Origin of the sequence: Falsiroseomonas sp. (genome assembly GCF_051859025.1) — a bacterium.
GTDB lineage: Bacteria > Pseudomonadota > Alphaproteobacteria > Acetobacterales > Acetobacteraceae > Falsiroseomonas.
The window spans coordinates 57,672-159,754 of record NZ_JBHYGL010000004.1 but is presented as its reverse complement, the minus strand read 5'-3'; the positions used below and the strand labels follow the sequence as shown (position 1 = coordinate 159,754).

Here is a 102,083-nt window from a genome sequence, read left to right as displayed (position 1 = left end):
AGGAGGCCAACTCTCTCATCACAGGCGGATCCCAGGCAGGGGGGAAGGTCATTCGGCCGGCGTTGCCAGGTCCCGCGCTAGGCTCGCCAGCCCCTCCAGCTTCAGCCGCACGTCGGCGCCGCCCGCCCCGATATCGACCCGGTCGACCAGGAGGCGGATGATCCGCGCCTGCTCGGCGGGGAAGAGCTCCTCCCAAAGCGGGTCCAGCCGCTCCAGCGCTAGCCGCGCCTCGTCCTCGGTCGTATCCGGCGCCGAGGCCCGCGCCGCGCGCCAGGCGCCCAGCACCACCTCCGGCTGGCGCAGCAGCCCCCGGACCTGGGCGATGACCGCGCCCTCGATCTCCGCGGCCGAAATGCGCGCGATGGCCGGCCCATCCGCGGCGCTGCCCTTCAGCACCGACTGGCTGACATAGTAGCGGTACTGCTGCCCGCGGCGCCCCCGCGCGTGGGTGGGCGACATGGCACGCCCGTCGCTCCCGAAGATCAGCCCGCGCAGCAGCGAAGGCGTCTGGCAGCGGGTGCGGTTGGCGCGTGTCTTCGGGCTGATCGCCAGCAGGGCGTGCGCCGCGTCCCACATCGCCCGCGGCACGATGGCGGCATGCTCGCCGGGGTGCGACTTCCCCTTGTGCATCGCCTCGCCGAGATAGGTGCGGTTGCTCAGCACGCGATAGACGTCGCTCTTGGTGAAGGCGCGCCCGCGTTTTGTGACGGCGCCCTCGGCGCGCAGTGCCTGGACCAGCTTCGTACCGGATTCCGTCTCGACGAAGCCTTCGAAGATCCGGCGCACCAGTGCCGCCTCCGCCTCGTTCACCAGCAGCTTGCGGTCCTTGGCGTCGTAGCCGAGTGGCACGAAGCCCCCCATCCAGATTCCGCGCGCCCGTGACGCCGCCACCTTGTCGCGGATGCGCTCGCCAATGACCTCGCGCTCGAACTGCGCGAAGCTGAGCAGGATGTTTAGCGTGAGCCGCCCCATGCTGGTCGTCGTGTTGAAGGACTGCGTGACGGAGACGAAGGTCACGCTGTTCGCGTCGAATACGTCGACCAGCTTGGCGAAGTCCATCAGCGCGCGCGACAGGCGGTCGATCTTGTAGACCACCACCACGTCGATCAGGCCGCGCTCGACATCGGCCAGCAGGCGCCGCAGTGAAGGCCGTTCCAGCGTGCCGCCGGACACGCCGCCATCGTCGTAGCGGTCGCGGACCAGCACCCAGCCCTCCGACCGCTGGCTGGTGATGTAGGCCTCACACGCCTCGCGCTGGGCGTCGAGCGAGTTGAACTCCATATCGAGGCCTTCCTCGCTCGACTTCCGCGTGTACACAGCGGCGCGGATCTTACGCACCGTGGCCGGCATCGCGGCCTCGGCGGCCGGCTTGCGCTTCATGCCGTGCCCCTCCGGTTCTTCAGGCCGAAGAACAGCCAGCCATTCCAGCGCGTGCCGGTGATGGCGCGGGCGATGGAGGAGAGCGACTGGTAAGGGCGCCCCTGATACTCGTAGCCGTCGTGCAGCACGGTCACGCTGTGCTCGACGCCCTGGTACTCGCGGATAAGGCGCGTGCCGGTGATCGGCTTGTCGTCGCCGCGGATGCGCCGCAGGACGGGATTGCCTCCGTCGAGCTGTTCACCCAGGGCTTCGAGGCGCTGGATCGTCTCGGGCTTCAGGCCGCCATAGGCCAGTTCCTGGATCCGGTAGGCCAGCCGGCTCTCCAGGAAGCGCCGGTTGTAGGGCGGCGGCTCGGCAGCGAAGAGCTCCCGCCACTGCTGCTTCAGGTCCGGCGTGGCGGTGGTCTTCAGGGCTGCCAGGCGCCCGAGCACGTCGGCCGGTGGAATGGCGGGGATGGTCGGCGCCGGCGGGGTGCCGGCTTTGGATTTGGTGGCGCGTGTCATGCGGGTCTCCGGTTGGTCCGGTTCGCATCCAGGCGCTGAGGGGACGGGAAGTGTAGGTCGCGCTCTCCCTGGTCAGCAGCCTCGCGCGCAGCTTCCTCGGCAGCGCGGCTCCGCAGCCGCACGAGGCCGGCGGCCAGGATGCTGCAGACCTCGCGGAGGTGCGGCGGGAGGTGGGGATTGGAGGGGTTCGGAAGCATGGCTGGGAGGCAAGATCGTGTCGCCCAACCGAGAAGAACAGCGAAAACAATCTCTTATCGAAGGCCCGCGGGAACAAAAGCAGCGCAGCGAAGTTCTGCGGTTCGGGGCCGGGTTCGCAGCCGGTAGTCGTCAGGCGCCGACACGGGAACTACGAGCTACGCTAAACTACTTCTGATTGCGTTTCTGCAACCCCTTGGCCATCTTTGCTCAACGCAGTTGCGGCTGCGATTCGCATTGCAGAGGGAGCCATGATGTTGGGGAAAAGACGGTTCGGCGGGAACAAGGGACTTGCACATCCCTGGGCGGCCACCGGCCCCTCCGCCTGATCGATGGGACACCAGAGGCTCGGTACGCTCCCCGCCACACGGAGATGGAAGGCCGTCGTTGAGCTCATTGCCGGCGGCGCAGATGCGGGCGAGGTCGCCACCGCTGCAGCGGCCGCCGCCGAGGCGAGTCTGCGGTCGGGCGCGGACAATCCCGCGCTTCGCCACGCGTTCTGGCTTCTCACCCAGATACCTCTCGCTGCCCGCGCCGAAGACTTTGGCGCAGCGCTCCGCCAACTTGGCCTACAGGTCAACAACGGTGCCGATTTGGCCGAGATTTGCGCGGCCATGATTGAAGCCGTCGACGACGCGGCACGCCAGGCTGGCGGCATCGATGATTTCGGGGAGATGGCGACGCTTGCTGCATCGGAGAGCTTGAGCGCCGTCGCGGGGCGCGCTGGCGAGAGCCTCTTCGGGGTCACTTACAAAGCAGACGAAGCTCATGCGGCTCTGCGCGGCCTCGCCACAGACAAGCAGTTTGGAGTGTTGGCTCGAGATTTTTTCGGCCGGCTCACGCGAAGATCCCTGGACTATTTCCTGAGCCGCGAGCTTCCCAATCACGTCGGCTTCAACAAGCGCTTCCCTAGCATTGCCGACCATCATCGGTTCGAACAGGCGCTCGACACGCACTGCCGTGAAGCCTCTCTGATCATGGAGGAGTTCGCCGCAGGATGGTTTTCCAAGACCAGGTACGAGACAGGCATTAACGCGGCGAATGCGGGGAGATTTGCCCATGTGGCGTTCGACAAATTACGTCGTGAGCTTCTAATCCGGCGCGACGCGCATGGATGAGGTTCGGGTCTTCTGCGGGGATGTCGATCGCCCAACCCTGATCGACGAGAGCACCATCTTCCTCGATGTCGCGGCTGCCAAAGGTGATCCAGCGCGGGTGCGGCTCAGCGCCGCAGAGGTAACCCGCAAGATGCTCGGGAAGATCCCCGATCGCCTCGCCGATCTGCTAGACATCGCCTGTTACGTCTACTGCGCCGATCAGATCACGCGCCGTGACACAAAGCTGATGGCTCGTCTCGGCGGCGATTGGCAGCGAGATTTTTCCTTCACCGTTGCCGTCCGTGACTTCGCCTTCTGGAGCAATCCCGAAGTCCTCAGCAAGCTCGAATCAACGCTGACCTTTCTGTCAGATGACAGATTCGCCTTCGCCTTTAAGGCGACGCGCCGCGTATCGCCGCCGCAAGAATATCTGGACCTAAGCGGCGCAGGACCGCCGCCCTCCTTCTCCCCAGACCGTGTCGTTCTGTTTTCGGGCGGGCTCGATTCTTTCGCGGGCGCGACGGAAGCACTCATTGGTCAGAATGAGCGTGTGGTCCTCGTATCCCACAGGTCCTCCCCCTTCGTCGCCGGCCGTCAAGCCACACTGCTGGATGGGCTGCGCAAGCGTGTCGATCCCGCCAGGCTGTTCCGCCTCAGCGTGGAGGTCACCAAGGGTGGAAACCAGGCAGTCGAGTTTACGCAGCGAACTCGCTCATTTCTGTTTGCCACTATCGGTTTCATCGTCGCCCGCATGTTCGGTAAGCGTGAGGTCACGTTTTACGAGAACGGCGTGGTGAGCATGAATCTACCGTTGGCGCCGCACGTCCTGGGCACACGTGCGACAAGGACCACGCATCCCCGGGTCCTCCACGATTTTGGCTCGCTGTTTTCTCGCATCGCGGAGCATGACATCAAGATCGTGAATCCATACTTCTGGCTTTCAAAGGCCGACGTGGTTCGAAAGATCGCGGACTTCGGCTGCCAGCATCTGATTGAGCAGACCTTCAGCTGTGCAGAGGTCCGAAAGGCTAATCGTAACAACAAGCATTGCGGCGTTTGCTCCCAGTGCGTCGATCGCCGCTTCGGAATCCTGGCAGCAGATTGCGGTGCCCATGAGCGTTCGACGAACTACATCGTCGACCTCATCCGCGGCGCCCGGGAACAAGGAACTGAAGCGTCATTGATGGAGGCCTATCTTCTGGCGGCACATCGGTACGCAGGAATCAGTGAGGCAGGGTTTCGATCAGCCTACGGGCAGATATTCCGTGCGATCCGCTATCTCGATGTTCCAGCGAATGAGGCCGCTGGGCGCCTGCACCATCTTCATGTCAGGCACGGAGTGGCGGTGGTGAACGTGCTGAAGCGAGAACTTGGATCCCTCGATCTGGCTGTTGCCCGAAAGAACCTACCCAACACATCTCTGCTTTCGATGCTGCTCGAAAGACCTATCGAGCCAATCGCATTCACCGACGCGACAGAGGTAGCGCCACCGGCGCCAGTCCAGGCGGCGGCAGCTGGGTATCTGCCATTGCCACGACCCATCCGGTTTGCCGTATCGCCCGATGGCAGCCGGGTTGTTTTTGAAGGGGGGCCCACGCTGAAGGGGCGATCGGCTGCATTGATCTCCGCACTTTTCGGATCGTACCGTGACGGTCTCAGCGCGGCGAGCGGCGGGAGCATGCATCGGTTCACCGATCGGCGCACACTCGCTCAGCGATTGGGGATTGAAGAACCGTCATTGGGCAAGCGCGTCGAGCGTCTTCGCGGGCAACTGGCTGCGGAGTTCCGCTCGCACCTCAATGCATCCATCGGGGATGACGACGTCCTCGAGAATCAGCCTTGGTCAGGTTACCGCTTGAACCCGCACCTGTTCCTCGAGCCGTCCCTTCTCGGCCAACCGGATGCACGCCTCACCTCGGTCGGTGTCACAGCTGTTTCGTCCGACGTCACAACTCGACCAGCCAGTGGCCGAATTCCAAGGGCTGCCCCGCGGAAAATGTCACAACTTTCGAAGCGCTGAACATATCTCCAGCAGTGTGATGGAACAAAAATAGCCTCGAAATCAGGGGCTTAGTAGCGACGGCGTGGTGCCGGCGTTGCCCCAGAGCGGGGCCAATGCTGTCCATTCCTCCAGCTGTCACCCAGGGCGAGGGTTGCGGTGCGCCCGGCCAGGACAGCGTCCGGCACCTGACACAGAAGGCTCTGGCGCGCCGCTGGTGCCTCAGCCACCGCACGCTGGAGCGGTGGCGCTGGCTGGGCCGGGGCCCCGCCTTCCTGAAGCTGGGCGGCCGCGTCGCCTATCGCCTCGAGGATATTGAGGCCTTCGAGGCGGCACAGACCCGCGACGCGACCAGCACCTCGCAGCCGTCCCCCGCCGGCATTCCGGTCGCGGTGACCGCCTGATGAGCGCGCTCGTCCGCTACGAGCAGGCCCGCACCGCGCTGGCCGAATGTGCCCGCATCGATGAGGCCTCGGAGATCCGCGACAAGGCAGCTGCGCTCGCCGCCTATGCCCGTCAGCGCGACGACCGCGACCTCGAAATCTGGGTGCGCGAGATCCATCTGCGCGCCTGCGTCCGCATCGGCGAGCTGAGCCGAGATCTCGATCAGGCCCAGACGGTTCGCAAGGCCGATGGCGCCACGGTTCGACTTCCCGCCGGGGGGAAGTCGAAGGCCGCAGCGCTGGCCGATGCCGGCATCTCCACCAGCACGGCCCAGCGCTACGAGGAACTAGCCGGCGGTCGCGAGGAACAGGCCCAGGCCGCGGGGCGCGCCGCGATGGAGGCGTACTTCACGCGGTCCCGCGACGAAGGTGCGCCGCCGACCATGGCCGGGCTGCGCGGCGCCGTGCGCGATGCCGTGCAGGCCACCATCGGGCCACCGCCGCCCCGCCCCAAGCGTCCGTCCCCGCCGCCGGAGCAGCCGAAGGTCGCGCCCATCGGCGCCGACTGGGTCGATTGGACCGGCGCCGTGCAGGACCTTGCCCGGCTCGACTGCGACCTCCCCGAACTCGCCGCCCGTTCCGCCGCCCTCATGCCGACGCTGCTGCGCGAGGCGCGGCAGGCCGCGGAACGGCTGCGCATCTGGATCAACCTCCTGGAGCCGACCAATGACCAAGCCCACTGAGCGCGTTCGCGCCATCATCCGTGACGCCCGCCGTACCATCGGTTCGCCGGACAATGCACCGGCCGTCGCGAACGCCATCCTTTCGCAGATGTGGACCGCGGTCACGACGGACCAGGACGTGCTGCGCCACCTGCTGGCCCGCGGCCTGAATGCGGAGATCAGGGCCTTCCTTTCCCGGCACTACGACGAGAAGGACGGCTCCGACGCCAAGCAGCTCCGTGCCGCGCAGCTGTCCATGTGGCCGGAGGCGGCGCGGACCTATGTCGAACAGGTGGGGCGTGAGCGGGTGTGGGTCCCCTCCCGCGACGAATTCGTGGAGCTGGTGCCCGATGCCCTCCAGCCCGGCGAGCTGCGCGAGGCCGGGGAGCATCTGCTGCAGCACGGCACGGACTGCATCCGCCGCGGACGCCTCCTGCTGCGCCTCGCTGATCTCTCCCAGCCTGAGGCGTGAGGCCGGCCATGGGCAAATCCTCCCGCGATAAGGGCCTGCGCCGCGAGCGCGCCATCGTCGACATCCACACGAAGTGCGGCCTCCGCGCCGAACGCGTGCCGCTCTCCGGCGCCGTCCGGTACCGCGGCAATGGCGCCGACGTCGATTTGTACGTCCGCGGCGCCGAGCCGGTGAAGGCCGAGGTCAAGGCACGCGGCGAAGGCGACGGCTTCAAGACGCTGGAGCGCTGGCTCGGCGGTAATGACGCGTTGTTCCTCTGGCGTGACCGCGCGACGCCGATGGTGGTGCTGCCGCTGCACGTCTGGATCGAGATCGCGCGCCGCAGCGTGCGCTGCACGGAGCCCGATGCCGATCGCGAGCGCGCCCACCGCGCGCGCCAGGCCGAGGAAGGTCCGCTGCCGCCGGCCGATGCCATCGCCGGGGCGACGCCGTGAGCCCGCGCACCGCCCGCCGCGTGCACGCCATCGGCGAAGCGCTCCGAAACCTTGCCGGCGGCGCGCTGCTGGCCGGCGGCTTCATCGCGCTCCTTTGGCTCGCCGAGTTGGCGACCATCCCATGACCTCCATCCCCATGCCGATGCCCGCGCCCGCCCGGCCGCCTGCATCGCCCATCCAGCCGGGCACCTCCTCGTTGAACGGGACCACTATGACCAACCGAACCACTCTGGCGCAGCTGCGCGAGATGGACGCCGCGCAGGCCGCACGCCTGCCCGTCGATCATCTAGCGCTGCTGCTGGAAGAGGTCGGGGCGCTGAAGGCCGACGCCAAGCACCTCGCCGACCTGCTGCACGACGCGCTGCATGCCCGCTACGGCGGCCCCGCCGCCGCGGCCCGTAGCGCGGAGGGCAAGGACACCGGCCGTGTCCGCATCGCGGATGACGCCTTCGAGGTTGTCGCCGACCTCCCGAAAAAGGCCGCGTGGGACCAGCCGAAGCTGGCTGCGGCGGTCGCCACCATCGTGGCGTGGGGCGAGGACCCGGCCGACTACGTCACCACCGAGATCCGCGTGCCGGAAAGCCGCTTTACGGCCTGGCCGCCGCGCATCCGTGCGGTCTTCGAGCCGGCGCGCACCGTCGCCACCGGCCGTCCCTCCTACACCCTCGAACTGAAGGACGCCGCGTGATGGCGCACGAACTCCGCATCCAGGTGGTCATCCCGCTGCAGGGCGATGCCGTCGCCCGCGCGAAAGACGTCGCCGCATTGGAACCGACGCTCGACAGCTTCACCGAGGTCGTCGCGCGCGCCGGCGGCGACATCAAGGTCGACGTCATCAAGGCCAAGCCGCGCGCCGCGAAGCAGGAGGCGAACTGATGGCGATCTCCCTCGCATCCCTGCGGCGCGGTGGCGACGCTCGCCCGCCGCGGCTGCTCACCTATGGCGTGGCCGGCGTCGGCAAGACGCTCTTCGCGACCTCGGCCCCCCGGCCCGTTGTCGTGCAGACCGAGGACGGCCTCGGCACCATTAGCGCGGCCACCTTCGGCGTGCTGCGCAGCTTCGACGCTGTGATGGAGGCGCTCGGCAGCCTCTACACCGAGGCGCACGACTTCGAGACCCTGGTGGTCGACAGCCTCGATTGGCTAGAACCGCTGGTCTGGCAGCACACGGCGCAGACCCACAACCAGCCGGACATCGAGTCCTTCGGCTACGGCAAGGGCTATCTCGCCGCTCTCGATACCTGGCGCAGCTTCCTCGACGGCGTGAACGCGCTGCGCGACGAGCGCGGCATGGGCGTGATCCTCATCGCCCACGCCGAGATCAAGCGCTTCGACAGTCCCGAGACCGAACCCTACGACCGGTACCAGCCAAAGCTGCATCGCAGCGCCTCGGCCCTGGTGCAGGAGCATGTCGATGCGGTGCTCTTCGCGAACTATCGCGTCAGCACGCTGAAGTCGGACGTCGGCTTCAACAAGAAGGTGGTCCGCGGCGTCAGCGGTGGCGATCGCCTGCTGCACACCGCCGAGCGGCCGGCCTTCCTCGCAAAGAACCGTTTCGGGCTGCCCGAGACGCTCCCGCTGTCCTGGCCCGAGCTCGCGGCCGGCATCCCCTTCTATGCGACGCCGCTCAGCGCCGTCCCCTCCACCACCGAAGCCCGGAGCTGAACCCATGGCATCCCTCAATGGAACCTTTGACGCGACCGAGGTCGCCCCCGCCGTCCCGCTCGAGGTGCTGCCGCCCGGCAAGTACCTCGCGCATCTGATGGAGAGCGAGATGCTGCCGACCAAGGCCGGCGACGGGCAGCTCCTCAAGCTGGTGTTCGAGATCCTGGAAGGGCCTTCCGCGCGGCGAAAAATCTTCGACCAGCTAAACCTAGTGAACCGCAACGAGCAAACGGTCGAGATCGCGCAGCGCACACTGTCCGCCATCTGCCACGCGGTGGGCCAGGTGCATGTCAGCGACAGCGAGCAGCTGCACTTCAAGCCGCTGATTGTGACGCTGAAGGTCGAGCCGGCCGGCAACGACAAGTACGGCGTTTATCGCGAGGCGCGGAACAAGGTGGCCGGTTATTCCGCGGCCAATGCCGGCAGCGCCGCCTCCACCGCCCCGCGTCCTGCCACCCCGGGGCCCCGTCCGGCCGCCGCGGCACCTCCGCCGGCCGCCCGAACCGGTGCGGCCGCGACCCCGCCCTGGCGCCGCAATGCCTGATCACCAGCCGGCAGGCCGCCCGCCTGCCGGCCTCCTTCCCTCGAACCAGGATCAGGTCATGGCTGCCCTTCCTCCGCCCGCATGCCCCACCGTCACTGCCATCTACGCGGCCTATGAGGCGGCTGCGGACAGAGGCTATCGCGCGCATATCGGTGCCTCGCTAATCGGCACCGAGTGCGAGCGCGCCATCTGGTATTCCTTTCGGTGGGCCACCCGCGCCCGGCACACCGGCCGGCTGCTGCGGCTGTTCGACACCGGCAATCTGGCCGAGGCGCGCTTCGTCGCGGATCTGCGCCGCATCGGCGTGACGGTCCTGGATCTGGATCCCGCGACCGGACGGCAGTGGAACCTGCGCGATGCCTTCGGCCACTTCGGCGGCAGCATGGACGCGGTGGCGATCGGCCTACCCGAGGCGCCGGCGACCTGGCACGTTTGCGAGTTCAAGACCCACAGCGCCAAGTCCTTCGCCAAGCTCAAGGTAGATGGCGTGGCGGTCTCCAAGCCGCTGCACTGGGCGCAGATGCAGACCTACATGCAGCTCGCCGGCCTCGATCGCGCCTTCTACCTGGCGGTCTGCAAGGACACGGACGAGCTCTACCAGGAGCGCATCCGTCACGACGCGGAGGCGGCCCTGCGTATCCTGGCCAAGGCCGAGCGCATCATCGGCGCGGCCCGCCCCCCCGCCCGCATCAGCCAGGATCCCGCCTGGTGGCAGTGCCGCTTCTGCGACCATCATGCCGTCTGTCACGCTGGCGCGGCGCCGGAGCGGCATTGTCGGTCCTGCCTGCACGCCTCGCCCGCCCCGGGTGGTGACTGGCATTGTGGCCACCACGCCGCCCCATTGGACCGGCGCGATCAGGAGGCCGGCTGCGCGGCGCATCTCTATCTGCCGGATTTTGTGGCCGCCGAGCAGATCGACGCGGGCGAGGACTGGGTCAGCTATCGGCTGCCGGACGGCACCGAATGGCGTGACGGCGTGCCCGCCGCGGCGCCGCCCGATATCGTTGCGCACCTTCCGTGCCGGATCTGCCACAGCACGACCTATCGGGTCGGGCCCGGCAAGGGGCCGCACATCGCCGAGCTGATCTGCACCGGCTGCGAGACGGGCGGGCGCTGGCTCAGCAAGGTGGATGCTGCGGCGATGGGAGTGGCGGCATGACCCTCTCCCTCCGCCCGTACCAGCGCGCCGCCATCGAGGCGCTCTACGACTACTTCTCGGCCAGCAGCGGCAATCCGCTGGTCGTGATGCCGACCGGCACAGGCAAGAGCCTGTGCATCGCCGGCTTCACGCGCGAGGCGATCGCCGCCTATGGCGACACGCGGGTGCTGATCCTCACCCACGTGAAGGAACTGATCCAGCAGAGCTTCATGGCGCTGCTGCGCGCCTGGCCCGAAGCACCGGCCGGCATCTACTCGGCCGGCCTGTCCCGCCGCGACATTCATGCGCAGATCCTGTTCGCCGGCATCCAGTCCATCCACCGCCAAGCGCGGCAGGTGCAGCGCTGCGACCTGGTACTGATCGACGAAGCGCACCTGCTCGGCCGCGGCGACAGTGGCATGTACCGCTCCTTCCTGGCCCAGCTGAACGAGATCAACGCTGGGCTGCTGAAAGTCGTCGGCTTCACGGCGACGCCCTACCGGCTCGATAGCGGCATGCTGCATGAGGGGAAGGACCGGCTTTTCACCGACGTCGCCTTCGAGGTGCCGGTGCTGGAGATGATCCAGCAGGGGTACCTTTGCCCGGTCGTCCCGAAGCAGACCTCGACGCAGCTCGACGTGGGCGGCGTAGGCACCCGCGGTGGCGAATTCATCGCCAAGGATCTCGAGGCGGCAGTGGACCGCGACGAGGTCACGCGCGCCGCGGTGGCTGAAATCGTCCAGCACGGCGAGGGCCGCGGCTCCTGGCTGGTGTTCTGCTCGGGCGTGGCGCACGCGCGCCATGTCCGCGACGCCATCCGCGAGCATGGCATCTCCGCCGAGACGGTCACCGGCGACACGCCGGGGCCGGAGCGGGACGGCATCCTGGCGGCGTTCAAGGCGGGGCGGCTGCGCTGCGTCACCAACGCCAATGTGCTCACCACCGGCTTCGACGCGCCCGGCACCGATCTCATCGCGCTGCTGCGCCCCACGAAGAGCGTGGGCCTCTACGTCCAGATGGTCGGCCGCGGCACGCGCCTCGCCGAGGGCAAGGATGACTGCCTAGTGCTGGACTTCGCCGGCAACACGGCGCGGCACGGTCCGATCGACACGGTGGATGGCCGGAAGAAGGAACCTGCCGGCGATGGCGAAGCGCCGATCAAGGTGTGCCCCGAGTGCCAGACCATCAACCACGCCAGCGCGCGGCACTGCATCGAGTGCGATCATGAGTTCCCGCCGCCGGTCGTGAAGGTGGCGCCGCAGGCGGCGTCAAATGCGCTGCTCTCGACGCAGATCCAGGCGGCGTGGTGCGACGTGAACGGCATCACCTACGCGCGCCACGACAAGCCCGGGAAGCCCGCTTCGCTGCGCGTCACCTATGAATGCGGCCTCGCGCGGCACAGCGAATGGGTCTGCTTCGAGCACACCGGCTTTCCGCGCGACAAGGCGGTGGGCTGGTGGCGGCGGCGTGCCGGCAATCTGCCGCCCCCGATGACGGTCGACGAGGCGTTGGCACAGCTCGACCAGCTGCGCCGTCCCATCGCAATCCAGGTGCGGCCGGCCGGCCAGTACACCGAGATCGCCGCCGCGAGGTTCGTGTGAGATGCGCCGCATGTCGCCTCCGCACCGCCCGCGGCTTCGGCTGGTTCGATCCGCGAGTCCGGACGTCCGAGCCGCTGCCCGCCTGTTCCATGCGCTGCATGAGCGCTCTCTGCCGGAGGTGGGGCGTGGTTGATCCCGACGAGCACGAGATTGCCGCGATCGCGGCGGCCAGCCCCATGGCGGGTGAGTACCTGGAGAGCATCGGCAAGACCGACCTCGCTGTGCTGACCGAGGCGGAATGGCTGACGCTGCTGGAGGTGATCATCACCGCCTACCAGGACGAGCTTGCGCGCCGGCTGGATCAGGGCCGGCACTCCGCGCCGCCGCTCGCCGCGGGTGGTTGCCAATGAGCAGCGTTACCTCTGCCCGAGAGGTGGCGCGCCGGCTCGGCGTCTCGCACACCGCGAACCAGAAGGCTGAACGCGCCGGACGGATCGCGCGTGAGCCGAGTGGCGCCTGGGACATCGAAAAGGTCCGGGCCGGCCTCGCGACCAAGGTCACCCCTGCGCCGCGCAAACCGTATGGTCCACGCGCGAAGCAACCGCCCTGGGCCAGGGCTGCGCACCACCTTGGCGACCTCGCATCAGACATTCGTGGCCCCGCGCGCGGGATCCACGCCGAACTGGAGCGGGCGCGCCAGGCGCTCCAGCGCGCTGCCGAGCAGATTGCGGCGCTCTATCCCGAGATCCTGCGGCTGGAGCGCGCCTGCGACGCGGCCATTGCCGCGCAGGAAGGAGGTGGCGAATGACGGATGCTCCCTCCTTCATGGCGGACTACGGCGAGCGCCTGGTCGACAATGGCTATTCCATCATCCCCATCATGCCGGGCACCAAGGTGCCGGGACGCTTCACGGGCGGGGAATGGTCGCCCTATCCCGATTGGGCGCGTCACTGCGACCGGCCGACGAAATCCTTCGAGGTGGACATCTGGCGCCGCTGGCCGGGCTGCGGCGTGGGCATCGCCACGGGCGCCGTGGTCGGCATCGACATCGACATCCTGGATGGCGCGCTGGCCATCCAGATCGCCGAGCTCGCCACCTCCATGCTGGGCGACACCCCCTGCCTGCGCATCGGCCGCGCCCCGAAGCGGCTGCTGGTCTATCGCGCCGCGGCGCCCTTCGCCGGCCGGAAGCGCCACCCCCTCGAGCTGCTGGCGCGCGGCCAGCAATTCGTCGCCTATGCCGTCCACCCCGATACCGGCCGCCCGTATGAATGGCCGGAGGACAGCTTGGTGGAACTGCCACTGTCCCGGCTGCCGGTCGTGGACGAGGCCGCTTGCACGGCATTCCTGGACGCTGCCTGGCAGCTCGTCCCCGACGAGGTTCGGGTCAATTCGATCCTGGCGGACGTACCGACCAGCACCTGGCGCGGCCCGAGCGACCCGAAGGGCACGCGGGACGCCATCGCCGCGGCGCTGGCTTGGCTGCCGAACGACGACCTGCCGGGCAACGAGTGGATCACCGTCGGCGCCGCCATCAAGGCCGCGATCGGCGAGGAGGGGCGCGACCTCTGGCTCGACTGGTCTCGGCGGTCCGGGAAGTCGGGCAAGTCGGGTCGATCCGACACCCCCGAGCGGCGCTGGGCCTCGCTGCGGCCCCACAGCGTCGGCGCGGGGAAAATCTACTGGCTGGCCGAACAGCGCGGCTGGGTGCCGGATCCCGCCCTGACGCTGAACGGCACGGCGGCGGAGCAGGCGTCACAGCCGCATCCTGCGGCGCGGCTGCTGGCAAAGGTCGCGGTCACGCCGCTGCCGATCGCACCGCCGCCGAAGCCCTATCGCGTCCCGCCCGATCTGCTGCAGGTGGATGGCGCGCTGCGCATGTTCCTGGACTACGCCACCGCCAGCGCCGTCAGCCCACAGCCGTTACTCTCGCTTGGCGCCGCCATTTGCCTGGTCGGCGCCATCGCCGGCCGCCGGTATCGCACGCCGACCGACCTGCGCAGCAACGTCTACGCCATCGGCATCGCCGACAGTGGCGGCGGGAAGGACCATGCTCGGCGATGCGCGAAGCGGGCAATCTATGCGGCCGGCCTCGATCGGTACCTCGGCGGCGAGGATCTCGCCTCCTCGGCGGGGCTGCTCACGTCGCTGCAGCGCCATCCCGCCCGCCTGTTCCAGGTGGACGAATTCGGCCAGTTCCTGAAGCTGGTCCTGAACCAGCGCGCGCCGGCGCATAAGGCGGCCATCTGGTCGGAGCTGACGAAGCTCTACACCTCAGCCGCCGAGCCATACATCGGCGCCGAATACGCCGACCAGAAGGCGCGGCCGCGCGTCACCATCGAGCAGCCCTGCGCCTGCATCTGGGGTGTCACCGTCCCGGGCCCGCTGTGGACGGCGCTGGAAGGTGGCGCGTTGGCGGACGGCTCCATCGCGCGCTTCCTGGTGTTCCTGACGGACGACGACTACCCGGAGCGCAATGAGACGCCGGCGCCGATGGATCCGCCGGCCGATCTGGTCGCGGCCCTGCAGGATATCGCCCGCGGCGTGCCCGGCCACAGCCATGGCGGGAACATCGCCGATGCCATGGAATCCTCTGCGCCGATCCATGCCTACACCGTGCCGCTGACCGCGGATGCCGAGGCGGCCATGGCTCGCGTGCGGCGTGAGGCCACCGATCTCCTGCGGTCGCACCGTGGCACCTACGCCACCGCGCTCTTCGGCCGATATGCCGAGAACGCGGCGAAGCTGGCGATGATCGCTGCCGTCAGTCGTGAACCCGCCCGGCCCATCACCGAGGCCCGCGACGTCACCTGGGCCTCGGCGCTGGTCGATCACTGCATCGGCACGCTGCTGCGCGAAGCCGAGCGTCTCGTCGCCGACACGCCAGCGCATTCCCGCATCAAGAAGGTCCTCGAGGTGATCCGCAAGGCTGGCCGGATCAGCCGCAGCGCCTTCGTCCGGAAGACGCAGTTCCTCTCGAAGGCCGAGCGGGAGGACGCCATCGCCACGCTGCTCGACAGCAAGCAGATCGCGATCGAGGTCACGCAGAACGCGTCGGGCCCCGGCACCAGCTGGATCATCGCCACCGAACCGCAGGAGGGCTTGAAGAGTGATGCTGCATGACGCGCGCAAACCCGCAGAAAACGGGACTCTTCAACAATTCAACTCTTCACGCGGGCGTATGCAGACGTCCGGGCGGGCGTGCGGGGGAGAGAGACCCTTTGAAGAGTTTGAAGAATTGAATACGTATATTAATCAGATGGTTAGACCCATCTCACCCCCTCGACTCTTCACCACTCTTCAAGGGCGCGGTCGGGGGTGGCAGGCATGACCATGCCTGGCGCGCCCGTGCCGCCCCGCTCGTCCCTCGATCGCGGAAGCCGCAGCGCAACCACCGTGCCCGAGATGGAGATGCTGCGCCGCCGGGTATGGCTGCAGCAGGGCGTCGTGTCGCTGCACCTCGAGGACATCACCGATCCCTGGCTGCGCCAGGCAATCCAGAACGAAGCCGTGCGCCGCTGGGGCCCACGGCAGCAGGAGAAGACTCATGGCCGGTAAGCGGAAGGCGAAGACCACGAAGCAGAAGGAATCGATGGGCCCCTCGAAGTGGCGGCTCCAGCATGGCGGCTTCTCGGACCCGATCCGCGACGCCGATCCGGAGACGGGCAGCCCAGTGCAGCATCGTCGCGCCGTGGACACGCTAGGCATGATGCTGGCGAACGGGACGATCACCCAGCAGATGCACGACGCTGGCGGCTACTTCCGCGCCCTGTTCCGCAGCGCCGCCCTGGATGGCATGTCGAAGTCGGTGCTGGTCCGCCTGCCAGGCCAGACCGCCGACACCCTGTCCGACCATCACATGGACGCACGCCGCAAGATCGGGGCGGCCCTAGATGCCCTCGGCGGCCATGACAGCGCAGCCGGCTCCTGCGCGTGGCACGTCGTCGGCCTGGAGATGTCCGTGCGGGAGTGGGCGATGCGCCAGGGATGGGGCGGACGCCCCGTCGCGCCGCCGCAGGCGCAGGGCATGCTGGTGGCGACGCTCAGCGTGCTGGCGGGGCACTTCGGGCTCGTGCCGCGGACAAGGGCGGCGTGAGGCCACCCATGGCATAAATGTTGTGGGCGTTGCGAATGGGCCGCTTAGGTTGTTAGCCGACAGGCTCCACCGCGGGTAGGCGTCAGAGTTCAGCGATTTGCGAAGCGTCCGCAATAATCGCTCCGCTTCCAAACCCAGATGAGTACACACCCACGACGCCACCGCTATTGGTTGCGACAATCGGCGAACCGGAAAGTCCATGCTGTTCTGGTAAATTTGTCATGGCCGTGACTAGACGATGCCGTCCTATGGTTCGGGTAGATGGAGCACCTTTTAAAGTGCCCGAGAATTTCAAAGGAGCCGGCAGTACAATATTGTACCTAGTTTGCCCTGGAAAGCCTTGGACCTCCAGTGAATCACCTGCAGGCAGCTTTTGGAGATCGAGGACCGTCATGGGATTGAGCGCCCTGCCATACCCATTTGGGGCCAGAAGCATGCATAAGTCGGCTACTGGATGAGCCACTACCTGGATGTCAACAGGAGGCAGCGTCCAATCCTCACCCTCCGTCCGTATAGCTATAGGTAGGAGCGGTCCCAATTTTGCCTTCATGAACGTATGCCGCGTAGTCACGAGAACCGGATTATTCTGATAGACCACACTAAATGCCGTACTCCAGTCTTCTTCGTGATTGCCGTTTCCGGCCTTTACCTTGAAGAGAACTTGAAACAGCGAGTTCAGGGGAAGGGGCATTTAAGGTGGCTCATGTCGCTGATGATGCCCCTTAAGTTAGTCAATGCCCTTCTGCAACCTCCTGGTGTTTCGGGGGACGGTGAACGGCGCTCGGCCGGCTGAACGTGGGATCGTTGCGTTCGGACCGGATACGCGCGTGTGGAGCAATCAGCAAAGACTGCCAAGGCTGACGCAGAAAGCGAAATTGAGTAGCGCAGCGAAAGATTGTCGCGTTGCGCACTGAAATCCACACGGCGTATCATCTGGACACCTGGAAAGGGTGCGACCGCAGCGCGGCTCAAGAGCCGCAGCGTCGCTCAGACGAGACAGTGGCTCTCGAGCCGATGGTTCCTTCCCGGCCCCGCTGTATGCGGGGGGCGGAAGCGCGCAACATCGCTAGCGTCAGGCCATAAAACAGGGTTGCAGTTTGCAGCCCTTTCCCCGTGCGATCAGCCAGATAGCCCGCAAACCATGCCGCGCACGGTTTGCACTCGCGGCGGCATAGTTTGCACCCACTCCGAAATCTGGATGGCCCGATGACGCTCCCCTGGATGGCGGCGAAGATCCTGCTGCGTCCGGTGGCGGAGCTGCGCCCGCATGCCGGCAATGCTCGCGTCCACAGCGCCGAGCAGCTGGAGCAGATCAAGGCCAGCATGCTGGCCTTCGGCTTCACCAACCCGCTGCTGGTGGACGAGGACGGCGTGCTGATCGCCGGCCACGGTCGGCTTGAGGCGGCGTCCGCGCTCGGCATGGCCAAAGTGCCGACGATCGTGCTGCGGCATCTGTCCGCGGCGCAGAAGGAGGCGCTGCGGCTCGCCGACAATCGTATCGCGGAGAACGCGACTTGGGACCAGGCGCTGCTGCGCGATGCGCTCGCCGCGGTGCAGGCGACGCAGGAGATCGACCTCGGCGCGCTAGGCTTCTCGGCGGATGAGCTCGCGGACATCCTCGCGGCGGCTGGAGATGCCGTGTCCGACGGCGACGCGCCCGAGGCTCTGTCCGCGGATCCCGCCGAGGGGGGCGGCGCGACTGGCGCGGCGGGCAACGGGGAGGAGCCGGCGGACGATCCCGCCGATGCCGATCCGGAGCCGCCGCGCCAGGCCGTCACCCGACCGGGCGATCTCTGGCTGCTCGGCGAGCACCGCTTGCTCTGCGGCGACAGCACCGACGCCGCCAGCGTGGCGCGCGTCATGGGCGATGACCGTGCGGCGCTGTTGTTCACCTCCCCGCCCTATGGGAACCAGCGGGACTACACCACCGGCGGCGTCACGGATTGGGATGCGCTGATGCAGGGTGTGTTCCAGCATCTCGACGCGGTCATGCGACCCGATGGCCAGGTGCTGGTGAACCTTGGGCTGATCCATCGCGACAATGAGTGGCAGCCCTATTGGTCCGGCTGGCTCGACTGGATGCGCGCCCGCGGTTGGCGCCGCTTCGGGCTCTACACCTGGGACCAGGGGCCGGGCCTGCCGGGCGACTGGAACGGGCGGCTGTCGCCCGCCTTCGAGCTCCTGTTCCACTTCAATCGTGAGGCCCGCCGCCCGAACAAGATCATCCCCTGCCGCTGGGCGGGGCACGTCAACTCGGAGAAGGGTGGGTTGCGCGCGAAGGACGGCACCGTCGGCGAATGGCAGCACGCCGGCCAAGGCGTCCAGGAAACCCGGATCCCGGACAACGTGCTGCGCATCACGCGGCACAAGGCCCGCGGCATCGAGACAGAGCATCCCGCGGTGTTTCCGGTCGCGCTGCCTGACTTCGTGATGCGTGCCTATGCCGATGAGGGCGACGTGGTGTTCGAGCCTTTCGCTGGCGCTGGCACCACCATCATCGCCGGCCAGCGCACCGGTCGCCGCGTGCGGGCGATCGAGCTGGCGCCGGCCTATGTCGACCTGGCCGTGGCGCGGTGGAGGATGCTGCACCCGGACATGCCGGTGACGCTGGCCGATGACGGGCGCGATTACGACGCGGTCGCCGCAGCGAGGCAGGAGGTCACCGCGAATGCTGCCTGATCTCGCTGTCTCCACGCTGCCGGTCGCAGCGCTGGTCCCCTATGCCGAGAACGCGCGGACGCACTCGCCATCCCAGGTGGCGCAGATCGCTGCCTCCATCGCCGAGTTCGGCTTCGTGAATCCAGTGCTGGTCGACGCCGAAGGCGTGCTCATTGCCGGCCACGGCCGCGTCATGGCGGCGAAGCAGCTCAGGCTCGCCTCCGTACCGGTGCTGCGACTGGGCCATCTCTCTCCCGCCCAGGCGCGTGCCCTCCGCCTAACGGACAACCAGATCGCGCTGAACTCCGGCTGGGACGAGGCGCTGCTGGCCGCCGAGATTGCGCGCATCAGGGACGAGGCGGTGGTCGACCTGGACGTGCTCGGTTTCTCCGGCATGGAGCTCGACCGGCTGTTGGCCGCGGCCGATGCCGGTCTCGACGATGATGCCGATGACGCCCCGCCACCGCCCGTGTTGCCCGTCAGCCGGACCGGTGATCTGTGGCGCTGCGGCGAGCACCGGCTGCTCTGTGGCGATGCCACCAAGATCGAGGACGTGCAGCGCGCCCTCGGTGCCGGTCACCTGGCCGACATGGGCTTCGTGGATCCGCCCTACAATGTCGCCTACGAGGGCGGCACGGCGGCGAAGATGACCATCGCCAATGACGCGCTCGGCGGCGGCTTTCCGGAGTTCCTGCGCCCCGCGCTGGCCAACCTGCTCTCCGTGACCAAGGGCGCCTGCTACGTCTGCATGTCCTCCTCCGAATGGCCGACGCTGCATCGCGTCTGGCAGGAGGCGGGCGGCAAGTGGTCCAGCACCATCATCTGGGCGAAGAACACCTTCGCCCTCGGCCGCGCCGACTACCACCAGCAGTTCGAGGCGATGCTCTACGGATGGAAGGCCGGCGCGCAGCACTACTGGTGCGGCGCTCGCGACCAAGGGAACGTCTGGCACTTCGACAAGCCGGCGCGGAACGACCTGCATCCCACCATGAAGCCGGTGGCGCTGGTGGAGCGGGCCATCCGCAACAGCAGCAAGCCGCGCGACACCGTGCTGGACTGCTTCGGTGGCTCCGGCACGACCCTGATCGCAGCGGAGCGCACCGGCAGGCGCGCCGTGCTGCTGGAGATCGACCCCGCCTATGCCGATGTCATCGTGCGGCGCTGGCAGGAGACGACCAGCGAGGCGGCTGTGCTGGAGGGTGACGAGCGGGTCTTCGCGGACATCGCGTCGTGCCGGGCTGCCGCCTCGACGTAGCTTGTCACCGCCAGAGGCGGCGGACGCGCAGGAAGAGGCGATATCCTAGCTCGAGGACGGGAAGCACGACCGGCGATGCTGCGAGCCGCCCGGCCCATGCGAGCTTCGGGAGCTGCTGCCAGATTTCGGCAAAGGCGGCGGCACCGGACGCCAGACTGCCGTCGGCGCGCCGGACATGCATGCGCGCCAGTGCCGCGTCGCGCGACAGGCCAGGGCCGAGACCATTCGCATCGCACGCTGTGACGTCGACGAAGTCGAGCCGTTCCGCACCTTGGACCTTGCGGTACTGGGCGATCTCGCGTGAGCAGATCGGGCACGCGCCATCGTAGTAGACGGTCGTGGTGGGCGCTGCGCTGGACGTGTGCATGCCGCAGACATGGCCCCTCAGTTGCTCTGCGCCAGGGCGCCGGTCTTCGGAGCAGCCAGGATCATCTGACGATCCAAGAAGCTCAATCATAGCAATAAGATAACGCTGCATCTTGCTTGGCTCGTGCGCGCCACAGCGCGAATGGTCCGTCACACGCAGGGGATGCCCTGCAGCAACAGACGGAGACCACCATGACCGACCGCGAAGCCCGCGCCGCCCGCAACCAGGAGAACAGCCTGGCCGCCTTCCTGGCGAAGAAGGCCGAATTCGACGCTCTCCTAGCGGAACTCACCCAGGCCAGCGCGGACCACTTCGGCGCGGATCCGGAGACGGTGCTCTGGGGCGAGGCCGCCTGGCTTTCGGACGCCACCGCGAAGCTGAAGGACATCGCGGACGGGCATTTCCGCCGCGGCGAATACGAAGCCTGACGCGGGCCACTTCCGCACCGCCCCGACCGGCAGCGCCGGCGGGGCTCCCGGCAGTAGGGGCCGATGGTCGGCACCCGGAACCGGAGACCACCAGGATGACCAAGCTTTCCGACAGCCAGCGCGTGATCCTCAGCGCCGCCGCGCAGCACGAGATGGGCCTGGCCCGCGCGCCGAAGACCCTGCCGGCCGCGGCCCGCAACGCGGTGTTCCGCAGCCTGATCAAGAACAACCTTCTGACCGAGATCAACGCGCCGCGGGAGCATGTCGGTCTCGGCTGGCGCCAGGACGACGACGGCACCTGGATCGTGGCGCGCATCACCGACGAGGGGCTGCGCGCCATCGGCATCGACCCGAACGAGGGCGACGCGGGGGCCGGCGAGCCCGACTGCTCGGGCATCGAGGGCAGCGTGCCCCACACGGCGCCCACGGTGGCGCCCGCCGCGGAGCCCGCGACACAGGACGCCAAGGTCGCTGAAGCCGCCCAGCCCGCGCCCCTGACGGAGGAGATCGCCATGCTCGACCAGGCCCTGGCGGTGCGCAGCGCCACGCCGCGCACCAGCCTGCGCGGCGCTGCCGCGGCGGTGCTCGCCGCTTGGGATGACGAGGCCAACCGCGCCACGGACATGATCGCCGCGCTCGATGCCCCGATGGAGGCGCTGCGCACCCTGCTCGCTGGCAAGCCGGCCCGCGCCCCGCGCGAGGCCGGAGCGCCGCGCAAGCCGCGGGAGGGCACGAAGCAGGAGCAGGTGCTGGCCATGCTGCGCCGGGCCGAGGGCGCGACCGTCGCGCAGATCGCCGAGGCAACCGGCTGGGCACAGCACACGGTCCGCGGCTTCTTCGCCGGGCTGAAGAAGAAGGGCCACGCGGTCGAGGTGATGTCGCGCGAGCGGATGGTCGGCCCCAACAAGACGGGGGCGAAGGGCTCCTTCACCATTTACCACCTGCCGGCCTGACCACGGAGCCGGACACGTCGAGGGCCCGCCACCGGACGGTAGCGGGCCCTTGCTCGTGCTGACCATCACGTGCGGCGGGAGGTCGCCGCCATGCCGGAACTGACCGCCTCCACACGCGAGGCCGCGCGACGCCTCGGCGTCAGTGACACCGCCATCCACAAAGCCGAACGCGCGGGCCGCATCGCCCGTGAACCGGACGGCCAGTGGGACATCGACAAGACCCGCCGCCGCCTGACCGAAACCGCCGATCCCGCCCGCTCGCCCCTGGCCAGCGGTGTTGGCGCAGACGGCACGCCGTTCGCCCGGCTGAAGGTCGCGCAGCTCGCCCTGAAGGTGGAGGCGCAGCGCCTCTCGCTGGACGAGACCAAGCGCCGCCTGGTCGATGTCACCGAGGCCAATGCCGCGCTCGACGAGATCGGCAGCACCATGCGCGACGCGCTGCTGAACTGGCCGGCCCGGGTCTCCGGCCTGATCGCCGCTGAGATCAGCGTCGACCCGCATCTGCTGCAGACCATCCTGCAGAGCCACATCAACGACCTGCTGACGGAGGCGGCCGATCGCTTCGATCCAGCAGGCCTCGGAGGGAATCGGTCTCCGCAGCCGTGAGCATGCGCGCCGGCGTGTCGGCGCCATGCTCCGGCCGCCGCCGCAGCTCACCGTATCGGAATGGGCCGAGCGCCATCGCATGCTCGGCAGCCGCGCCTCGGCCGAGCCGGGCCCGTGGCGCACCAGCCGCACGCCTTACCTCAAGGACGTGATGGACGCGCTGTCCGCGGTGCATCCCGCCCGGCGCGTCGTGTTCATGAAGGGTGCGCAGGTCGGCGCCACGGAAAGCGGCAATAACTGGCTCGGCTACATCATGCACCATGTGCCAGCACCCGCGCTGGCGGTGCAGCCGACCGTGGAACTGGCCAAGCGGTTTTCCAGGCAGCGCATCGACCCGCTGCTAGAGGAAACGCCGGCGCTGCGCGAGCGTGTGGCACCAGCCCGTGCGCGCGACAGCGGCGACACGATGCTGTCGAAGGAATTCCCCGGCGGCATCCTCGTGCTGACGGGCGCGAACAGCGCGGTCGGGCTGCGCTCCATGACGGCGCGGTTCCTGTTCCTCGATGAGGTGGATGCCTATCCCGGCGATGTCGCCGGCGAGGGCGACCCGATCGCGCTCGCCGAGGCTCGGGCGCGGACCTTCGGCTGGCGCCGCAAGGCGTTCCTGGTCAGCACGCCCACCATCGCGGGCCGCAGCCGGATCGAGCGGGAGTACCAGGCCTCCGACCAGCGGCGTTTCTTCGTGCCGTGCACGGCCTGCGGGGAGATGCAGTGGCTGCGCTTTGAGCGGCTGCTCTGGGAGAAAGGGGCGCCGGAGACCGCGCGGTATCATTGCACTGCCTGCGACCACCCGATGCAGGAGCATGAAAAGACCGCGATGCTCAGCGGCGGTGAATGGCGCGCGACGGCCGAGGGCCAGGACCCGCACACCATCGGTTTCCACATCTCGGCGCTCTATTCGCCTGTGGGCTGGCTGTCCTGGGAGCAGATCGCCCGCGATTGGGAGGCAGCCCAGGGCAAGCCCGAGGATATCAAGACCTTCAAGAACACCGTCCTGGGCGAAACCTGGCAGGAGCAGGGTGAGGCGCCGGATTGGGAGCGCCTGGTCGAGCGGCGCGAGGACTTTTCGATGGGCGTGGTGCCGCCCGGCGCGCTCGTGCTGACCGCGGGCGTGGACGTGCAGGACGATCGCCTCGAATGCGACGTCTGGGGCTGGGCGGAGGGCTTCTCGTCCTGGCTCGTCGACCATGTGGTCATCCCTGGCAGCCCGCGGGATCGCGAGCCCTGGGACGAACTCGCCCGGGTGCTGGCGCGCGACTGGCCGCGGCACGGCGGCGGCGCCATGCGCATCGCCCGGCTTTGCGTCGACACCGGTGGCCGCGATACAGCTGCCGTCTACGGCCATCTTCGGCGGCTGCGCGATCCGCGCATCGCGCCGACCAAGGGCGTAGACGGTTGGAACCGGGCGCAGCCGGTCCAAGGGCCGACGCCGGTGGATGCGCTGGTCAACGGCCAGAAGCTGCGGCGCGGTCTGAAGCTCTGGACCGTGTCGGTCTCGACCTGGAAGGCCGATCTCTATCGCCGGCTCTGGCTCGGCCGCGGGGATGCTGAGGAGCTCCCGCCTGGCTGGGTGCATCTGCCGCGCGCGACCGAGGCGGAGTGGGTCAAGCAGCTGGTCGCGGAGCAGCTGCGCACCACGAAGGATCGGCGGGGCTTCGCGCGGCAGGAATGGGCCAAGCTGCGGCAACGCAATGAGGCGCTGGACTGCGCGGTGCTGGCGCGTGCGGCGCTCTGGCTGCTCGGCGCCGACCGTTATGGCGATCGGTTTTGGCAGCAGCTGCGGGACCAGATCGCCGATGCCCCGCTGCGACCGAGCGAGGCTCCCGCCGCCGGGAATGTCCCGGACCCATCGCCTGCGTCGCAGGCCGCGCCGGCACCGGGACCCGACACCCAGCGCCCGCGGGGCTGGCTGGCGCCGCGCAACGGCTGGCTTCGCTGAAAGGAGGACGTGATGGACCCGACCGTCCTCGCCTGGGCGCTGGCGCAGCCTGCCGGCACCCGTGCCGCCGTCCTGGCGGCTGCCTTCACCGGCGGAACCACGCGCGTGACCCTCGACGGCCGCACGGTGGAGTACCGCTCGTTGGACGAACTCGACCGCGCCCTGTCCGTCCTCCACGCCGCGGAGAACGCCGCCGCCCGTCGCCCGAACGTGACCTTCGCCAGCTTCTCGCGCGAGGGCAGCAGGTGATGGGGCGTCTCCGCGATGCATGGCACGCGCTGCGTGGCTATGCCGCCGCGCAGGACACTCGGGCCTCGAGCTGGGCGGCCTCGGGCAGCAGCGCCACGGCCGAGGTCGGTGCCGCCGCGCCCACCGTGGCGCGCCGCGCCCGTGACGCCGTGCGCAACGACCCGTATGCCGCCCGCATTGTCGATCTCTGGACTGGAAATGCCGTCGGCGCCGGCATCACAACCCGCTGGCCGGACAAACCCCATGCCGAGGCGTGGCGGCGCTGGTCCGACAGCACCGCCTGCGACGCGGAGGGGCGCCTCGACCTCTATGGCCTGCAGGCGCTGGTCATGCGCGCCGTCGTCGAGAGCGGCGAATGCTTCGTCCGCCTGCTGCCCGCCGACATCACGCCGGCGAACCCGATCGGCCTGCGGCTGCAGGTGCTGGAGAGCGACCACCTCGATACGGCGCGCCAGGGCGTCATCGAGGGCATCCCCACGCTGCAAGGGATCGGCCTGGGCGAGGCGGGGGAGCCGGTCGGCTATTGGCTGCACCGCGTGCACCCAGGCGCGTCCTGGGCTCTGCCGGGTGGTGCGACCTGGATGAGCAGCCAGCGCGTCCCCGCTCGCGACGTGCTGCACATCTACCGCAAGCGCCGGCCCGGCCAGCTGCGCGACGTCTCCTGGCTGGCGCCGGTGCTCACTCGCCTGCGCGATCTCGGCGATTACGAGGCTGCGCTGCTGATGAAGGCCAAGATCGAGGCGTGCCTGGCCGCGGTGGTGTCGGAGGATGGCGACGACGCCATGACCGGCCCGGCGTCGGGGCTGCTTCGCGACGCGCAGGGGCGGACGGTCGAGAGCTTCGAGCCGGGCATGATCCTCTACCGCCGGGGCATGGGATCCGTGGAGGTGGTCAATCCGAGTGGGGGTGGATCGCATGCGGCCTTTGCCCGCCACGCGCTGGAAGCCTCCGCCGTCGGCACGGGCCTGACCTACGACCAGGTGGCCGGCGATCTCACCCAGGCGAATTACTCGTCACTCCGCGCCGGCAAGATCGAGTTCCGCCGCCTCTGCGAGCAGGTGCAGTACGGCATGCTGATCCCGATGCTGGTGCGGCCGATTGCAGAGCGCTTCCACGCCCAGGGTGCGCTGCTCGGGCTGTGGGGCGCGGACGTGCCGGAAGGCCTGTCCCACGTCCCGCCCGCGCACGAGATGATCGACCCGCTCAAAGACACCACCGCCCTCATCGCGCAGGTCCGGGCCGGCTTCGTGCCGCAGCCCGAGGCGGTGGGCGCCTTCGGCTACGACTTCCGCCAGGTCGTCGAGATGATCCGCGAGGCCAACGCCCTGCTCGACGAGGCGGGTCTCTCGCTCGACAGCGATCCGCGCCGCGTCGCGAAATCCGGTGCTGCCCAGGACGCCGCCCAGCTCGCCGCCATCGAGATCGCCGCCACCGGTGCAGCCAGTCCGCGCGCCGAGCCGCCGGCCACTTCCACAGGAGCTCCCCCATGATCCCAGGCGGCTATGACTGGGCCGACGATATGCTGCGGGTGAAGAGCATGCGCCGGCGCTTCCGCGACAATTTTGGCGGCGACACCATCAACCCGACCCGCTGGGAGGTGCTGTCCACCGGCAGCGGCATGGCCCTCGTCGTGGCCAACGGCACCGCGCAGATCTCCACTGGCACCACGCTCGACGACGAGTTGGTCCTGCTCAGCCGCCAGAGCTTCATGCTGCCGCTGCGCGCGATGGTCGCGCTGAACCTCAGCCAGCGCATCGCAGGTCAGACGGCCTGGCTGGAACTCGTGAGCGTCACGCCCGAGACCAGCCAGCCCGACGAGCGCAACATCGTTGCCTGGCGCCTGGACGGCATCAGCGCCACGCTCGCCAATTATGAGGTGGGCAGCGATGGCGCGCCGCGGCTTGGCACCGCCTCGGGCGTCACCATCCCCACCACGGCCCCGGCCGGCTGGTCGGTGCTGGAGCTCGAGCCCAACAGCGACGAATGCTACTTCCATGGTCGCGCGCTGGACGGCACCGGGCTGCGCGCCAGCTCCTACGCGCGCCAGCAGCAGCTGCCCGACCCCGCGGCGCTGTATCGCTTTCGCATCCGCGTGCGGAACCGGCAGGTCTTCCACGGCATCTCGGCGGTGGCCAACAACGGCAGCAGCGCGGTGCGCATCACCCGCGCTGCCCATGGCTATGCGACCTCGGATTCTGTGACGGTGGCCAATGTCGCCGGCGTGCCGGGGGCAAACGGCACCTTCACCATCACGGTGATCGACGCGAACAACTTCGACCTGGTCGGCTCCACCTTCACCGGCGCCTATGTGAACACCGGCTGGGCAACGATCAGCCGCAATCTGGCGCCGGCCTCCAACACCGATCTCCGGCTGCAATTCGTCTCGATCTCCGACTATGCCGAGCTCACCACCGCGATCACCGCAGGCCGCGCCAATGCCGTCGCCGGCCAGGGGATCGGCGTGAACGTGCTGACCGCCGCGGCCCCCGCGCTGAGCGTGGTCGGCGGCCAGGCGCGCAACACGGCCGGCGCGGTGCCGGTGCTCGCTGCCACGGGCTACTCCGCCAACCCGGTGGCGGTGACCACCGCGCGCGGTGTCGACCTGCTGGCGACGCTGATCGGCGCGATCGTCACCAAGCCCTATGCCATCCCGGAGGCGGACTGGACCTATGCGGGGCCGATGGCCGGCATCGCCACCGGCAGCGACACCGCGGTGCAGGCCGCGGCCGGCGCCGGCATCCGCCGCTACGTGACCGGCATGCAGGTCCAGAACGCCAGCGCCACGGCCTCGGAGTTCCAGATCCGCGACGGCGTCACGCCGGTCTGGCGCGCGCTGCTGCCGGCCAATCTCGGCCCCACCAACATCGACTTCCCGACACCCCTACGCACCACGGCCAATGCCGCGCTGAACATCCAGGCGGTGACGGCGGGGGCGGTGGTGATCGCCAACCTCCAGGGCTTCACGGCGCCCTAAGCCCAGGATTCTTCGACATGACCGAACCGATCGAGCCGGGCGGAGGCATCTCCGCGCCGGAGGCCACGCCATTGCCCGATCGACTTCCCGCCGCTGGGCAGTCGATCGTGGCCTGCCGCGCGCTGGCCGCGCCCGTCACAGTCAATCGCGCGGCCCGCACCGTCGAGGTGGTGTGGAGCACCGGTGCGCGGGCCCGCAACTTCGTCCCACCCCTCGGTCCCATCATCGAGGAACTCGACATGCGGCCCGAGGCGGTGCGCATGGACGCGCTGCGCTCGGGCCGCGCGCCGGTGCTCGACACCCACCGCCGTGCCGGCACACGTGATGTTCTGGGCCGTGTCACCGCCGCCCGCCTCGAGGCCGGCCGCGGCTACGCCACGCTGCAATTCAGCGGCGCCGATGACGTGGAGCCGGTCTGGCAGCGCGTTGCCGACGGCACGCTGCAATCCGTCAGTGTCGGCTACCGGGTACACCGTTACGAGCCGCGGCCGGACGCCGCCACCGGCCAGACCATCCATCGCGCGGTGGATTGGGAGCCCTACGAGATCTCGATCGTGCCCGTCCCGGTGGACGGCCTGGCCGTGATCCGTGGCGAGGGGGATCAGGGCACCCCCGCCACGGCCATCGAACCTGCCCTGACCATCCCCGAGGAACCACCCATGCCCGAGACGACGCCGGCTTTGCCGGATCCTGCGCCGGCGCCGCCCGCTGCGTCGCCCACCACCATGCCCCAGGAGAGCCCCGTGACCACGACGCCCGCCACCCCGCCCACCGCTCCGCCCGAGCCGACCCGTGCCGCGCCGCCGGCCCCCGACCTCGACGCCATCCGCGCCGAGGCGGAGCGCGCCGCCGTCGAGCGCATCGCCGCCTATGAGCCGGTCCTCACCGCCGCCCGCGGCCTGGTGACCCCCGACATGCTCGACGCCATGCGCGAGGCCGCCATCCGCGACCGCATCTCGCCCGAGGTGCTGCGCGGTCGCCTCTGGGACGCCTTCGCCCAGAGCGCGCCGCGCCCCTCCCTGCCGGCGCGGCCGGAGACCGGCCCCGGCCAGGACGATCCGGCCAGCCTGCTCGACGCCATGGCCGAGGCGCTCGCCGCCCGTTCCATGCCCGGCTACCAGGCGCCCAACACCGGCCCTGGCGCCGGACGCCACGTCGAGTTCATGGGCTGGCGCCCCTCCGACATGATGGGCGAACTGCTCCGCGCCCGCGGCGAGCGCAACATCCCCCGCAACCCCACCATCCTCGCCGAGCGCGCCTTCCACACCACCAGCGACTTCCCGGCGCTGCTCTCGGCCGCGGCCAACAAGATGCTGCTCGCGGCCTATGCCCCGGCACAGCCGACCTACCGCACGCTGTTCCTCCGCCGCGACTTCCGCGACTTCAAGCCGCACCGCCACCTGCGCGTGGGCGACTTCCCCAACCTCGTGGCGCTCTCCGAGAACGGCGAGATCCAGGCCGGCACCATGTCCGAGAGCCAGGAGCTGGTGTTCCTGCAGACCTTCGCGCGGCGCATCCGCGTCACGCGGCAGATGCTGGTGAACGACGATCTCGGCGCCTTCACCGACTTCGCCAGCATGATCGGCCGGCGCGTCGCCGACTTCGAGAATGCGACGGCCTATGCCCTGGTGAACAGCGCCACCGGCGACGGCCCGACGCTGGTCACCGGCGCGGCCCCAGTCTTTGCCACCGGCGCCGCGCGGCTGAACAAGGCCACCGCCGGCACGCTGCTCGACCTGGGCAATCTCGCGCTGGGGCGTGCCGCGGTGATGCGCCAGCGCACGCTGGACGGCCTGCCCATTGCGGTCGGCTCGCAGATGCGCCTGCTGGTCGGGCCGAACCAGGAACTCGCGGCGCGCCAGCTCACGGTCTCGGTCCAGGCGACGCAGACCAGCAACGCCAATGTCTACGCCGGCTTCGTGCAGCCGCTGGTGGAGCCGCTCATCCCGGCCAACCGCTGGTACCTGTTCTCCGACCCCTTCGCGGCGCCGGTCTACGTCTACGGCTACCTCAACGGGGCCGAGGGGCCGCAGGTCACCACCGGCAATGTCCAGGGTGTGGACGGTGTCGAGGTCAGCGTGATCTTCGACTTCGGCGTGGGCGCCATCGACTGGCGCGGCGCCTGGTTCAACCCGGGCACCTGATCCCGGCTCCTCTCTCCCATCGTGAACCCATGCAGAGGGCGTCCTTCGGGACGCCCTCTGCGTTTCTGGAGACGCCAATCCCATGCGCAACTACGTCCAGCCGGGCAACAGCCTGGCCATCGCCGTTCCCTATGCGGGCGGCATCCTCTCCGGCCAGGGCGTCCTCGTCGGCGCGCTCTTCGGCGTGGCCGCCGTCGACGGCGCGCAGAACGCCGTCATCGAGGCCGCCACCCAGGGTGTGTTCGACATCACGAAGGAACCGGCGCTCGCCATCACCGCCGGCGCCCGGGTCTTCTGGGACAACACCAACCGCCGCATCACCACCACGGCGACCGGCAACTTCCAGGTCGGCATCGCCACCCTGGCCGCGCTCGCCGCGGACACCACCGTCCGGGCGTGGCTCAACCGCGTGCCGGCAATCGGGACGTGAGTATCGATCCCAAGGCCACGCGGGGCTATCGCAACCGCAACCCGGGCAACATCGAGCACGTCCCCGCCAACAAATGGCAGGGGCTGGCCGATCCGCCTTCGGATGGGCGGTTCTGCCGCTTCACCAGCCACGAGCTCGGCATCCGCGCGCTGGCGGCCCTGCTGGTCACCTACCAGGACCGGCACAAGCTGCGGACGCCACGCGCGATCATCGAACGTTGGGCGCCCAAGGTGGAGAACGACACCGCCACGTACATCGCCGTGGTGGCGCAGCGCATTGGCGTCGGGCCGGACGATGCGGTCGACCTGCATCGGCACGATCACCTGCGCCCGCTGGTCGAGGCCATCATCCACCATGAATGCGCCGGGCTGGCCTATCCGGCCGGCGTCATCGATCGGTCGCTGAGGCTCGCAGGGGTTCCGCCAGCCGCGCCGGCAACGCGCCGCGAGGTCGCGGCGGCCACGGGAACCGGCCGCGGTGCAGTGCTGGTGGGTGCGGCGGGCATCGCCACCGCCGTGGCGCAGGCTGCACCCGCCATCCAGGCGCTGGGCACGCTGGCGCCGGTCGTCGCCATTGCGGTCATCGTGGCGGCTATGATCGGCGTGCTCGCCTGGCGGCTGCGGCGGCCAGCGTGAGCGCCTTCGCCGCGGCCATGGACGCGCTGGCCGCAGACCCGAACATCGGTACGAATGCCAGCTATCGCGCAGGGGGGATCGGGGCGCCGGTCCTGCTCCGCGTGGTCCGCTCGGCACCCGATCGGCTTGGAGACGCCTTCGGCACCAGCGTCATCCAGGCCAGCGACGTACTGACCGTCGCCATGGCCGTGCTGCCCGCGGTCGATGCCGACGACACCTTCACCCTCGGCGCCGACACCCTGATCGTCCAGCACGCCGAGCGGGACGCCGCGGGCATCGCCTGGCGCGTCTTCTGCCGCCGATAGGAGCACCACCATGATCGACCCGGAGCGCATCGGCGGCATTGTCGGCGAGGCGCTGCTCGCCGGCGCCCTCGGTGCGCTCGGGGCGATGGCGCGCTTCTCCTCCACCGACCGGCCGCTGCTGACCCGCGCCTACCTGCTGCACGCGCTGGCGGGCGGCAGCCTCGGCACCGGCGCCTGGCTGATCGCGCATGCCTTCGAGCTCGACGGCTGGTGGCTGTTCGCCGTGGCCTGGCTCGCCGGGACGCTGGGCTATGCCGCACTGCACGACCTGCTGCTGCGGACCCTCAGCCGCAAGTTCGGTGGGCGCTGATCCATGCGCCTCGGCGCCAGCATCGCCGGCGACCTTCGCAAGGTGCTGGCCGACGAGGTGCGGGCTGGCGAGCGCGCGGCCATGACTGCCATCCGCGCCGAGACCGATCAGGTGAAGACCGAGCTCCGCCGGCAGGTCACCACCGCCTTTTCCGGCAACGCGCGCGGCATCGCCAATGCCTGGCGATCGATGATCTTTCCCCGGTCCGGGCAGTCACTGCGGCCGGCGGGGTTAGTTTTCACGAAGGTGCCGAAAGTCATCGACGCCTTCGAGCGTGGCGCGCTGATCCGGGCCAAGGGTGGTCGGAAGTTCCTGGCGATCCCCACTGGCTTCAACGCGGCGCGCGGCAGGCGCGGTCGCGGTGAGAAGGGCATGCGCGTCACGCCGGTGCAGATGGTCGCATCCGGCCAGGCGTTCCTCCGGCCGTTCAAGTCTGGGCGCGGCTTTGTCTGGTGCCTGCCACTGCGGCAGGGCGAGCAGACCGGGCGGCGGCGGCGCACGCGGCTGGTGGCGGGCGGCGTGACAGAAGTTGGCACCGCCAACCGCAAGGGGCGCGAGGCCTGGGCCCGCGGCCTGCTGGAGCAGGGGATGGTGCCGATGTTCCTGCTGCTGCCCCAGGTGAAGCTCGCCAAGCGGCTCGACGTGCGGGGTGCGGCTGAGCGCGGGCTGCGCCGGCTGCCGGGGCGCTTCGTGGCGGCCTGGGAACGTGAGAGCGGGAGGGCCGCGTGAGCGCCCGCGAGACTGCCATCGCGGCGCTGCACAGCCGGCTGGTAACGTCCCTGGCCGTTCGGAACCCGGCGCCGACCGTGCTGCGGGGCGAGACCATCCCGCAGCGCATCCCCGCCGGTGGGCTGGTCGTGATGCGCGATGGCGAGACGGTCGAGGAGACGCCCATCCTCTCGCCGCTGGCCTGGCAGATCGAGTACCGCGCAGAGGTCGAGATCACCGTCGCTGGCGCCACGCCCGCCGCGCGCAACGCCCTGCTCGATGCGCTGCTGGTGGATGTCGCCGCTGCCATCAACGCCAACCGCACCCTCGGCGGCGCCGTCGAGTGGGCGCAGCCGGGCAGCGCGTCCTTCGAGGATGTCGAGTTCGAAGGCGCGGCCGCGGCCCGCGCCGCTGCCGTCCCCGTCACCCTCTGGTTCACCGTTGCCGGCTCGCCGCTGGCCTGATCCCTTTCCAGGAGAAAGCCCATGCCTCGTGCCATCGGCGCGAATTGCCGCCTGCTCATGCTGCCCGAGACGACCTACGGCACCGCACCCGGCAGCAACTGGCGGCGCATGCCCTTCCTGTCCTGCGATCTCGGCGCCGAGCAGCCTCTGCTGGATGCCGACGTCATCGGCGTGGGCAGCAACCGGGACCCCGCTGCGCCCTTCCTCGACACGGTGACGGTCGCCGGCCAGGCGGTGGTGCCAGTCGATCTGGTCAACATCGGCCACTGGCTGCGGCTACTGCTCGGTGCGCCGACCACCACCGGCACGACCAACTTCATCCACACTTTCGCCTCGGGCGCGGCCGCACTGCCGAGCAACGCGATGGAGATCGGTTATCCGGACGTGCCGTCCTTCGACGTGTGCACCGGCGTGCGCGCGGACACGCTGGAGCTGGACTTCACGCCGACCGGCGCTGCGACGGCGACCTTCGGGCTGCTGGGCCAAGGCTCGGCGCGCACCGGCGCGACCTCGGGTGGAACGCCGACCAGCGCCGCCTACACCGCCTTCAACAAGGCGCAGGGGAGCATCACCCGCAGCAGCGTAGCCCTGGCGCAGGTCACCGGCGCGCGGCTCACCTATGCCAACGGCATGGAGGCGGTGCGCACCATCCGCGCCGACCGTCGCGTCGAGGGCGTGGATCCCGGCATCGCCCGCTGTACCGGCCAGATCACGGTGCGCTTCGAGAACACGACGCTGCTCGCCCAGGCGCAGGCCGGAACCTCTGCGGAATTCGCCCTGGCCTTCACCATCGACGCGAACCGCAGCCTGACCATCACGCTGCACGAAGTCTATCTCGCGCTGGCCAAGACCCCGATCGAGGGGCCCGCCGGCGTGGAGGCCAGCTTCGATTTCCGGGCCGCATTCAACGCGACGGCGACGCGGATGATGACGGCGGTGCTGCGGAACCAGCAGGCGGGGACGGAGTATGCGTGAGCTCTAAACGCACCCCTTTCCGCCGCTTTGGGCGCAAGGCTGGCGTGGAACAGACCCTGTCTCAAGGACGGATCTTCAGCCAGCGGTTCAGTGTTACGCAGATCCTCTGCAGGGGCGAGCTGAGGCCCGATCGGTGGCAAAGTTCCGATATCACGTAAGCCGCCGCATCGTGGGATCTCCGAAGATCGTCATCGCGAGTCCCCGCGCTGGGTCGTAGGCAAAGTTTCGATCCACGACTTGGTTTGCCGCAAAGTTTGCTTCGATAAGCGTCTCACCGCTCAACCACCGCTCCAGAAAGGTTGGCAGCCAGTGTGAGGGTACTCTTGAATCGAGGGGCCACGGTGACGCAATGACGGACTGAGAGCCTCGGTCCAATATCTGCTTCGCGAGCCCAAGCGTGGTGTGCGCGCCCGGGTGCTTGTCGGCGCGCCCGCCGCTGCATACGAACAAGATTACGACCCCGACGTTCCGAAGTGCCCCGGCGAGATCGCCGGCTGCTACCCGCAAGCCGCCTTCATCCGAGACGACTTGGAAGTAGCGTCCTTCGGGATGCACGCCGCCGTGCGCTGTAATCACAGCCATCGTCGCGCCGGCGAAGGTAGCAGGGAGCGTCGCGCCGTTGTCGACGGTGAATGCGTGCTCTGCGAATGTCGGCTCCAGGCGCTGGGCGATCATGGGTAGTGTCTCGCTGCCGGAGCCACCTACGGCGGTCGAGATCCAGGCACAAAGCCGGCCATCGCCGATTGGGCCGCGGTCACGCGCAGCTTTGAGCCAAGCGAGCGACGGGACCGCTGCCATAGGGCGTGTCCGCCCAGCGAAGTTGTCACCGACGTACAAGAGGTTCGGCGGAAAAGGTTGCAGCGTGGCGTCAGCAGCCACGACTATCGGCCCCTTGGGTAAGGATGACAGCTTCAGATCGGCGGTCGTCGTGTAGAAGAGATTCGGCGTGCTTTCGTCGATCCCGTACTGATAGGGATAGTCCACGGCCCAGGCTCGGAAGCGTGCCTCGTGAAACACGTCGTCGAGTTCGCGGATAGGCGGTTCCAGATTTCCGCCGACGGCGCTGACGCGCACAAGTCGTCCGCTCGCATCAAACCCCGCCTGGACCACGCTCACCCCCGCGTCACGCGACACCGCGCAGGCGATCTCGGCAGGCTCTTCCAATTGCCGGGGTGCAGCAGGTGGCTCAGCCGCCTCATCCCACCCCGGCATAGCAACCCCGCGGTCGGCGAGCAGTTCTAATGCAAAGGAGGTCTGGACTGCATGCTGGATGTATTTCTCGTCAGAGAGAGCTCGACCAGCAACCATCGCCAGATTTCGCATGTCGTAGCCTACATCTTCGGAATAGCGTGCTGGCTCGCTCATGCCGACCAGATCGAAGAGGTCTCGGGCTGATACGGATGGTTCCGACATCGTATTGATTAGAGAGGCAAGGCGACCTCCTGCGCGCTCGCAAAGATCAGAAAAAACTGCTTTTGCGTTCTCAGGGATCGAGGCTTGGCGCTCTTTTCCAAGCCGCAGCAACTGCCCCAAGAGAGCAGCAGCGGGTTCCGTCATGTCATGATGCTGGAGAACGGCCGCACCGTTTACTACCGCATCCTTAAGCAAGGCCTCGAGATCGGCGTTGCCCGCCTCATTCACCTGCAGGGCTACTTGCCGAATCTGTAGTTCGAGCGTGTCGAGCCGGTGCCGATATGTGGCTGATAGCCCCATGTTGTTGAGGAGTTGGCGCGCCTTGTGGATGGCAGATTGAGCGTGCTCTAGCAGGCCGCAATCGCGGAGGAAGCGGGCAACCGCCGTAACCTCCTGCCAGACCTGCTCCTCGTCGGCTGTATCGTCGGCGGCAAGAGTACAAGCGAGGGCCAGCAGCCCCTCTAGGTAGTTGTGACACCGGTGGTAGACGTCGGCCATCACGAACCACCCAAGACGGCGCCGCCGAGGGGTCGCTGCACTGTTCATGAGCGCCTGCTCTGTCAGGTCCCGAGCCAGCTGCGGATGACCAGAGCTCGCCAGCTTTCCAGCGACGAGGCGCATGAGCCGCAGGTCGAAATCTGGATCCGTACTGTGCGGCGTGACAGAGGTCGCGAAAGTGAGCCAAAGCTGGAGGGCAGTAACATCCTCGCTGGAAGCTACCGGAAAGTGACTTAGGTAGTGCGTTACGGCCGAGACCACCTCATCGGCCGGTTCGGTGAGCAAGGCTTTCGGCAGCGTAACCCGCGAGATGACAACGGGCTGCTGTTCCTGCAACCACCCGAACGCGCCGCTCAGGAATGATTTGCGCTCGAGAAGCCAATCCATACGCGCTTTGCCCGGCGTCTCGCGCTTGTCGAGAGTGACGGGTCGCGAAGCAAGCCTAAGGACTACCGACGCCATCAACGCCAGCCCCGCTGTCCCAGCGACGGACGGCTGCACAAGGCTTGCCAAGCCTACCCTCAGTGTTTGATTGGTGGTGTCACCCGCGAGCCGGTCAATTAGCTCGAGCACGGCCGATTGAACCCGCTCGCCAGGAACCGGCAGAGCGCCACCTTTGCCACCGAACAGAAGGATAGCTTCCAGCACTTCGATTAGCAGTCGTTCCCCACGCCGAGCATGTGCGGGGGTCTTCGGCAGCGGTAGGGCGAGTTCGAACGCGTGGAAAACCAACTGGCGTTGGAGCGCATCCCGCACGCACGCCATGCGAAAGGCGTCAGCGAGAATGGTGTCGTCGTCCGCAGATGCGATCAGCGCTGAGTAGTCAGGGGTCTCAGCTCCTGACAGGGACTGGGCTAGCTTGGTGAAGAATTTCGCCTCGGGCTGTCCGTTCGCCTCGCAGGCAAGCATTGCCGCGACGCCGGCATAGTTTCGAGCCGCAACGAGGGCGCGCCGTTGACGCTGTCGGACGCCTGGACTCCCCGGGAAAAGCTTAGCTAGCCGCGCAGCAAACTTCTCCTCAAGCTCGGCACTTCCCGTGTCATGCGCCGTAGCCAGGGCGCTTTCGAGATCCTCCTGGTAGTTCAATTCGCTTACCGTAGGTCCCAACACTTCCGAAGCCAACAGCGATGCGTTCGCGTCCTGAGCGATCCGCGCGAGCTTCACTCTCGACGAGGCATCCAGCTTGCGCTCCGGCGACATCTCGTGGCGGATGGCTCGCAAGGCTTCTGGCAAAAGCCCAGCTCTGTGGAGCATCTGAATGCGGAGGAAGGCTTTTTGCCCGTCGAACGATGGCGGAAGATCATCGATCTCGCGCAGTGCCTGACCGACGCGCCCTTCGCGGATCCATGTGTCCCATTGGCCAGCGCGCGCCGTGAGGACCGTACCGAGATCCGCCTCGTTGCTCGACCCCAGCACCCCGCATCCGTCGATCGAGAGCAGCCTGTCGGAAAGCACCTCTCTTGTCGGCGTGAGCTGGTCCGTGTCGAGCGCGACGTAGACATTGCGCTCACGGGCGACGTCTACGGCCGCCACGGCGAGGGCGTGCACTTGTGGGACCCAGACATCTTGCGGCAGGAGCGGTGTGGCGGAGCCGGGCGCGACATAAGGCTCAATTCGATCGTCTCGGTAGACAGCAGCGTCCGTCACGATAGCTGCGGCGCGCTCTGGCTGAGCCTTTAGAATTTCGACTACCGACGCGCTCCTCCAATCAGGTGCGGCAATAACCTGAAAGCGCTTCTTGAACCACTCCTGAGGCGTGGGGGCCATCTCGCGGCCAGCCAGGAGATGGTATGCCGAAAGCAACTCGCCCCAGGCTTTTTCCCGGGCGGTCTCGACGTCCGTTTCAGGTGGAGCAACGATGACGAAAGCGCGCACAGCTGGCCGGCGATCATCGCCTGAAATCCCTGTGAGCACAGCAGCCAGCATCCCGGCCCGCTCGAGCGGGCGGAGATAATCGATATTCAGGATGTCGGCGCCGCCGAAAATGCCCGGATTCCGAGCGATGAAGTCCTTGAACTCAGCGACGACATCTGCCCGCCCGCGCACCTGCCGGGCACGTACATCGCCTTCAGCGCCTCCATCGTTTTCGTCGACACCCGGCTTTTGGGTCTCCTGATCTTTAGCCATGCAGTTCTCATCAGATCCTGTTGCACCTCCGATCACTCTAAGGAGGCGGCGGACGTGGTGCTGGCCGGACGCGGCAAAATTGCCAGCCCAGCGTCGCGCCTATCCGAGACAATAGCTGTAGAACAGGCACGCTGCGATGGTCCGACAAGTGTCAGATACTGACAATCCCTCGGGCTCGGGGGTGCTGCCTGGGTTCTAACGCTTCGTCTCGCTCACCGAGTCCCAGAATCGCCCAGATCGCGCAACCACCACGGAGAATTCCATGCTCACCCTCGACCTCCCGGCCGAGCCGTACTGGCTCGACCTCCCGCGCGGCGTCCGCGTGGAAATCCGCCCCGTCACCACCGCCGTCATGGCCGCGGCCCAGGCCAGTTCCGCCCGTCGTCTCGGCGCACTCCGCGCCGCCGAGACCGACCTCGACCCCGACATGGCCCGCGGCCTGGCCTTCGCCTTCCTGGTCAAGGCGCTCGCCCGACACGCCGTCACCGCCTGGGAGGGCGTCGGCGACCCCGCCGGCAAGCCGCTGCCGCTCTCGCCCGAGGCCGTCGAGCGGCTGATGGACATGGATGAGATGGCCGCCGCCTTCTGGGACCGCGCCACCGGCCCGGTCGCCGCCGTGGCGCTGGAGGGAAACGGCTAAGGGCTCGGGCCGAATGGCATTTCGGCCAGGGCCCTGACTACTGCCGCGGCTGCGCCGCCCTCAATCGCGACTGCGGCCTCGCCTGCCCCTACGCCGCCCACGCCCCGGCCAGCGTCGAAGGTGCTGCCTGCTGGGCCGCAGGTACCACCTGCGCCACGGCGACCATGGCCGGCCTCGACCTCGACATGCCGGCCGCGCTCGCCACCGTTCGCGAGATGGGCGCCTCCGGCTGGGCCGCGGCCGAACTGCTGCTCGCCATGCGCATGGGTCTCGCCGCCGGCAGCGCCGCGCGGCGCCCTGATTCCCCCGGGCCCTGACCACCCCACCGACGCAGGAGGCGTGACGCATGGCGGATAGCACACGCCGCGTCTCGGTCCGGCTGTCGCTGGACGACGCTGCCCGCGTCAAGCAGGAGCTCCGCGAGGTCGGCGAGACCGGCCAGCGGTCCCTGGAACGCATCCAGGGCGGCGCCGACCGTGCCTCCCGCGCGCTCGACCTGCTCGACGTTGCCGTGCGCGGCGTGCAGATCGCCGGCCTCGCTGCCGGGCTGCGCGCCGTGGTGGTCGCCGGTGATGCGCTCACCCAGTCCATGGGCCGGCTCAACACCGCGCTCGGATCGGTCGAGCGGGCCGGCGAGATCTACGACCGCCTCTATCGCGACAGCCTGCAGACCGGCGTCGCCGTCCGAGAGAGCGTCGATGCCTTCGCCCGCTTCTCGATCGCCGCCCGCGAGATCGGCGCCACCTCCGACCAGGTCGCCACGCTGGTCGGCGGCCTGCAGCGCATCGCCATCGCGTCGGGCGCGTCGCAGCAGGAGATCGCCTCCAGCACCCAGCAGCTCGCCCAGGCGTTGGCCTCGGGCACGCTGCAGGGCGACGAGCTCCGCTCCATCCTGGAGGGCCTGCCCACCCTGGCGCAGGCGCTGGCGCGCGAGCTCGGCGTCTCCATCGGCGAGCTGCGCAAGCTCGGCTCCGAGGGCAAACTCACCGCTGACACGGTCTTCCCGGCGCTGCTGCGCGCCGTCGAGCGGCTGAACGGCGAATTCGAGCGCGCCCCGCTCTCCGTCGGCCGCGCCTTTGGGCAGCTGACGGCTGCCGCCGACCAATTCCTGGCGCGGCTCGACCAAGCGATCGGCCTGTCCAACGCCCTGGCGCGCGCGCTGTCCGGCGCCGCCCGCGTGCTGGACGGCGTGCGCCGCGGCTCTGGCCTGCTGCTGCCCTCCGAGCAGGAGGCCGACCGTCGCGCCCAGGCCGAGGCGCTCCGTGCTCAGATCGCCCGGTTGGAGGCGGAGAACGGCGGCCGCGACAGTCTGCGCTCTCAGCCCCGTCGTGGGTCAATCCGCGGCGGGCTTGTGGGTGCCGCCCAGCAGCAGGCCGGCGTGGACCGCGCCGCGCGCCTCGAGGAACTGCGCCGGCAGTACCAGGAACTCCAGGAGGAGATCACCCGCGGCGAGCAGGCCGCCGGCGAGCGCCAGCGCACCGAGCAGGAGGCCGCGGCTGGCCAGGCCGCCGAGGCCCGCCGCCGCCGCACCGCCGCCGATGCCGAGGAACTGCGCAAGGCACTCGACGACCGCTTCCGGATCAACAGCGAATATGAGGACCGCGTCCGCCGCCTGCGCGAGGCCGAGGCTGCGGGCGGCATCACCGCCGCCGATCGCACCCGCCTCGAAACCCTGGCGCTGCGTGAACGCGACGAGGCGCTGCGCCGCATCGAGGGCACCACCCGCCGCGTGGCCAGCATCCCGCGCCCCGACCGCGAGGCCGAGCGCGAGATCAACGACATCATCCGCGAGCGCGAGCGGCTGATCCAGAACAATGAGAATGCCCAGGAGCGCTACACCCGGCGCCTCGAAACCCTCGGTCGGCTGGTGGAGCGATCGGAGCGCATCGGCCAGCCCATCCCGGACGAGACCGTCTCACGCGAGGCCAATGCCGCGCTGGAGGAGCTTGAGCGCAGCCAGCAGCGCGTCCAGCAGGCGACCGAGCGCACCAGCAACACGGCGCGGGAGCTGGGGCTGACATTCTCGTCCGCCTTTGAGGACGCGATCATCAAGGGCGAGAGTTTCTCGAAGGTGTTGCAGGGCATCCTGCAGGACATCGCGCGCATCGTGGTCCGCCGCACCATCACCGAGCCGCTCGGCACGGCGGTGACCTCCAGCCTAAGTGGCTTTGACTTCGGCTCGATCTTCTCCGGGATCGGCTCGGCGCTCGGCGGGCTGTTCCGCGCCGAGGGCGGGCCGGTGGCGGGTGGGCAGCCCTACATCGTCGGCGAGCGCGGGCCCGAATGGTTCGTGCCGAACCGCAGCGGCACCGTGCTGCCCAACGGCATGGCGCCAGGCGGGCCGGTGATCAACCAGAGCATCACCATCGATGCGCGCGGCGCCGATGCCGGCGTCGAGGCGCGGCTGCGCGTGCTCTCGGCGCAGATCGTGCGGCAGGCGAGTGCGGCCACGCTGGACGCCATCCGCCGCGGCGGCAGCGCCACCTCCATCGTGCGGGGATAGGGCCAATGACCGAATACGCCTGGCCCGCCACGCTGCGGCCGTCGCGGCTGAGCTTTTATCTCCAGCACAACACGCTGCGCTTCGTCTCCCCCATTACCCGCGCCACGCAGGTGCTGCGGCGCGAGGGGGCGCGCTGGGTGGCGGAGGCGAGCTTCGAGCCGCTGGGGCGCGTCCAGGCCGGGGTGATGGACGGGCTGCTGGCGGCACTGGCGGGATCAGCCAACACCGTCCGCATCTGGGACTGGCGGCGGGAATACCGCACCGGCGATCCGCGCAGCCAGGGCGATGTGCCGACCGGGCCATACAGCTTCTCGGACGCGACCATCTTCACGGACGGGACCGGGCTGGTGGTGGGATCCGGCAATCCCTCGCTGGCGGCCGGGGCACCCCGCGGCGCGCTGTCCATCGTCACGCAGGGCTGGTGGCCCAGCACGGTCGCCGTCGGCGCGGGCGACTACATCGGGCTGGGTGGGCGGCTCTACATCGCCACCGCCGCGGTCCCTGCCTACGGCGCCGGGACCGCCACCATCGCCATCGCCCCGCCGCTGCGCGCCGCGGTGGTGGTGGGCGAGCCGCTGATCCTTTCCCTGCCGAGCGTGCCGATGCGGCTGGTCTCGGATGACGAGGCCGCCAACCCGACGCGGCCTGGGCCCTTCGCGGCCGTCACTATTCGCATGGAGGAGGCGCTTTAGCCATGTCCGGCACCCCGCGTCTCAGCAACCAGGCCGCCTCCGCCGCCACCGCGCCGATTGCCACCCCGGTCGTGCTGGTCGAGCTCGACTTCGCCACCGGCCCCTTTCGCGTCTGGACCGGGCTCGGGCCGCTCGATTGGGCGGGGAAGGTGTTCGAGGGCGCCGGCAGCATCGGCGCCATCTCGGATGTCGAGGAGACGGTGGAACTGCGGGCCGTCCGCTTGACCCTCGCGCTGTCGCCGGTGCCGCAGGAGGTGGTGGATATCGCGCTGGCCGAGCGGAGCTATCGCTTGCGGCCGGTCACGCTGTGGGGCGCGCTGCTGGATGCGCAGGGGGCCTTCGTGGCGGACCCGTTTCCGCTCTGGGCGGGACTCATGGACACCATGGAGGTCACGGACGGCGCGGAGCCTTCCGTCGCGCTGGCCTGCGAGAGCCGGCTGGTGGACCTCGAGCGCGCCGAGGTGCGGCGCTACACCGATGCAGACCAGCAGGCGGAATATCCCGGCGATCGGTTCTTCGAGTTCGTGCCGGCGCTCCAGGAGGCGGAGATCCGGCTGCCGATCCAGTGAACCGGCTGCCCGACTGGCCGGAGCGCCTCGCAGCACTGATCACGGCGGCTGAGCATCGGCCCTTCGATGCGGCGCGCTGGAACTGCGGGCGCTTCGCCCTGGCAGCGGTGGTGGCCTGCACAGGGCGGCGACCCTCCTGGCAGCACCGCGCCACGCTGGCGGAGATGGCGGACACGGCCGGCTATCCGCGCGTGCCGGTGCCCTTCGCAGGCGCGGGCGACGTGGTCCTGGCCGCCGATCCCGATCGCCTAGGCGTCGTGCTCGATGCCGGCCGCGTCGCCTTCGTCGGTTCTGCCGGGCTCCTGCGCCTCCCCATCACAGCCTGCACCATCGCCTGGAGGGTTGGCTGATGCCCGTCGCCATCCCCTTCATTGCCGCAGCCGCGGGGGCCGCCGCCTCGGCCGTCATCGGCGGCGGCGTCCTGGGCGCCGTGGCGGCCGCCGGCGCCGCCCTGGTGGTCTCGGCCGTGGGCGCCGCGGTCTTCCGCCCCAAGTCACCCTCCGCCGCCCGCAGCGCCAACGTCACGCCAGGGACGGACACCGGGCCAGGCTCCGGCTTCGATCCCCGCACGCCCGGCGCCGGCCGCACCCAGTCCTTCCGCCAACCCATCACCGAGCACCAGATCGTCTTCGGCCGCTGCCGCGCCTCCGGCCCCGTGGTGTTCCTGCACTCCGCCACCGACGATGAGGGCCGCGCCGACGGCTTTCTCCACGTCGTCGTGGTGATGGCCGCGCACCGCGTCCGCGCCATCAGCGAGGTCTTTCTGAACGGCACCGCCTCCACCGACGCGAAGTTCGCCGGCCTGCTGCGGATCGATCGCGCGCTCGGCGATCCCGGCCAGGCCGCCAATGCCAACCTCGTCGCCGACACCGGCGGCCAGTGGACCGCCGCGCATCGCGGCCAGGGACGGGCCTATCTCGCTGTGCGCCTCAAGCTGCGGCCCGAGGCCTTCCCCTCCGGCCCGCCCAGCCTCTCCGCCATCGTCGAGGGGGCCGACACCATCCTGGATCCGCGCACTGGCACCACCGGCTGGTCCGACAATCCCGCGCTGTGCCTGGCCTGGTACCTGACCTCGCCCTTTGGGTGGCGCGCCGCCTGGGCGGATATCGACCTGCCGGCCCTGATGGCCGCGGCCAATATCTGCGACGAGATCATGGGCCGGCGCGATGGCACCGCCGAGCGGCGCTACACCGTCAACGGCGCCGTCACCCTGGGCGAGGGCAAGATCGCCATCACCCGCAAGCTGGTCGCTGCCATGGCCGGCGCGCTCGTCGTCTCGGGCGGGCGGTTCTACATCCATGCGGGTGCGCCTGCGCTGCCGGCTGCGACACTCACCTCCGACGACCTGCGTGGCGACGTCACCATCGTGGGCTCGCGTCCGCGGCGGGATCTCTTCAACGGGGTGCGCGCCGTCTATGTCGAGCCGGCCGCCGCCTGGCAGCCGACCGATGCGCCGCCGCTGCTCGCTAGCAACTACGTCACCGAGGATGGCGGCGAGGCGATCTACCGGGACATGGAGTTCCCGCTCACCACCTCCGCGGCCACCGTGCAGCGCCTGATGAAAATCGAGCTCGAGCGCAATCGCCGCCAGCGCGAGGTGGCCATGCAGGCGAACCTCTCGGCGCTGCGGCTGCGGCCCTGGGATGGGGTGACGGTGGCGCTGGAACGCCTGACGCCGTTCCCCGCCCGGGTGACGGGATGGGCGCTGGCGCCGGATGGCGGCGTGAACCTGCAACTGGCCGAGGAGGATCCCGCCGTCTGGGCGTGGAACCCGGCGACGGATGAGCGCGCGACGGGGCAGAACCCGTCCGTGGTGCTGCCGAACCCGGGCGTGATCGCGGCACCGGCAACCATCCTGGTGGAGACGCCGCTCGGCACGACCTTCACGGCGATTGCGGTGTCCTGGTCGGCGGTGGGCTCGGCCTATCTCGCCGGCTACGAGATCGAGTTCCGGCCGGCCTCGGTCGCGGTCTGGCAGGGCTATGCCGGCGGCTTTGGCGCCACCGCCGTGGCCATCCCCACCGCGGAGCCGACCGCCTTCCGCGTGCGGGCGCAGGCGCGCAGCGGGGCGGTGTCGGGCTGGCGGGAGGCGCTGGTCCCGGCCGCCGCGTCGGGCCTGACCGCGACCGGCATCGCCGGCGGCGTGCGCCTGTCGGGTGGCTTTCCCGCGGACGGGGTGCGGCTGCAGGTGTTCGAGGCCAGCAGCGCCAGCCTGGGTGCCGCCACCAAGCTGGCCGCCGAGCCGACCGCGCTGCCCTGGGATCGCACCGCCCTCACCACCGGCCAGACCCGCTGGTACTGGCTCCGCAGCGTCTCGGCCGAGGGCAACGTTTCCGCCTTCGCCGGCCCGGTCACCGCCACCGCCCTCTGATCGGAGAACGCCATGCCGGCACGGATCGACGACCTGCTGGTCCTCAACGCCAACCTCAACAAGACGGATTTCGCGAAATACCTGCGCGACCGCGAGGCTGTGCTGCCGAACGATTTCGGCGGGCTGGGCGATGGCGTGGCCGATGATCGCACCGCCATCCAGGCGGCGTTCGATCGCGCCGGCGCGGACCAGAAGTTCGCGATGATCCCGCCCGGCACCTGGAACGTCTCCGGCACCGTGACGCTGCCGGGCGGTGCGCGCGGCCTGATCATGCAGGGGACCATCCGCTACACCGGCAGCGCGCCGACCTCCGTGCTGGTGCTGGGCGATGGCGGCACCATCCGCAACGCCGAGAAGCTCTACAGCGGGCTGAACGTCATCCGGCAGACGCTGTCGGACTGGTCCTCCGAGGCCGATATCGGCATCACCGTGCGCAACGTCGATGCGAGCCAGATTGAGCTGCGTCGCGTCGAGGGCTTCACCATCGGCATGCGCACGCTCGGCGATGGCCGCGGCGTGGAGGACAGCACCTTCACGCTGGGGCGCATCGTCAACAACCGCATCGGCCTCGACATCTGGTGCGCCACCGCCACCGCCTGGAACACCTCCATCCGCTACTATGGCGGCCACTTCGCCCAGGCGACGGGGGTGAATGCGAGCCAGGACCGGTTTGGCGTGCGCTTCGGGAATGAGGCGGGCGCCTATACCAACCACAACCGCCACGTCTTCGACGCGCCAAACTTCGAGCTCCGCCAGGCGGGCAGCAACATCGCCATCCCCTTCCTGAACCAGACCTCGGGCTCCGCCATCATCGCGCGCAACATGCGCATGGAAGCCTGCTCGCCACTTGCGGCGCGGCACACCGCCGGGGCGCAGGATTGCGAATACGACATCGCCTGGACCAACACCTACCTGGTGGGCATCGACTACACCGCGACGGCCAACCGCTGCGGCAATGCGGTGATCAACCGGCACCGCGCGCCGGCGTCGCGCTTCCAGCGCTTCCTGGCCGGGGTCCCGAACACGCGTGCGGCGGCGTTCCGGCAGTCGGCGACGGAGGTGGGTGTCGAGGGGCTGATCACCATCGCCACCTCGACCACCACAGCGACCTTCATGGCGGATTTCTGCTTCAACGGGCTGACCGACCTGACGCCGACCGATCGGGCGGTGACCCTCGCTGCGAACCGTGGGCTGGGGTGGATGCTCGACACCTCCCAGGCGAAAGAGTTCGCGCTCGCGCATTGGCTGACGAGCGGCGCCTCGGGCGGGAGGTTGTTCGTGCGCGTGTTCGACGGCGCTGGGAACGTCCGCGAGGACATTGCCGGCGACGTGCTGGCATCGATCACCACCATGCAGTGGAACGGGCCGGCCAAGGGGTGGAACGCCGGCGCGCCGATGGACGATGCCAACTTCAATCGGCGGCAGACCATCCGCGTCGGCGCCGCCGTGGCCTATGCCCAGGTGGGCGTGATCGGCTTCGATGGGCCGATCGACCTGCAGTCGCTGCGGCTCTACGGGCTGCCGGAGGCGGCGCCCGCGGTGTTCAATGGCACGCCGCTGCTGACGGGGGCGCTGTTTGGCTCTGGGCGGAGAGAGTTTGCCGCGGAGATGTCGTGGGATCTTCCGGGCCTGGCGCCCGGGGCGACCGCGCTGATCGACGTCACAGTGAATGGGGCGCGGGCGGGGGATCTCGCGCAGGCGTCGCTGGTGTCGTCGACGCGGTTCATCGAGCTCGACGCTGCTGTGTGGTCGAACAACACGGTGCGCGTGATGGCGCGCAACATCTCCGCGGCGACGTTCGACCTCGCGGCGGCCACGCTGTCAATTGAGGTGGTTAAGCGAAGGGTGCCATAGCCAAATTTGCCACACCTCCAAGACACGTATGGGCCTGCTCGATCTTCGCCGAGCAGAGAATATGCTAATAAACGAGGCCCATCAGGGCACATGGTCACGCCGGTCCTGGCTGCTTTTGCCTCGGTCACGAGCCTGCGGTGTCAGGCTTGGGCCCACGCTAACGCGTCACTCCGTGCGTCACCAAACGACGGCCTTGAGACGACGCTTCAAGGCGTCGCAGTAGGCTGGGTCAATTTGGCCGGCGTAAGCGACGAGACCCTCGATGTGACGTCGCATACCAATAACAGATGCGAAGCCCCGGGCAGCCTGATGTGCCTGGACTCCGATCTTGGGGTGCGTCAACGCGTAGACGTGCGTCTCGATGTTGTTTCGGAAGCTTCGACTCAGGCGCGGGCGGGAGGAGTCTACCAGCAGGCCCAAAACGATCTTGCGAGCGCCGGGCGGCGTCACTGTCGTTTTCTGCCGATGCGCTTTCAGGCCAGCTCGGGAGAGCGCACGCTCAACCTCGTGCGATAGGGACACAGCCGCGTGTCGGTCTCCACTTGTCGATCTCGAGAAATGCATGTCGTCAGCGTACCGCGTGTACCGCCAACCGCCGGCCGAAGCGAGAGCCGAAAGGGCTACGTCCAAGTTCCTCACGGAGTGATTTGCGAGCATGGGGCTAGTCGGCGCGCCCTGTGGGAGCGTGCCTTGAAGGCGGCTCGGGTAGGGAAGGCCGGACGAGGATCGCGATCCCGCGTCTTTAGGAGGCGCTCCGGTTAAGTCGGTCAAGCGCGAAGCCAAGCGCGTGCAGAGCCGCGCGAGTTCGAACGAGAGCAGCGCTGGGTAGGCGAGACTTCGGAAGACCCGGTAAGCTTGACGCTCGGTGATCGACTCGAAGAAGTGGCGCACGTCGACCTTCACCAGCCAGGCCGCGTTGGAGTGCCGGGCCGCGGCGTCGCGCATCTTCCCGCCCGGCGCGAAGGCGAAGCTCGACGGATGTGGCGGGATAACGTTGAGGATGTTCTGCGCGATCCAGCGTTGCAAGCGCATCAGGCCAGGTTCAGGAACGCATATCGTTCGGTAGCGACGAGGCGCCGCATTGCCGGCCGACGGCGTTCCCCGCTTTTTGACCCGGAAAACTTTGTACGGGTCCACCTCACGGCGGACGATACGCTCGAGCCGGGCTGGTGACACGTCAGCGAGGTGTGCGAGGTGCCCGAGCGTGAACACGACGGGCAACTCCGGATGAACGCTCTTGATCGCGGCGGCAGTCGCAAGGGCGGCTTCCACCGACTTGGCGGACACGCCAGCGCTGGTCGCACCAGCCTTGAACTGCTGAGGGTCCCACTCGTGCGCCATCTACTTTCGATCGGTCCAGGTGGACGCGGGCTCGTTCAGCAAGCCGAGCCTCCCGAAGGCGGTTCCCGAAGGGAATGCGAACGAGTCCGTGTGTACCTGCATTCCGAAGCTCTGACAGCGGCGAGGGGAACCCCTCGCCCACGACGGACGGCTGGTGCCGCCTATCGAGGCCGTCCCGAAGGACGGCGGGTGCTAGACCGGCGTCGGTGGGACCCTCAAGGACTTAGGATAATACGGTTCGGCATTGCTGTGAACTGTCGGACGTTTCCGGTCGCTTACTAATCCTGCCAGCAACATCAGCTGCCCAGCCTGCGTCAGGCGACCGTCGCCATCCAGGAGCCCCTCCCGCTTTGCCTCGCCCAAAACGGCCTCCACCTCGGGTAAAGGCAACTGCGTCTCTCGAGCGATCGCTTCTTCCTGGCCCAGCTTGAGTCGGCCTCCTACGAGGGACAGGACCAACACTGAGCGCAGTTCCTTGGCCGTAAGCCCGACCGCGGTGATCACGCCCAAGCTCTCCGCGGCGACGACAAGCATTTCCACTTCGTCCCGCATGCCGAAGGTCTTGTGCAGGTCCTCTGGGATGCCGCCTTCATAGAGCGCTCGCCAGGGCACCGAGGGATCCGTACCGTGGATCAAAGCCGGAGTATTGTTAGGTAGACGGTAGCTGAACGCCACCAGGCATGGTTCCTCGCCGTACCCTTCGCGATCGGCGCCGCGGCCTTGAGATGGACCGGCGGTTTCGATGAGACGGCGCCAGTCGGCAGCTTTCGGGCTTCGTGACTCGGCCGAGATGACGGGCGCGGCGTAGGTAGTCAGGACCCTCGGCTTGAGACGGTGCCGGCGCACCGCCGCCCTTCCCTCGTCGGTCGAGACCGCAGACACTACCGCAAAGTCCACCAGTCCGAGCGACACCCACGACTTCACGGACCGCACTGCCCAGAACGCATCGAGCCAGCCCAAAACGCGGCGACCCGAACCAATAAGGTCGGTGACGATCACGATGGTTTGGGTCGGGCGAGATTTTCCCCTGATCCGGTCTGGACCGGGATGGTCAACGAAAACGGATGCGCCCGACGACTTGACCACTTGCGCAATCAAATTCGCGATCAGCCCCTCGCTGCCGACCCTTGTACCGCCTCGTATCGGTTGTATCGGCGCCACGTTGCGACCGTATCCGGTCAGGCGAACACGGCCCGCCCGGTCCGGCTTACGCGACTCCGTGAAGATCGGCTTTCCGCCAAGCTTGCGCTCGGCGTATAGCGCTAGACGACGTCGATGGTTGGGTCGTGAAGCGCCAAGCTGGGTTAAGGCGCTGCGGATCGCGCGACTGACCTGCTCGGCATTGAGCAGCAGCATCGCGTCGAGCATATCGGCTGCAGCCGACTGGTCGTCAGCGTTGAACTGTTTAAGCCAGGACTGGCCCGTGGTGGTCTCGGAAAGTCGAGGCGGCGAGCGGCGCATGTGCGTACTCTAGCGCCATCGTTCGGAGGCAGACACTACTCAGATCGGGTTCAGACGTTTGCAGATCGGCGGGGACGGCTTCATCACGATCGTCACCGCAGCCGGCAACCAGCCGCAGTGGCTATGTAGCAGCGCGCAAAGATTATTGATCTTTTCCGTGATCTCAGAGTGGATGACGTTCCCAATCCTTTCCGCCAGTTTCGCTTTTGCCCGCAACGCTACGATGCCTTTCGCTCTGGCTCGCGCATCCCCTCGGGACACCATCGAAGCCGCGCGAAAACCTGCGAGGGACCGTTTGTAACCGGTCGCACCCTCTCCGCCAGTTCCCCTACGATCCGTGCTCTCCGCCAGACCGAGCGCCGCGCTGAGTGGCAGGTTTCCTGGGGTTTTTGGGGCGGACCTGTTGACTGGCCCGGCGCGGCGACGGCGGAAAATCGCTCTCCGAAGGCCAATTCTGTCAGTGACCGTTTGAGAACACTGGCGGGTCGGTTTCGCTGGGCTCTTCCGCCCCTGGTGCGTCGCCAGACTTGCCGATGCAACCAGCATCGGCCGCACACGGCTCCTGCCAGGGACGAAAAATCCCTCGCGAACCCTCAGCCGCCAGCATTCTCAAACGGTCACTGAGTTGACGACGTAGAGGGCGCATTCGGCTGGGCTGACGAGGTCGAGGATGGCGCCGGCCTTGCGCCAAGTGGTCTCGACAGTTCGCTGCTCCGCTGCGCGCATCAGGTGCTTGGGCTTGGCAAAAAGCTGTTCGGCCGGGTTCAGGTCGGGGCTGTAGGGCGGCAGGAACAGCAGGTGTGCGCTGGCCTGACGGATGGCACGGCGAGCGTGCTGTCCCTTGTGGCGACAGAGGCTGTCGAAAATGCACACAGAATTCAACAACTCTCTGATGGCAGGCAGTCGGGCACTTATGACTTGTTGAAAGCCCTATCGTTTCAATAGAAGCAAGTAGAGCGGGATTGTAAAACGGTATGTCCGCCGGCGGGCTCTGCGTCTACACCGCGCTTACGGGCGGCTACGAGCGGTTAAACGAACAGCCGATGGCGCGCCAGTCGGGGCTGCGCTTCATCTGCCTCACCGACGATCCCGGCCTGCGCAGCGACACCTGGGAATGTCGTGTCATCCAGCCGACCTTCTGGATGGACCCGGTGCGAAGCCAGCGAGACCTGAAGATTCGGCCGCACCTGTACCTGCCGGAGTTCGAAGCGTCGACCTACATCGACAACAGCGTCATCCTGGAGCAACCGCCCGAGGCGCTATGGGCTGCTCGCGACACCCGAGCTGGCCTCTGCCTGCCGCGCCACACCGGTCGGGCGACCCTGCTTGACGAATTCGTCGCCGTCGCACGGCTCAGCCTCGACGACAGCGCGCGGATCTTCGAGCAACTGAACCACTACACGATCGCACACCCCGAACTGCTCGAGGAGCCGGTCTGGTGGACCGCGATCCTGCTGCGCCAGCACCACCGGCCGGAGGTGCGGCGTTTTGGCGAGGCGTGGGCCGCGCATGTGCTGCGCTATTCCCGCCGTGACCAGCTTTCGGTGAACCTTGCGATCCGCGCGGCCGGGCTGATCCCCTATGTCCTGCCGCTCGACAACCGCCGTTCGACCTTCCACCGCTGGCCGGAGACGCCGGGTCGCGCGCGCGATGCCGGGCCGCGCAATGCCGCCACCAGCCTGATGCCGCTCGTCGCCCGGCTGCACCGGCTGGAAGAGCGCGAGGCGGAGGCCACGGTGCTGCGCCGCTCGCTCCCCTGGCGCGCGACGGAGCCGCTGCGCTGGCTCGGGCGGCGCCTGCCGCTGCTGCGCGTCATGCTGCCGCGAGGCGCAACCCACCGCGCGCTGGCGCTCGGGCGGGACCTGCCCGTGCTCGGCCCGCAGCTGGTCAAGGCGGAACTCACGCGGCGCTTCGTCAAGTCGAACGGGCGTCCGCCAAGGCTGGACCCGCCGGTCAGCTTCAATGACCACATGCTGGCCCGCATCTTGCAGGATCGCGACCCGCGCTTCCCAGCCTTTTGCGACAAGCTGGCGATGCGCCAGGTCGTCGGCCGCACCCTTGGGTCAGCGCTAGTGCTGCCGCTGCTCGGCACCTGGGACGACGCGGAGGCGGTGGACTGGCGCGCGTTGCCGGAGCGCTTCGTGCTGAAATCTAACCACGGATCCGGCAAGGTCGCGCTGGTGCGCGGCCCGGCCGAACGCGACTCGCCCGCCCTGGCGGCGAAGGCGCGCCGCTGGCTCGCTGCGGACCATTACGACGCCTCGCTCGAATGGGGCTATCGCGGCATCCCTCGCCGCCTGCTGGCCGAGCCCATGCTGCGCGGCCCGGATGGTGGGCCGCTGGTCGAGATCGAGGTCTATGCCTTCGCCGGGCACGTGGCCCTGCTGCGTGTGATCCGCGGTGAGAAGGGCACGCAGCTGCGCCGGGAACGCTGGTATGATCGGGCAGGCACGGCGGTGCCGATGACGACCATCTCGCCGGTGGGCGATGTCGCCCTCGATGAGGCGGACCGCACGTGCGTGGTTGACGCCGCCGAGACGCTCTCGACCGGATTCACGCAGCTGCGGGTGGACTTCGTGCTGACGGAGGCGGGCCTGAAAGTGCTGGAGGTCACTCCCTATGCGATGGCGGGACATGCCCATTTCGTCCCGGCAAGCTGGGATGGGCGACTAGGCCGCATCTAGAGCGCGGCGAAGCGTGGCGAGTTGGTTGCGCCGGTTACCCGGCACGAGATCGAGGAAGGTTTGCGGGACGATTGGCCTGGCGCCGGGGAATCGAATTGTAGCGGCGGATCCGGATCGCGCCGGTGATGGGCGCAAGAATGAGCCCGCCGGGTCCGGCACCCAGAGAGGTGGCTTGGAGATTCTAACAGGCTGGCATGTGAATCTCCTGCCTGAGAGACCGTTTGAGAATGCTGGCGGCTGAGGGTTCGCGAGGGATTTTTCGTGCTGGGCAGGAGCCGGGCGCAGCCGATGCTGGTTGCATCGGCCAGTCCGGAGACGCACCCAGCGCGGAAAATCCCAGCGAAACCGACCCGCCAGTGTTCTCAAACAGTCTCTGAGAACGGCGAAGCTGCTGGCGGCGCCGCGGAACAAGAAGGTAAAGCAGGTCAAGAAGCGCATCCTCACCGCGCGCCCGCACCTCAACGCGCTGCAGGCCGCGGGAGCGCTGGCGGCGGCGATGCTCGACGAGGGCGGATGGCGGCTTGGGTGTGGACTTCGCGGGCATGGGGTGCCCTCAACGGTTTCCGGTAAAATCTTCGGAAATGCGAACGGGGTTCAAGGGCAACGCTGGCACACCCCTCACCTGGGCGCCGCTCTCCAAGCCTCCAGGCTAGACACCGCCTGTACCGAGTCGCACCTCCTCCGCCAGCCCCCCCTCAGCCCCCCTCGCGCCCCGCCGCCAGCCGGTCCCGCGCGATCCGCACCAGGAAGCGCGTGCCATCCGGCAGCGCATCGTCGTTGAAGTCGTAGCCGGGGTTGTGCAGCGGGCGGGACGCTTCGCCATTGCCGATGAAGGCGAAGCACCCTGGCACCTGCGCCAGGAAGCGCGCGAAATCCTCGGATGCCGTATGCGGCGCCGCGGCCTCCGCCACCTGCGCATCGCCGAACACCTGGCGCGCCGAAGCCAGCGCCGCGCAGGTGGCGGCGGGGTCGTTGATGGTGGGGATGAATTCCCGCGTGTAGGCAACACTGCATTCCAGCCCGTAGGTGGCGGCGGTGCCGGCGGCGATGCGGCGCATCTCCGCCTCGATCGCGGCGCTCACCGCCGGGTCGAAGCTCCGCGCATCGCCCAGGATGCGCGCCGTGCCGGGCAGGGCGTTGCGCGTGCCGTCGGTGAGGAGTTCGGTGACGGACACCACCGCCGTCTCGGTCGGGGCCAGGCGGCGGGCGACGATGGTCTGCAGGTTCAGCACCAGCGCGCAGGCCGCGACCAGCACCTCCCGCCCCTCCTGCGGGCGGGATGCATGGCCGCCCAGGCCGCGCAGCAGGATCTCGAAATTGTCCTCCGCCGACATCACCGCGCCGGCGCGGGTGCGGAAGGCGCCGACCGGCAGGCCGGGCTGGTTGTGCAGGCCGTGGATCTCGTCGAAGGGGAAGCGCGCCATCAGCCCGTCCGCCAGCATCGCCAGCGCGCCCTTCCCCCATTCCTCCGCGGGCTGGAAGATGAAGCGCAGCGTGCCATCGAAGCCGCCTTCCGCCGCCAGGATGCGCGCCGCGCCCAGCAGCATGGTCGTGTGCCCGTCATGGCCGCAGGCATGCATCACGCCGGGGTTGCGGGACCGGTAGGGCAGCGCCGAATCCTCCGGGATGCGCAGCGCGTCCATGTCGGCGCGCAGCGCGATGCAGCGATTGCCGCTGCCCCGCCGCAGCGTCGCGACCACGCCGGTGCCGCCGACGCCCTCCACCACATCCGCGATGCCGAAGCCGCGCAGCCGTTCCGCCACCAGGCGGCTGGTGCGGTGTTCCTCGAACCCCATTTCGGGATGGGCGTGGAAATCCTGGCGCCAGGCGCGCAGTTCCTCCCAGAAAGCCGCGTCCTGCCCGGTCGCTACGGACATGCGGCGCGCCCCAGCGCGACGGTGGCGCCGGCCTGGTCGCGCAGGCAGCCCGCGGTCCAGAGGCCGACATGCTCGACGCCCCCCAGCACCGCGCGGCCATAGCCATGCGGCCGGTCATCCTGCCAGGCGCCCTCGAAGCGGTCGCCATTGGCGAAGATCTGGGTGCCCGGGCCGGCGCGGCGGCCTTCCTGCCAGGCGCCCTCGAAATGGTCGCCATTGGCCGCGATCAGGATGCCGAAGCCATGCGGCAGCCCGGCGCGCCATTCGCCGGCATAGCCATCGCCCGCCGCGCCGCGGGCCTGGCCCATGCCGTCCGGCCGGCCGTTCCCCATCGCGCCGATATAGCGGATCGCCGGGCCGGCGCCGTCCGCCGGGGCGCGGAACTCGGCGCTGCCGGGCCCCTCCGCCGGGCCGGCGGGACAGGCGCCGAACCAGCTGGCCGCCTCGCCGTCCCGCGGGGCAGCGTTCCACAGCCAGCAGCCCTGCCGGGCATCCACCATCCAGCCGGGGCGGCCAGGCGCCGCCAGCGCCTCCTGCGGCGGCTGTTCGGGGCGAGGCTGGCCCGCGGCGGGCAGGGCCGCCAGGCCGCACAGGAAAGCCGCCCCGATGAATGCCCGCATGGTCATCCCGCCCCTGTCCCGTCCCGTCCCCGCGCGCCCTATTGCGGCTGCAGCCCGGCCAGGCGCACGGCCTCCGCGTATTGCGTGCGTTCGGCGCGCAGGAAGGCGCCGAATTCGGCCGCACCCTGGCCCGTAGGCTCGATCCACAACTCCTCGAAGCGGGTCCGGATGGCGGGCTGCGCCAGCGGCGCCCGCACCGCCTCCTCCAGCCGCGCCCGCTGCGCCTCCGGCACCGCCGCATTGGTGAGGAAGCCGAACCAGGAATTGGAGGCGAAATCCGCCATGCCGAGTTCCGCGAAGGTCGCCACGCCGGGCGCCGCCGCCAGCCGCTGCCCATGCGCCAGCGCGATCGGCACCAGCCGCCCCTCCCGCACCGGCGGCACCACGTCGGGCAGGATGCCGAGCACCATCTGCACCCGACCCTCCAGCAGGTCCGGCAGCCACTGGCCCGCCCCGCGATAGGGCACATGGGTGAAGTCGCCCCCGGTCCGCGCCTTCAGCAATTCCGTGCTGAGGTGGTTCGACGTCCCCGTCCCGTAGCTGGCATAGCTGAGGCCCCCCGGCCGGCTGCGTGAGGCCGCTACCAGCGCCGCCAGGTCCCGCACGCCGAGCGAGGGATGCACCACCAGCATGTGCGGCAGCACCGCCACATGGGCGAGCGGCGCGAAATCCCGTTCCCCGTCATAGGGCAGGTTGCGCTGGATGAAGGGGTTGATGGTGAAGGAGTTGGAGGCCATCAGCAGCGTCGTGCCATCCGGCGCCGCCCGTGCGGCTTCCTGCGTCGCGATCACCGTGCCGCCGCCCGGCCGGTTGTCGATGACGATCGGCGCGCCGAGCATCGGCCCCATCACCGGCGCGAAGAGCCGCGCGACCAGGTCCATGGTGCCGCCGCCGGGGAAGGGCACCAGGATGCGCACCGGCCGTGCCGCGCCCTGCGCCAGCGCCGCCATCGGCAGGCTGGCCGCCATCATCCCCAGGCTCCGCCGCCGGATCATCGCCCTCGCTCCCTCATGCCGCAGCGGCAATGATGGGTCGCGTGCCTGTGGCCGGCAAGCGCGCGTCAGGCCTCGCCGACGCGCCCCAGGCAGGGGGCGAGTTCGGGGAATCGCTGGCCGGCGGCGTCGAACAGCAGGCTGGCGATGCGGCGGTAGCCGAAATGGGTGAAGTGCACCCCATCCTCCGCCCGCATCGCCTGGACGGACCGTTCCAGCGCCACCGCCGGCATGTAGCGGCCCTGCGCGTCGCTGGTGGCGTCCCAGGTCGGCAGGAACACCGCCCCCGCCCCTTCCGCCGCCGCCTGCTGGATCGCGTTCAACTGCCGCGCCGCGCCGGCGAACTGGCTCTCCCGCATGTTGGGCAGGCCGAGCCACACGGCCCGCGCGCCCCCCTGCACGGCATTGCCCGCCATCTCCGCCACCCGCTGGCCGTAGAGCTCCGCGAAGGCGGCTGTGCCGAAGGGATAGCGCGCACGCCGGGACCGCAGCACCATCGGGCGGAAGTCGTTCGCGCCAATCCAGAACACCACCAGATGCGGCCGGTGCCGCTCCACCAGGTCCCGCGACACGGCGGTCCAGTCATATTCGTCGCCGCGCGTCACCCCGGTGGCGTGCAGCGTGCCGTTGATGATGCGCAGCGTCTCCCGCCGCCGCATCGCGGGCTGGAGCGACAGGAACATCCCCTGCGCCAGGCTGTCCCCGCAGAACAGCAAATCCACCCGCGGCGGCGTATGGCGTTCCAGCGCCCCACCAGCCGGGGCCGTCGCCTCCGGCGCCGGGGGCGTGGCCGCCTGCGTGAGACGCGGCACGGAAAGTGAGAACAGGCCGGCGGCGGCGCCCAGAAGGCTGCTTCGCCGTGTCCGGTCCTTTCGGCACCATTCAGCCCGCATGCAGGCACTCCGAATTCGCGTGTGGCGTGAATCGGCTATATCATGCAGGGGGTTAATGGGTAAGGACCAGCCAGCCTCAATGTTCGCCCGACGGCGCCTGATGACGACATTCGGCCTCGGCGCGCTGCTGGCCGCCTGCGGCCGCGAAACGACGGACCGCCCCGCCACCCCGGCCGAGGCCGCGCGCTGGGCGGAGGGCCTCGCCTTGCCCCCCGACCCCGCCTTCGAATCCATCCTCCCCCCCGCCGCCGGCCCCGATCCCCTCGCCCCCCTCGGCCATGCCCTCCGCGCCCTCGAAGCCGGGGCCGAGGGCCGTGCCCTGGTCCTCATCCTCGGCGACAGCCATGCCGCCGGCCCCATCCTCTCCGAACGCCTGCGCGACTTGTTCCAGTCCCGCTACGGCGCCATCGGCCAGGGCCGCCTGCCCCCCGCCCGCGCCCAGCGATTCTGGAACCCCGCCGGCCTCTTCATCGCCCAGAACGGCGAATGGGAGGCCCGCAACGCGCTCCGCTCCTCCAGCCCCGGCCCCTTCGGCCTGACCGGCTACCGCCTGACCGGCGCCCGCGCCGGGGATACGCTGACGCTCCGCACCACCGATCCCCGCGGCTTCGACCGCATCAGCCTGACGCTCGCCACCCACGCCGCCTCCGGCAGTTTCCGCCTGCGCGCCGCCGGCACGCCCGATACCGCCCACGCCACCGCCACCCCCGCCCCCGACCTGCGGCAGATGCGCTACGACGTCTCCCCCGGCACGAAGGAGATGGCGCTGGAACTCGTCGGCGACGGGCCCATCGACCTGCTGGGCTGGGGCATCGATCGCCGCGGCCGCGGCGTGCTGGTGGAGGCCTTCGGCATCAACGGCGCCACTCTCGCCACCCTCGACAACCGGGACCCCTCCATCCTCGCCCGCGAACTCGCCCTGACGCCGCCGGCGCTGGTCATCCTGGAATACGGAACCAACGAGGCGACGGACCGCGACCTCGACGCCGATGCCTATGCCGCCGCCCTGTCACGCCGCATCCGCGCCCTGCGAACAGCCCTGCCCCGCAGCGGCATCATGCTGATGGGCGCCCCCGATGCCGGCCGCCCGGTGCGCCCGCCCGCGCGCCGCCCGGGCCAGCCCGCCCGCCCCGCGACAGGCTGCGCCGGCGTCACGCCCCTCCCCTCGCTCGTCACCGTCAAGGCCGCGCAGCGCCGCGCGGTGGAACAGACCCGCGCCGGCTTCTTCGACTGGTCGGCGGAGGTCACGCGCGATGCCTGCCGCCTCCCCGCCCTCGCCGCCGCCTCCCCGCCGCTCATGCAGCGGGACCTCGTCCACTTCACGCCCGATGGCTACCGCCTGACGGCCGATCGCCTGCACGCCGCCATCCTGCGCGGCGCCGGCATCACCGGCCCCAACACCAGCGGAGCCTGACCAGCCACCATGCTCTTCCCCACGGGCATCTTCGCCCTGTTCTTCGCCGTGGTCTTCGCGACGCACTGGCTGCTGGTGCGCTTCGCGCCCGCCCTCACCCGCCCCTTCCTGCTGCTCGCCAGCCTGGCCTTCTACGGCTTCTGGAGCATCCCCTTCTGCGCGGCGCTCCTCGCCATCGGCCTCTTCGCCTGGGCCATCGGCCTCAAGGTGCGCGAGGATGAGAACTGGCTCATCCTCGGCGTCGGCGGCACGCTCGGCTGGCTCGCCTACTTCAAATACACGGGGTTCCTGCTGCGGGAGGCAACGCCGCTTGCCGTCTCCCTGGGCTTCCCGCCTTTGCCGGCGCCGGAGATCCTGCTGCCCGTCGGCATCAGCTTCTACTGCTTCCAGGTCATCTCCTACATGGTCGATGTCCGCCGCGGCGACGTGGCGGCCGAACGCTCGCCGCTGAACGTCCTCGTCTACCTCTGCTTCTTCCCGCACCTCGCCGCCGGCCCCATCGTCCGCGCCGCCCACTTCCTGCCGCAGGTCGCCGCCCTGCCCGATCGCTGGCGCGTGCCCCTCGCCATGGGCGGCCTCCTCATCCTCGGCGGCCTCTTCAAGAAGATGGTGCTGGCGAATGAGATCGCGACGGGGATCGTCGACCCCGTCTTCCGCGATCCCGCCTCCTACGGCGCGCTCGACATCGCGCTGGCGGCCTATGGCTACACCATCCAGATCTGGTGCGACTTCTCCGGCTATTCCGACATCGCGATCGGCCTGGCCGCGCTGCTCGGCTACCATTTCCCGAAGAACTTCGACCAGCCCTTCCGCGCCCTCTCCCTCTCCGAGTTCTGGCGCCGCTGGCACATCTCCCTCTCCACCTGGCTGCGCGACTACCTCTACAAGCCGCTCGGCGGCAGCCGCGGGACCGAGGGCCGCACCGCCCGCAACCTGATGCTCACCATGGTGCTCGGCGGCATCTGGCACGGCGCCGCCTGGACCTTCGTCGCCTGGGGCGCGCTGCACGGCGCCGCCCTCGTCATCGAACGCGCCCTCGGCCTGCGCGCCGTGCCGTCAGGCTGGGGCGGCCGCATCCTGCGCTGGACCATCACCTTCCACATCGTCGTCGCCGCCTTCGTGCTGTTCCGCGCCCCGGACCTCGCCACCGTCGGCACCATGGCCGCCGGGCTGGTGGATCTGGAAATGCCGAGCGAAGCCTGGACCTGGCGCCTGCTCGCCTTCGTGGCGCTGGGCCTCGGCCTGCACTTCCTGCCCGCCGACCTGCGCCAGCGCAGTGAAGCGCTTCTCGCACCACTCCACCCGGCGCTGCTCGGCCTGGTCTTCGGCGCGGCTCTGCTGGGGATCCTGCTGGCGGCGCCGGAAGGCGTGGCGCCGTTCATCTATTTCCAGTTCTGATGGTTGTTGTTTCGCAGAAGCAGGGGGGCGCCGCCCCCCTGACCCCCCGCCAGGGTCCAGCGGGACCCTGGACCGCGAGGCTTTGGAGCTGACCGAGGAAACGATGCGCCAACCCTGGCTCCACACCACCGATACCCCCGCCCCCCGCGGCGCACCGGACGACTTCTCCCCCCACAGCGCCACGCGCACGGCAGGCGGCGTCACCTTGGCCGTTGGCATCGCGCTGGTGGTGATGGCGGCGGGCCGATCCGCCGAAATCCTCGACGCCGCCTACGGCCTGCCGGTTGTGGCAGGGACGGAAACCGTCATCGCACTGGCGGAAGCGTGGGACGGCGCGATGCAGGCGATTGGCGTGCCGGGGGTGGTGAATGCAGTGCGAGGGGTTCTCTCGGCGGGACGGGGGTAAGGCAGCGACGACGGAACCTGACTTGAAGCCCGCAAGCGGTTCAGAGCAGGGGGAGGAGGAGTCCTGCGACGATAGCGTTTAAATTGCGACATTGAAACGCTCCGTTGACTGCCCGTATCGTCCTCACGGGACTGGAGAAGACGGCAAGTGGCACAAGGCGAGCGGCGACCTCCTGACACGCGGTCCTCCATGGGCTTGGGAATTCGGCGCGCATTTGATAAGAGCTTTTGCGTTTCGCGCGGGCGGGAACTGGACGAAGCTCTCAGCATCGTCAGCAAGCTGAAACCAGACAGTTGCGTGACCCTCGAAGTCCTAGGGGCAGCAGGGTCAGGCAAAAGTTGGTTCGCCAGCGCGCTGACCGACAAGCTGGCCACCGGCACAGACCGCCGGATTGCAGTCGCTCAAATCGATTTGCGAGAATATGGCCGTTTCCCGGATCAGCTTCTGCACTTGGCACACGGCCTGCAAGAATGCCTGGATCAAAAATCATCCTTTCTGAATCAAGGCTTCGGTGCGTGGAATCAGCGTAAGGAAAGATCTTTCAGACGCCTGGCTTACGCCATACGCATATATTGGCAGCGTGCGGATCCGTGGGAAGTGCGGCAGCTGCAATCCGCATATCGCACTGATAAAGCCATAGCGGCCGCCACCGCAATGACCGACGTCGCCCTGGGTGTAGCCAGCATGATATTGCTCGCCCCCGGCCTCCCAGTCGGCGGTGCGGGGAAGGTCGCCCAGGAGGTACTGGAGCATATGAAGGACGCTCCTCTCCTGAAAGAATATCCGGAATTGGACGGCCTTGCGCAGATGGACGACCGGCAGTTGCGCCGCGAAATTTGCCGCCTCTTTGCTGCTGATCTCAACTTAATCACTCTGGCCGCGCAAAACGAGTTGCAATGCCCGGTAGTGCTGGTGATCGATAACGCTGACAGCCTCGTTGCGGCTTCCCGGCATGGTCTTGCTGACGCGCCGCACCGCTGGCTGACGGACATCGCGATGGAGGCACGAGGCATCATGCTCGTGCTCCTCGGACGAGCAGTACCCGCCTTGCATACAGCACTCCGCGAAGAAGAAAGGGACGGGGAACCGATCCGCTTCGAGAAGCGGACTCTCATCATAGGCCAAATGAAAGAAATTGAGGCCCGCGGACTGCTCACGAATTGGGGAGTTAGAGATGAGCCACTCGTCAGCGAGATCCTAAACGGCCCCCGCGAGCCCCTTCTAATCGCCGGTAAATGCGCTTGGGTGCTCGCTCAAACGGATCGCAACGGACGTCTGCCCGCCCCGGAGCAAATTCCGAAGACCCTTGGCGCCGTCTACACTGAGCAGTTGCTTGGCTACAGTGAAGACGAGCGGAAACTTCTGGCAGCGCTGGCCACGCTGACCCAGTTTGACGAGGTGATGTTGACGTCCCTTGCGACAGAACTTGGGCTGATAGTGTCAGGGGAGGCGAAAGCGATGATCCTGGCGGAGACGAGCGCCTCTGGGATTCAAGACAAGCGCTTCCATTTCCACGATACCTTCCGCCAACATCTGCTTGATCACGGCATGCGAGAGTGGGACGGGTGGCGAGACGGCTTTGCCTCTGTCAAAGCGACGGTCCTCGCTAATCTCATCCATCGCGCCGCGCGCGAACATAGCGTCTTCGCGGCTGCGCGGCTCCTGCAGGAAGCCACGCTGTTGGCCCAGCCGCCGGATGACAGCGCGGCGATGTACAGCGACGAAGAGCGCGCTCTTATCGGCGAGTTGGCTACCCAAGCGGCCGAAGTCGCGCGACAGATTGCTGCCCGCGGAGCTAAGATCGACGCTATTCGTCTCACGCTTGACGTCATCAAGACGCTCAAGACATGCATCGAGCAGGAAGAGGCATTCGCGCAAGCGCCGCAGTTGCTTTCCGCGCTTCTGGTGTGCGCTCGCCTGGCCTGCACCCTGTTGGCAGAGCGATGGAGCGGGACCGACCCCGAGCAAGCTATCGACCTGGTCGCAACGACCAGGAAGTGCGTCGACCCCTTGATCGCCGGCCCGCACGGTGCGGCTCTGCTACCACAAATCAGCGCCGAATATGAGGCACTGTTGGTGGCTAAAGTTGCTGCCCAACGTGCCTTGCCCTTGGGTACCAAGAATTCGATGCTTCGCCTGCATCGACGAAGCGAATACCTTGAGGTGCTTGAACGTGCTGTCACGCGACTGGTCAAGGCGCTGGAAGGGACATCGGCGAGTTCGGAACTTCGGCTATTTGCAGCATCAGCCGCCAGCCATCTCTCGCACGAATTCGGGAAACTCTCGAAGGTTGAACGGGCCAATCTCCACTTTGCAGCGGCGAGCAGACTGTTTGGCAGCCTATCCGGTACAGGCGCTGCAACCGCTGCCGATCCTGCGGCGCAGACCGCGCGTGCGCGGCATTTGCTCTATCCGCCGGGCGGCGCCGAAATTCCGAGGAACGATCTGAAAGAGACGTTTGCACTCCTCGAATTGGTCAGAAAAGCTGCGCCACTCAGTATTGAGGGACTGGAGCTATGGACGCGGGCCCTCATCCGTCTCGCGTTGAAACGGAAAGCCGAACAGATCCCGAGCTCAGGTAACTTTTACTCGTCTTTGGACCGTGCGCTGGCGGACACGCTAAATTTTGCCGAACAAACGCGCGCTGAAGCGCGCTCCTCGTCCGATAGACCCGACTTTGATGCAGGCGTAGTTTCGTCAGCCCAGATCGGTGCTGCGGCCAGGATTGTCCTGCGCATTCTGCGCAAGCGAAAAGAGATGGGGGTTCCGCTTCACGCCAGACACGAGGAGGCGCTTCGCCTCGTCCTCGAAGCGATTACAAAACTGGACGGAATGCAGGATTCAGCAGCTATCCCTATCCTGAAAGAATTGCCGGACCTGTTGGCTGCCCGACTTACGGGTACGGAAAAGTTTTTCGTGGAGGCCCTGACGACGGCCGATCGCCTTGGGCCGCGGCGCCAGGCAGCGCTCACCGAAATCTTTCACCAGGTGTTCGGACGAGAACCGGCGCCGGGCGATAGCATCGGTGCTGCATGCCATGCGGCGTTGCATGCGCGTATGATTACGCAAGCCTCCACCGACCGGCCGGTCGCCAGCGAGGCCGTCAGAAGCAGTACCGATACCGGTCTGTTGCAGACTATTGGCGAGGCTCTCAAAAACGGCAGCGAATTCCGCGAGTTTAAGCAAACGCTGGGCAAAATTCTGGGCGGCAGGGCTTTCACATCGGCCGAAAGAGCGCGTTCATTCGCAATCCAAGAGGTTAAGCTGGCGCGCGAGCTTATCGGCAGCGGACAACAGAAAGCAGGCTTGCCGCTGCTGCTTCACAGTTGTTCTGCGCTTTGGCGGCATGGCGCCGACAATCTCGAGCCTTACCGCAAGACAGCCAATTACCTGCTCGACACCTTCTGGAACATTTTGCCGGAAGCGGACTTGCAGACACACACTACCAACTTACGGATCATCGAGCCAATACTTGATCGCAATCCAACGATTGTCGGTAGTTTGGTCGGTATGATCCAGACACTCGGAGAGAAGTCACCCGAAGCGGCGCGGCTCGCCTTCCAAGCAATGGCTATCGCGGACAAGGAGTTGAGCGCCGATTTGGAAATTCGCAGGCAGGCACGCACCTTGTTCGCGCGCCGACTCTGCAGGCGCTTCGTGGAACTGAACGAGAGTTATGCGGACAAGGCGCGTGGCTGGAGCGAGCTTCATATCGACGATGCCGCCATCGAGAATTTTGCCGCGCAGCCAAGCGACGGATTGGCGGAACAGATATTGGCCCTGCTGCACGGTCTGGGCGCGGTAAGCGCGCACCCAAGTTCTGTCCTCATAGCCCGCATCCATGACGTCGTGCCGAGCGGCCCCAACGCCGGCGTACTTTTCGAGCACAAGGACGATCCGATCCTCGTGCGCCAATCCCCTCACAAAGCGCTCATTAGCCGCGCTCTGTACCAGCAACTTAACCCGAGATACCCGGAGTGGCAGAAGGATCATGAACGCCCGCTCGATGCCGTCCGATCGGCTGGCAGGGCGCCAGAGCCCGTGGCCGAACTGCATCTCTTGAATGTCATCAAGGGGAGCACGCAGGACGGCGTCCGGGCACTTGAGGGCACGATGATCGGCCGGGTCTTCGTCCAGCGCGCCATCGAACTGCTGCTGCCTGGATTGTGGGAAAAGCGACAACCGCCCGGCATCAGCCAAGTCATTAATGGCGCGTCAAATTCCTGCGCCGTGGTTCGGGTCAGGCCAGCCGCCATGAGTATCGCGATGGCAAGGGGGGTGATGACAAAACTCATTACTGAACTGTGCGGCCTGCGTCGCGTCGTTTTCGTACCCATGAGCCACCCGCAGGATCCGTTGCCGGTCCTTTCGGAAATGAAGCACTTCACCAATAATTTCTGGCAAGAATTGCGGATCGTTGAAGAATCTTCTGCCGAACGCTTGATTGTATATATTCCTGAGGACGCGCGGCATGATGTGCGAAAGTTCAGAACGTGGAAATCGATGTTTCACAAGGCATTTCCGAACGTCTACCTCGATATCAGGGATGATTCCGATGAAACGCAGCCAACCGCCCAGCGCCTCCACCGCTTGGCGAGTCCGGCAGACCCGTTTGCGGATCTCTGAGGCCGTTGCTGGCTGGATCTACTGAGGGGCTTCTGGATGAGCCGGTATCGACGCTATCGCGTTGGTCCTTGACAGGCCGCGCTTCAGTCCAGGTTCCCGTGCTCACACCCCTCACACCAGCGCCACAACCCGCCCCGGCCCCCCGGTCCCGCCCGCGATCTTCGGCGCCCCCGCCACCAGCGTCGCCCCGCTCACCGGCACCTCCCGAAGCCCCGCCACGCACTCCACCCCCCAGCGCCCCGCGCCGAGCCACCCCGTATGGAACGCAAAGGTCGAGGACCCGCCATGGTCCAGCGACAGCGTATCCACCGCCACCCCCGCCACGCCGCGTTCCAGCAGCAGCGGCACCAGATCCGGCCGGAAGCCCGGGAACCGCATCGCGCCGCCCGCGCCTGCGTTGCGGAACATCGGCCCCGCCACATGCGCGTCCCAGCCGGATCGCAGCGCCAGGCACGCCCCCGCCGGCAGCCGCCCGGCCGAGGCCTCAAGGGCAGCCAGATCCTCCGGCGTCGCCTGGTAGTCCGGGTCGGCCGCGGCCTTCGCCGTCACGTCCAGCACGAATAGCGGGCAGACGAGCGACGCCACCGGCAGCGCATCCACCGTCGCCCCCGCCGCGCTGAAATGGATCGGCGCGTCGAAATGCGTGCCGACATGCTCCGTGTAGGTCAGCTTGTTGATGTTGTAGCCATCGCGCGCGAAGGACAGCACCGGCTCGATCTCGATCGCCGGCGTCCCGCCGAAGGTCGGAAAAGCCGGATGCAGCGTGTGGGTCAAATCCACCACCCGGCTCACCGGCGCGCTCCGCACCGCCTGCGCCCCCGCCGGGTTGGCGGACAGCCCCATCGCCGCCACCCCCGCCGCCACCGCCGCCATCACCCCCCGCCGGCCGAGCCGCCGGGACACAACCCCCATCACGCAGGCATCGCACATCGGGCCAACCCTCCTGGTCGAGGCCCTCAGCCTGCCAAAAGCCGATGCCCGAAAGCCAGCGCCATCACGCCGGCCGCAGCACCACGCCCCGCAGCCACAGCGTCAGCGCCGCCAGCCCGATTGCTGCCACCAGCATACTGAAGGAAAATCCCGCCCAGACGATCATCGTCCCGAAGATGACGGACCCCACGGACTGGCCGAGGAACAGCGCCATCGCGAAGCCCGCCACCGCCGTGCCCCGCGCTTCCGGCAGAGCCTCCGTCGCCCGCGCCTGCAGCGACCCGTGCAGCATGAAGAACAGCAGGCCGACGCAGGCCTGCGCCACCGCCACCGCCCACCACCACGGCGACAGCGCGAAGACCACCAGCGCCAGCGCGACGCCGATCCCCCCCACCATCACCATCCCCCGCTCGCCGAGCCTGGCCAGCAGCCACCCCGCGGATTGCGTGTAGGTGAGAGACCCGATCCCGAAGCTCGCCACCACCAGCCCCGCCTCCGCGGCGCTCATCCCGAATCGCTCGATCAGCAGGCTGGCGAGGAACGGAAACGCGCCCCCGAACATCAGCAGCCCATCCAGCGCCGTGCCGATCATCAGCCGCCGCCCCGCCTTCTTCCGCAGCAGCTTGAGGAACCCCGCAAGCCCCGCGCCCCGCCCGCTCTCCGCCGGTGCCCGCCACAGCGGCGCCCCCAGCCTGGCGATGAAGAAAGCCGTGATGAGCACGGCGACGATCCCAAGCCCCAGGAACGCCCAGCGCCACCCCGCATACTCACCGACGATGCCCGAGAGCGGCCCCGCCAGCAGCTGCGACAGCACCATCCCGTTGAGGAATTTCCCCAGCACCGCCTGGCGCTGGCCGTAGGGCACGCTGTCCCCGATATGCGCCATGAACAGCGGCACGATCGCCGCCGCCGCCAGCCCCATCAGCACGCGGAACAGCAGCAGCGTGGACAGCCCCTCCGCCAGCCCCGCCCCCACCAGCATCCCCGCATAGATGGCCAGGGAGATCGCCACGACCCGGATCTTCCCGAACCGGTCGCCCAGCGGCCCGATCGCGAACTGCCCGACCCCATAGGCCAGCGCGAACCCGCCGATCAGCGGCGCCACGCCGCCCAGCCCCGTGCCGAAATCCTGCGCCATCATGGGCAGCAGCGGCTCGATCATCCGCATCCCGCAGCCCACCGTGAAGGCCGCGGTCGCCATCAGCCAGACGGGCGGATTCACCGCCGCCCGCCCCCCGGCACTGTCACGCAGCGTCCACCTTGGCCGATGCCTTGCGCGCCCGCTCGCTCGCCGTCTTCAGCTGCCCGCAGGCCGCCAGGATGTCCCGCCCGCGCGGCCGCCGCACCGGGCTGGAATACCCCCCCTCCTCCATGACAGCCGCAAAGGCCCGCACCGCTTCCGGCGTGGATGTCTTGTACGGGCTGCCCGGCCAGGGATTGAACGGAATGAGGTTCACCTTCGCCGGCAGCCCCTTCAGCAGCCGCACGAATTCCCGCGCCTCCGCCGGGCTGTCATTCACCCCCCGCAGCATCACGTACTCGAACGTAATGCGCCGAGCATTCGACGCCCCCGGATACCGCCGGCACGCCGCCATCAGCTCCTCGATCGGATACTTCCGATTCAGCGGCACGATCTCGTTCCGCAACTCATTCGTCACGGCATGCAGAGACACCGCCAGATTCACATTCAGCTCCGCCCCGCACCGGTCCATCATCGGCACCACGCCGGACGTGCTCAGCGTGATCCGCCGGCGCGACAGCGCGATCCCCTCATGGTCCATCACGATCCGCAGCGCCTTGGCGGTGTTCTCGTAATTATAGAGTGGCTCCCCCATCCCCATCACGACGATGTTCGACAGGTGCCGCGCCGTCCCGTCCTTCGGGCTCGGCCATTCGCCATAGCTGTCCCGCGCGGCCATGAACTGCCCCACGATCTCGGCAGCCCCCAGGTTCCGCACCAGCTTCTGCGTCCCCGTATGGCAGAAGGTGCAGGACAGCGTGCACCCCACCTGCGTCGAGATGCAGACCGCCCCCCGATCCTCATCCGGCGAGGGGATGTAGACGGTCTCCACCTCCTGCCCGTCCCGCCACCGGAACAGCCATTTGCGGGTCCCGTCCGTGCTCGTCTGCTCGGTGGCCACATCCGGCCGCCCCACCACGAAGCGTTCCGCCAGCCTGGCCTGCATCGGCTTCGCGATCGTCGGCATGCGCGAGAAATCCGTGACGCCCTGGTGATACATCCAGTGCCACAACTGCTTCGCCCGGAACGGCTTCTCGCCGATGGCGACCATCTCGGCCGCCAACTCCTCCCGGCTCAGCCCCACCAAATCCCTTCGCCCATCCGCCAAGGTCGCCGGCGGCGGCGAGAACAGCGCCGACTTCGCCAGGATCCGATCCCGCTCCGCGCTCGAAAGCTCCGCGCTCACCGCCTTGCCGCCGGATTCGCCGGGCATTCCCGGTTGATCGCCTCATACGCCGCGGAAAACCCCGCCAGCGGAAACGTATCCGTCACCGTCGGCCTGCCCGGAGGCCCCGGACTCCGCACCACCGCATCCCGCCCATTGCGGAACGCGCTCACCAGCGACTGCCCGTTCTGGAAGAAGGCGCTGGACTGCACCACGCCGTAGCTGCGGAACTCCGTGGTCCCCACGGTCAGCACCGCCTCCCCCTGCCGCGGATACGGATACCCGACCGAGATCGCCACCTGGTCCCGCCCCCCCGCGCGATGCGTGATGGTCAGCGTCACCGTCTGCCGGTTCGCCGGCCCGTTCTCGCTCCGGGACGCCCGGGCAAAGGCATAGCAGACCTTCTGCCCGTTCTCCTGATGCGTCGCCGCAATCCAGGATTGATGGGTGCCGAGGCGCTGCGGCTGGGCCGGCGTGGTGGCCCGCTGCTGCGCGACGGCAGCCAGCGGCACGGCCAGCGTGGCGAGGATCAGGGCTGTGCGGAGCATGCCCCTAGATACGTCCGCCCCCGCCCCCCGGCAACCGCGCAAACCCCGCTTCTTCCCCGTTCCGCGCAAGCCTTCTATGCACAACCCCATGCCCCCTCGCGACACCACCGACGCCCAGCTCGCCGCCCAGTACGAGGCCTTCCCCTACCCCGCCCGCGACCCGCGGGAGGAAGCGAAGCGCCTCATCATCGGCAGCCCCTCACACCTGCGCGAGATCGACCACTGGATCTTCGGCGCAAGCCGCCCCGCCTCCACGCCCCTCAACGCCCTCATGGCCGGCGGCGGCTCCGGCGACGGCACCATCATGCTCGCCCAGCAGATGGCCACCCTGAACCGCCCCGGCCGCGTCACCTGGCTCGACCGCTCCGCCGAGGCAAAGCGCGTCGCCCAAGCCCGCGCCGCCGCCCGCGGCCTGGCCAACATCACCTTCGAGGAAGGCTCCCTGCTGGACCTCCCCACCTCAGGCCTCGGACCCTTCGACTACATCGATTGCTGCGGCGTCCTGCACCACCTGCCCAACCCCGACGAAGGCCTGGCCGCCCTCGCCTCCGTCCTCGCCCCCGGCGGTGGCATCGGCATCATGGTCTACGCCCCCCACGGCCGTACCGGCGTCTACATGTTGCAGGACGCACTCCGCCTCCTCGCCCCCACCGACGAACCCCCTTCTTCCCGGGTCGAGACCGGCAAGCGCGTCTGGAAGCAACTCCCCGAAACCGCCTGGCTGCGCCGCAACCCCTGGATCGACGACCACATCAAGGGCGGCGATTCCGGCTTCTACGACCTGCTGCTCAACCCCCGGGACCGCGCCTACACCATCCCCGAACTCGGGAAACTCGTCGCCGGCGCCGGCCTCCGCATCGCCTGCCTGGTGGAACCCCTGCGCTACAACCCGGACACCTGGCTGACCGACCCGAAACTCCGCGCCCGCACCGCGACCCTCGACCCCATGGCCCGCGCCGCCCTGGCCGAGGCCCTCTGCGGCAACATGGGCATCCACATCGCCTACCTGACCCGCGACGAAGCCCCGAAAGCCGACTGGTCCAACGACGCCGCCATCCCCGTCCTCCGCGAACTCGACGGCCCCGCCATGGCCCGCGCGCTCCGCCCCGACCTCCTCCTCCCCGTCACCTTCGACAGCCTGCGCGTCCAGATCCCCCTCCCCCGCCTGGCCGCCGCCTTCCTCTCCCGCATCGACGGCCGCACCCCCTGGGGCACCATCTGCGCCAGCATCCCCGCCCCCGCCGACCAGATCACCCGCGACCGCGCCGCCCTCATCACCGCCCTCGAACCCCTCAACCGCCTGCTGCTGGCCGCGCCGTAGAGAACACAACCAGCCCCCGCTACCGGAAGCTCCCTCCCCCGCGCTTGCGGGGGAGGGTCGGGGTGGGGGATCGCGCAACCTCCGCCAACCCCAGCCCACGACAGCATGAGAGGGCTTCGCCCCCTCAAACTCCCCCAGCAAGGGCCAGCGGGCCCTTGCAACCCAGGTATTGGTTTCCCTTGACCCCGCGCAGTCTTTCGCAACATCTCGCGTGACGAGTTGCGCAAGAAAGGAGCCGCCATGCGGTCCGTCTCCTCCGCCGAGGCCGCGCGGAACTTCAGCGCCATCCGCGAAAGCGTCCTCGCCCCCGGCGCCGAACCCGTCGCCGTGACGCACCACAACATCCCTCAGGTTGTCGTGATGTCCTTCAAGGACGACCAGGACCTGCTGCGAAAGACTCGCTTCGCCGGCAACCTCGCCGACCTGCCCGAGGAAGACCTCGCCTTCCTCGCCACCATCGATGAGCGCAACCGCTGAACGGCATCCCGCCGCTGGACTGCCCGAGCGCAGGAAAAGACCTCGGTCTCGTGTCTAACTGGGACAGCCGTTGCTTCGCCGCTAGCCGCCGGAACGCCAGCTTAGCGCCCTAGCCTCAGAGGCTCACCGAACATCGACCGCTATCACCGAAGCATCAACACCTGCCAAGAAGCGAGTAATTTCAGCACATTAGTCGTCGAACGCGAAGACCAAGAGCCACCAAAAAGAACAAGATAAGAACATTCACGTAAACCGCTCGCGCAAAATGCGTCACAAAACGTGACGCCTGCCGCAAACCGAACAGGATCACCACGCCGGTTCTGCCCATACCAAGGCCACGGCGCCGCAAAAAAAGGGGCGGCCTCTCGGCCGCCCCTCCATCAGTGCACCTAAGGGGTTTTTCATCCAATCAGAACCCGAAGGTTGAGGTACGGATGATGACCCGATGAGCGTTACCCGCGAGGATAGCTGCGCAGGTGCGCCCTTACGAACTCGACTTGGCCAAATCGGAACCTACTGTAGGCCCTGACGTGCACCAAAAGCGTGCCCTCCAAACTGACACACCCCTTGACCGAATAGGCCAAATGCACGAAAATCTCCGCGCCGCGGTTTGATTCTCCGTGAATCGAGCCTCTCCGCTCTGGCAACCGGGGGTGCAGGCAAACGGGTCAGCCCTTCGCGCCAGAGACTAGTAAGTGACGTCCGAGCGGTGGCTGGTACCCACCGAATCGGACGTCACCGCACTAGTTCACGCACAGCCCATCGCACATAATGGCGCGATCTGCAACGCTCTCGTTGCGTACGTTACGCATTTTGCGTATCTACCGTCGAGCCCCAGGAGGTTTCGATGTCCGTTGATCGCGCGAAATCGGATCTGAACCAGCTTTCCGGAGAGGCTGATCGCCTGAGAAAGCGGCTACTCGCCGTGGACGAAGAAGTAGCGAAACTCAAGGCCTACATAGAGATGGCGCAGCGATACGGCGAGGTTGGGTCGCCTCGCAATGTTCCTCTCGCCGTTGACGCGCCTCTGCCGTTCAACAGACCGCGGAAGTCAAGCGGCGGTATCGCATCCCGCGCTGTGGAGGCGACCATCCAGATCATTCGTCACGCTGGCAAAGCTGTCGCAACGCGCGAGCTGCTTGATCATCTATCAGACATTGGCATTGTCGTTGGCGGGACCAATCCCGTAGCTAACCTGTCTGGCTTTCTTTCCCGGTCGCCAGCCCTCAAGAACAGCCGTTCTCGCGGCTGGAGTCTGGCAGAGTGGCCTAGCGATTGGGCACCAGGCAGCGAGCCTACTGGGTCTATTTTCCTGTCGATTCCAGACGAAAGCGAATAGCGTCCATCACGCATTTCATAGCGTGAGCGTGTTCGTTGCGCTGCGCAGAAAAAAAGGCGGCCGATATGGCTGCTGGTTCGGCCGCGGGCCTGCAGGCGCTACTCATCACTGGTCAGCTAGCTGCGTAAGCACCTGCACCACCCGAACCAGACAGGAGTGAATCATCTCGCAAATACGATAATTTTCCTATACACTCCCCCGCCTCTCCCTCCCCCGGCGAGGCCCTCCCCCCATGCCCACCCCACCCCTCACCTTCCCCCTCCACCGCACCACCCCCCACCCCTTCCGCCCTCTCACCGACGAGGAATGGCACGCCCTCGCCCCCCCTCATCGCCCGCACCGACCCGCGCGGCCGCCCTGCCCAGCGCACCCGTCGCACCATGGACGCCATCTTCTGGGTCGCCTGTTCCGCCGGCCCCTGGCGCGCCCTCCCGGCCGAATATGGCCCCGCCAACTCCGCCCATCGCCTGCTCGCCCGCCTGGCGCATTCCGGCGCGCTGGATCGCCTGCTCATCGCCGCCTCCCGCCACCCCATGGCCTTCGCCTCGCTGAAAAGCCTGGAATGGAGGATCGTCCGCGCCTGGCGGCGGGCCGCCCGCATCCTGCCCGTCACCAGCATGGCGCTGGTGCGCCGCCTCGGCATGCTCTCCGCCATGCCGGCCCCCTCCTGGTGCCTCCCCTACCCGGAGCTGGAGCCCCTGCTTCTCCAGGTCGTCAGGAATATATTCAGTCATCGGGAACGAACATGGCCCAGCCAGTCCCGGCTCGACTGGCTCTCCCGTTTCCACCGCCTCATCGCCGGCCGTCCCTCGGCCTTCAGAACGACAGAACCCCCGGGCCTTGCGGCGCCGGGGGTTCGGTAGATGCAGGCGGCGGGGAATTTGTCCAAAAGGGCCGCTGATGCCGCCCTAAATCCCCTAAAATTCCCGAAGGACCTAAAAAACTTAGGTCTCTTCCTCGCGGTCCGTCTCGACCTCAAGCTCCTCGCCGATCGCCTCGGCGTCGTCTTCCAGCTCGTCCGCGTCCTCGATCGCCTCGGCGTCGTCATCCGCCTCGACCTCGACGCCTTCCTCGGCATCAACCTCCGCCACCACGGCGCGCTTCTTCAGCCGCTCATCCGCCACCTGCGATGCACGCTTGAGGCGCGGCTGCTCCGCCGGCTGTTCCGTCCCGCACTTCGGGCAAACCGCCGGCGCCCGGGTCAGGTCGTAGAACTTCGTGCCGCAGGCGACGCAGGTGCGCTTCAATCCGAGTTCAGGCTTCGCCATGGGGAACATCAGCCTCGTGTCAGGCCAGGACCAGGCCCCCGTGAAGGGGCGCGGCCGGGGCGGAGGGGTGGGCGGAAACGGTGCGCGCGATTGCCACTTCGCGCCCTGCATGTCAAACGCCTTGCCATGCAGGAACTCGCGCCCAGCGCCCACCAGGCCCCCATCGCCCGGCCCTTGAGGGCTGCCGCGCCCTCATCCCCGCTGCGCGGCACCGTCACCGTGCCCGGCGACAAGTCGATCAGCCATCGCGCCCTGATGTTCGGCGCGCTGGCCGTCGGCACCACCGATATCACCGGGCTGCTGGAGGGTGAGGATGTGCTGCGCACCGCCGCCGCCATGCGCGCCCTCGGCGCCACGGTCGACAATCTCGGCCAGGGTCATTGGCGCGTCGCCGGCCGCGGCATCGGCGGACTGGTGGAGCCAGCCGATGTGCTGGACATGGGCAACAGCGGCACCGCCGCCCGCCTGCTCTGCGGCCTGCTCGCCGGCCATCCCATCTTCGCGGTGATGACGGGCGATGCCAGCTTGCGGAAGCGCCCCATGAAGAGGGTGACGGACCCCCTCTCCGCCACCGGCGCCCGCTTCACCACCCGCGCCGGCGGCCGCCTGCCCCTGGCGGTGGAGGGTGCCGCCGACCCGCTCGCCCTAGATTATGTGGTGCCCGTCCCCTCCGCCCAGGTGAAGTCCGCCTGCCTGCTGGCCGGCCTCTGCGCCCGCGGCGTGACCCGCGTGGTGGAGGCCGAGGCCACCCGCGACCACACCGAAAACATGCTCCGCCACTTCGGCGCCGTCGTGGATGTGCAGGTCGAAGGCCATGGCCGCGTGATCGAACTGCTCGGCCAGCCCGAACTCTTCGCCGCCCCCGTGGTGGTGCCCGGGGACCCCTCCTCCGCCGCCTTCCCCGCCATCGCCGCCCTCCTGGTCCCGGGGTCGGAGGTGACGATCCAGGGCGTCGGCATGAACCCGCTCCGCGCCGGCATCTTCCTCACCCTCCAGGAAATGGGCGCCGACATCACGGAGACGAACCGCCGGGTCGAGGGTGGCGAACCCGTCGCCGACCTCGTCATCCGCGCCTCCGCGCTCCGCGGCGTCGATGTCCCGGCGCTCCGCGCCCCCTCGATGATCGACGAATACCCCGTCCTCGCCGTCGCCGCCTCCATCGCCTCCGGCACCACCCGCATGCGCGGGCTGAAGGAGTTGCGCGTGAAGGAAAGCGACCGCCTGGCCGCCACCGCCGCCATGCTGGTCGCCAATGGCGCGCGGGTGGAGATCGATGGCGATGACCTCATCGTCCACGGCGCCGGCGGCCCGATCGAGGGCGGCGGCCTGGTGGAAACCCACATGGACCACCGCATCGCCATGTCCGCCCTCGTCATGGGCCTGGCCTCGAAGCGCGGCGTGACGGCGGATGATGCCGCCTTCATCGAGACTTCCTTCCCCGGTTTCGCCAGCCTGATCAATGGCTTGGCGGGCGCGGAACCCATCGCCGCGCCATGACCGCCCGCCCGCCCCTCGTCATCGCCGTCGATGGCCCCGCCGCGGCCGGCAAGGGCACCCTGGCGCGACGCCTGGCGGCGGAGCTTCGCCTCCCCTACCTCGACACCGGCCTGCTCTACCGCGCCACCGGCCGCCGCGTGCTGGACCGCGGCCTCGACCCGCGTGACGCCGTGGCGGCGGAGGCCGAGGCCCGTGCCATGACGCCCGAGGACCTCTCCCGCACGGATCTCCGAGGCCCCGCCGCCGACATGGCCGCGAGTGCCGTCGCCGCCATCCCCGCCGTCCGCGCCGCGCTGCTGGACTGGCAGCGCCAGTTCGGCCGCCGCCATGGCGCCGTGATGGATGGGCGGGACATCGGCACCGTCGTCTTCCCCGACGCCCCCATCAAGCTCTTCGTGACGGCAGGGCCCGAGGAACGCGCCCGCCGCCGCTGGGCCGAGCTCCACGCCCGCGGCGTGGCCGCGGACCTCGACCAGGTGGAGGCGGAGTTGCGCGCCCGCGACGCCCAGGATGCCGGCCGCAGCGTCGCCCCCATGAAGCCGGCGGAGGACGCGACCGTCCTCGACACCACCGACCTTGATGCGGAAGCAGCCTACGCCGCGGCCTTGCGCGTCGTCCGCGCCCGGATGGCGGCGGCCTGATGCCCCCCTCGCCCGGGATTCACCCTTGACTCGCTTAACCTCCGGGGCGTAGGCGAAGGCTGAACCGCGCCGCCCCTCCTCGGGCCGCCGCGGTGCCCATGCCATTGCGGAAGGGGAGCCAGGGGGACGCGCTCAGCGGCCCGCTGTTCACCGCATTGGCCGGGGCCGGCATCGGCGGACCGTCATCCCGTCATCAGACTGTGGGCCGCGCGGATCCAGGGGACCGATGCCGGCCAGGTCGTGCCCGTGGCACACGCCGCGGGGGCGCACACCCCATGCCCCGCCTCGCGGGGCATCGACCGGGAAACAACCGTTACATGGCAACCGCCAACACCCTCGCCACCGATCCCGGCGAGGACTTCGCCGCCCTCCTCGACGCGACGCTGGGCGAGAACTCTTCCTTCCACGGCTCCGTCATCACCGGGAAGGTCATCCGCGTCGACGACGACTTCGCCGTGGTCGATGTCGGCCTCAAGTCCGAAGGCCGCGTCCCCCTCAAGGAGTTCGCCCCCCAGGGTGCGAAGCCCGAGGTCAAGGTCGGCGACGTCATCGAGCTCTTCGTGGAGCGCTACGAGGACCGCGACGGCGCCATCATCCTGTCGCGTGAGAAGGCGCGGCGCGAGGAAGCCTGGACGAACCTGGAGAAGTCCTTCACCGCGCAGCAGCGCGTGAACGGCGTGATCTTCGGCCGCGTGAAGGGTGGCTTCACCGTCGACCTCGGCGGCGCGGTCGCCTTCCTCCCCGGCAGCCAGGTGGACATCCGCCCGGTGCGCGACGTGACGCCCCTGATGGGCAGCCCGCAGCCGTTCCAGATTCTCAAGATGGACCGCGCCCGCGGCAACATCGTCGTCAGCCGCCGTGCGGTGCTGGAGGAGACGCGCGCCGAACAGCGCAGCGAGCTCATCCAGGGCCTCAAGGAAGGCATGGTTCTCGACGGCGTGGTCAAGAACATCACCGACTACGGTGCGTTCGTGGACCTCGGCGGCGTGGACGGCCTGCTGCATGTCACCGACATCGCCTGGCGCCGCATCAACCACCCGAGCGAGGCCCTGACCATCGGTCAGGCCGTGAAGGTGCAGGTCATCCGCTTCAACCCGGAGACGCAGCGCATCAGCCTCGGCATGAAGCAGCTGATGGCCGATCCCTGGGATGGCGTGGCGATCAAGTACCCGGTCAACGGCAAGTTCTCGGGCCGCGTCACGAACATCACGGATTACGGCGCCTTCGTGGAGCTGGAGCCGGGCGTCGAGGGTCTCGTGCATGTCAGCGAGATGTCCTGGACCAAGAAGAACGTGCACCCCGGCAAGATCGTCGCCACTTCGCAGGAAGTGGACGTCATGATCCTGGACGTGGACGGCCCGAAGCGCCGCATCTCGCTCGGCCTCAAGCAGGCGCAGGGCAACCCGTGGGAGCTGTTCGCCGAGGCCAACCCGCCCGGCACGGTGATCGAGGGCGAGATCCGCAACATCACCGAGTTCGGCCTCTTCGTCGGCCTCGGCCCGGATCTGGACGGCATGGTGCACATGTCCGACCTGAGCTGGGATGTGCCTGGCGAGCAGGCGATGACGTCCTTCCGCAAGGGCGACAACGTCAAGGCGAAGGTGCTGGACGTTGACGTGGAGAAGGAGCGCATCTCGCTCGGCGTCAAGCAGCTCCAGGCCGACCCGGCCGCGGAAGTGCTGGACCGGATCCGCAAGGGCGATGTCGTCACCTGCATCGTGACAAAGATCGAGCCGAACGGCATCGAGGTGAAGGTCGACGAGGTCCTGACGGGCTTCATCCGCCGCGCCGAACTGGCCCGCGACCGTGGCGACCAGCGCCCCGACCGTTTCGCCGTGGGCGAGAAGGTCGATGCGAAGATCACCGCCGTGGACCGCGCCGGCCGCCGCCTGGCCCTGACCATCAAGGGCAAGGAAGTGGAGGAGGAGCGCGAGGCCATGAAGGAGTTCGGCTCCACCGACAGCGGTGCCTCGCTGGGCGACATCCTGGGTGCGGCCATCCGCCGCCGCAACCAGAGCTCCACCGACGAGTAAGCAGCCCATGCCCGATGCGGGCGAGATCGCCCGCATCGAGCGTGACCACTGCCTGGACCATCCGGCAGAAGCGGCCGACCTGGCCATCGTCTTCGGCAACCGCATCGCGGTTGCCGGGATGGCCCAGGCGGCCGCTTCGCTTTTTCTCAAGTGCCACGTCCCGCGCCTGCTCATCACAGGCGGCGCGACCCCCGGCGGGCCGGGGACGGAAGCCAGCGTGATCGCCGACGCCATCACAGCCCTCGGCGTGCCCCGCCAGGCGCTGATCCTCGAACACCAGGCGACGCATACCGGGGAGAATGTCACCCTCTCCCTCCCCCTGCTCGCCGCTGCTGGCCTGCTTTCCGCGCGCCGGGTGTTCTGCATCGGCCTGTTCTGCACCGGCCGCCGCTACGCCATGACGCTGCACCGCCACTGGCCGGCGCCTGAGAAGCGCTGCCGCGCCGTCGAGTACGGCCCCGTCCGCCGCGGCGCCTGGCACCTCGATGCCCGGGCGCGCCACCGCGTGATGGCGGAGGTCGCGAAAGTCCCGCGATACCTGGAAGCCGGGCACATTGCGGAGTGGCCGTCGCCGCCCGCCGGCCCTATCTGACAGCCATGCCCCTCGATGCCGACCTTCTCCTCGACCGCCGGCGCCTGAAGCGCCGCCTCTCCCTCTGGCGCACCCTCGCGGTGCTGGCCGTCGCGGCGGTGGCCGTGGTGGTCGCCTGGCAGCCCGATGTCCGGGCGATGGTCACGGGGGGCGTCGGCCAGCACCTCGCCCGCCTCAGCCTGCAGGGCTTCATCGGCGACGACCGCAAGATGCTGGAGGCACTGGACCGCGCGCGGCGCGATCCCTCCGTCCGCGGCGTGATCCTGGCGATCGACAGCCCCGGCGGCAGCGTGGCGGGGGGCGAGGGCCTGCACCGTGCGCTGGCACGCTTCGCCGCGGACAAGCCGGTGGTCGCCGTCATGGGCGGCACCGCGGCCTCCGCCGGCTACATGGTCGCGCTGCCCTCCGCCCGGATCTTCGCGCGGGAGGCGACGGTCACCGGCTCCATCGGCGTCATCCTGCAGAGCTTCGAGGCGACGGAGCTGATGGCGCGCCTCGGCGTGCGGGCGGAGACGGTGGCCTCCGGCGCCTTCAAGGACCAGCCGAGCCCCTTCCGCCCGCTGACGGAGGAAGGCCGCGCGGAGCTCAACCGCGTGATCATGGACCTGCATGACCAGTTCGTCGGCATGGTCGCGGCCGGGCGGCAGATGGAGGTCGCGGCGGTGCGCACCCTGGCCGATGGCCGCATCTTCACCGGTCGCCAGGCGCTGTCCCTCGGCCTCATCGACGCGATCGGCGGGGAACCCGAGGCCCGCGAATGGCTGGCGGCCACCCATGCGATTCCCTCCGTCCTGCCCGTCCGGGAGATCGAGACCCGGTCCTTCACCGAGCGCACTTTCGGGGCATTCGTTGGCGCCTTCACGAAAGGCCTTGTGAATGAATGGGTTGGCGTTGACCGCGTGCGCGCGCTTTGGCAGCCTTGAGCGCAATGAGGGAGAAGGCTTCAGGGTTGCCATGACCCGGTCCGAACTGATCACCCACCTGGCGGCGGCGAACCCGCATCTCCGCCAGCCCGACGTCGAGCTGATCGTCACCACGATCTTCGACGAGATCATCACCGCGCTCGCGCGCGGCGATCGCGTGGAACTGCGCGGCTTCGGCGCCTTCTCCACCAAGCGCCGCGACCCCCGCACGGGCCGCAACCCCCGCACCGGCACCGCCGTGGCGGTGGACGGCAAGGCCGTGCCCTACTTCAAGCCGGGCAAGGAATTGCGGGAACGCGTGAATGGCGGCCCGCTGCAGGAACCGCCCCGCAAGTCCCGCGCCGCCGCCGCCCCGGCGTGACAGAGAGGGCCTGACAGCAAGCGCCTGACAGCAAGGCATTCGCCCCGCGATTCGATGCGTGAGGATTTTGTTCTTGCTTTGTTCGATAGATAGGATTTAAGTCCGCCGCAGCTCCTCAGGAGGTGGCGGCATGGTCCTGTCTCAATCCGATCCGGCGAAATCCCCCGGTCCGCGCCTCGTGCCGGTGGCGCTGGCCCTGCTCTCGGCGCCGGGCACGGCGTCGGCTCTGGCCGCGGCCAGCACGGCCCAAGCCGTGGCCAGCAGCCCCATGATGGCGCCATCCCCCGTCGCGGCGGCCGGGGTGGTGCTGGTGCTGGTGCTGTTCCTCGCGGGGTCCTGGGTGATGCTCCGCCGCCTGGCGCGGGAGATGCAGGCCAGGGCCGGCAGCGTGGCGGAGGCGGAGCGCCCGCGCCTGACCGGTCGGCTGATGGACCTGCCGCTCGGCGTGCCGGAAGGGTCGATCCGCGCCCTGCTTTCGATCTTCATCATCGTGCTGGGCTTCCTGATGCTGGCCCTCAAGGGCCCCCTCGGCCTGGATGCGGGGGAGGCGGTGACAGGCTTCATCGGCGCCGTCATCTCCTTCTATTTCGCGGCCCGCAGCGGCGAGCAGGCGCGGCAAGTGGCGGAGACGGCGGCGGATGCCGCGCGGCTGGCGGCGGGCGCGGCAGACCGCATGACCAGTGCCGCGGCCGCCGACGCCCCTCCCCCGTCGGCGCAGCCGGGCTTGGAGACGAGGCTGCGGGAGGTGCAGGGCCAGTTGCAGGCGCTGCGCGGCGTCGTCTCGGCGGTCGGCACGCTCGGCGGGGGCGGGGGCGTCGGCAGCGGGGCGCTGGCGGGGGCGGATCGCGCGCTGGCGCGGGTGGATGGGCTGCTCGGCCGCATCGCGCCGGTGCTGGGCGGCCAGGCGGATGCGCAAAGCATCGGCCGGCTGGCGGAGGAAGCCGGCGCGGCGCTGCGGGAGATGGGCGAGATCGGCCCGGTCGGCACCGCGGTGGCCGATGCCATGGCGACGGTCGGGCGCGCGGCGGTGGACAGTACGAAGCTGGCGGGGATGCTGGGCGGGCTGATGGGGGGTGCCGGCCCCGCCGGGCTTGTCGCTGCCGTGGTGGTGGGCGGCATCGGCCTGGTGCGGGACCGGGAGAGGTTCGAGCGCTGGAAGGCTGCCATGCTGGACACGCCGCTCGACCTCGGCCTGCTGCCGCCCGTGGTGGATGCCGGCCTCGCGGCCGCGGCGCTGCTGCGGTGCCCGCCGATGGCGGTGCTGGCGCGGGACGGGACGGTGGAGCCGGCGCTGGCGCTGGCGGTGTGGGAAGCCGTGGCGGGCACGCCGCCGGAAGCGCCGGGCGCGCTGGCGGCGCGCATCCTGGCGGGCGGCGTGGGCGGGGCCGGCGCCGATGCGCTGCGGGCCGCCTTCCAGGGCCATGCGGATGGCCTGGCCGATGCGATCGAGGATCTGCGCGCCGCCATGACCGGCGCGGCGGCGCTGGCCGGGCTGGACCTGCCGCCCGTGACGGTGGCCGGCGCCAGCATCCCGACCGGGGCGCTGGCCATGGCGGTGCGCGCCGCCCGCCAGGATGGCCGCGTGGCGGCCGAGATCGAGCGCCTGGTCTACATGACGGAGGCGCTGGGCCGCGCCGATCCCGCCACCCTGGCGCGGGTTTCCGCCAGGCTCGGCGACCCCGCTTTCGTGCAGGCCGCGGCAAGGGATGGGGCGGCGCGGACACCGCCGCCCCCCGCCGGCCTGGAAGGGTGGAGCGGCTGAGATGCGCGCGATCCTCCTTCCCCTCCTCCTCCTCACCGCCTGCGCGCCGGAACCGGCGCGGGAGGCCGTGACGCTGGCCGGCGCGGTGCGGCGGGACCCCGCGGTGGCCCAGGCCATGGCCGACCGGCCCTTCGATTGCGCAGTGCGGGACCGCGCCTGCGCCACGCTCTGGCTGGCCCGCGGCGCCGCCTGCGCGCGGCAGGGCCGGGCGGATTGCGCCATCGCTGCCTTCCGCCAGGCCGATTCGCTGACCCCCGCCGACGCCCCGGCGGCGGAACGGGTGGAACCCGCCCTGCGGCTGGCCGATGCGCTGGAAGCGCGGCGGGACCGCGCGGTGGCGGCGGCGCGGCGCGCCGACAATGACGCGATCCTGGCGGCGCTGGCGCCGCTGCCCGCCGGCCTGGCCGCGCATTACCGGGCTGGCGTCGGGCTGAACCGCCTGCTGGCGGGTGATGTCCCGCCGGCGGGGCGCTGCGGCGCGCTGGCGGCGGTGGCGGCCGATGTCGCTGACGCGGCCTCCGCCCCCGGCCTGCCGCCGATCGATGACCGCATCGCCCAGCGCCGCGCGGCCCTTGCCGCCCTGCGCGCGGCCCAGAACCCGGGATGCCCCTGATGAGCGATACCCTTGCCGCCTCGGCCGCCCCTTTGGCGCGCAGCTACTGGTTCACCCAGCCGATGATGCGGGGCGATGACATCTTCCGCGCCCAGCGGCTGCTGAATGACCGCGCCGGCGCGGGGCTGAAGCCGGATGGGTTGTTCGGCGCCGCGACGCGGGACGCCGTGATGGCCTTCCAGCGCCGCCGCGGCCTGGCGGAGGATGGCGTCCTCGGCCCCGTCACCTGGGCGGCACTGAACGGAGACCCCCGGCCGGCCGGGGCGCTGGCGACGGGCCTGGCCTCGGTGCTGGACTCCGCGACGCTGGCCGCGCTCCGCACCCCCCATACCCGCTTTCCCGGCGGCATACCCTGGCGCCTGGTGCCGGGGGGGATCGAGGTGGATGGGGAACTGGCGAAGCCGTCCCCGGCCGAGGCCGCGCTGGCGGCGCGGGTGCTGCGCGACCGCGCCGATGCCATCGCCACCGCCGCCGCCCGCTTCCCCGTGCCGGTGGAGCTGGTGGTGGCGACCATCTGCACGGAATCCGGCGGCCTGCCTGCCGCGCGACGGCTGGAGCCGGGCTGCGACCCGGTGGACCCCGCGCTGACGCCGCGGCGCGTCTCGGTCGGGCTGATGCAGACGCTGCTCTCCACGGCGCGGGAGGTGCTGGGCGATGAGGCGATCACGCTGGCGGCGCTGGAGAACCCCTCCCTCTCGCTGCGCGCCGGCATGGCGTTCATGTGGCGCCAGGCGGCGCGGACGCGCTTCGACCCGCCGCTGGTGGCGGCCGCCTACAATGCGGGGTCGCTGCGGTTCGAGGGTTCGGAGGGCAATCGCTGGAAGCTCTGCCAGTATCCCATCGGCACGGGGCGGCATGTGGACCGCTTCTGCCGCTTCTTCACGGGTGCCTGCATGGCGCTGGCGGCGGACCCGGCTTCGCTGCCGGCGCCGGGGGTGAGCTTCGCGGGGCTCGGGTGATCAGGGGGTGGCGAAATGGCGGAGGCGGCTGGCGATGACACCGCCCACCGCCTCCGCCGCCGCGCGGCGCGGGTAGCTGGCGCGGTGGACGATGCGGATGGTGCGGCCGGCGGGCGTGGACAGCGGCCGCAGCACCAGCCCCGCATCCTGCGCCACCCCGGCGGCCAGGCCCGGGACCAGCGTGGTGCCGTAGCCCGCCGCCACCATGTTCAGCAGGGTGGAGAGGCTGGCCGCGCGCAGAGTGCCGCCCAGCGGCCCCGTCTGGCCCCCCGCCTGGTTCCCCCCTTGGGTACCGCAAGCCGCCAGCACCTGGTCCCGCAGGCAGTGGCCGTCCGACAGCACCAGCATGTCCCCGGCCAGTTCCGCTTCCGACACCGCCTCCCGCCCCGCCAGGCGGTGGTCGGGGGGCAGGGCGGCCAGGAAGGGCTCCGTGAACAGCGCCAGGCCGGCCAGATCCGCGCCGTCGGCTTCCGTCGCCAGCAGCGCCGCATCCAGGTCATGCGCGCGCAGGCGATCGAGCAGCGCGGCGGTCTGGTCCTCCCACGGCTCCACCGCCAGGGCCGGCAGCGCATCCCGCAGCGGGCCGAAGACGAGCGGCAGCAGATAGGGCGCCAGCGTCGGGATGATGCCGAGGCGGAAGCGCCCGGCCAGCGGGTCCCGCAGGCTGCGCGCGACATCGAGGATGGTATCGGCCTCCGCCACCGCGCTCCGGACATGGCCGATCAGGCGTTCGCAGGCCTCGGTCGGCACCACGGACCGGCTCGCGCGCTCGAACAGCGTGACGCCGAGCAGCTCCTCCAGCTTGCGGAGCTGGACGGAGAGGGTGGGCTGGCTGATGCCGCAGGCTTCCGCGGCGCGGCCGAAATGGCCGTGCTCGGCGACGGCGAGGAGGTAGCGGAGGTCGCGCAGGTTCATCGGTGTGGCATCATCGAGACAGGCAGGCTGACATTATAGTCACGATCTATCGAAGCGGTAGAACCAATTCGCTTCCGTCTATGCGCCGAGGCGACTAGGCTGACGCAACGCCGCATGCCCGCCAGCGGGCCTGGGGCAGTGGCACGGCCAAGTAAACGGAGAGAGCAGAATGGACGGACATGGTGGGACGGGTGCGGGCAAATGCCCCGTCATGCATGGTGCCGCGCATGGCGTGGCGAAGCATGCGACCTTCGGCGGCCGATCGAACCGCGACTGGTGGCCCAATGCGCTGAACCTCAGGATCCTCCACCAGCACTCGACCAAGTCCAGCCCGATGGGCCAGGGCTTCAGCTATGCGGAGGAGTTCAAGAAGCTCGACGTCGAGGCGCTGAAGCAGGACATCTTCGCGCTGATGAAGGTCTCCCAGCCCTGGTGGCCGGCAGACTACGGCCATTACGGCCCCTTCTTCATCCGCATGGCCTGGCACAGCGCCGGCACCTACCGCACGGGCGATGGCCGTGGCGGCGCCGGCAATGGCGCGCATCGCTTCGCGCCTGAGAACAGCTGGCCGGACAACGGCAACCTGGACAAGGCGCGCCGCCTGCTGTGGCCGATCAAGCAGAAGTACGGCAACCGCATCTCCTGGGCCGACCTGTTCATCTTCGCGGGCAATTGCGCCATCGAATCCATGGGCCTGAAGCCCTTCGGCTTCGCCGGCGGCCGCGCCGACATCTGGGAGCCGGAGGAGGACATCTACTGGGGCGCCGAGGACACCTGGCTGGGTGACAAGCGCTACAGCGGGGACCGCGAACTCGCCACGCCGCTGGCCGCCGTGCAGATGGGCCTGATCTACGTGAACCCGGAAGGCCCGAACGGCAACCCGGACCCGCTCGCCTCCGGCCGCGACATCCGCGAGACCTTCGCGCGCATGGCGATGAACGACGAGGAGACGGTGGCGCTGGTGGCCGGCGGCCACACCTTCGGCAAGGCGCATGGCGCCGGCCCGGCCGAGCATGTGGGGCGTGAGCCCGAGGGCGCGCCGATGGAGGCGATGGGCCTCGGCTGGCTGTCCAGCTGGAAGTCTGGCGTCGGTGGCGATGCCATCACCTCCGGCATCGAGGGCGCCTGGAAGCCCAAGCCCACGACCTGGGACATGGGCTATTTCGACATGCTGCTCGGCCATGAGTGGGAGCTGCACAAGTCCCCCGCCGGCGCCCAGCAGTGGCACCCGAAGGACCGCGCGGCCTGGACGCTGGTGGAGGACGCGCATGACCCGTCCAAGCGCCACCCGCCGATGATGACGACGGCCGACATGGCGATGAAGCTGGACCCGATCTACGGGCCCATCTCCAAGCGCTTCCATGAGAACCCGGAGCAGTTCGCGGATGCCTTCGCGCGCGCCTGGTTCAAGCTGACGCATCGCGACATGGGGCCGAAGGTCCGCTACCTCGGCCCGCTCGTCCCGGCCGAGGACCTGATCTGGCAGGACCCGGTGCCGGCGGTGACGCATGCGCTGGTGGATGCCGGCGACATCGCGACGCTGAAGGCGCAGATCCTGGCCTCCGGGCTGTCGATCTCCCAGCTGGTGACGACCGCCTGGGCCTCCGCCAGCACCTATCGCGGGTCGGACAAGCGGGGCGGCGCCAATGGCGCGCGCATCCGGCTGGCCCCGCAGAAGGACTGGGCGGTGAACCAGCCGGCGGAACTCAGCGTGGTGCTGGGCAAGCTGGAAGGCATCCAGAAGGCCTTCAACGCCAGCGCGGGCGGTGGCAAGCAGGTTTCGCTGGCCGACCTGATCGTGCTGGGCGGTGGCGCGGCGATCGAGGAAGCGGCGCGGCGCGCCGGCCTCGGCATCACCGTGCCCTTCGCGCCGGGCCGGGGCGATGCGACGCAGGAGCAGACGGATGTCGAGAGCTTCGCGGTGCTGGAGCCGGAAGCCGATGGCTTCCGCAACTACCTGAAGACCCGCTTCGCCCTGCCGGCGGAGGAGCTTCTGGTGGACCGTTCCCAGCTGCTGGGGCTGACGGCGCCGGAGATGACGGTGCTGGTGGGCGGGCTGCGGGTGCTCGGCACCAATGTCGGGCCCAACAGCCACGGCGTCTTCACCAAGCGCGCGGGCACGCTGACGAACGACTTCTTCGTCAACCTGCTCGACATGGGGACGGCCTGGACGCCGACCTCCGAAGCCGCGCAGGAATTCGAGGGGCGTGACCGCGCCACCGGCCAGGTGAAGTGGACGGCGACGCGGGTGGACCTGGTGTTCGGCTCCAACTCCCAGCTGCGGGCGATCGCGGAAGTGTATGGCCAGGCCGATGGCCAGCAGCGCTTCGCGGATGACTTCGTCGCCGCCTGGACGAAGGTGATGAACGCGGACCGCTTCGACCTCGCCTGAGGTCGCGGCAAAGGGGGCGGCATCCCGCGAGGGGTGCCGCCCCTTTTCACGTGCCTGCCAACTGGACGTGCCCACAAGCCATCAAGGCGACGATACCGGGGGGAGGATGAACGCCATGGGGCGCACGGTGGACGCCGTGGTGCGGGATGCGCTGCGCCATGCGGGCCTGCCGGTGCAGGGGCCCATCGCGCGGCTGCTGGCGCTGCTGCGGGCGACGCCGGAGACGCACCTGACGCTCACCGAGATCACCCGCCTGGCGGTGGCGGAGGGCCTGGCCGCCAAGGGGCCCGACATCGCCCGGCACCTCGACCTGCTGGTGGAGCACGGGCTGGTCGGCCGGCTGCCCAGCACGGCGGCGGAGCCGGTCTTCGACACGGTGCCCGCGCCCCATTCGCATTTGCTGTATGAGGAGACGTCCCAGGTCGTGGACCTCGACGTCTCGGCGGAGACGCTGATCGCGATCCTCCGCCAGGCCCTGAAGGACCGGCCGGGGGAGGTGGACATCCTGGTGCGGTTCCGCAGACCGGGCGGGTAGCACAACCGCAGGGGCTTGCACCCCGCCCCCATCCCGCCCTACCTCCCCCCCCAGGACTGGCGGCGCGCGGCTTCGCGCGCCGAGCGCCCGGACGGGCGCCGCCGGCAGTCCGGCGAGCCAAGCGTGCGGAGCGCGCGCCCGGCGCTTGAGGGCATGGGTACGATGAACTGGATCAGCGACTGGGCCCTGCCCAAGGTGAAGGCGATCTTCGGGGGAACCCGGGAAGTGCCGGACAACCTCTGGCACAAATGCCCGTCCTGCGAGCAGATGATCTTCCACCGTGACCTCGAGCGGAACCTGCATGTCTGCACCCATTGCGGGCACCACATGCGGATCTCTGCCAATGCGCGGGTGAAGGCGACGCTGGATGAGGGCTGGTCCCGGATCGAGCTGCCGAAGGCGCCGGCGGACCCGCTGCGCTTCCGCGACCAGCGGCGCTATGGCGACCGGCTGAAGGAAGCCCAGCAGAAGAACGCGATGGATGACGCGGTGCTGGTCGCCCAGGGCAGCATCGAGGGCCGCAAGGCCGTGGTCGCCGCCTTCGAATTCGCCTTCATGGGCGGGTCGATGGGCGCCGGGGTGGGGGAGGCGCTGGTCACGGCCGCCAAGCTGGCCGTGCTGCAGGATGCGCCGCTGATCGTCTTCACCGCCTCCGGCGGCGCGCGCATGCAGGAAGGCACGGTCAGCCTGATGCAGATGCCGCGCACCGTGATCGCGACGCGGATGGTGAAGGAAGCGGGCCTGCCCTTCATCGTCGTGATGTGCGACCCGACGACGGGCGGCGTCACCGCCAGCTTCGCCATGCTGGGCGACATCCACATCGCCGAGCCCGGCGCGCTGATCGGCTTCGCCGGCGCGCGCGTGATCGAGCAGACGGTGCGGGAGAAGCTGCCGGAGGGCTTCCAGCGCGCCGAATACCTGCTGCAGCACGGCATACTCGACATGGTGGTGAAGCGGCATGACATGCGGGAGACGCTGGCGCGCGTGATCTCCCTGCTGCGGGAGCCGATGCCCCTGACGGCACCCACGCCCGACCTGCCAGCCCTGCCCGCGCCGGACGCCGTGGCCGAGACGCCCAGGCCAGCGTGAGCACCCTGCCCGCCTCGCGCAGCGAGGCCATCCCAGCCTCGCGCAGCGAAAAGATCATCGACCGGCTGCACAAGCTGCACCCGGTGCTGATCGACCTGAGCCTGGGCCGCATGCGCGACTGCCTGGTGAAGCTCGGCCATCCCGAACGGCTTCTGCCGCCGGTGATCCATGTCGCCGGCACCAACGGCAAGGGCAGCACCAGCGCCTTCCTGCGCGCCATCGCGGAGGCCGCGGGCCTGCGCGTGCATGTCTATACCTCCCCCCATCTGGTGCGGTTCCATGAACGCATCCGCCTGGCCGGGGAGCTGGTAGGCGAGGAAGCGCTGGCGGAGGCGCTGGAACATGTGGAGCGCGTGAATGCCGGCGCCCCCATCACGGTGTTCGAGGTGACGACCGCCGTCGCACTGCATCTCTTCTCGACCGTGCCAGCCGACCTGCTGGTGCTGGAGGTCGGCCTCGGCGGCCGCTTCGACGCGACGAATGTGATCGACCCGGTCGCCACCGCGATCACCAGCATCTCCATGGACCACATGGATTTCCTCGGCGACACACTCGAAAAAATCGCCTTCGAGAAGGCGGGGATCATCAAGCCCGGCGTGCCCTGCGCCACCGGCGCGCAGGCGCCGGGCGCGCTTGCAGTGCTGCGCCAGGTCGCCGCCGACCAGGGAGCGGCGCTGTTCGCGCGTGGCGATGCCTGGGACGTGGCGCGGCAGCCGGATGGGCGGCTGCGCTGGCGGGATGCGGCAGGCGTGCTGGACCTGCCGCCGCCGGCGCTGGCCGGGCCGCACCAGGCGGACAATGCCGGCATCGCCATCGCGACCCTGCGCGCCTGGAACCCCGCCTGGCTGACGGAGGCGGCGATCGCCCGCGGCCTTGCCTCCGCCACCTGGCCCGCGCGGATGCAGCGACTGACGGGACGCCTGGCGGCGCTGTTGCCGGATGGCTGGGAGTTGTGGCTGGATGGCGGGCATAATGCCGGTGCCGGCGTGGTGATCGGCGAACACCTCCGCACCGCCTTTGCGGACCGGCCCTGCCATCTGCTGGTGGGCATGAAGGGGTCGAAGCAGGCGGCGGAGTTCCTGGCGCCGCTGATCCCCGCCGCCACCTCCATCCAGGCCATCGCGGAACCCGGCCAGCATTTGGCCATGCCGATCGAGGCCATCATCGCCGCCAGCGGCGGCGCGGCGACGGCGGGCGGCACGGCGGCGCAGGCGATGGCCGCGATCCCGAAGGATGGGCCAGCTTCACGCGTACTGATCTGCGGCAGCCTCTACCTCGCGGGTGAGATCCTGAAGCTCGACCAGGGCTGACGACAATGGCGGGGCGCCAGCGCGCCCGGCCAGCGTTGCGGTCACCACGGGAGACGGCGAGCGATGACCACCGGCAGCAGGCCCGCCTGGGCACTCGCCTCCGCGCCACCGGCCTCGGTCGTCTGGCCCGCGGCGCTGCAGCATGTCGGCCTGGGTGCCGTCACGCTGATCGTCCCGCGGGTGGTGGCGGAAGCCGCCGGCGCGGATGACGCCGCCATCGCCAACTACATCGCGCTGGCGATGATCGCGCTTGGCGTTTCCACCCTGCTGCAGGCCTGGGGGCGCCGGGGCATCGGCTCGGGCTTCCTGCTGCCCGCCGCCTTCACGGCGGTCTATCTGCCGCCCGCGCTGGTCGCGGCGCAGATGGGGGGCCTGGGCGCGGTGGCGGGGCTGACGCTGGCGGCGGGGATCACCCAGGTCTGCCTGTCCTTCCTGGTGCAGCGGCTTCGCCCCTACCTGCCGACGGAACTGGCGGGGCTGGTCGTGCTGATGATCGGCCTGGCGCTCGGGCTGCTCGGGCTGCGGCTCATGCTGGGATTCGGGCCGGGCGCGCGCAACCCCGCGCATGGCCTGGCGGCGCCCTTCGCCACCATCCTCGTGATCATCATCCTCGCGGCCTGGGGCGGCGCGCGGTGGCGATCGCTCGCGGTGCTGGGCGGGCTTGGTGCCGGGATTTCCCTGCATCTCCTCGGCACCGCCGTGATGCCGCAGCCCGCGCCGGGGGTGGCGCTGGCCCTGCATGCCTACCCCTGGCAGTTCCCCCATTGGCCGATGGCCATGCCCGCCCTCCCCTCGGCGCTGCTGCCGGTGGTGCTGCCGGGGGTGCTGGTAGGGGCGCTGGCCTGCCTGGCGCGCGCTTCCGGCGACATCCTCGCCTGCCAGCGCGCCAATGACGCGGGCTGGAAGCGGCCGGATTTCGGCAGCATCCGCGCGGGCGTGCTGGCCGATGGGCTGGGCACGGCGCTGGCCGGGGTGATCGGCGTGACGGGGACGAACACCTATACGGGCAGCGTCGGCCTCTCCATCGCCAGCGGCGTCATGGCGCGGCGGGTGGCGCTGGCGGTCGGCGCGCTATGGATCGCGCTCGGCCTCATGCCCGGCGCGCCGGCGCTGGTGCTGGCGGTGCCGCCCGGCGTGCCGGGCGCGGCGCTGTTCTTCACCGCCGCCTTCATCGTCGTCACCGGCATGCGCATCGTGGTGCAGCGGGCGCTGGATGCGCGGCGCAGCCTGGTGGTGGGGACGGCCTTCGTCATCGGCGTGTCCTACGACGCCGCGCCGCAGGTCTTCGCCGCGCTGCCCGACAGCGCGCGCATGCTGCTGACCTCCTCCCTCGTGCTGGGGCTGGTCGTGGGCCTGTTGCTGAACGCCGCCTTCCGCGCCGGCGCCGCGCGGCAGAGGGATGCGCAGTGGCGGCCGGAGGACGGCCATCGGGCGCTGGAGGATTTCGCCACCGAGGCCGGCAGCGCCTGGGGCGCGCGGACGGAGGTGGTGGCCCGGCTGCGCGGCGCGATGGAGGAAGCCGCCGGCCTGCTGGCGCAGCAGGCGGAGCCCGGCACCGCGGTCTCGGTCATCGGCCGCTTCGATGAATTCAACCTGGATGTCACGCTGCGATGGCGCGGCGCGGCGCTGCGGGACCGGGCCGCGCCCCTGGCAGGGCCAGGGGATGCCCAAGGGGATGCCCAAGGGGATGCCCAGGAGGGGGATTCCGAGGGTGACGGCGATGCCATGGCGACGCGCCTTGCCGCGCTGCTGCTCTGGCATGCCGCCGACCGCGTGGCGGAATCGCGCCTGCCCGATGGGCGCCGCGAACTCCGCCTGCATTACGACCACTGAAGACGGCCGCTGACCTCAGGCCGGGCTGAGGCGCAGGATCCGCCCGCGCCCCTCATCCGTCAGCACCAGCAGCGCGCCATCGGCGGCGACCACGACCTGGCGCATGCGGATGCGGCGATCGAACAGCAAGCGTTCCTCCGCCACCACGCGGTCGCCCTCCGTCTGCAGCCGCACCAGGCCGGGCGGGTTGAGGGCCGCGACGAAGAGGCTGCGGGACCAGCCCGGGAAGGCGGCGCCGGTGTAGAAGCCGATGCCGGAGGGGCTGACCGAGGGCGTCCAGAAATGGAGCGGCGCCTCGATCCCCTCCGCGACCTTCTGGCCGGTGCCGATGGCACTGCCATTGTAGTCCACGCCATGGCTGACGATGGGCCAGCCGTAGTTGAGGCCGGGGCGGATGATGTTCACCTCATCCCCGCCGCGGGCGCCGAATTCCGCCTGCCACAGGCTACCGGTCCAGGGGTTGAAGGCGAGCCCCTGCGGGTTGCGGTGGCCATAGGAAAAAATCTCCGCCCGCGCCTCGGCCCGGCCGAGGAAGGGGTTGCCGCGGGCCGGGCTGCCATCCCGTTCCAGCCGCAGCACCTTGCCGGCCAAATCGTCCAGGCGCTGGGAACGCATCTTGTCGTTCTGGCGGTCCCCGGTGGAGAGATACAGGCGACCATCGGGGCCGAAGGCGATGCGGCTTCCGTAGTGGTTGCGGCCGCTGGCCTGGGCGGGGGTCGCATCCAGGATCGGCGTCACGGCTTCCAGCGCCGTCGCATCGGCGGATAGCCGCGCGCGGGTAAGGCGCGTCAGCGCGCCGCCCTGCACCAGCATGGCGTGGGAGAGATAGACCTCCCTCGTCCGCGCGAAATCCGGGGCGACGGCGATGTCGAGCATCCCGCCCTGGGCGCGGGCCTCGACCTCCGGCACGCCGGCCAGCGGGTTGGAGACCTGGCCGGCGGGCGTCACGACGCGGATGCGCCCGGGCCGTTCCGTGACCAGCAGCCGCCCATCGGGCAGCAGCGCGGCGCCCCAGGGGTGTTCCAGGCCGGTGGCGAGGGTGGTCAGGCGGAACGCGGCGCGGTCCGACCGGACCGCATCGCCGGATTGGGCAAGAGCAGGCAGGGGCAGAAGAGTGGTGGCGAGCAGCGCGCGGCGATGGATCATCGCCCGCATGTAGTCAGGCGCGGGGCGCCGGGAAGCGCCCCGCTTCCCGAATCATCCGAGCTTGCTTGGATGGATCATCCAAGCTTGCTCGCGACCCATTCCTTCATCGCGCCCTTGGGCAGCGCGCCGACCTTGGTGTCCACCGGCTTGCCGTCCTTGAACAGGATCATGGTCGGGATGCCGCGCACCGCATAGTCGTTCGGCGTCATCGGGTTGTCGTCGATGTTGACCTTCGCGATGGTCAGCTTGCCTTCGTATTCCTTGGCGATCTCGTCCAGGATCGGCGCGACCATGCGGCAGGGGCCGCACCACTCGGCCCAGAAATCCACCAGCACGGGGCCGGGGGCCTCCAGCACATCCTGCCGGAAGCTGTCGTCGGTCACGGCCTTGGTGAGTTCGCTCATCGGGGGTCGTCTCCAGCGCCGGGCGGGGGCCCGGCTGTTATATGGCAAGATCGTGGCGGGGTCGGCCCTGGTCAAGCAAGTGCCGCGTGAGGCAGGCGCGGGGCGTCATGCGCCGGGCGCATGTCGATCCAGCAAATCGCTCGGCAGCGGCATGAGCCTCGCGCCATAGGTCCAGACCAGCACGCATTCCACGGCATGGCCGGGGAAGGCGCGGGCCAGCACAGCGCGGTAGGCCGCCATCTGGCGGAGATAGAGGCGCGGCACCGATTCGACGGTGATCGGCGGCGGCCGGTTGGTCTTGTAGTCCAGCACCAGCACGCGGCCGGGCGTGACCAGTAGCCGGTCCACCTGGCCGCTGACCAGCAATTCGCCCACCTGGCCGGCGATGGGGGCTTCCGCCAGGCTGCCGGGGCCGAAGGCGGCGGCGATGCCGGGGGCTTCCAGCAGGGCCATCACCTCCGCCAGCGTCTCCGCCTGCTCGCCCGCGTCCAGCCCGTGGCCGGGCCGGGCCAGGAAGGCCCGGCCGGCGGCTTCGCGCAGCGCGGGGTCCTGTTCGGGCAAATGCTGCAGCAGCGCATGGACGATGCGGCCGCGACGGAAGCGACGCCCGGTGGGGTCCGCGGCACCATGCGGGGCGGCGGCGGGGCCACCCTCATTCTCCCCCGGCACGGCGGAGGGGGAGAGGGCATCCACCACCCCCTCCGGCGGCGCGGGGGTCCGGGCCCAGGCGGGCAGGTCCGCCGCGGCGGGGGGCGGGGCGTCCCGGCCATCGGGCACGGCGGCAGTTTCCTGGGGGGCGGAGAGGACCAGGGCCTCCCCGCTCGCGAAGCGGCATTCGGCGGGGGCGCCGAAGGCCTCGGGGTCGAAGGGCTCCACCACCGTGGCATCGAGCCGGGAGAAGCCCTTGGCGACCAGATCGTACCAGGTGCCCTCCTTCCAGGGTGCGTCCTTGGGGCGCTTCTTCTGCCAGCCGCAGACGAGCAGCCGGTCCTCCGCCCGGGTCAGCGCGACGTAGAGCAGGCGGTGCTCCTCCTCCGCCCTCGCCTGCTTCTCCGCGGCCAGGAGGGCGCTGTAGGCGGGGGCGTGGTGGTCGCGGTTCGGCGCCCAGAGCGGCAGGGGCGTGCCATCCGCCGGCTCATGCCAGCGGACATCGGCATTGTCGCGGCCACCGCCCATGGTGTCCGGCAGGATCACCACGGGGGCCTGCAACCCCTTGGCGCCGTGGACGGTCATGATGCGGACGGCATCGCCCGCGCCTTCCTGTTCGCGCTTCACCTCCGCCCCGCCGCGCCGCAGCCAGCCCACGAAATGCTGCAGGCTGGGCGGATGGCGGCTGCCATGGTCGAGCGCAGCGTTGAGGAATTCATCCACGGGGTCGGCCGCATCGGGGCCGAGGCGCTTCAGCAGCTTCTCGCGCCCCCGATGCTCGCCCAGCACTTCCGCGAACAGGGCGTGCGGCGTCACCAGATCGGCACGGGCCATCAGCCCGGCGATCCAGTCGGCCGCGCGCCCTTCCGGCGTGGCGGCGCCGCGCGCCTTCTGGAGTACGGCCCAGAGGCTGGTCGTGCGGCCATTCGCCAGCGCGAAGAGCTGCGCCTCATCCAGCCCGACCAGCGGCGATTTCAGCAGGGCGGCGAGTTGGAGGTCGTCATCCGGCAGCAGCAGCACATCGGCGAGCGCGAGCAGGTCCTGCACCGCGATCTGCTCGATCAGGCGGATGCGGTCGGCGCCGCCGACCGGCACGCCGCGTTCCTTCAGCGCGCGCACCAGGCGCGGCAGCAGGCCGCCGGACCGCTTGCGCAGCAGCACCAGGATGTCGCCCGCGCGGATCGGGCGGCCGCGGCTTTCAAGCGGCGTGCGGAATTTGATCCAGTGGGCGATGCGGGCCGCGATCGACTCCGCCAGCAGGGCATCGGCACCGGTGGCGACGGCGGGGTTCTCCGGCACCTCCCAGGCCGGGGGTGGTTCGGTGGGCGCGGCTTCCAGCATGGGCCAGAGCTCGACCCGCCCGGCATGGCCGCCGCGATCGGGGCGGTGCAGCAATTCCTCCCCGGGGTTCACCACGCCGTCCCGTGCCTCCCCCGCCGCGAAGACGGCATCGACCAGGGCCAGCACCGGCGCGGTGGAGCGGAAGGAGACCTTGAGCTGCACGTCGCGCAGCGCATCGCCCAATGCCGCGATGCGCCGCCCGAAATGCCCCTTCCACCGCGCGAAGCCCGCGGCATCCGCGCCCTGGAAGCCGTAGATGGATTGCTTGATGTCGCCCACGGCGAAGATCGTGCGCGGCACCGCCGGTCCGTCGCGCGGCTTTTCACGCCCGGCGCCGGCGAAGAATTCCTCCGTCAGCGCGGCGGCGATGCCCCATTGCGCGGGGTTGCTGTCCTGCGCCTCGTCCAGCAGCACGTGGTCCAGGCCGCCATCCAGCTTGAACAGCACCCAGGCGCTGCCGGGGTCCTGCAGCACGCGCTGGGCGGACAGGATCAAATCATCGTAGTCCATCAGCCCGCGCGCCTGCTTGCGGGCGGCGTAGCCGGCGAGCACCGGCGCGCCGAGCGCGAGCAGCGCGCGTGTCGCGGCCAGCAGACGGCAGGCACGGCGGCTGCCCTCCACCGCGGCGATTCGCTCGGCCTCCCGCGCCAGCACCGCGGCGCATTCGGCCTGGCGGGGGCCGACCTGCTTCGTCGCCATGGATTTGCGGGGCGTGCCTTCCTTGGTCAGGAAGATCTCCGTCCATTCCCCCCAGCGCGCCACGCGATGCGCGGGGTGGAGTTCGAGCCAGGTGAGGATGCGAAGCCCCCGCGCCTGGTCATTCTCGTTCCGGCTGGCCTGGAGGAGGCGCGCGGCCATCACCGCCTCCCGGTCCGCCTGCTCCGCCGCCGTCGCGACCAGCGTCGCCTCATGCGCGCCCTCGGGCAGGCCGAGATGCGTGGCGATGGCGGCGCAGAGGCCCTCCAGCGACCCCGTGCCGCGCAGCGCGGCGGAGAGGCGTTCGCGGTCCCCGTCCAGCGCCTGCACCAGGCGGGCGAAGGATTCCGGCGGCACCAGGCTGGCAAGCGCCTCCAGCGCATCGCGCGGCGTCATCGGCCCGGCGAGGACAGCCTCCCGCGCCTCCGCCAGCAAGGTCCGGGCATCCGCATCCTCCACCACGCCGAATTGGGGGGCGAGGCCGGCTTCCAGCGGGAAGGCGCGCAGCAGGGACTGGCAGAAGGCGTGGATGGTGCTGATGCGCATGCCGCCGGGCAGTTCCAGCACGCGGCAGAACAGGGCGCGGGCGGTGTCGAGGTCATCACGCGTCGGCGCGCGGCCGAGCAGGCGGGAAAGCCGCTCCGCCAGGCGGGATTCCGGTTCCACCGCCCAGCGGCCGAGCTCGCGGGCCAGCCGCGTCGCCATCTCCGCCGCCGCGGCCTTGGTGAAGGTGAGGCAAAGGATGCTGGCGGGGCGCGTGCCGGGGGCGAGCAGCAGGCGCAGCACACGGTCGGTCAGCACCTTGGTCTTGCCGGAACCGGCGGAGGCGCCGACCCAGGCGGAGGAAGCGGGGTCGGAGGCGCGGCCCTGCTCGAACTCGGCTTCCTGGCGGGGGGTGAGGGGGAGGTTCATGAGCGGGACAGTCGTGGGGAAGGCGCTGCCTTCCCCACACCCCATCCGCCAGGGCCGAACCGGCCCTGGACCGTCGTCAATGGGCATATCGGGGGGAGCAGCGTTCCCCCCGGGCAACCTCGGCGTGCCTTCATTCCTCCCCCTCCGCATCCGCCCATTCCGCGACGCGGGAGAGATGGTCGTAGTCATCCCCCTTGGTGCTGCGCGCGGGATGCGGCCGCGCGGTGAAGGGGGCGTCGCCCAGCAGGAAGCGGTCCACCAGCAGGCCGAGGCGATCCAGCGCATCCTCGGCGGCGGATTCGACCTCCTCCGGCTCCGTGATCATTGCCTTCACCTCGCCAGCGGTCTCCCCGCCCGAGAGCTTCCAATAGGTCAGCGCCCGCACGGGGCTGTCGGGCACGCCCTGGATGGCGCCGCGCCAGGCCATGGCGGCTTCCAGCGGCAATTGCGGCGCGGTGCCGTCCACCAGATCCTCCGTGCTGGGCAGGGTGCCGGTCTTGTAGTCCAGCACCGCCAGCGTGCCGTCGCCCAGCTGGTCCACGCGATCGGCGCGCGCCTTCAGCACGACGGTGCCGCGGGGGCGCGGGAGTTCGAGGCGCCCTTCCCGCTCCACCCAGCTCTGCCGGATATGGCCGTCGCGGCGCATGTCGCGTTCGATCTCGATCACGAAGGCGCCGATGCGCGCCAGGCGCGGGCGCCAGAAGGCGGCGAGTGCCGGCCGCGGGCCCTGGGCAGCGAGGGCTTCCTCCGCCGCCTCCGCCCAGATGGTCCGCGCCGCGTCATCCCCCGGCCAGCCTTCCCGCGCGGCGGAAACGTCCCGCACGAAGCGGGCCAGGGCGGCATGGACGATGATGCCGTAGTCCAGCGCGCCGACATCGGCATCCAGCGGATCGAGTTTTCGCAAGCCCAGCACGCGCCTGGCGTAGAAGGCGTAGGGGTCGGCGAGCAGGGTGGCCACTTCCGTCACGCTGATCTCCCGCGGGCGGAGCGCCGCCGGCGGGCAGGGCGAGGGGCGGCGGAGCGGCAGGACATCCGCCGGCTGGTCTAGCGCCGCGGCCATGCGGGCGGCCTGGCTTTCCGGCAGCTTCAGGTCCTGGCCGGAGAGGAAGGTTTCGAGGCGCGTGATCCATCGCGCCGGCACGGTCGGCGCGCCGCCGCGGCGGGCGGCACGGGAGAGCACCGCGTCCGGCGCCGCGCAGGCGAACAGGAAAAAGTCCATGCAGACGCGGCCGATGCGGGCCTCGGGTTCGGGCAGGCCGAACTGGGCGCGCATGGGGCGGCTCATCCAGGGGCCGGGATCGGTCGCCAGCGGCCATACCGTCTCGTCCAGCGCGCCCAGCACCACGCGGTCGAAGGCCAGCAGCCGGGCTTCGAGCAGGCCGAGGATTTCCACCCGCGGATGCGCGCCGGCATCGCGGCCGGCCTGGGCGCGGACGGATCGCGCGGCGATGCCCTCGATCGCCGCATCGAACAGCGCCGGCCAGGCACCGGGGTCGAGCGGCGGAAGGCGCGCCATGGCGGGGGCGAGGTCGGCGAGGTGGGAGGCCAGCACCTCCCCCTCCTCCGCCGCATAGAGCCGGAGGCCGCCGGGCGCTTCCGGCGTAGCGGCCAGCGCCTCCGCCGCCGCCAGATGGGCGGCGAGCAGGTCGGCGGGCGGGCGGGGCGCGCCATGGAGGGAGGCAAAATCGCCAAGCGCCGCTTCCAGCGCCGCGTGCAGCGCGACGAGCTTGGGCTTGCTGGCGCCCTCCGACAGGGTTTCGATGGCGGCGCGCAGCCCGGCAAGGCCGCCCTGGGGACGCGGCCCGCGCAGCACGCGGCGTTCCAGCAGCCGCACGGAGTCGAGAAAGTCCGCCCGCGCCATCCCCGCCGCGCAGATCGGGTGCTTGAGCAAAGCGAGGAGCGGAACCGGCGAAAGATCTTCCGCCACCGCGCGGGCCAGCATCCGCAGGAAGGTGCCGGTCGGCGTCTGGCCCAGCGGTTCGCCGGCGCTGTCATCGGCGATGATGCCGTGGCGGATGAGTTCGGCGGAGACGCGCCGCGCCAGGTCGCGATCCGGGGTGATGAGGGCGGCGCGGGCGCCGGGCTTTTCCAGCGCCTCCCGCAGCAGCAGCGCGATGGCGGCGGCTTCCGTCTGCGCGTCGGGGGCGGCCAGCACTTGCAGGCCGTGCAGGCCCGCGCGCCAGGAAGCGGGGGCGGGCACGGTCCAGGGCGCCATGCCCTCCGGCGGGCGGAGCGCCATTTCCAGCAGGGTCGGGCGCGCTTCCGGCACGGCGCGGGGCTGGTGCAGGCCGCAGCCCGGCCAGCGCCGCACCTGCCGCGCCTCCACGCCCATATCCGCCAGCAGCCGGGCCTGGCTGCAGAAGGGGTGGGTCGGTGCCTGCGACACCGCATCCCACACCTGGCCGAGCGCCGCGCGGTCCAGCCCATGCAGCACCACGGCGCCGCGCGGCAGGGCGGCCACCACCTTCAGCAGTTCCACGGCGGCCGGGATGGTGCCGCCGACGCCGATGCCGGCGGCGATGATCGGCTCCTCCGGCGGCGCGCTGCGCCAGGCCTCGGTCTGGGCGCGGAGCGCGAGGACGCGGCGCAGGCCGATATCCAGCAGCCCCTCGCCCTCCAGCCACCCGGCCCAGGCGGTGGCGACGCCGCGGAGGAAGGTGGTGGTGATCTGCCAATGGGTCGCCTGTTCGCCCGGCACCAGGGCCTCGAGCCGCGCCAGCCAGGCCTCGGCATAGGCCAGCGGGTTGCCCTGGCTGAGCAGATCGGGGTCCTTCTCCTCCAGCGCCACCTCATCGAACAGCCGCGCCATCTCGGCCGCCAGGCCCCAGGCCTGTTCGGGGGTGGCGGGGCCGCCATGGCGGGGGGGCAGGCGCATCACCATGCCGGTCAGCACGGCCTGCCGCGTCAGCGGCGCGACGGCGGGGGGCAGGTCCAGCAGCGCGGGCAGCGCGAGTTCGTCGGCATCCTCGGTCGAGAGCCCGGCCAGCGCGCGCATGCGCGGCAGCAGCAGGGCCCGGCCTTCCGCCGCGGCCAGGAAGGCATCGCGCAGGCCGCGGGCGGAACGGCGCGTGGGCAGCAGGATGGTGGCCCGCGCCAGGGCTTCCGGCGGCCGGTCCTTCAACGCATCCAGCACCCCCGCCGCGAGGCAGTCCAGGAAGGGCAGCTCGGCGGGGATGTCGTAGAGGTGCATCAGGGCTCCGGCGGTGACGCCCTTGGCGGCCGCATGAAGGGTTGGCGTGGCGGCTTCATGCGGCCGCTTCAGAAAAGGGCGGTGAGCATGCCCGCGCGCAGCATCGTCTCCGCCCGGTCCAGGTCGCGCGGCGTGGACAGGTGGAACCAGGCGCCGTCATGCACCAGGCCGAACATGCGCCCTTCCTCGATCGCGCGGTCGAAGAGCAGGTTCAGCGAGAAGGGGCCGGGCGGGGCATCCCGGAACAGGCGGGGCGAGAGGATCTGCACGCCGCCGAAGAGGTAGGGGGAGATCTCCCGCTCCTTCGGCCGGCGCACGCGGCCGAGCGGGTCCAGCAGGAAGTCGCCGCGCCCGACCTCTCCATCCACCTGGGCGGTGCGGACCAGCAGCAGCAGCGCGTCCATCTCCGCATCGTCGAAGGCGGCGGAGAGGCGATCGAGCGCCGGGGTCGGGCCGTCCAGCCAGAAGGCGTCGCCATTGATGACGGCGAAAGGCGCCTCGCCCAGATGGGGCAGCGCGTTGGTGATGCCGCCGCCGGTTTCCAGCAGCACATCCTCCCGCAGCACCAGGCGGCCGGGCGCATCATGCGCGCCGACGGATTCGGCCACCTGGTCGGCGAAGTAATGCGCATTCACCACGTGGTGGGTCACGCCCGCGGCGGCCAGGCGATCCAGCGCATGGTGCAAAAGGCTGCGGCCTTCCAGCGGCAGCAGCGGCTTCGGCCGGTCATCCGTCAACGGCCGCATGCGGGTGCCGAGGCCGGCGGCGAGCACCATGGCGTGGGAGAGGGCGATCATGCCGTGGCGTCCTGAAGAACGAGGGGATTCTGTCGCATGGAAGGCGGCACATGCGCATCCAGGAAGTCGCGCAGCGGTGCCGTGGCGGGGTGAGTCAGCGCGCGGCCCAGCTGCGCCCAGCAGCGCGGGCCGTGGATGAGGTAATGCGGCTTCCCGTCCCGCCGCGCCAGCCGCACCCACAGCGCCGCGACGCGCAGATGCCGCTGCGCCGCGCAGGCCGCCATGGCGGCGCGGAAATCACCGGCATCGAGGTCCGGCCGCAGCGCCAGATAGCGCGCGATGCAGGCCTCCCGCAGGCCCTGGTCCACGTCCCGCCGGGCATCCTCGGTCAGGGAGACGAGGTCATAGGCGGGGTGGCCGATGGCGGCGTCCTGGAAATCGAGGATGCCGACATCGCGCGGCGCCGCGCGATCCGCCAGGGGCATGAGGTTGGCGGGGAAATAGTCGCGGTGGACGAAGCCGGTTCCCTGGAAAGGCGCGAGCATGGCGCGCATCGCGGATTCAAAGGCCGCAGCGATGTCCGCGGAGGGCGCCGCGCCGAAGGCCGCCGGCCACCACCACTGAAGAAAAGTGGCGCCGGCGGTTTCCGTCATGCGGTCGATGCCCCATGCCGGAAGGCCATCCGGCGGGGCCACGGCGTGCAGCCGGGCCAGCGCCGCCGTCGCGGCGAGGTAATGGGGCGCTGGGTCGTCCCCGGCATCGAGCAGCTGCGCCACCGTGGATGCGCCGAAATCCTCGACCAGGCAGAAACCGCGCGTCACGTCGGCCGCGATGATGGCGGGCGCCGAGAGCCCGGCATCGCGCAGATGCGCGGCGATGGCGAGGAAGGGGCGCAGATCCTCCTGCGGCGGCGGCGCGTCCATCAGCAGCACGGGGCGCGGGCCGCCGCGCAGCCGGGCGTAGCTGCGGAAGGAGGCATCGGCCGGCAGCGGCGCGTAATCCGCCGCGCCATAGCCATGCTCCGCCAGGAAGGACGCCGCCTCCGCCGCCCGCATCATGCCGTCAAATCCCTGATCCGCCCGTCCCATCCCGCCAACGTCGCCACGCGCGAATCCTCCGTGGCACCAGGCGCCAGGGTGATGACCAGGGCGTTGTCGGGCCGCCAATCGCCAAGGCGGTCGGGCCATTCCACCAGCACGATCCCGTCCCGCGCCTCCTCCCACCCCAGCTCCGCCAGGCCGCCGGGGCCATCCAGGCGCCAGAGGTCGAAATGGAAGGCGGGGCCGGCGGGCAGGTCGTAGGACTGCACCAGGGTGAAGGTGGGCGATGGCACCTCCAGCGCCGGATCGCCGGATGCAGCGCGCAGGAAGGCACGGGCGAAGGCGGATTTGCCGGCGCCGAGCGGGCCTTCCAGCAGCACCGCATCCCCGGGCCGGGCGCGCCGCGCGACACGGGCGGCCAGCGCGGCGGTGGCGGTTTCATCGGGGAGGTGCAGCGTGAGCGACATGAGGGCCCAATCTGCCCTCCCCCACCCCCCTGGCACAAGCGCGGGCGTTCCCAATTTGATCTGGCGCCCCGGCCATGGGGGGCCTTGATCGCGACGGATGCTTCGTCCAAGGGGGCGCGACGATCGGAGTGGGGACTGAGCGCATGACCGCAGTGGTCGAGACGGATGTGGCGATCATCGGCGCCGGCCCCGTGGGGCTGTTCGCGGTGTTCGAATGCGGGATGCTGCGGATGAAGACCGTGGTGATCGACGCGCTGGAGGAGATCGGCGGGCAATGCGCCGCGCTCTATCCGGAGAAGCCGATCTTCGACATCCCCGCCCATCCCGAGATCGCGGGCGCGGACCTCATCGCGCAGCTCCACAAGCAATGCGCGCCCTTCAACCCCCTGCTGATGATGGGCCGTCGCGTCGATGCCCTGCGGCAGGAGGATGGGGGCTTCGTGCTGGCGACCAGCACGGGCGACACCATCCGCTGCAAGGCGGTGGTAGTGGCGGCCGGCGCCGGCGCCTTCGGCCCCAACCGCCCGCCGCTCGATCGCCTGGCGGAGTTCGAGGCCACCGGCGGCGTGCGCTACATGGTCAGCCGGCGTGAGGATTTCCGCGGCAAGCAGGTGGTGATCGCGGGCGGCGGCGACAGCGCGGTGGATTGGGCACTCAGCCTCAAGCAGATCGCCGCCAAGGTCACGGTGGTGCATCGCCGCGACAAGTTCCGCTGCGCGCCCGAAAGCGCGGCCCAACTCAAGCAGGCGGCCGAACGCGGCGAGATCGAGCTGGCGATTCCCTACCAGCTGCACGGGCTGGAAGGCGAAGGCGGCCAGCTGACCGGCGTGTCGCTGGCCACGCTGAAGGGGGAGGTGAAAACCGTTCCGGCGGACCACCTGCTGGCCTTCTTCGGGCTGTCCATGGAACTCGGCCCGATCGCGGATTGGGGGCTCGGGCTGGAACGCAGCCATATCGCGGTGACGCCCTCCTCCTGCGAGACGAACATCCCCGGCGTGCACGCCATCGGCGACATCGCGACCTACCCGGGGAAGCTGAAACTGATCCTGCAGGGCTTCTCGGAAGCCGCCATGGCCGCCCACGCCATCCACCCGCGCGTCTTCCCGGGCGAGGCACTGCACTTCGAGTACAGCACGAGCAAGGGCCTGCCCGTCGCGAGCTGAGGGCGGCGCTTGTGGCCCGCGGGGGAACGCCGTTCCCCCGCACCCCCATGCCAAGGGCCAGCGGGCCCTTGGGAACCCATGAAATGATCGGCGGGTGAAGGGAGGGGCACGGAGCGAGCGCCGAACAGGCACGCGTTCCAGGCCCCTCCCTTCACCCGCCGATAAAACCTCGCGGTCCAGGGTCCCGCTGGACCCTGGCAGGGGGTGCAGGGGGACAGCGTCCCCCTGCTGCTTGCCTCACGCCGCGACCTTCCGCGCCGCCCGCACGGCCTGCGCCAGGCCGCTGACCTGCGCCAGCACGTTCTTCACGGTGTCCGGGCCTGCGCGGCCTTCGGCATCGAGGCTCGCGGCCAGCGTATCCACCAGGGCGGTGCCGACCACGGCGCCGTCGGCGGCCTTGGCTGCCTGCGCCGCCTGATCGGGCGTGCGGATGCCGAAGCCGATGGCGACGGGCAGGTCGGTATGGCGCTTAAGGTTCGTGATGGTCGGCGCCATCGACGCATAGTCCGCGCTGCGCGTGCCGGTGATGCCGGTGATGGCGACGTAGTAGATGAAGCCCGTGGTGGCGGCGAGAACCTTGGGCAGCCGTGCCTCATCGGTCGTGGGCGCGATCAGGCGGATCAGGTCGAGGCCGTTGGCGGTTGCATGC

93 protein-coding genes (1 of these 93 only partly in view) are annotated in these 102,083 nt (G+C 69.5%); 67 read left to right on the top strand and 26 right to left on the bottom strand.

Translation table 11 applies throughout. The features are described 5' to 3' along the window. Positions 1-48: 48 nt before the first annotated feature. Positions 49-1,380, bottom strand: a complete 1,332-nt coding sequence (locus ACTIE5_RS07625; protein WP_439549093.1) for a recombinase family protein — start codon at positions 1,378-1,380, stop codon at positions 49-51. Continuing rightward, positions 1,377-1,883 carry a DUF2924 domain-containing protein gene (locus tag ACTIE5_RS07620; RefSeq protein ID WP_439549092.1) on the bottom strand — a complete coding sequence of 169 codons (507 nt, stop codon included), beginning with the start codon at positions 1,881-1,883 and terminating at the stop codon, positions 1,377-1,379. Before ACTIE5_RS07620 ends, ACTIE5_RS07625 begins: the two co-directional genes overlap by 4 nt. 527 nt (positions 1,884-2,410) lie before the next feature. Between ACTIE5_RS07620 and ACTIE5_RS07615 the strand changes: the two genes are divergently transcribed. From ACTIE5_RS07615 to ACTIE5_RS07530, 18 genes are all read left to right on the top strand, one after another. Continuing rightward, complete coding sequence (locus tag ACTIE5_RS07615; protein ID WP_439549091.1) at positions 2,411-3,196, top strand: hypothetical protein; 786 nt, start codon at positions 2,411-2,413, stop codon at positions 3,194-3,196. Further along, positions 3,189-5,195, top strand: a complete 2,007-nt coding sequence (locus ACTIE5_RS07610) for a 7-cyano-7-deazaguanine synthase (RefSeq protein WP_439549090.1) — start codon at positions 3,189-3,191, stop codon at positions 5,193-5,195. The genes ACTIE5_RS07615 and ACTIE5_RS07610 overlap by 8 nt, the downstream gene beginning before the upstream one ends. A gap of 95 nt (positions 5,196-5,290) precedes the next feature. Continuing rightward, complete coding sequence (locus tag ACTIE5_RS07605) at positions 5,291-5,578, top strand: helix-turn-helix transcriptional regulator (RefSeq protein ID WP_439549089.1); 288 nt, start codon at positions 5,291-5,293, stop codon at positions 5,576-5,578. Beyond that, positions 5,578-6,300 carry a hypothetical protein gene (locus ACTIE5_RS07600; protein WP_439549088.1) on the top strand — a complete coding sequence of 241 codons (723 nt, stop codon included), beginning with the start codon at positions 5,578-5,580 and terminating at the stop codon, positions 6,298-6,300. Before ACTIE5_RS07605 ends, ACTIE5_RS07600 begins: the two co-directional genes overlap by 1 nt. Further along, the gene (locus ACTIE5_RS07595; RefSeq protein WP_111399413.1) at positions 6,284-6,751 is read left to right on the top strand and encodes a hypothetical protein; all 468 of its coding nucleotides are present in this window, start codon (positions 6,284-6,286) and stop codon (positions 6,749-6,751) included. The genes ACTIE5_RS07600 and ACTIE5_RS07595 overlap by 17 nt, the downstream gene beginning before the upstream one ends. A gap of 8 nt (positions 6,752-6,759) precedes the next feature. Continuing rightward, the gene (locus ACTIE5_RS07590; protein ID WP_439549087.1) at positions 6,760-7,185 is read left to right on the top strand and encodes a hypothetical protein; all 426 of its coding nucleotides are present in this window, start codon (positions 6,760-6,762) and stop codon (positions 7,183-7,185) included. Next, positions 7,182-7,310: a hypothetical protein gene (locus ACTIE5_RS07585; protein ID WP_265547360.1), complete on the top strand. Its 129-nt coding sequence runs from the start codon at positions 7,182-7,184 to the stop codon at positions 7,308-7,310. The genes ACTIE5_RS07590 and ACTIE5_RS07585 overlap by 4 nt, the downstream gene beginning before the upstream one ends. Before the next feature lie 86 nt (positions 7,311-7,396). Further along, positions 7,397-7,873: a hypothetical protein gene (locus ACTIE5_RS07580; RefSeq protein WP_439549086.1), complete on the top strand. Its 477-nt coding sequence runs from the start codon at positions 7,397-7,399 to the stop codon at positions 7,871-7,873. Beyond that, positions 7,873-8,061 (top strand): hypothetical protein, encoded by a 189-nt coding sequence (locus tag ACTIE5_RS07575; RefSeq protein WP_439549085.1) that lies wholly within the window; start codon positions 7,873-7,875, stop codon positions 8,059-8,061. The genes ACTIE5_RS07580 and ACTIE5_RS07575 overlap by 1 nt, the downstream gene beginning before the upstream one ends. Next, the gene (locus tag ACTIE5_RS07570; RefSeq protein WP_439549084.1) at positions 8,061-8,849 is read left to right on the top strand and encodes an ATP-binding protein; all 789 of its coding nucleotides are present in this window, start codon (positions 8,061-8,063) and stop codon (positions 8,847-8,849) included. The genes ACTIE5_RS07575 and ACTIE5_RS07570 overlap by 1 nt, the downstream gene beginning before the upstream one ends. 4 nt (positions 8,850-8,853) lie before the next feature. After that, a complete protein-coding gene (locus ACTIE5_RS07565) occupies positions 8,854-9,393 on the top strand; it encodes a DUF669 domain-containing protein (protein WP_439549083.1) in 540 nt (179 codons plus the stop codon). Positions 9,394-9,451: 58 nt separating this feature from the next. Next, positions 9,452-10,552, top strand: coding sequence for a PD-(D/E)XK nuclease family protein (locus ACTIE5_RS07560; protein WP_439549082.1), 1,101 nt, complete (start codon positions 9,452-9,454; stop codon positions 10,550-10,552). Then, positions 10,549-12,132, top strand: a complete 1,584-nt coding sequence (locus ACTIE5_RS07555; protein WP_439549081.1) for a DEAD/DEAH box helicase family protein — start codon at positions 10,549-10,551, stop codon at positions 12,130-12,132. Before ACTIE5_RS07560 ends, ACTIE5_RS07555 begins: the two co-directional genes overlap by 4 nt. Before the next feature lie 125 nt (positions 12,133-12,257). Next, positions 12,258-12,482, top strand: a complete 225-nt coding sequence (locus ACTIE5_RS07550) for a DUF6511 domain-containing protein (protein WP_439549080.1) — start codon at positions 12,258-12,260, stop codon at positions 12,480-12,482. Next, positions 12,479-12,880 carry a hypothetical protein gene (locus ACTIE5_RS07545; RefSeq protein WP_439549079.1) on the top strand — a complete coding sequence of 134 codons (402 nt, stop codon included), beginning with the start codon at positions 12,479-12,481 and terminating at the stop codon, positions 12,878-12,880. Before ACTIE5_RS07550 ends, ACTIE5_RS07545 begins: the two co-directional genes overlap by 4 nt. Further along, the gene (locus tag ACTIE5_RS07540) at positions 12,877-15,195 is read left to right on the top strand and encodes a bifunctional DNA primase/polymerase (protein WP_439549078.1); all 2,319 of its coding nucleotides are present in this window, start codon (positions 12,877-12,879) and stop codon (positions 15,193-15,195) included. Before ACTIE5_RS07545 ends, ACTIE5_RS07540 begins: the two co-directional genes overlap by 4 nt. Positions 15,196-15,399: 204 nt before the next feature. Continuing rightward, the gene (locus ACTIE5_RS07535) at positions 15,400-15,630 is read left to right on the top strand and encodes a hypothetical protein (RefSeq protein ID WP_439549077.1); all 231 of its coding nucleotides are present in this window, start codon (positions 15,400-15,402) and stop codon (positions 15,628-15,630) included. Further along, complete coding sequence (locus ACTIE5_RS07530; protein WP_439549076.1) at positions 15,620-16,168, top strand: hypothetical protein; 549 nt, start codon at positions 15,620-15,622, stop codon at positions 16,166-16,168. Before ACTIE5_RS07535 ends, ACTIE5_RS07530 begins: the two co-directional genes overlap by 11 nt. A gap of 82 nt (positions 16,169-16,250) precedes the next feature. Here the strand turns inward: ACTIE5_RS07530 and ACTIE5_RS07525 are convergent, their stop codons facing one another. Then, positions 16,251-16,859 (bottom strand): hypothetical protein, encoded by a 609-nt coding sequence (locus tag ACTIE5_RS07525; RefSeq protein WP_439549075.1) that lies wholly within the window; start codon positions 16,857-16,859, stop codon positions 16,251-16,253. Positions 16,860-17,374: 515 nt separating this feature from the next. Here ACTIE5_RS07525 and ACTIE5_RS07520 point away from each other — a divergent pair. Then, positions 17,375-18,847, top strand: coding sequence for a site-specific DNA-methyltransferase (locus tag ACTIE5_RS07520; protein ID WP_439549074.1), 1,473 nt, complete (start codon positions 17,375-17,377; stop codon positions 18,845-18,847). After that, a complete protein-coding gene (locus ACTIE5_RS07515; protein ID WP_439549073.1) occupies positions 18,837-20,081 on the top strand; it encodes a site-specific DNA-methyltransferase in 1,245 nt (414 codons plus the stop codon). Before ACTIE5_RS07520 ends, ACTIE5_RS07515 begins: the two co-directional genes overlap by 11 nt. 4 nt (positions 20,082-20,085) lie before the next feature. Here the strand turns inward: ACTIE5_RS07515 and ACTIE5_RS07510 are convergent, their stop codons facing one another. Beyond that, the gene (locus ACTIE5_RS07510; protein WP_439549072.1) at positions 20,086-20,559 is read right to left on the bottom strand and encodes a thiol-disulfide oxidoreductase DCC family protein; all 474 of its coding nucleotides are present in this window, start codon (positions 20,557-20,559) and stop codon (positions 20,086-20,088) included. Between the two features lie 80 nt (positions 20,560-20,639). Here ACTIE5_RS07510 and ACTIE5_RS07505 point away from each other — a divergent pair, with 80 nt between their 5' ends. The 15 genes from ACTIE5_RS07505 (at position 20,640) to ACTIE5_RS07435 (ending at position 33,568) form a co-directional block, all read left to right on the top strand. After that, positions 20,640-20,876 (top strand): hypothetical protein, encoded by a 237-nt coding sequence (locus tag ACTIE5_RS07505; RefSeq protein WP_439549071.1) that lies wholly within the window; start codon positions 20,640-20,642, stop codon positions 20,874-20,876. A gap of 95 nt (positions 20,877-20,971) precedes the next feature. Beyond that, entirely contained in the window at positions 20,972-21,829 is an 858-nt protein-coding gene (locus ACTIE5_RS07500; protein ID WP_439549070.1) for a DUF3489 domain-containing protein, read from the top strand. A 90-nt stretch (positions 21,830-21,919) separates the two neighbouring features. Then, positions 21,920-22,435 carry a hypothetical protein gene (locus ACTIE5_RS07495; RefSeq protein WP_439549069.1) on the top strand — a complete coding sequence of 172 codons (516 nt, stop codon included), beginning with the start codon at positions 21,920-21,922 and terminating at the stop codon, positions 22,433-22,435. A 25-nt stretch (positions 22,436-22,460) separates the two neighbouring features. After that, positions 22,461-24,374 carry a phage terminase large subunit family protein gene (locus ACTIE5_RS07490; RefSeq protein ID WP_439549068.1) on the top strand — a complete coding sequence of 638 codons (1,914 nt, stop codon included), beginning with the start codon at positions 22,461-22,463 and terminating at the stop codon, positions 24,372-24,374. A gap of 12 nt (positions 24,375-24,386) precedes the next feature. Next, the gene (locus ACTIE5_RS07485; RefSeq protein ID WP_439549067.1) at positions 24,387-24,623 is read left to right on the top strand and encodes a phage head-tail joining protein; all 237 of its coding nucleotides are present in this window, start codon (positions 24,387-24,389) and stop codon (positions 24,621-24,623) included. Next, positions 24,623-26,113, top strand: a complete 1,491-nt coding sequence (locus tag ACTIE5_RS07480) for a phage portal protein (RefSeq protein WP_439549066.1) — start codon at positions 24,623-24,625, stop codon at positions 26,111-26,113. The genes ACTIE5_RS07485 and ACTIE5_RS07480 overlap by 1 nt, the downstream gene beginning before the upstream one ends. Beyond that, positions 26,110-27,597 (top strand): ubiquitin-activating E1 FCCH domain-containing protein, encoded by a 1,488-nt coding sequence (locus ACTIE5_RS07475; RefSeq protein WP_439549065.1) that lies wholly within the window; start codon positions 26,110-26,112, stop codon positions 27,595-27,597. Before ACTIE5_RS07480 ends, ACTIE5_RS07475 begins: the two co-directional genes overlap by 4 nt. Before the next feature lie 17 nt (positions 27,598-27,614). After that, on the top strand, positions 27,615-29,741 hold the full coding sequence (locus tag ACTIE5_RS07470) for a prohead protease/major capsid protein fusion protein (protein ID WP_439549064.1): 2,127 nt from the start codon (positions 27,615-27,617) through the stop codon (positions 29,739-29,741). A gap of 82 nt (positions 29,742-29,823) precedes the next feature. Further along, complete coding sequence (locus tag ACTIE5_RS07465; RefSeq protein ID WP_439549063.1) at positions 29,824-30,171, top strand: DUF2190 family protein; 348 nt, start codon at positions 29,824-29,826, stop codon at positions 30,169-30,171. Then, entirely contained in the window at positions 30,168-30,806 is a 639-nt protein-coding gene (locus ACTIE5_RS07460) for a structural protein (protein ID WP_439549062.1), read from the top strand. The genes ACTIE5_RS07465 and ACTIE5_RS07460 overlap by 4 nt, the downstream gene beginning before the upstream one ends. Beyond that, on the top strand, positions 30,803-31,111 hold the full coding sequence (locus ACTIE5_RS07455) for a head-tail joining protein (RefSeq protein WP_439549061.1): 309 nt from the start codon (positions 30,803-30,805) through the stop codon (positions 31,109-31,111). The genes ACTIE5_RS07460 and ACTIE5_RS07455 overlap by 4 nt, the downstream gene beginning before the upstream one ends. 10 nt (positions 31,112-31,121) lie before the next feature. Continuing rightward, the gene (locus tag ACTIE5_RS07450; protein ID WP_439549060.1) at positions 31,122-31,421 is read left to right on the top strand and encodes a hypothetical protein; all 300 of its coding nucleotides are present in this window, start codon (positions 31,122-31,124) and stop codon (positions 31,419-31,421) included. 3 nt (positions 31,422-31,424) lie between these two features. Beyond that, a complete protein-coding gene (locus ACTIE5_RS07445; protein ID WP_439549059.1) occupies positions 31,425-32,150 on the top strand; it encodes a DUF6441 family protein in 726 nt (241 codons plus the stop codon). Beyond that, entirely contained in the window at positions 32,147-32,593 is a 447-nt protein-coding gene (locus ACTIE5_RS07440; protein ID WP_439549058.1) for a hypothetical protein, read from the top strand. The genes ACTIE5_RS07445 and ACTIE5_RS07440 overlap by 4 nt, the downstream gene beginning before the upstream one ends. 21 nt (positions 32,594-32,614) lie before the next feature. Further along, positions 32,615-33,568, top strand: coding sequence for a phage tail tube protein (locus ACTIE5_RS07435; RefSeq protein ID WP_439549057.1), 954 nt, complete (start codon positions 32,615-32,617; stop codon positions 33,566-33,568). A 150-nt stretch (positions 33,569-33,718) separates the two neighbouring features. Here the strand turns inward: ACTIE5_RS07435 and ACTIE5_RS07430 are convergent, their stop codons facing one another. Continuing rightward, positions 33,719-37,606: a CHAT domain-containing protein gene (locus ACTIE5_RS07430; RefSeq protein WP_439549056.1), complete on the bottom strand. Its 3,888-nt coding sequence runs from the start codon at positions 37,604-37,606 to the stop codon at positions 33,719-33,721. Between the two features lie 262 nt (positions 37,607-37,868). Between ACTIE5_RS07430 and ACTIE5_RS07425 the strand changes: the two genes are divergently transcribed. The 8 genes from ACTIE5_RS07425 to ACTIE5_RS07390 all read left to right on the top strand — a co-directional run bounded on the left by ACTIE5_RS07425 (position 37,869) and on the right by ACTIE5_RS07390 (position 46,235). Next, a complete protein-coding gene (locus ACTIE5_RS07425) occupies positions 37,869-38,246 on the top strand; it encodes a hypothetical protein (protein ID WP_439549055.1) in 378 nt (125 codons plus the stop codon). 164 nt (positions 38,247-38,410) lie between these two features. Then, positions 38,411-38,563: a hypothetical protein gene (locus ACTIE5_RS07420; protein ID WP_439549054.1), complete on the top strand. Its 153-nt coding sequence runs from the start codon at positions 38,411-38,413 to the stop codon at positions 38,561-38,563. Between the two features lie 29 nt (positions 38,564-38,592). Beyond that, entirely contained in the window at positions 38,593-40,749 is a 2,157-nt protein-coding gene (locus tag ACTIE5_RS07415; protein ID WP_439549053.1) for a tape measure protein, read from the top strand. Positions 40,750-40,754: 5 nt separating this feature from the next. Next, on the top strand, positions 40,755-41,441 hold the full coding sequence (locus tag ACTIE5_RS07410; RefSeq protein WP_439549052.1) for a hypothetical protein: 687 nt from the start codon (positions 40,755-40,757) through the stop codon (positions 41,439-41,441). 2 nt (positions 41,442-41,443) lie between these two features. Beyond that, on the top strand, positions 41,444-42,010 hold the full coding sequence (locus tag ACTIE5_RS07405; RefSeq protein WP_075823479.1) for a hypothetical protein: 567 nt from the start codon (positions 41,444-41,446) through the stop codon (positions 42,008-42,010). After that, positions 42,007-42,360 carry a DUF6950 family protein gene (locus ACTIE5_RS07400; RefSeq protein ID WP_439549051.1) on the top strand — a complete coding sequence of 118 codons (354 nt, stop codon included), beginning with the start codon at positions 42,007-42,009 and terminating at the stop codon, positions 42,358-42,360. The genes ACTIE5_RS07405 and ACTIE5_RS07400 overlap by 4 nt, the downstream gene beginning before the upstream one ends. Continuing rightward, the gene (locus ACTIE5_RS07395) at positions 42,360-44,381 is read left to right on the top strand and encodes a phage tail protein (protein WP_439549050.1); all 2,022 of its coding nucleotides are present in this window, start codon (positions 42,360-42,362) and stop codon (positions 44,379-44,381) included. Before ACTIE5_RS07400 ends, ACTIE5_RS07395 begins: the two co-directional genes overlap by 1 nt. Positions 44,382-44,393: 12 nt before the next feature. After that, on the top strand, positions 44,394-46,235 hold the full coding sequence (locus ACTIE5_RS07390; RefSeq protein WP_439549049.1) for a hypothetical protein: 1,842 nt from the start codon (positions 44,394-44,396) through the stop codon (positions 46,233-46,235). A gap of 177 nt (positions 46,236-46,412) precedes the next feature. Here the strand turns inward: ACTIE5_RS07390 and ACTIE5_RS07385 are convergent, their stop codons facing one another. From ACTIE5_RS07385 to ACTIE5_RS07375, 3 genes are all read right to left on the bottom strand, one after another. Next, a complete protein-coding gene (locus ACTIE5_RS07385; RefSeq protein WP_439549048.1) occupies positions 46,413-47,576 on the bottom strand; it encodes a reverse transcriptase family protein in 1,164 nt (387 codons plus the stop codon). 192 nt (positions 47,577-47,768) lie between these two features. Further along, positions 47,769-49,037 carry a phosphoribosyltransferase-like protein gene (locus ACTIE5_RS07380; RefSeq protein ID WP_439549047.1) on the bottom strand — a complete coding sequence of 423 codons (1,269 nt, stop codon included), beginning with the start codon at positions 49,035-49,037 and terminating at the stop codon, positions 47,769-47,771. 609 nt (positions 49,038-49,646) lie between these two features. Continuing rightward, complete coding sequence (locus ACTIE5_RS07375; RefSeq protein WP_439549098.1) at positions 49,647-49,931, bottom strand: transposase; 285 nt, start codon at positions 49,929-49,931, stop codon at positions 49,647-49,649. Between the two features lie 80 nt (positions 49,932-50,011). On the opposite strand from ACTIE5_RS07375, the gene ACTIE5_RS07370 reads away from it, so the two are divergent. Continuing rightward, positions 50,012-51,721, top strand: a complete 1,710-nt coding sequence (locus ACTIE5_RS07370; protein WP_439549046.1) for an ATP-grasp fold amidoligase family protein — start codon at positions 50,012-50,014, stop codon at positions 51,719-51,721. A 695-nt stretch (positions 51,722-52,416) separates the two neighbouring features. Here ACTIE5_RS07370 and ACTIE5_RS07365 read toward each other — a convergent pair. From ACTIE5_RS07365 to ACTIE5_RS07350, 4 genes are all read right to left on the bottom strand, one after another. Then, complete coding sequence (locus tag ACTIE5_RS07365) at positions 52,417-53,598, bottom strand: amidohydrolase (RefSeq protein WP_439549045.1); 1,182 nt, start codon at positions 53,596-53,598, stop codon at positions 52,417-52,419. Then, positions 53,589-54,224: a hypothetical protein gene (locus ACTIE5_RS07360; protein ID WP_439549044.1), complete on the bottom strand. Its 636-nt coding sequence runs from the start codon at positions 54,222-54,224 to the stop codon at positions 53,589-53,591. The genes ACTIE5_RS07365 and ACTIE5_RS07360 overlap by 10 nt, the downstream gene beginning before the upstream one ends. A 32-nt stretch (positions 54,225-54,256) precedes the next feature. Continuing rightward, a complete protein-coding gene (locus tag ACTIE5_RS07355) occupies positions 54,257-55,213 on the bottom strand; it encodes a Bug family tripartite tricarboxylate transporter substrate binding protein (RefSeq protein WP_439549043.1) in 957 nt (318 codons plus the stop codon). A gap of 65 nt (positions 55,214-55,278) precedes the next feature. Then, a complete protein-coding gene (locus ACTIE5_RS07350) occupies positions 55,279-56,022 on the bottom strand; it encodes a DUF459 domain-containing protein (protein WP_439549042.1) in 744 nt (247 codons plus the stop codon). Positions 56,023-56,203: 181 nt separating this feature from the next. On the opposite strand from ACTIE5_RS07350, the gene ACTIE5_RS07345 reads away from it, so the two are divergent. The 4 genes from ACTIE5_RS07345 (at position 56,204) to ACTIE5_RS07330 (ending at position 63,947) form a co-directional block, all read left to right on the top strand. Further along, complete coding sequence (locus ACTIE5_RS07345; protein WP_439549041.1) at positions 56,204-57,517, top strand: GDSL-type esterase/lipase family protein; 1,314 nt, start codon at positions 56,204-56,206, stop codon at positions 57,515-57,517. A 9-nt stretch (positions 57,518-57,526) separates the two neighbouring features. Then, entirely contained in the window at positions 57,527-58,915 is a 1,389-nt protein-coding gene (locus ACTIE5_RS07340) for an MBOAT family O-acyltransferase (protein WP_439549040.1), read from the top strand. A 103-nt stretch (positions 58,916-59,018) separates the two neighbouring features. After that, positions 59,019-59,321 carry a hypothetical protein gene (locus ACTIE5_RS07335; RefSeq protein WP_439549039.1) on the top strand — a complete coding sequence of 101 codons (303 nt, stop codon included), beginning with the start codon at positions 59,019-59,021 and terminating at the stop codon, positions 59,319-59,321. 147 nt (positions 59,322-59,468) lie between these two features. After that, complete coding sequence (locus tag ACTIE5_RS07330; RefSeq protein WP_439549038.1) at positions 59,469-63,947, top strand: hypothetical protein; 4,479 nt, start codon at positions 59,469-59,471, stop codon at positions 63,945-63,947. 111 nt (positions 63,948-64,058) lie between these two features. Here ACTIE5_RS07330 and ACTIE5_RS07325 read toward each other — a convergent pair whose 3' ends face one another. The 4 genes from ACTIE5_RS07325 to ACTIE5_RS07310 all read right to left on the bottom strand — a co-directional run bounded on the left by ACTIE5_RS07325 (position 64,059) and on the right by ACTIE5_RS07310 (position 67,830). Next, positions 64,059-64,877 (bottom strand): cyclase family protein, encoded by an 819-nt coding sequence (locus tag ACTIE5_RS07325; protein WP_439549037.1) that lies wholly within the window; start codon positions 64,875-64,877, stop codon positions 64,059-64,061. Between the two features lie 64 nt (positions 64,878-64,941). Continuing rightward, entirely contained in the window at positions 64,942-66,099 is a 1,158-nt protein-coding gene (locus ACTIE5_RS07320) for an MFS transporter (RefSeq protein WP_439549036.1), read from the bottom strand. A 22-nt stretch (positions 66,100-66,121) separates the two neighbouring features. Then, the gene (gene rlmN, locus ACTIE5_RS07315; protein ID WP_439549035.1) at positions 66,122-67,330 is read right to left on the bottom strand and encodes a 23S rRNA (adenine(2503)-C(2))-methyltransferase RlmN; all 1,209 of its coding nucleotides are present in this window, start codon (positions 67,328-67,330) and stop codon (positions 66,122-66,124) included. Then, positions 67,300-67,830 carry an invasion associated locus B family protein gene (locus tag ACTIE5_RS07310; protein ID WP_439549034.1) on the bottom strand — a complete coding sequence of 177 codons (531 nt, stop codon included), beginning with the start codon at positions 67,828-67,830 and terminating at the stop codon, positions 67,300-67,302. Before ACTIE5_RS07310 ends, rlmN begins: the two co-directional genes overlap by 31 nt. 88 nt (positions 67,831-67,918) lie before the next feature. Here ACTIE5_RS07310 and ACTIE5_RS07305 point away from each other — a divergent pair, with 88 nt between their 5' ends. The 4 genes from ACTIE5_RS07305 (at position 67,919) to ACTIE5_RS07290 (ending at position 71,830) form a co-directional block, all read left to right on the top strand. After that, entirely contained in the window at positions 67,919-69,151 is a 1,233-nt protein-coding gene (locus tag ACTIE5_RS07305; RefSeq protein ID WP_439549033.1) for a class I SAM-dependent methyltransferase, read from the top strand. 240 nt (positions 69,152-69,391) lie between these two features. Next, the gene (locus tag ACTIE5_RS07300; protein WP_439549032.1) at positions 69,392-69,628 is read left to right on the top strand and encodes a type II toxin-antitoxin system Phd/YefM family antitoxin; all 237 of its coding nucleotides are present in this window, start codon (positions 69,392-69,394) and stop codon (positions 69,626-69,628) included. A gap of 847 nt (positions 69,629-70,475) precedes the next feature. Further along, positions 70,476-70,967 (top strand): hypothetical protein, encoded by a 492-nt coding sequence (locus ACTIE5_RS07295; RefSeq protein ID WP_439549031.1) that lies wholly within the window; start codon positions 70,476-70,478, stop codon positions 70,965-70,967. A gap of 188 nt (positions 70,968-71,155) precedes the next feature. Continuing rightward, positions 71,156-71,830, top strand: a complete 675-nt coding sequence (locus ACTIE5_RS07290; RefSeq protein ID WP_439549097.1) for a transposase — start codon at positions 71,156-71,158, stop codon at positions 71,828-71,830. Between the two features lie 81 nt (positions 71,831-71,911). Here the strand turns inward: ACTIE5_RS07290 and ACTIE5_RS07285 are convergent, their stop codons facing one another. Next, a complete protein-coding gene (locus ACTIE5_RS07285; RefSeq protein ID WP_439549030.1) occupies positions 71,912-72,235 on the bottom strand; it encodes a TIGR02300 family protein in 324 nt (107 codons plus the stop codon). A 126-nt stretch (positions 72,236-72,361) separates the two neighbouring features. Here ACTIE5_RS07285 and aroA point away from each other — a divergent pair, with 126 nt between their 5' ends. From aroA to ACTIE5_RS07240, 9 genes are all read left to right on the top strand, one after another. After that, on the top strand, positions 72,362-73,732 hold the full coding sequence (gene aroA / locus ACTIE5_RS07280; RefSeq protein WP_439549029.1) for a 3-phosphoshikimate 1-carboxyvinyltransferase: 1,371 nt from the start codon (positions 72,362-72,364) through the stop codon (positions 73,730-73,732). Beyond that, complete coding sequence (gene cmk / locus ACTIE5_RS07275) at positions 73,729-74,373, top strand: (d)CMP kinase (RefSeq protein WP_439549028.1); 645 nt, start codon at positions 73,729-73,731, stop codon at positions 74,371-74,373. Before aroA ends, cmk begins: the two co-directional genes overlap by 4 nt. Positions 74,374-74,690: 317 nt before the next feature. Further along, positions 74,691-76,406 (top strand): 30S ribosomal protein S1, encoded by a 1,716-nt coding sequence (gene rpsA, locus ACTIE5_RS07270; RefSeq protein ID WP_439549027.1) that lies wholly within the window; start codon positions 74,691-74,693, stop codon positions 76,404-76,406. Between the two features lie 7 nt (positions 76,407-76,413). Continuing rightward, positions 76,414-76,998 carry an ElyC/SanA/YdcF family protein gene (locus tag ACTIE5_RS07265; protein WP_439549026.1) on the top strand — a complete coding sequence of 195 codons (585 nt, stop codon included), beginning with the start codon at positions 76,414-76,416 and terminating at the stop codon, positions 76,996-76,998. Between the two features lie 5 nt (positions 76,999-77,003). Then, positions 77,004-77,921 carry a signal peptide peptidase SppA gene (gene sppA / locus ACTIE5_RS07260; protein WP_439549025.1) on the top strand — a complete coding sequence of 306 codons (918 nt, stop codon included), beginning with the start codon at positions 77,004-77,006 and terminating at the stop codon, positions 77,919-77,921. Positions 77,922-77,952: 31 nt separating this feature from the next. Beyond that, on the top strand, positions 77,953-78,282 hold the full coding sequence (gene ihfB, locus ACTIE5_RS07255; RefSeq protein ID WP_439549024.1) for an integration host factor subunit beta: 330 nt from the start codon (positions 77,953-77,955) through the stop codon (positions 78,280-78,282). 130 nt (positions 78,283-78,412) lie between these two features. Further along, complete coding sequence (locus ACTIE5_RS07250) at positions 78,413-80,044, top strand: hypothetical protein (RefSeq protein WP_439549023.1); 1,632 nt, start codon at positions 78,413-78,415, stop codon at positions 80,042-80,044. A gap of 1 nt (position 80,045) precedes the next feature. Continuing rightward, a complete protein-coding gene (locus ACTIE5_RS07245; RefSeq protein WP_439549022.1) occupies positions 80,046-80,657 on the top strand; it encodes a hypothetical protein in 612 nt (203 codons plus the stop codon). Further along, positions 80,657-81,616, top strand: a complete 960-nt coding sequence (locus ACTIE5_RS07240) for a peptidoglycan-binding protein (RefSeq protein WP_439549021.1) — start codon at positions 80,657-80,659, stop codon at positions 81,614-81,616. Before ACTIE5_RS07245 ends, ACTIE5_RS07240 begins: the two co-directional genes overlap by 1 nt. Here the strand turns inward: ACTIE5_RS07240 and ACTIE5_RS07235 are convergent, their stop codons facing one another. Further along, a complete protein-coding gene (locus ACTIE5_RS07235; RefSeq protein ID WP_439549020.1) occupies positions 81,617-82,531 on the bottom strand; it encodes a LysR substrate-binding domain-containing protein in 915 nt (304 codons plus the stop codon). Positions 82,532-82,700: 169 nt separating this feature from the next. On the opposite strand from ACTIE5_RS07235, the gene katG reads away from it, so the two are divergent. The 5 genes from katG (at position 82,701) to ACTIE5_RS07210 (ending at position 89,690) form a co-directional block, all read left to right on the top strand. Beyond that, complete coding sequence (katG, locus tag ACTIE5_RS07230) at positions 82,701-84,923, top strand: catalase/peroxidase HPI (protein ID WP_439549019.1); 2,223 nt, start codon at positions 82,701-82,703, stop codon at positions 84,921-84,923. Positions 84,924-85,038: 115 nt separating this feature from the next. Then, complete coding sequence (locus ACTIE5_RS07225; protein WP_439549018.1) at positions 85,039-85,458, top strand: transcriptional repressor; 420 nt, start codon at positions 85,039-85,041, stop codon at positions 85,456-85,458. 162 nt (positions 85,459-85,620) lie between these two features. After that, positions 85,621-86,547 (top strand): acetyl-CoA carboxylase, carboxyltransferase subunit beta, encoded by a 927-nt coding sequence (gene accD, locus ACTIE5_RS07220; protein WP_439549017.1) that lies wholly within the window; start codon positions 85,621-85,623, stop codon positions 86,545-86,547. Between the two features lie 5 nt (positions 86,548-86,552). Next, the gene (locus tag ACTIE5_RS07215) at positions 86,553-87,857 is read left to right on the top strand and encodes a bifunctional folylpolyglutamate synthase/dihydrofolate synthase (protein WP_439549096.1); all 1,305 of its coding nucleotides are present in this window, start codon (positions 86,553-86,555) and stop codon (positions 87,855-87,857) included. Positions 87,858-87,920: 63 nt separating this feature from the next. Continuing rightward, positions 87,921-89,690, top strand: coding sequence for a solute carrier family 23 protein (locus tag ACTIE5_RS07210; RefSeq protein WP_439549016.1), 1,770 nt, complete (start codon positions 87,921-87,923; stop codon positions 89,688-89,690). 15 nt (positions 89,691-89,705) lie between these two features. Here ACTIE5_RS07210 and ACTIE5_RS07205 read toward each other — a convergent pair whose 3' ends face one another. The 7 genes from ACTIE5_RS07205 to tsaE all read right to left on the bottom strand — a co-directional run bounded on the left by ACTIE5_RS07205 (position 89,706) and on the right by tsaE (position 100,271). Beyond that, complete coding sequence (locus ACTIE5_RS07205) at positions 89,706-90,836, bottom strand: PQQ-dependent sugar dehydrogenase (protein ID WP_439549015.1); 1,131 nt, start codon at positions 90,834-90,836, stop codon at positions 89,706-89,708. Positions 90,837-90,910: 74 nt separating this feature from the next. Continuing rightward, on the bottom strand, positions 90,911-91,240 hold the full coding sequence (trxA, locus tag ACTIE5_RS07200; protein ID WP_092959691.1) for a thioredoxin TrxA: 330 nt from the start codon (positions 91,238-91,240) through the stop codon (positions 90,911-90,913). 105 nt (positions 91,241-91,345) lie between these two features. After that, positions 91,346-94,837, bottom strand: a complete 3,492-nt coding sequence (gene addA / locus ACTIE5_RS07195; RefSeq protein ID WP_439549014.1) for a double-strand break repair helicase AddA — start codon at positions 94,835-94,837, stop codon at positions 91,346-91,348. Positions 94,838-94,967: 130 nt separating this feature from the next. Then, a complete protein-coding gene (addB, locus tag ACTIE5_RS07190) occupies positions 94,968-98,027 on the bottom strand; it encodes a double-strand break repair protein AddB (RefSeq protein ID WP_439549013.1) in 3,060 nt (1,019 codons plus the stop codon). 68 nt (positions 98,028-98,095) lie between these two features. After that, positions 98,096-98,824, bottom strand: a complete 729-nt coding sequence (locus ACTIE5_RS07185) for a nucleotidyltransferase family protein (protein ID WP_439549012.1) — start codon at positions 98,822-98,824, stop codon at positions 98,096-98,098. Next, positions 98,821-99,822 carry an aminoglycoside phosphotransferase family protein gene (locus ACTIE5_RS07180; RefSeq protein ID WP_439549011.1) on the bottom strand — a complete coding sequence of 334 codons (1,002 nt, stop codon included), beginning with the start codon at positions 99,820-99,822 and terminating at the stop codon, positions 98,821-98,823. The genes ACTIE5_RS07185 and ACTIE5_RS07180 overlap by 4 nt, the downstream gene beginning before the upstream one ends. Further along, positions 99,819-100,271 carry a tRNA (adenosine(37)-N6)-threonylcarbamoyltransferase complex ATPase subunit type 1 TsaE gene (gene tsaE, locus ACTIE5_RS07175; RefSeq protein WP_439549010.1) on the bottom strand — a complete coding sequence of 151 codons (453 nt, stop codon included), beginning with the start codon at positions 100,269-100,271 and terminating at the stop codon, positions 99,819-99,821. Before tsaE ends, ACTIE5_RS07180 begins: the two co-directional genes overlap by 4 nt. 143 nt (positions 100,272-100,414) lie before the next feature. On the opposite strand from tsaE, the gene ACTIE5_RS07170 reads away from it, so the two are divergent. Next, positions 100,415-101,434, top strand: coding sequence for an NAD(P)/FAD-dependent oxidoreductase (locus ACTIE5_RS07170; protein ID WP_439549009.1), 1,020 nt, complete (start codon positions 100,415-100,417; stop codon positions 101,432-101,434). 237 nt (positions 101,435-101,671) lie between these two features. On the opposite strand, the gene trpA is transcribed toward ACTIE5_RS07170, so the two are convergent. Then, positions 101,672-102,083 carry the final stretch of a tryptophan synthase subunit alpha gene (gene trpA / locus ACTIE5_RS07165; RefSeq protein ID WP_439549008.1) on the bottom strand. Its footprint extends 422 nt past the window's final position, so the window shows 412 of its 834 coding nt (coding positions 423-834); the start codon falls outside the window, past its right edge — the gene reads right to left on this strand; it ends in the stop codon at positions 101,672-101,674.

Bases quoted from the DNA above. Each gene is read 5' to 3' on its own strand.
- ACTIE5_RS07490 (WP_439549068.1), top strand. From the start codon at position 22,461: ATGCTCCGGCCGCCGCCGCAGCTCACCGTATCGGAATGGGCCGAGCGC.
- ACTIE5_RS07205 (WP_439549015.1), bottom strand. From the start codon at position 90,836: ATGATCCATCGCCGCGCGCTGCTCGCCACCACTCTTCTGCCCCTGCCT.
- ACTIE5_RS07580 (WP_439549086.1), top strand. From the start codon at position 7,397: ATGACCAACCGAACCACTCTGGCGCAGCTGCGCGAGATGGACGCCGCG.
- ACTIE5_RS07610 (WP_439549090.1), top strand. From the start codon at position 3,189: ATGGATGAGGTTCGGGTCTTCTGCGGGGATGTCGATCGCCCAACCCTG.
- ACTIE5_RS07480 (WP_439549066.1), top strand. From the start codon at position 24,623: ATGGGGCGTCTCCGCGATGCATGGCACGCGCTGCGTGGCTATGCCGCC.
- ACTIE5_RS07180 (WP_439549011.1), bottom strand. From the start codon at position 99,822: ATGATGCGGGCGGCGGAGGCGGCGTCCTTCCTGGCGGAGCATGGCTAT.
- ACTIE5_RS07305 (WP_439549033.1), top strand. From the start codon at position 67,919: ATGCCCCCTCGCGACACCACCGACGCCCAGCTCGCCGCCCAGTACGAG.
- ACTIE5_RS07285 (WP_439549030.1), bottom strand. From the start codon at position 72,235: ATGGCGAAGCCTGAACTCGGATTGAAGCGCACCTGCGTCGCCTGCGGC.
- katG (WP_439549019.1), top strand. From the start codon at position 82,701: ATGGACGGACATGGTGGGACGGGTGCGGGCAAATGCCCCGTCATGCAT.
- sppA (WP_439549025.1), top strand. From the start codon at position 77,004: ATGCCCCTCGATGCCGACCTTCTCCTCGACCGCCGGCGCCTGAAGCGC.
- ACTIE5_RS07365 (WP_439549045.1), bottom strand. From the start codon at position 53,598: ATGTCCGTAGCGACCGGGCAGGACGCGGCTTTCTGGGAGGAACTGCGC.
- ACTIE5_RS07340 (WP_439549040.1), top strand. From the start codon at position 57,527: ATGCTCTTCCCCACGGGCATCTTCGCCCTGTTCTTCGCCGTGGTCTTC.
- ACTIE5_RS07475 (WP_439549065.1), top strand. From the start codon at position 26,110: ATGATCCCAGGCGGCTATGACTGGGCCGACGATATGCTGCGGGTGAAG.
- rpsA (WP_439549027.1), top strand. From the start codon at position 74,691: ATGGCAACCGCCAACACCCTCGCCACCGATCCCGGCGAGGACTTCGCC.
- ACTIE5_RS07410 (WP_439549052.1), top strand. From the start codon at position 40,755: ATGACCGAATACGCCTGGCCCGCCACGCTGCGGCCGTCGCGGCTGAGC.
- ACTIE5_RS07185 (WP_439549012.1), bottom strand. From the start codon at position 98,824: ATGATCGCCCTCTCCCACGCCATGGTGCTCGCCGCCGGCCTCGGCACC.
- ACTIE5_RS07395 (WP_439549050.1), top strand. From the start codon at position 42,360: ATGCCCGTCGCCATCCCCTTCATTGCCGCAGCCGCGGGGGCCGCCGCC.
- ACTIE5_RS07405 (WP_075823479.1), top strand. From the start codon at position 41,444: ATGTCCGGCACCCCGCGTCTCAGCAACCAGGCCGCCTCCGCCGCCACC.
- ACTIE5_RS07445 (WP_439549059.1), top strand. From the start codon at position 31,425: ATGCGCCTCGGCGCCAGCATCGCCGGCGACCTTCGCAAGGTGCTGGCC.
- ACTIE5_RS07385 (WP_439549048.1), bottom strand. From the start codon at position 47,576: ATGGCGCACGAGTGGGACCCTCAGCAGTTCAAGGCTGGTGCGACCAGC.
- ACTIE5_RS07435 (WP_439549057.1), top strand. From the start codon at position 32,615: ATGCCTCGTGCCATCGGCGCGAATTGCCGCCTGCTCATGCTGCCCGAG.
- ACTIE5_RS07560 (WP_439549082.1), top strand. From the start codon at position 9,452: ATGGCTGCCCTTCCTCCGCCCGCATGCCCCACCGTCACTGCCATCTAC.
- ACTIE5_RS07530 (WP_439549076.1), top strand. From the start codon at position 15,620: ATGGCCGGTAAGCGGAAGGCGAAGACCACGAAGCAGAAGGAATCGATG.
- ACTIE5_RS07370 (WP_439549046.1), top strand. From the start codon at position 50,012: ATGTCCGCCGGCGGGCTCTGCGTCTACACCGCGCTTACGGGCGGCTAC.
- ACTIE5_RS07250 (WP_439549023.1), top strand. From the start codon at position 78,413: ATGGTCCTGTCTCAATCCGATCCGGCGAAATCCCCCGGTCCGCGCCTC.
- ACTIE5_RS07335 (WP_439549039.1), top strand. From the start codon at position 59,019: ATGCGCCAACCCTGGCTCCACACCACCGATACCCCCGCCCCCCGCGGC.
- ACTIE5_RS07430 (WP_439549056.1), bottom strand. From the start codon at position 37,606: ATGGCTAAAGATCAGGAGACCCAAAAGCCGGGTGTCGACGAAAACGAT.
- addB (WP_439549013.1), bottom strand. From the start codon at position 98,027: ATGCACCTCTACGACATCCCCGCCGAGCTGCCCTTCCTGGACTGCCTC.
- ACTIE5_RS07345 (WP_439549041.1), top strand. From the start codon at position 56,204: ATGACGACATTCGGCCTCGGCGCGCTGCTGGCCGCCTGCGGCCGCGAA.
- ACTIE5_RS07240 (WP_439549021.1), top strand. From the start codon at position 80,657: ATGAGCGATACCCTTGCCGCCTCGGCCGCCCCTTTGGCGCGCAGCTAC.
- ACTIE5_RS07575 (WP_439549085.1), top strand. From the start codon at position 7,873: ATGGCGCACGAACTCCGCATCCAGGTGGTCATCCCGCTGCAGGGCGAT.
- ACTIE5_RS07470 (WP_439549064.1), top strand. From the start codon at position 27,615: ATGACCGAACCGATCGAGCCGGGCGGAGGCATCTCCGCGCCGGAGGCC.
- ACTIE5_RS07565 (WP_439549083.1), top strand. From the start codon at position 8,854: ATGGCATCCCTCAATGGAACCTTTGACGCGACCGAGGTCGCCCCCGCC.
- ACTIE5_RS07380 (WP_439549047.1), bottom strand. From the start codon at position 49,037: ATGCGCCGCTCGCCGCCTCGACTTTCCGAGACCACCACGGGCCAGTCC.
- cmk (WP_439549028.1), top strand. From the start codon at position 73,729: ATGACCGCCCGCCCGCCCCTCGTCATCGCCGTCGATGGCCCCGCCGCG.
- ACTIE5_RS07540 (WP_439549078.1), top strand. From the start codon at position 12,877: ATGACGGATGCTCCCTCCTTCATGGCGGACTACGGCGAGCGCCTGGTC.
- ACTIE5_RS07310 (WP_439549034.1), bottom strand. From the start codon at position 67,830: ATGCTCCGCACAGCCCTGATCCTCGCCACGCTGGCCGTGCCGCTGGCT.
- ACTIE5_RS07510 (WP_439549072.1), bottom strand. From the start codon at position 20,559: ATGCAGCGTTATCTTATTGCTATGATTGAGCTTCTTGGATCGTCAGAT.
- rlmN (WP_439549035.1), bottom strand. From the start codon at position 67,330: ATGCCCGGCGAATCCGGCGGCAAGGCGGTGAGCGCGGAGCTTTCGAGC.
- ACTIE5_RS07450 (WP_439549060.1), top strand. From the start codon at position 31,122: ATGATCGACCCGGAGCGCATCGGCGGCATTGTCGGCGAGGCGCTGCTC.
- ACTIE5_RS07615 (WP_439549091.1), top strand. From the start codon at position 2,411: ATGGGACACCAGAGGCTCGGTACGCTCCCCGCCACACGGAGATGGAAG.
- ACTIE5_RS07600 (WP_439549088.1), top strand. From the start codon at position 5,578: ATGAGCGCGCTCGTCCGCTACGAGCAGGCCCGCACCGCGCTGGCCGAA.
- ACTIE5_RS07265 (WP_439549026.1), top strand. From the start codon at position 76,414: ATGCCCGATGCGGGCGAGATCGCCCGCATCGAGCGTGACCACTGCCTG.
- addA (WP_439549014.1), bottom strand. From the start codon at position 94,837: ATGAACCTCCCCCTCACCCCCCGCCAGGAAGCCGAGTTCGAGCAGGGC.
- ACTIE5_RS07325 (WP_439549037.1), bottom strand. From the start codon at position 64,877: ATGTGCGATGCCTGCGTGATGGGGGTTGTGTCCCGGCGGCTCGGCCGG.
- ACTIE5_RS07465 (WP_439549063.1), top strand. From the start codon at position 29,824: ATGCGCAACTACGTCCAGCCGGGCAACAGCCTGGCCATCGCCGTTCCC.
- ACTIE5_RS07535 (WP_439549077.1), top strand. From the start codon at position 15,400: ATGACCATGCCTGGCGCGCCCGTGCCGCCCCGCTCGTCCCTCGATCGC.
- ACTIE5_RS07415 (WP_439549053.1), top strand. From the start codon at position 38,593: ATGGCGGATAGCACACGCCGCGTCTCGGTCCGGCTGTCGCTGGACGAC.
- ACTIE5_RS07210 (WP_439549016.1), top strand. From the start codon at position 87,921: ATGACCACCGGCAGCAGGCCCGCCTGGGCACTCGCCTCCGCGCCACCG.
- ACTIE5_RS07520 (WP_439549074.1), top strand. From the start codon at position 17,375: ATGACGCTCCCCTGGATGGCGGCGAAGATCCTGCTGCGTCCGGTGGCG.
- ACTIE5_RS07485 (WP_439549067.1), top strand. From the start codon at position 24,387: ATGGACCCGACCGTCCTCGCCTGGGCGCTGGCGCAGCCTGCCGGCACC.
- ACTIE5_RS07170 (WP_439549009.1), top strand. From the start codon at position 100,415: ATGACCGCAGTGGTCGAGACGGATGTGGCGATCATCGGCGCCGGCCCC.
- aroA (WP_439549029.1), top strand. From the start codon at position 72,362: ATGCAGGAACTCGCGCCCAGCGCCCACCAGGCCCCCATCGCCCGGCCC.
- ihfB (WP_439549024.1), top strand. From the start codon at position 77,953: ATGACCCGGTCCGAACTGATCACCCACCTGGCGGCGGCGAACCCGCAT.
- ACTIE5_RS07570 (WP_439549084.1), top strand. From the start codon at position 8,061: ATGGCGATCTCCCTCGCATCCCTGCGGCGCGGTGGCGACGCTCGCCCG.
- ACTIE5_RS07590 (WP_439549087.1), top strand. From the start codon at position 6,760: ATGGGCAAATCCTCCCGCGATAAGGGCCTGCGCCGCGAGCGCGCCATC.
- tsaE (WP_439549010.1), bottom strand. From the start codon at position 100,271: ATGTCGCTCACGCTGCACCTCCCCGATGAAACCGCCACCGCCGCGCTG.
- ACTIE5_RS07500 (WP_439549070.1), top strand. From the start codon at position 20,972: ATGACCAAGCTTTCCGACAGCCAGCGCGTGATCCTCAGCGCCGCCGCG.
- accD (WP_439549017.1), top strand. From the start codon at position 85,621: ATGAACTGGATCAGCGACTGGGCCCTGCCCAAGGTGAAGGCGATCTTC.
- ACTIE5_RS07355 (WP_439549043.1), bottom strand. From the start codon at position 55,213: ATGATCCGGCGGCGGAGCCTGGGGATGATGGCGGCCAGCCTGCCGATG.
- ACTIE5_RS07390 (WP_439549049.1), top strand. From the start codon at position 44,394: ATGCCGGCACGGATCGACGACCTGCTGGTCCTCAACGCCAACCTCAAC.
- ACTIE5_RS07515 (WP_439549073.1), top strand. From the start codon at position 18,837: ATGCTGCCTGATCTCGCTGTCTCCACGCTGCCGGTCGCAGCGCTGGTC.
- ACTIE5_RS07620 (WP_439549092.1), bottom strand. From the start codon at position 1,883: ATGACACGCGCCACCAAATCCAAAGCCGGCACCCCGCCGGCGCCGACC.
- ACTIE5_RS07555 (WP_439549081.1), top strand. From the start codon at position 10,549: ATGACCCTCTCCCTCCGCCCGTACCAGCGCGCCGCCATCGAGGCGCTC.
- ACTIE5_RS07360 (WP_439549044.1), bottom strand. From the start codon at position 54,224: ATGACCATGCGGGCATTCATCGGGGCGGCTTTCCTGTGCGGCCTGGCG.
- ACTIE5_RS07625 (WP_439549093.1), bottom strand. From the start codon at position 1,380: ATGAAGCGCAAGCCGGCCGCCGAGGCCGCGATGCCGGCCACGGTGCGT.
- ACTIE5_RS07505 (WP_439549071.1), top strand. From the start codon at position 20,640: ATGACCGACCGCGAAGCCCGCGCCGCCCGCAACCAGGAGAACAGCCTG.
- ACTIE5_RS07300 (WP_439549032.1), top strand. From the start codon at position 69,392: ATGCGGTCCGTCTCCTCCGCCGAGGCCGCGCGGAACTTCAGCGCCATC.
- trxA (WP_092959691.1), bottom strand. From the start codon at position 91,240: ATGAGCGAACTCACCAAGGCCGTGACCGACGACAGCTTCCGGCAGGAT.
- ACTIE5_RS07225 (WP_439549018.1), top strand. From the start codon at position 85,039: ATGGGGCGCACGGTGGACGCCGTGGTGCGGGATGCGCTGCGCCATGCG.
- ACTIE5_RS07245 (WP_439549022.1), top strand. From the start codon at position 80,046: ATGCGCGCGATCCTCCTTCCCCTCCTCCTCCTCACCGCCTGCGCGCCG.
- ACTIE5_RS07295 (WP_439549031.1), top strand. From the start codon at position 70,476: ATGTCCGTTGATCGCGCGAAATCGGATCTGAACCAGCTTTCCGGAGAG.
- ACTIE5_RS07420 (WP_439549054.1), top strand. From the start codon at position 38,411: ATGGCCGGCCTCGACCTCGACATGCCGGCCGCGCTCGCCACCGTTCGC.
- ACTIE5_RS07235 (WP_439549020.1), bottom strand. From the start codon at position 82,531: ATGAACCTGCGCGACCTCCGCTACCTCCTCGCCGTCGCCGAGCACGGC.
- ACTIE5_RS07425 (WP_439549055.1), top strand. From the start codon at position 37,869: ATGCTCACCCTCGACCTCCCGGCCGAGCCGTACTGGCTCGACCTCCCG.
- ACTIE5_RS07595 (WP_111399413.1), top strand. From the start codon at position 6,284: ATGACCAAGCCCACTGAGCGCGTTCGCGCCATCATCCGTGACGCCCGC.
- ACTIE5_RS07605 (WP_439549089.1), top strand. From the start codon at position 5,291: ATGCTGTCCATTCCTCCAGCTGTCACCCAGGGCGAGGGTTGCGGTGCG.
- ACTIE5_RS07545 (WP_439549079.1), top strand. From the start codon at position 12,479: ATGAGCAGCGTTACCTCTGCCCGAGAGGTGGCGCGCCGGCTCGGCGTC.
- ACTIE5_RS07495 (WP_439549069.1), top strand. From the start codon at position 21,920: ATGCCGGAACTGACCGCCTCCACACGCGAGGCCGCGCGACGCCTCGGC.
- ACTIE5_RS07525 (WP_439549075.1), bottom strand. From the start codon at position 16,859: ATGCCCCTTCCCCTGAACTCGCTGTTTCAAGTTCTCTTCAAGGTAAAG.